The 96,027-nt window shown below is 72.3% G+C and carries 74 protein-coding genes and 2 pseudogenes; 40 read left to right on the top strand and 36 right to left on the bottom strand.

The window, feature by feature from the left end; genetic code table 11:
- From ADK41_RS43205 to ADK41_RS16895, 5 genes and pseudogenes are all read left to right on the top strand, one after another.
- A pseudogene (locus ADK41_RS43205) lies at positions 1 to 420 on the top strand (ATP-binding protein); the annotation flags it as partial.
- A 139-nt stretch (positions 421 to 559) separates the two neighbouring features.
- On the top strand, positions 560 to 979 hold the full coding sequence (locus ADK41_RS16910) for a roadblock/LC7 domain-containing protein (RefSeq protein WP_199821949.1): 420 nt from the start codon (positions 560 to 562) through the stop codon (positions 977 to 979).
- Positions 976 to 1,332: a DUF742 domain-containing protein gene (locus ADK41_RS16905; RefSeq protein ID WP_030834127.1), complete on the top strand. Its 357-nt coding sequence runs from the start codon at positions 976 to 978 to the stop codon at positions 1,330 to 1,332. The genes ADK41_RS16910 and ADK41_RS16905 overlap by 4 nt, the downstream gene beginning before the upstream one ends.
- On the top strand, positions 1,313 to 1,930 hold the full coding sequence (locus ADK41_RS16900; protein ID WP_030834125.1) for a GTP-binding protein: 618 nt from the start codon (positions 1,313 to 1,315) through the stop codon (positions 1,928 to 1,930). The genes ADK41_RS16905 and ADK41_RS16900 overlap by 20 nt, the downstream gene beginning before the upstream one ends.
- Positions 1,927 to 3,189, top strand: a complete 1,263-nt coding sequence (locus tag ADK41_RS16895; RefSeq protein ID WP_030834123.1) for a cytochrome P450 — start codon at positions 1,927 to 1,929, stop codon at positions 3,187 to 3,189. Before ADK41_RS16900 ends, ADK41_RS16895 begins: the two co-directional genes overlap by 4 nt.
- 396 nt (positions 3,190 to 3,585) lie before the next feature.
- Here ADK41_RS16895 and ADK41_RS16890 read toward each other — a convergent pair whose 3' ends face one another.
- On the bottom strand, positions 3,586 to 4,812 hold the full coding sequence (locus ADK41_RS16890; protein ID WP_030834119.1) for a cytochrome P450: 1,227 nt from the start codon (positions 4,810 to 4,812) through the stop codon (positions 3,586 to 3,588).
- Positions 4,813 to 5,063: 251 nt separating this feature from the next.
- On the opposite strand from ADK41_RS16890, the gene ADK41_RS16885 reads away from it, so the two are divergent.
- A complete protein-coding gene (locus tag ADK41_RS16885) occupies positions 5,064 to 5,687 on the top strand; it encodes a histidine phosphatase family protein (RefSeq protein ID WP_030834115.1) in 624 nt (207 codons plus the stop codon).
- A gap of 9 nt (positions 5,688 to 5,696) precedes the next feature.
- Here the strand turns inward: ADK41_RS16885 and ADK41_RS16880 are convergent, their stop codons facing one another.
- Positions 5,697 to 7,484 carry a DUF262 domain-containing protein gene (locus tag ADK41_RS16880; RefSeq protein ID WP_030834112.1) on the bottom strand — a complete coding sequence of 596 codons (1,788 nt, stop codon included), beginning with the start codon at positions 7,482 to 7,484 and terminating at the stop codon, positions 5,697 to 5,699.
- Between the two features lie 132 nt (positions 7,485 to 7,616).
- Positions 7,617 to 9,227 (bottom strand): CBS domain-containing protein, encoded by a 1,611-nt coding sequence (locus ADK41_RS16875; RefSeq protein WP_030834109.1) that lies wholly within the window; start codon positions 9,225 to 9,227, stop codon positions 7,617 to 7,619.
- 209 nt (positions 9,228 to 9,436) lie between these two features.
- On the opposite strand from ADK41_RS16875, the gene ADK41_RS16870 reads away from it, so the two are divergent.
- From ADK41_RS16870 to ADK41_RS16860, 3 genes are all read left to right on the top strand, one after another.
- Complete coding sequence (locus ADK41_RS16870) at positions 9,437 to 10,825, top strand: serine/threonine-protein kinase (protein WP_051843495.1); 1,389 nt, start codon at positions 9,437 to 9,439, stop codon at positions 10,823 to 10,825.
- Positions 10,826 to 10,937: 112 nt separating this feature from the next.
- The gene (locus tag ADK41_RS16865; RefSeq protein ID WP_030834104.1) at positions 10,938 to 14,006 is read left to right on the top strand and encodes a DEAD/DEAH box helicase; all 3,069 of its coding nucleotides are present in this window, start codon (positions 10,938 to 10,940) and stop codon (positions 14,004 to 14,006) included.
- Between the two features lie 85 nt (positions 14,007 to 14,091).
- The gene (locus ADK41_RS16860) at positions 14,092 to 19,695 is read left to right on the top strand and encodes an Eco57I restriction-modification methylase domain-containing protein (protein WP_037805117.1); all 5,604 of its coding nucleotides are present in this window, start codon (positions 14,092 to 14,094) and stop codon (positions 19,693 to 19,695) included.
- A 72-nt stretch (positions 19,696 to 19,767) separates the two neighbouring features.
- On the opposite strand, the gene ADK41_RS16855 is transcribed toward ADK41_RS16860, so the two are convergent.
- Together ADK41_RS16855 and ADK41_RS16850 are read right to left on the bottom strand one after the other, a co-directional pair.
- On the bottom strand, positions 19,768 to 19,983 hold the full coding sequence (locus tag ADK41_RS16855) for a DUF397 domain-containing protein (protein WP_030834101.1): 216 nt from the start codon (positions 19,981 to 19,983) through the stop codon (positions 19,768 to 19,770).
- A complete protein-coding gene (locus ADK41_RS16850; RefSeq protein ID WP_030834100.1) occupies positions 19,980 to 20,903 on the bottom strand; it encodes a helix-turn-helix domain-containing protein in 924 nt (307 codons plus the stop codon). Before ADK41_RS16850 ends, ADK41_RS16855 begins: the two co-directional genes overlap by 4 nt.
- 147 nt (positions 20,904 to 21,050) lie before the next feature.
- Between ADK41_RS16850 and ADK41_RS16845 the strand changes: the two are divergent.
- The 3 genes and pseudogenes from ADK41_RS16845 (at position 21,051) to ADK41_RS16835 (ending at position 22,285) form a co-directional block, all read left to right on the top strand.
- Positions 21,051 to 21,582 (top strand): annotated as a pseudogene (locus ADK41_RS16845) (ATP-binding protein).
- Between the two features lie 65 nt (positions 21,583 to 21,647).
- Complete coding sequence (locus tag ADK41_RS16840) at positions 21,648 to 21,905, top strand: hypothetical protein (protein WP_030834099.1); 258 nt, start codon at positions 21,648 to 21,650, stop codon at positions 21,903 to 21,905.
- 38 nt (positions 21,906 to 21,943) lie between these two features.
- On the top strand, positions 21,944 to 22,285 hold the full coding sequence (locus tag ADK41_RS16835; protein WP_199822416.1) for a hypothetical protein: 342 nt from the start codon (positions 21,944 to 21,946) through the stop codon (positions 22,283 to 22,285).
- Between the two features lie 46 nt (positions 22,286 to 22,331).
- On the opposite strand, the gene ADK41_RS16830 is transcribed toward ADK41_RS16835, so the two are convergent.
- Positions 22,332 to 24,485 (bottom strand): hypothetical protein, encoded by a 2,154-nt coding sequence (locus ADK41_RS16830; protein ID WP_158717709.1) that lies wholly within the window; start codon positions 24,483 to 24,485, stop codon positions 22,332 to 22,334.
- A gap of 295 nt (positions 24,486 to 24,780) precedes the next feature.
- On the opposite strand from ADK41_RS16830, the gene ADK41_RS16825 reads away from it, so the two are divergent.
- From ADK41_RS16825 to ADK41_RS16815, 3 genes are all read left to right on the top strand, one after another.
- Entirely contained in the window at positions 24,781 to 31,857 is a 7,077-nt protein-coding gene (locus ADK41_RS16825; protein ID WP_030834096.1) for a DEAD/DEAH box helicase, read from the top strand.
- A 47-nt stretch (positions 31,858 to 31,904) separates the two neighbouring features.
- Positions 31,905 to 34,169, top strand: a complete 2,265-nt coding sequence (locus ADK41_RS16820; protein WP_158717708.1) for a UvrD-helicase domain-containing protein — start codon at positions 31,905 to 31,907, stop codon at positions 34,167 to 34,169.
- A gap of 106 nt (positions 34,170 to 34,275) precedes the next feature.
- Entirely contained in the window at positions 34,276 to 35,007 is a 732-nt protein-coding gene (locus ADK41_RS16815; protein ID WP_030834093.1) for a hypothetical protein, read from the top strand.
- A 402-nt stretch (positions 35,008 to 35,409) separates the two neighbouring features.
- On the opposite strand, the gene ADK41_RS16810 is transcribed toward ADK41_RS16815, so the two are convergent.
- From ADK41_RS16810 to ADK41_RS16800, 3 genes are all read right to left on the bottom strand, one after another.
- Positions 35,410 to 35,661 carry a hypothetical protein gene (locus tag ADK41_RS16810; RefSeq protein WP_030834091.1) on the bottom strand — a complete coding sequence of 84 codons (252 nt, stop codon included), beginning with the start codon at positions 35,659 to 35,661 and terminating at the stop codon, positions 35,410 to 35,412.
- 155 nt (positions 35,662 to 35,816) lie between these two features.
- A complete protein-coding gene (locus ADK41_RS16805; RefSeq protein WP_030834090.1) occupies positions 35,817 to 36,620 on the bottom strand; it encodes a thioesterase family protein in 804 nt (267 codons plus the stop codon).
- Between the two features lie 55 nt (positions 36,621 to 36,675).
- A complete protein-coding gene (locus tag ADK41_RS16800; RefSeq protein ID WP_030834089.1) occupies positions 36,676 to 37,023 on the bottom strand; it encodes a MazG-like family protein in 348 nt (115 codons plus the stop codon).
- Between the two features lie 92 nt (positions 37,024 to 37,115).
- On the opposite strand from ADK41_RS16800, the gene ADK41_RS16795 reads away from it, so the two are divergent.
- Positions 37,116 to 38,102: an aldo/keto reductase gene (locus tag ADK41_RS16795; RefSeq protein ID WP_030834088.1), complete on the top strand. Its 987-nt coding sequence runs from the start codon at positions 37,116 to 37,118 to the stop codon at positions 38,100 to 38,102.
- 536 nt (positions 38,103 to 38,638) lie between these two features.
- On the opposite strand, the gene ADK41_RS16790 is transcribed toward ADK41_RS16795, so the two are convergent.
- A complete protein-coding gene (locus ADK41_RS16790; RefSeq protein ID WP_030834086.1) occupies positions 38,639 to 39,640 on the bottom strand; it encodes a Gfo/Idh/MocA family protein in 1,002 nt (333 codons plus the stop codon).
- 140 nt (positions 39,641 to 39,780) lie between these two features.
- On the opposite strand from ADK41_RS16790, the gene ADK41_RS16785 reads away from it, so the two are divergent.
- From ADK41_RS16785 to ADK41_RS16775, 3 genes are all read left to right on the top strand, one after another.
- The gene (locus ADK41_RS16785; RefSeq protein WP_037805116.1) at positions 39,781 to 41,199 is read left to right on the top strand and encodes a Bcr/CflA family efflux MFS transporter; all 1,419 of its coding nucleotides are present in this window, start codon (positions 39,781 to 39,783) and stop codon (positions 41,197 to 41,199) included.
- Entirely contained in the window at positions 41,142 to 42,329 is a 1,188-nt protein-coding gene (locus ADK41_RS16780) for a serine hydrolase domain-containing protein (protein WP_030834084.1), read from the top strand. The genes ADK41_RS16785 and ADK41_RS16780 overlap by 58 nt, the downstream gene beginning before the upstream one ends.
- Positions 42,330 to 42,443: 114 nt before the next feature.
- Positions 42,444 to 43,442 carry a small ribosomal subunit Rsm22 family protein gene (locus tag ADK41_RS16775; protein WP_030834083.1) on the top strand — a complete coding sequence of 333 codons (999 nt, stop codon included), beginning with the start codon at positions 42,444 to 42,446 and terminating at the stop codon, positions 43,440 to 43,442.
- Positions 43,443 to 43,466: 24 nt separating this feature from the next.
- Here the strand turns inward: ADK41_RS16775 and ADK41_RS16770 are convergent, their stop codons facing one another.
- Positions 43,467 to 43,679 carry a DUF6243 family protein gene (locus ADK41_RS16770; RefSeq protein ID WP_030834080.1) on the bottom strand — a complete coding sequence of 71 codons (213 nt, stop codon included), beginning with the start codon at positions 43,677 to 43,679 and terminating at the stop codon, positions 43,467 to 43,469.
- Between the two features lie 99 nt (positions 43,680 to 43,778).
- Here ADK41_RS16770 and ADK41_RS16765 point away from each other — a divergent pair, with 99 nt between their 5' ends.
- Entirely contained in the window at positions 43,779 to 44,396 is a 618-nt protein-coding gene (locus ADK41_RS16765; RefSeq protein WP_030834078.1) for a TetR/AcrR family transcriptional regulator, read from the top strand.
- A 22-nt stretch (positions 44,397 to 44,418) separates the two neighbouring features.
- Here ADK41_RS16765 and ADK41_RS16760 read toward each other — a convergent pair whose 3' ends face one another.
- Positions 44,419 to 45,291 carry a glycerophosphodiester phosphodiesterase gene (locus ADK41_RS16760; RefSeq protein ID WP_030834076.1) on the bottom strand — a complete coding sequence of 291 codons (873 nt, stop codon included), beginning with the start codon at positions 45,289 to 45,291 and terminating at the stop codon, positions 44,419 to 44,421.
- A gap of 242 nt (positions 45,292 to 45,533) precedes the next feature.
- Between ADK41_RS16760 and ADK41_RS16755 the strand changes: the two genes are divergently transcribed.
- Positions 45,534 to 46,271, top strand: a complete 738-nt coding sequence (locus ADK41_RS16755) for a bifunctional DNA primase/polymerase (RefSeq protein ID WP_030834074.1) — start codon at positions 45,534 to 45,536, stop codon at positions 46,269 to 46,271.
- A gap of 14 nt (positions 46,272 to 46,285) precedes the next feature.
- Here ADK41_RS16755 and ADK41_RS16750 read toward each other — a convergent pair whose 3' ends face one another.
- The 4 genes from ADK41_RS16750 to efeO are packed head-to-tail and all read right to left on the bottom strand — an operon-like array spanning position 46,286 to position 50,509.
- Positions 46,286 to 47,272, bottom strand: a complete 987-nt coding sequence (locus ADK41_RS16750) for a hypothetical protein (RefSeq protein WP_030834072.1) — start codon at positions 47,270 to 47,272, stop codon at positions 46,286 to 46,288.
- Positions 47,223 to 48,104, bottom strand: coding sequence for an iron uptake transporter permease EfeU (efeU, locus tag ADK41_RS16745; RefSeq protein WP_030834069.1), 882 nt, complete (start codon positions 48,102 to 48,104; stop codon positions 47,223 to 47,225). The genes ADK41_RS16750 and efeU overlap by 50 nt, the downstream gene beginning before the upstream one ends.
- A 3-nt stretch (positions 48,105 to 48,107) precedes the next feature.
- Positions 48,108 to 49,343: an iron uptake transporter deferrochelatase/peroxidase subunit gene (efeB, locus tag ADK41_RS16740; protein ID WP_030834066.1), complete on the bottom strand. Its 1,236-nt coding sequence runs from the start codon at positions 49,341 to 49,343 to the stop codon at positions 48,108 to 48,110.
- 14 nt (positions 49,344 to 49,357) lie between these two features.
- Positions 49,358 to 50,509 (bottom strand): iron uptake system protein EfeO, encoded by a 1,152-nt coding sequence (gene efeO / locus ADK41_RS16735; protein WP_030834057.1) that lies wholly within the window; start codon positions 50,507 to 50,509, stop codon positions 49,358 to 49,360.
- A gap of 375 nt (positions 50,510 to 50,884) precedes the next feature.
- On the opposite strand from efeO, the gene ADK41_RS16730 reads away from it, so the two are divergent.
- The gene (locus tag ADK41_RS16730; protein WP_030834055.1) at positions 50,885 to 51,529 is read left to right on the top strand and encodes a PhzF family phenazine biosynthesis protein; all 645 of its coding nucleotides are present in this window, start codon (positions 50,885 to 50,887) and stop codon (positions 51,527 to 51,529) included.
- Positions 51,530 to 51,681: 152 nt separating this feature from the next.
- Here ADK41_RS16730 and ADK41_RS16725 read toward each other — a convergent pair whose 3' ends face one another.
- Positions 51,682 to 52,329: a heme oxygenase (biliverdin-producing) gene (locus tag ADK41_RS16725; RefSeq protein WP_030834053.1), complete on the bottom strand. Its 648-nt coding sequence runs from the start codon at positions 52,327 to 52,329 to the stop codon at positions 51,682 to 51,684.
- A 132-nt stretch (positions 52,330 to 52,461) separates the two neighbouring features.
- A complete protein-coding gene (gene map, locus ADK41_RS16720) occupies positions 52,462 to 53,319 on the bottom strand; it encodes a type I methionyl aminopeptidase (protein ID WP_030834050.1) in 858 nt (285 codons plus the stop codon).
- Between the two features lie 67 nt (positions 53,320 to 53,386).
- Here map and ADK41_RS16715 point away from each other — a divergent pair, with 67 nt between their 5' ends.
- Positions 53,387 to 53,617, top strand: a complete 231-nt coding sequence (locus ADK41_RS16715; protein WP_030834047.1) for a hypothetical protein — start codon at positions 53,387 to 53,389, stop codon at positions 53,615 to 53,617.
- Between the two features lie 14 nt (positions 53,618 to 53,631).
- On the opposite strand, the gene ADK41_RS16710 is transcribed toward ADK41_RS16715, so the two are convergent.
- The gene (locus ADK41_RS16710; RefSeq protein WP_030834044.1) at positions 53,632 to 54,249 is read right to left on the bottom strand and encodes a hypothetical protein; all 618 of its coding nucleotides are present in this window, start codon (positions 54,247 to 54,249) and stop codon (positions 53,632 to 53,634) included.
- A 140-nt stretch (positions 54,250 to 54,389) separates the two neighbouring features.
- On the opposite strand from ADK41_RS16710, the gene npdG reads away from it, so the two are divergent.
- The gene (npdG, locus tag ADK41_RS16705) at positions 54,390 to 55,103 is read left to right on the top strand and encodes an NADPH-dependent F420 reductase (RefSeq protein ID WP_030834040.1); all 714 of its coding nucleotides are present in this window, start codon (positions 54,390 to 54,392) and stop codon (positions 55,101 to 55,103) included.
- Positions 55,104 to 55,107: 4 nt separating this feature from the next.
- Positions 55,108 to 55,353, top strand: a complete 246-nt coding sequence (locus ADK41_RS16700) for a hypothetical protein (protein WP_078662133.1) — start codon at positions 55,108 to 55,110, stop codon at positions 55,351 to 55,353.
- Here ADK41_RS16700 and ADK41_RS16695 read toward each other — a convergent pair.
- Positions 55,343 to 56,143 carry a site-2 protease family protein gene (locus tag ADK41_RS16695; protein WP_030834035.1) on the bottom strand — a complete coding sequence of 267 codons (801 nt, stop codon included), beginning with the start codon at positions 56,141 to 56,143 and terminating at the stop codon, positions 55,343 to 55,345. The two genes, ADK41_RS16700 and ADK41_RS16695, sit on opposite strands and share 11 nt — an antisense overlap.
- A gap of 151 nt (positions 56,144 to 56,294) precedes the next feature.
- Here ADK41_RS16695 and ADK41_RS16690 point away from each other — a divergent pair, with 151 nt between their 5' ends.
- Positions 56,295 to 59,582 (top strand): BTAD domain-containing putative transcriptional regulator, encoded by a 3,288-nt coding sequence (locus ADK41_RS16690; protein ID WP_030834031.1) that lies wholly within the window; start codon positions 56,295 to 56,297, stop codon positions 59,580 to 59,582.
- Here the strand turns inward: ADK41_RS16690 and ADK41_RS16685 are convergent, their stop codons facing one another.
- The 3 genes from ADK41_RS16685 to panB all read right to left on the bottom strand — a co-directional run bounded on the left by ADK41_RS16685 (position 59,583) and on the right by panB (position 62,619).
- Entirely contained in the window at positions 59,583 to 60,407 is an 825-nt protein-coding gene (locus ADK41_RS16685) for an ABC transporter permease (protein ID WP_030834029.1), read from the bottom strand. It lies immediately after the preceding gene.
- Entirely contained in the window at positions 60,404 to 61,432 is a 1,029-nt protein-coding gene (locus ADK41_RS16680; RefSeq protein ID WP_030834027.1) for an ATP-binding cassette domain-containing protein, read from the bottom strand. Before ADK41_RS16680 ends, ADK41_RS16685 begins: the two co-directional genes overlap by 4 nt.
- 308 nt (positions 61,433 to 61,740) lie before the next feature.
- Positions 61,741 to 62,619 carry a 3-methyl-2-oxobutanoate hydroxymethyltransferase gene (panB, locus tag ADK41_RS16675; RefSeq protein WP_030834025.1) on the bottom strand — a complete coding sequence of 293 codons (879 nt, stop codon included), beginning with the start codon at positions 62,617 to 62,619 and terminating at the stop codon, positions 61,741 to 61,743.
- A 191-nt stretch (positions 62,620 to 62,810) separates the two neighbouring features.
- On the opposite strand from panB, the gene ADK41_RS16670 reads away from it, so the two are divergent.
- The 3 genes from ADK41_RS16670 to ADK41_RS16660 all read left to right on the top strand — a co-directional run bounded on the left by ADK41_RS16670 (position 62,811) and on the right by ADK41_RS16660 (position 66,336).
- On the top strand, positions 62,811 to 64,400 hold the full coding sequence (locus ADK41_RS16670; RefSeq protein ID WP_030834024.1) for an MFS transporter: 1,590 nt from the start codon (positions 62,811 to 62,813) through the stop codon (positions 64,398 to 64,400).
- 73 nt (positions 64,401 to 64,473) lie between these two features.
- Positions 64,474 to 65,094: a TetR/AcrR family transcriptional regulator gene (locus ADK41_RS16665; RefSeq protein WP_030834023.1), complete on the top strand. Its 621-nt coding sequence runs from the start codon at positions 64,474 to 64,476 to the stop codon at positions 65,092 to 65,094.
- Between the two features lie 189 nt (positions 65,095 to 65,283).
- On the top strand, positions 65,284 to 66,336 hold the full coding sequence (locus ADK41_RS16660; protein WP_030834022.1) for an endonuclease/exonuclease/phosphatase family protein: 1,053 nt from the start codon (positions 65,284 to 65,286) through the stop codon (positions 66,334 to 66,336).
- 540 nt (positions 66,337 to 66,876) lie between these two features.
- Here the strand turns inward: ADK41_RS16660 and ADK41_RS16655 are convergent.
- From ADK41_RS16655 to ADK41_RS16645, 3 genes are all read right to left on the bottom strand, one after another.
- On the bottom strand, positions 66,877 to 68,637 hold the full coding sequence (locus ADK41_RS16655) for an NAD+ synthase (protein WP_030836493.1): 1,761 nt from the start codon (positions 68,635 to 68,637) through the stop codon (positions 66,877 to 66,879).
- A gap of 83 nt (positions 68,638 to 68,720) precedes the next feature.
- Positions 68,721 to 69,344: a DUF305 domain-containing protein gene (locus ADK41_RS16650; protein WP_030836490.1), complete on the bottom strand. Its 624-nt coding sequence runs from the start codon at positions 69,342 to 69,344 to the stop codon at positions 68,721 to 68,723.
- A complete protein-coding gene (locus ADK41_RS16645) occupies positions 69,341 to 70,003 on the bottom strand; it encodes a DUF3105 domain-containing protein (protein ID WP_030836487.1) in 663 nt (220 codons plus the stop codon). Before ADK41_RS16645 ends, ADK41_RS16650 begins: the two co-directional genes overlap by 4 nt.
- A gap of 179 nt (positions 70,004 to 70,182) precedes the next feature.
- Here ADK41_RS16645 and ADK41_RS16640 point away from each other — a divergent pair, with 179 nt between their 5' ends.
- Positions 70,183 to 70,626 carry an RrF2 family transcriptional regulator gene (locus ADK41_RS16640; RefSeq protein ID WP_030836484.1) on the top strand — a complete coding sequence of 148 codons (444 nt, stop codon included), beginning with the start codon at positions 70,183 to 70,185 and terminating at the stop codon, positions 70,624 to 70,626.
- A 222-nt stretch (positions 70,627 to 70,848) separates the two neighbouring features.
- Positions 70,849 to 72,210: a glutamine synthetase family protein gene (locus ADK41_RS16635; RefSeq protein WP_030836481.1), complete on the top strand. Its 1,362-nt coding sequence runs from the start codon at positions 70,849 to 70,851 to the stop codon at positions 72,208 to 72,210.
- A gap of 93 nt (positions 72,211 to 72,303) precedes the next feature.
- On the opposite strand, the gene ADK41_RS16630 is transcribed toward ADK41_RS16635, so the two are convergent.
- Entirely contained in the window at positions 72,304 to 72,861 is a 558-nt protein-coding gene (locus tag ADK41_RS16630) for a DinB family protein (RefSeq protein ID WP_030836479.1), read from the bottom strand.
- 303 nt (positions 72,862 to 73,164) lie between these two features.
- Between ADK41_RS16630 and ADK41_RS16625 the strand changes: the two genes are divergently transcribed.
- Entirely contained in the window at positions 73,165 to 74,709 is a 1,545-nt protein-coding gene (locus tag ADK41_RS16625; protein WP_030836477.1) for a pectate lyase family protein, read from the top strand.
- 37 nt (positions 74,710 to 74,746) lie between these two features.
- Here the strand turns inward: ADK41_RS16625 and ADK41_RS44270 are convergent, their stop codons facing one another.
- Entirely contained in the window at positions 74,747 to 75,070 is a 324-nt protein-coding gene (locus ADK41_RS44270; RefSeq protein WP_380956462.1) for a DUF397 domain-containing protein, read from the bottom strand.
- A gap of 51 nt (positions 75,071 to 75,121) precedes the next feature.
- Between ADK41_RS44270 and ADK41_RS41705 the strand changes: the two genes are divergently transcribed.
- Positions 75,122 to 75,289 (top strand): hypothetical protein, encoded by a 168-nt coding sequence (locus ADK41_RS41705; protein WP_158717733.1) that lies wholly within the window; start codon positions 75,122 to 75,124, stop codon positions 75,287 to 75,289.
- 67 nt (positions 75,290 to 75,356) lie between these two features.
- Here ADK41_RS41705 and ADK41_RS16615 read toward each other — a convergent pair whose 3' ends face one another.
- The 6 genes from ADK41_RS16615 to ADK41_RS16590 form a co-directional block, all read right to left on the bottom strand.
- Positions 75,357 to 76,121, bottom strand: a complete 765-nt coding sequence (locus ADK41_RS16615) for a DUF3618 domain-containing protein (protein ID WP_030836470.1) — start codon at positions 76,119 to 76,121, stop codon at positions 75,357 to 75,359.
- Positions 76,097 to 76,525, bottom strand: coding sequence for a phage holin family protein (locus tag ADK41_RS16610; RefSeq protein WP_030836466.1), 429 nt, complete (start codon positions 76,523 to 76,525; stop codon positions 76,097 to 76,099). The genes ADK41_RS16615 and ADK41_RS16610 overlap by 25 nt, the downstream gene beginning before the upstream one ends.
- A 1-nt stretch (position 76,526) precedes the next feature.
- Positions 76,527 to 77,150, bottom strand: coding sequence for a hypothetical protein (locus ADK41_RS16605; RefSeq protein ID WP_051843669.1), 624 nt, complete (start codon positions 77,148 to 77,150; stop codon positions 76,527 to 76,529).
- Between the two features lie 290 nt (positions 77,151 to 77,440).
- Positions 77,441 to 77,887, bottom strand: a complete 447-nt coding sequence (locus ADK41_RS16600) for a PIN domain-containing protein (RefSeq protein ID WP_030836459.1) — start codon at positions 77,885 to 77,887, stop codon at positions 77,441 to 77,443.
- The gene (locus ADK41_RS16595) at positions 77,884 to 78,126 is read right to left on the bottom strand and encodes a type II toxin-antitoxin system Phd/YefM family antitoxin (RefSeq protein ID WP_030836456.1); all 243 of its coding nucleotides are present in this window, start codon (positions 78,124 to 78,126) and stop codon (positions 77,884 to 77,886) included. Before ADK41_RS16595 ends, ADK41_RS16600 begins: the two co-directional genes overlap by 4 nt.
- 26 nt (positions 78,127 to 78,152) lie before the next feature.
- Positions 78,153 to 78,593 (bottom strand): VOC family protein, encoded by a 441-nt coding sequence (locus tag ADK41_RS16590; RefSeq protein WP_030836453.1) that lies wholly within the window; start codon positions 78,591 to 78,593, stop codon positions 78,153 to 78,155.
- A gap of 696 nt (positions 78,594 to 79,289) precedes the next feature.
- Here ADK41_RS16590 and ADK41_RS16585 point away from each other — a divergent pair.
- Positions 79,290 to 82,289: a bifunctional [glutamine synthetase] adenylyltransferase/[glutamine synthetase]-adenylyl-L-tyrosine phosphorylase gene (locus ADK41_RS16585; protein WP_030836450.1), complete on the top strand. Its 3,000-nt coding sequence runs from the start codon at positions 79,290 to 79,292 to the stop codon at positions 82,287 to 82,289.
- A 406-nt stretch (positions 82,290 to 82,695) separates the two neighbouring features.
- On the opposite strand, the gene ADK41_RS16580 is transcribed toward ADK41_RS16585, so the two are convergent.
- A complete protein-coding gene (locus tag ADK41_RS16580; protein WP_030836447.1) occupies positions 82,696 to 83,565 on the bottom strand; it encodes a phosphatase PAP2 family protein in 870 nt (289 codons plus the stop codon).
- 132 nt (positions 83,566 to 83,697) lie between these two features.
- Positions 83,698 to 84,732 (bottom strand): LacI family DNA-binding transcriptional regulator, encoded by a 1,035-nt coding sequence (locus ADK41_RS16575; protein ID WP_030836445.1) that lies wholly within the window; start codon positions 84,730 to 84,732, stop codon positions 83,698 to 83,700.
- 420 nt (positions 84,733 to 85,152) lie between these two features.
- On the opposite strand from ADK41_RS16575, the gene ADK41_RS16570 reads away from it, so the two are divergent.
- From ADK41_RS16570 to ADK41_RS16545, 6 genes are all read left to right on the top strand, one after another.
- Positions 85,153 to 86,424 carry an extracellular solute-binding protein gene (locus tag ADK41_RS16570; protein ID WP_030836442.1) on the top strand — a complete coding sequence of 424 codons (1,272 nt, stop codon included), beginning with the start codon at positions 85,153 to 85,155 and terminating at the stop codon, positions 86,422 to 86,424.
- A 97-nt stretch (positions 86,425 to 86,521) separates the two neighbouring features.
- On the top strand, positions 86,522 to 87,526 hold the full coding sequence (locus ADK41_RS16565) for a carbohydrate ABC transporter permease (protein ID WP_030836439.1): 1,005 nt from the start codon (positions 86,522 to 86,524) through the stop codon (positions 87,524 to 87,526).
- Between the two features lie 13 nt (positions 87,527 to 87,539).
- Positions 87,540 to 88,451 (top strand): sugar ABC transporter permease, encoded by a 912-nt coding sequence (locus ADK41_RS16560; RefSeq protein ID WP_030836436.1) that lies wholly within the window; start codon positions 87,540 to 87,542, stop codon positions 88,449 to 88,451.
- A gap of 181 nt (positions 88,452 to 88,632) precedes the next feature.
- The gene (locus tag ADK41_RS16555) at positions 88,633 to 90,327 is read left to right on the top strand and encodes a glycoside hydrolase family 13 protein (protein ID WP_030836433.1); all 1,695 of its coding nucleotides are present in this window, start codon (positions 88,633 to 88,635) and stop codon (positions 90,325 to 90,327) included.
- Between the two features lie 165 nt (positions 90,328 to 90,492).
- Complete coding sequence (locus tag ADK41_RS16550) at positions 90,493 to 91,866, top strand: alpha-amylase (RefSeq protein WP_030836431.1); 1,374 nt, start codon at positions 90,493 to 90,495, stop codon at positions 91,864 to 91,866.
- 204 nt (positions 91,867 to 92,070) lie between these two features.
- On the top strand, positions 92,071 to 96,027 hold a 3,957-nt coding region (locus ADK41_RS16545), incomplete at its 3' end, for an alpha-amylase family glycosyl hydrolase (protein WP_037805315.1).

The following is a 96,027-nucleotide window of genomic DNA, read 5'->3' as shown; positions in this document are numbered from 1 at the left end:
CGCCCCGCCCCCGCGGCACTGCCCCCGGCCGACGGACACTCCGCCGCCCGGCCCGAACTGCCCGGCCCCGCCGCCCGTCCCGCGGCCGCGGCGCCGCCCCCGGCCACCGGGCGCCCCGCCGCCCGCGCCGAACTGCCCGAGCTGCCCGAGCTGCCCGAACCGGGACGGCACCGGCGGCCCGACGGCACCACGCCGAACGGTCTGCCGGTGCGGGCCCCCGGCCGCACCATGGCCGAGGCGGAGCGCGAACGCGAACAGCGCCAGTCCGCGTCCGCCCAGTCCGGCGACACGGCGTCGACGCGGCGCCCGGCCCGCGACGCGGGCTCGCGGTTCGGCGCCTTCCACCGCGCACGGCAGTCCGGCAACGGCAACCCCGGGCCGGCCGCCCGTCCCGGCTCGGAGCCGCCCGCCGCCCCGTAGACCCACCCCTTCCCGTGCGGCGCCGGCCCCCTTCCCGTACGGAGTCCGGGGCGACGGCGCCCCTTCCCGCTCGAGCTCGTGAGATAGGAGGAACGGGCCGGTGACCGGTCAGCCGGACACCACCGTCCCATCACCCATCATGCAGACCACCGACAACAGCCTCAGCTGGCTCCTGCACGGCCTCCTGGAACAGACCCCCGGCGCACGTCACGCCCTGGTCCTGTCCCGGGACGGCCTGAAGCTCTGCTGGAGCGAGCACCTGACGCTCGACCGGGCCGACCAGCTGTCGGCGATCTGCTCCGGCATCCAGGCCCTCGCCCAAGGGGCCTCCATGGAGTTCGGCGACGGCACCGGCGGCGTCCGGCAGTCGATGACCGAGTTCCACGGCGGCCTGCTGTTCATCGTGGAGGCCGGCGAGGGGGCGCACCTCGCCGTCGTCGCCCGGGAGGACGCCGACCCCGGAGTGGTCGGCCACCAGATGACGGAGCTGGTCGAGCAGATCGGCGAGCACCTGCGGGCCGAGCCGCGGGACCGGTCCGGGGGGAGCGGCACGTCGTGACGCGCAAACCCGTCGACACGGGCGCCCCGGACCGGCTCTACACCGTCACCGGTGGACGCAGCCGCGCCGACGAGTCCTTCGACCTGGTCACCCTCATCGTCAGCGAGAGCGGACCGGTGCCGGGGATGCAGTCGGAGCACGCCCGGATCCTGGAGCTGTGCCGGCACCCCGTCGCCGTCGTCGAGATCGCCGCGGAGCTCGGGCTGCCGGTCATGGTGGTGCGGATCCTGCTCGGCGACCTGCTGGACACCGGCCGCATCACCGCCCGCCACCCGCGCGCGGCGCCCTCCGTCGCCTCCCTGCCTGATTCCGCCCTACTCCAAGAGGTGCTCCATGGGCTCCGCAACCTCTGAGCTGCCCACCCACCGCACACCGCTGAACGACACCGCGGAGACCGGTCTGAAGATCGTCGTCGTGGGCGGCTTCGGCGTCGGCAAGACGACCCTGGTCCGCTCCGTGAGCGAGATCCGGCCGCTCAACACCGAGGAGGTGATGACCCAGGCCGGCGTGGGCGTCGACGAGACCGGCGCGGTGACGTCGAAGACCACCACGACGGTCGCCTTCGACTTCGGGCGGATCAGCCTCAACGACCGCATGGTGCTGTACCTGTTCGGGGCGCCCGGCCAGGAGCGCTTCTGGTTCCTGTGGGACAGGCTGTTCTCGGGGACGCTGGGCGCCGTGGTCCTCGTGGACACGCGCCGGATGGACGACTCCTGGTACGCGATCGACCGGCTGGAGCACCACCGCACGCCCTTCGTGGTGGCCGTGAACCGGTTCGACGACGACACCGACCGGTACTCCCTGGACGAGATACGCCAGGCCCTCGCCCTGCCCGCCCACGTGCCGATGGTCGACTGCGACGCACGGGTCCGGCACTCCGGCAAGGACGTCCTGATCACCCTCGTGAACCACCTCCACGCCATGGCCATCGCCGAGGAGGCGACACTGTGACCGACCCCGGCGGCCCCTACGCGCACCCGGCGCCCCCGGGATGTCCCGCCCACGCCGGCGCGGTGCCCCTGACGGGACTCGAGTACCAGCAGACGCCGTCGCAGCTCTACCGCGCGCTGCGCAGGGAGCACGGCCCCGTCGCGCCCGTGCTGCTCGACGGCGGCATCCCCGCCTGGCTGGTGCTGGGCTACTCCGAGGTCACGTACGTGACCAGCCACGACGAGCTGTTCGCACGGGACTCGCGGCGCTGGAACCAGTGGGAGAACATCCCGCAGGACTGGCCGCTGCTGCCCTTCGTCGGGTACCAGCCGTCGGTGCTGTTCGCCGAGGGCGAGGAGCACCGGCGGCGGGCCGGGGTGATCACCGAGGCGCTGGAGGGCGTCGACCAGTTCGAGCTGTCCCACGACTGCCTGCTGATCGCCGACGACCTCATCGCCCGGTTCGCCGGCAGCGGCCAGGCGGAGCTGATGGCCGACTACGCGCACGCCCTGCCGATGCGCACCGTGGTGCAGCTGTGCGGGATGCCCACCTCGGGCGAGGACACCCGCCGGCTCGTCGACGACCTGCGGATCTCCCTGGACGCGGGGGAGGGCGACGACCCGGTGGCGGCGTACGGGCGCGTGGGCGAGCGGCTGCGGCGGCTGGTGGAGGACAAGCGGGCCGCCCCCGGCCCGGACGTCACCTCGCGCATGCTGACCCACCCGGCCGGCCTCACGGACGAGGAGGTCGTCCAGGACCTGATCTCCGTGATCGCGGCGGCGCAGCAGCCGACGGCGAACTGGATCTGCAACACGCTGCGCCTGCTGCTGACGGACGAGCGGTTCGCCGTGAACGTCTCGGGCGGCCGGCTCAGCGTGGGCGAGGCGCTCAACGAGGTGCTGTGGCTGGACACGCCGACGCAGAACTTCATCGGGCGGTGGGCGGTGCGGGACGTCCAGCTGGGCGGCCGGCAGATCAGGGCCGGCGACTGCCTGGTGCTGGGGCTGGCCGCGGCCAACACCGACCCGCAGATCTGGCCGGAGGGGCACGTGGGCGCGGAGAACGCCGCGCACCTGTCGTTCAGCAACGGCGAGCACCGCTGCCCGTACCCGGCGCCGCTGCTGGCGGACGTGATGGCGCGGACGGCGGTCGAGACGCTGCTGGAGCGGCTGCCCGACCTGGTACTGGCCGTGAACCCGGAGGAACTGACCTGGCGGCCGTCGATCTGGATGCGGGGGCTGTCCTCGCTCCCGGTGCGGTTCACGCCCGTGGTGCGGTAGCCCGGGCGTCCGGGCCCCCGGCGGGGCCCGGACCACGGCGCGGACCGGCGGGCCGGGGAGCGGGAAGGGGCGGGCCGGTACGGTGGCAGGCCCGTACCGGCAGGGCCCGTACCGGCACGGTCTGGCCCGCACCGGCCCGGTACCGGCCTGGCACATACCGGCCCGTAATCAGCACGGCTTGGCACGGCCCGCACCGGCACGGCCCGCACCGGCACGGCCCGCACCGGCACGGCCTGGCCCGCACCGGCCCGGTACCGGCCTGGCACGGTGCGGTCCGGCACAGCCGATACCGGCCCACACCGGTCGTGACCAGCACGGCTTGGCACGGCCCGTACCGGCACGGCCTGGCCCGTACCGGCCGGCACGGCCCGCGCCCGCGCGGACCGCTCGTGGGGGTCAGTCCTGCACGGGGGTGAACCGCACCGACAGGCTCTGCGGTCCGCGGGTGAACACGCCCTGCTCGGCCGGCTCGAACCCGTCGGCGAGACGCAGGTCCGGCATGGCGTCGAGGAGCTGGCCGACGCCGATCTCCACCTCCGCCTTGGCCAGCAGCGCGCCGACGCAGAAGTGCCGGCCGAGCGCGAACGCGAGGTGGTCGGCGGCGGCGGAGAAGGCCGTCGTGGTGGTCAGGTCGTCGCGGAAGACGTCGAAGCGGTCGGGATCGGCGTAGCGGCGCTCGTCGCGGTTGGCGGCGCCTATCAGACAGGTGACCGTGGCGCCCGCGGGCACGGTGCCGCCGCTGAGCTCCACCTCCGTCGCCGACTGCCGCATGATCATGTGGACGGGCGGGGTGAACCGCAGGGTCTCGGCGAAGGCGCGCGGGATCAGCGAGCGGTCCGCGCGGACGGCGGCGAGCTGGTCGGGGTGGCGCAGCAGGTTGGCGAAGATGCCGGCGATGGCCTTGTCGGTGGTCTCGCCGCCGGCGGCGAGCAGCAGGCTGCAGAACGCCTTGACGTCCTCGTCGCTCATCCGCACCCCGTCGACCTCGGCGGCGCACAGCACGGACAGCAGGTCGTCGCCCGGGTTCTCGCGGCGCTCCCGGATGATCGGCAGCATGTACTCGGCGAACTCCACCCGGGTCCGCTCGCCCGCCGCCGTCACCTCGGCGTCGCCCGACAGGTTCCCGAGGAAGGCGATGACGGCCGTGTACCAGCGGTGGAAGCGGGGGTGGTCGGCCTTGTCCAGGCCCAGCATGTCGGCGATGACGTTGACCGGGAAGCGGGTGGCGTAGTCGGCGACCAGGTCGGCGGAGCCGGTGTGCCGGAAGCCGTCGATCAACTCGCGGGAGTTGCGCTCGATGACCGGCAGGAACTTCCGCTCCAGGTCGCTGCCGCGGAAGGCGGGCGCGACCAGGGCCCGGCGCACGGCGTGCTCCCGCCCGCTGAGCTGCAGGATCGTTTTGCCGTGCACGGGCTCGAGCTGCCAGGCGTAGTTGTCGGTGGTGAACTCCCCGGCCTTGTCCTTGAAGACGCGCTCCACGTCCTCGTAGCGCGAGACGATGTAGCTCTTCGTCGCCTCGTGCCAGATGAGGGGCGCGGTCTCCCGCATCACCCGGTAGGCGGGATAGGGGTCGGCCGCGAACTCGGGCGAGAGGATGTCGGGCACCTGCTGGGCGGTGGACATGGAGCTCCCTGCGCTCGTCATTTCGTGTACCCCGCAAGGTTATTGATCAACTGTCAACCACAACAGGGCGGCCGGGACACCGACCGCCCCGGCACGCGGTCATTGACCGAAAACCGTCCCTCGTGGGCGCCGTCCGCGAGGGAGGAACCACCCCGGGCCGACCTGACACGGCGACGGACGGGGGGAACCGGCGCCCCGGGGCCGGCGTCCACCGATGCACAAGACTGCTGGTGGACACGGAGGAGCTCACGATGACCGGCACGGCCACCCGTCACCTCTACCTCGCCCGGCACGGCGAGGCGTCACCGGACGGGAGCGGGCTGACGGAGGCCGGCCGACGGCAGGCCACCCTGCTCGGTCGACGCCTCCGGGACGTCCCCCTCGCCGCCGTTCACCACGGCCCCCTGCCGCGGGCGGAGCAGACCGCACGCCTGATCGGCGCCCAGCTGGAGGACGTCCCCCTGCGCGCCTCGGACGTCGCCGGTGACTACGTGCCCCACCTGCCGGACAAGGGCGAGCTGCCGCCCGAATCGGCGGACCTCTACCTCCGCTTCCTCGCCGACACGACGGACGAGGAGCGGAGGAACGGACCCGTGCTGGCCCGCCGGGCGCTGGACCTGTTCACCGGGCCGGTGGAGGGGGAGCAGGATCGGCACGAACTCGTCGTCACCCATAACTTCCTGGTGGCCTGGCTCGTCCGGGACGCCCTGCACGCGCCGAAGTGGCGCTGGCTCGGCCTCAACCACGGCAACGCGGCGCTCACCGTCATCCGCTACGCCCCCGGCCGGCCCGCCTCCCTCCTCGTCTCCAACGACATGCGCCACCTGCCCGCCGAACTGCGCTGGACGGGCTTCGACCTGGAGCCGCACATCTGACGAGTCCGCTCAGCCTGCGAGCAGGTCGTCCCCTGACGGCCAGATGTGCAGGGACAGAGAAGCCAGGTAACTTCCGCGCGAGCGGATGCGGTCTTCGTCCCAGCCGTCGGCCCAGTCACCGGCGTCGACGGTGGGCGGAGGGTTGAGCAGGGTTCCGTGGGTGAGCCGCAGGAGGCTGTGCTTGCCGAGCCACTGCCGTTTGTCCTGCCAGGGCATGTTGCCCAGAGCCGGGTTCAGGCGGGCCGTGACCAGGGTCAGGTTGCCCAGGGTGTGAACCAGTTCGTCGCGGTCGGCGCCCTCGAGGGGGTCGTCGTCGAGCGGGGGCCAGTGGTCGCGCCAGCTCTGGGGCATGACGTGCTCGATCGTCAGTTTCGTGCCGACGTGTTCTCCGACCGGTGCGGTGAGCTGTTCGGTGTGGTCGGTGCGCAGCTCGTCCTCGAGCGCCTCCAGGAGGACGCGGACCCGGTGGCGGTACAGACGCGAGTACAGCGGATCCTGCTCGAGCGCGGCGCGGAACTCGGCGTCGGTGGGCCACTGCCGATGATGGCCCTGCAAGGCCGACAGCGCCTTGATGATGCCTTCGTCCGCGCATGGGGGCTGCTGCGCCGCCGCCCCGACGAGCTCGCGGAAGACGTGGTTGTAGTCGCGGTTGCTGAGGTTGAGGATCGCCCGCCGCCGCCGCTCCGGAGGCAGCACGTCGTCACCCAGCCCGTAGAGGTAGAGTAGCAGAGGCATCGGCGTCGACGTCTGCATGACCTTCATCCGGTACAGGAACCGGCCTTCGACCCCGTGCAGGGGGTGCTGGTCGATGCCGTCGTAGATCTCGGCGTACCGGGCGAGCTCGCCGAACACCTCTTCCGTGGGGGCGGACGACTTGAGCAGCCAGCGCTCGAATTCCTTGAACAGGGCGGAGGCGGTGAACTCGCGTCGGCTGCGCATCGTGAGCCAGTAGGTCAGGAAGACGTCGAGGCGGCTGCGCGTGATACGGCCGGTGGTCTGTTCGGTGCGCCACTCGTCCTGGTCGAAAGGAGCCCAGTAGGTGGCGTAGAGCCGGTCGACGTCGGCGCCGGCGTGCTCGGCGTTGCGGAACAGCAGGTTCTTGATCAGGTCCGCGTGGGCCAGCGGTGTGCCGCGGCTGTTGAGCGTTTCGAAGACGACCTGCGCGTCGTCGTGTTTCTCCAGGTCGATGACGACGAGGCGCAGATGCTCCCGCATCGTCTGGACCAGTGTGTCCAGACGTTCGTGGGGCTCGGGTGCCTCGGCGAGCCAGGCGTCGATCTCCTTCCGGAAGTAGGTGACGGCTTCGGCCAGCCGTCCGTCACCGGGCCGGTCCTGCATCACGGCCCTGAATTCGGCGCGATCGGTATTCGTCGGCCAGACCTTGTAGAGGTGATCGGGGTTCTTGTTCCGGTCGAACAGGTCTTCGTCGTTCTCCAGGAACTTCCTCAACAGCCTTACGGACCGCTCGTGGGCGAGCGACGTGGCCGACAACCGGGCTGCGAACAGGAACAGTTGGAGTGTGGTCAACCGCTGCTGGCCGTCGATGACCTGCCGGGTCTCCAGGTTCGACGACAGATAGGGCGTCTCGTCGAAGACCACCGCGCCGAGGAAGTGGGGCGCCACCGTGTCCCCGGTGCGCCCGGCCTGCTCGGCCCGCTCGATCGTGCGGCGGATGTCTTCCCAGAGGGCGGACCAGTTGTCGTCGCGATTCCAGACGTAGGGCCGTTGGAACAGCGGCACCGTGTACCGGACGTCCTTGCCGAAGATGCGCCGCAGGTCGACCGTGTCCGCCCGCATGGCCCTCCCTCACCTCGTGTTATCGGCCCTCACCGTAGCGATCCGCCAGGGTGAGGATTCGTGCGATTCGGAGATTTCCAGCCCATCGAGTCCTCACGCGCCCAAGTCCGGGTCACGGAGGAACGGGCTCGGTCAGATCTGTGGGTCGAGCGAGCGCAGCAGTTCCAGCAATCCCTGCGCGGGCCTCAATTGGTCCTCGGTCACCGGATCCGGACTGAAGTGCATGAGGTCGTTGCGGAAGGTGCGGCATTCCTCCAGTGCGGCCAGGAAGTGTTCCTGGTCGATGCCCCATCCCAGGGCGGCCCAGTTCTCCGGCACTCTGAGCAGGTGCTTGTACGCCCCGAAGGTGAGGTTGGCGGCGGAGCGCACCTGGGCGGCGCGTCCGCGCGGGACGGTGGCTCTGATGCGTTCGAGGGGAATACACCGGTCCACCACACGGCGCAGGCGCTGCTCGATCTCCTCGACCAGGACGAAGGGACGCACGCGCGTGCCGAACTGGACCGTCAGGTCGGAGGCGGTGATCAGGCCGCAGACCTTGTGGTCGTGGTCGCGGACGACGACGTGTCCGGACTGCTGGATGGTCCCGATCCAGTCGAGCAGGTCGTCCGAGCCGTCCGCCTCCTGTCCCCGCACCGTCGCGGCCTGGAGACCGGCGGTGGGGTCGGCCATCCGGGCGCGCCCGATCGACTCCCAGCTGACGACGCCGCGCAGCCGTCCGTCCGCGTCGAGAACGGGGAGCTGGCTGTAGCCGCGCAGCACCATGAGCGTCGTGGCGGTCTCGATGGTGTCGCCGACGCGCACGCACTCGGGCATGCGGTTCGCGGACTCAAGGTTGCTCACCCGGTAGGCGACGGCCTGCGCCTCGGCCTCCTCGTCGAGCAGGCCGACGAATGCGGCCGCGTCGGTCGTGATCTCGGCCGCGAGGTCGTGCAGCGCCGCCGTCAGCTCGCCGCTCGACAGCCTGCTCACCGCGCTCGTGCCCGACTCGTCCGGCTCGGCGCCTCCCGCCAGCACCGCGATCCTGCTGTCCAGCGTGCCTTCGGTGAAGGGCGGGACGGTGACCAGACCCCGCTCCCTCAGGTCGTTCTTGATCTGTTCCGTGGACGCCGGAGAGCGCCGTTGGACACCCCATACGGCCAGGAAGTCCCGGATGGACAGGGTCAGTGGCTCGACGTCGCCGCGTCGGCGCACCTCTTCGTACAGTTTCGTGGGCTCGGTCAGGGTCGCGGCGAACTCGTCGGCGTCGGGCCGGCCCGGGTCGGGCTTCCCCTCGGCCAGCGCGGCCACGCGTTCGGCCGCGCCGAACCTGCTGATCTCGAAGACGGTCAGCAGGGAGCCCAGGCTGTCCAGCAGATCGGACTGGATCTCCTGCCGGTCGAGGTCCTCGACGATCCACTCCACCCGCCGGGAGTGCCGCATCCCCTCGGCGGCTTCCGTCCGGTACTCGTAGCCGCCCGTCACCTGCCCGATGGCCACCCGCGAGGACTTCAGCGGCAGGACGACGAGGTCGCCGGACCGGATCTCGTGGACGAAACGGTGGAGCTGGCCGGTCCAGTTCCCGATCGTGTACGGGCCCTCGTCGGGGTAGGCGGCGGCGACGGCGGCCCTGATGTCGTCACGGGTGGCGGCGCCGGCGAGGTCGCCCATGGCGAGCCTGTCCCACCCGACGACGAGAACGCCCTCCTCCAGGGCGGCCCGCTCCCGCTCCCCGTTCTCTCCCGCACGCACGACCCAGGCCCGCATACCTCTCCTCCCCGTGAGCACACGGCACGTGATCAGTGCCGGGACTCAAAGTCACCATGCGGCAACCCTTTCTGAACAGACGTCACTTCAGCCCCTTCGGCGATGATTTTCAGCCGTCCGTGTGGGCTTCGCCACAGTCGTAGACTGTGCGGCGGCAATGGGGCCGGGGTGAAGGCCGTGACCGGAGCGTTGGGGGTACGAGAGCGCCGATGAAGCCGCTGGACACCGATGCCGACCCGCGCGTGGTGGGGCCGTTCGAACTGCTCGCCCGGCTCGGCGCCGGGGGCATGGGCGTCGCCTACCTGGCCCGCAGGATCCCGCTGGAGGGCCTCCCGGACGAGCTGGCCGCGGCCTACCGTCTGGTCGAGTCCGACGACGACGGGGAGGCCGACCCGGCACGGCTCGTCGTGATCAAGATGATCCAGCCGCACCTGCTGGACGAACCGCAGGCCCGCCAACGGTTCGCACGCGAGGTGGACGCCGTCCGCGCGGTCGTCAGCGACCGCGTTCCGGCCCTGCGCGCGGCCGACCCGGAGGCCGCCGAGCCGTGGTTCGCCATGGACTACGTCGCGGGACCCTCCCTGCACACCCTGGTGAAGGAGTCCGGCCCCCTCGACGTCGGGCCGTACGCGGCGCTGGGCCTGGCCCTGGTGGACGCCCTGCGCGCGATCCACGGGACGGGACTGCTGCACCGCGACCTCAAGCCCAGCAACGTGGTGCTCGGCCCGGACGGCCCGGTGGTGCTGGACTTCGGTCTGGCGGTGCTGACCGAGCGGCGCTCCAGCCAGGCGCTCACCCGGACCGGCGACCACATGGGAACGCGCCCCTACATGCCCGTCGAGCAGCTCAGGGACACCAAGCACGTCGAGGAGTCCGCCGACGTGTACGCCCTGGGTGCCACCCTCTTCTACGCGCTGACGGGCCGGCCGCCGTATCCGCTCATGCCGCTGATGTCCCCGCCCAAGTGGGACGGCGTCGGTCTGGACTTCCTGCCCCTGCTCGCCCAGGTGCTCGTCGCCAGTCCCTCCCAGCGCCCGCGGCTCGACGGCGTGCAGGAGAGCCTGTTCACCCTGCTCGCCGACGCGGGTCTGACGCTCGATGCCGCCGTGGAACAGCTCCGGGCCCGCGTCGCCGCCTCGGGACTGACGCCGCGACTGCCGCCGCACGCGCTCGCCGACCGTGCCGACCCGGCGGTCCGGGAGCTGGCCCAGAAGGCGGTCGACGAGGGCGCGGCCCCGGACGCCCCCTGGGCCGATGACGACCCCGGCTTCTACGGCCTCGTGGACACGGACGAGATCGAGCGGGCGGCCGACGCCGCCGACGGACCAGGAGGGCCCGGCGGTTACACGCCGACCCTCGTCGATCCGGTGCCCGTACCCGGCCCCGCCGAGCCCGCGCCACCGGCTCCGCGGGCCGAGCCCGGCGACGGTCCCCCTCCCGTCCCCACCAGCTACCCCCTCCCCGACCCGCAGCCGGAGGAGCGGGACGCGACAGAGCAGGAGGTCACCGCCCCGAGCGTTCCGCAGGCCCCTCCCCGGGCCGCGCAGCGCGTGGCCGACCGCCTCCGCGAGCGCTACGCGCACCGCGGGGACCTGTAACCACCCGCGCCGGTCCGTGACCGGCCGCACCACGGACCCGACCGCGCCGTCCCGCACCCACCGCCACGGCGCTACCCTCGACGACGCCCGGAACCACCCGAAAGGACCCCTCATGCCTGCACCCGACGGCCCTCCGCCCGCCGGCACGGTGATCGAGGTGCGGGACGAGGAGTGGATGGTCCGCACCAGCAGGCAGGTCCGCCCCGGCGAGTACCTGATCGAGGCCGTCGGCGCCTCCGACCTGGTGCGCGGGCAGGAGGCCCGGTTCCTGGCGCCCACGATGGACCGGCCCCGCGTCCTGCGCCCCGAGGACACCGAGCTCATCGCCGACGGCTCGCCGCACTTCCGGCGCGGCCGCCTCTTCCTGGAGGCCGTGCTGCGCAAGACCCCGCTGCCGCAGCGGGAGCGGCGCCTGGCGCTGACCGACGGCTTCCTCCTGGACCGCATGGACTACCAGCTGCGGCCCGCCGAGAAGGCCCTCGCCAACCCGCTGCGCCCCCGGCTGCTGATCGGCGACGTGGTCGGGCTCGGCAAGACCCTGGAGATCGGGGTGCTGCTCGGCGAGCTGATCCGCCGCGGCCGCGGCGAGCGCATCCTGGTCGTCACGCCCGCGCCCGTCCTGGAACAGTTCCAGCACGAGATGTGGACGCGGTTCTCCCTGCCGCTGGTCCGGCTCGACAGCGCGGGCATCGCCCGCATCGAACGGAAGATCCCGGCGGGCCGCAACCCGTTCACCTACTACAAGCGCGTGATCATCTCCATGGACACGCTCAAGAACCCCCGGCGCTACCGCCCGTGGCTGGAGCACATCCACTGGGACGCGGTCGTCATCGACGAGTCCCACAACCTGATCAACCAGGGCAGCGACCGCCGCGCCCTCGCCGACCTCCTCGCCGAGCGCACCGACGCGCTGATCCTGGCCAGCGCCACTCCGCACAACGGCGAGATGCCCGCCTTCACCGGCCTGATCCGCCTCCTCGACCCGATGGCGGTCGAGGACCCGAGCCGGCCGAAGGCGGAGGAGCTGGAACACCTCATGCTGCGCCGCACCAAGGTCAGCGCCGAGGTGGCGGAGCAGCTCAAGGACCACTGGGCGCCGCGCGGCGGCTCCCACCCCGTGCGGTGCCGGGCGAACGAGCTGGAGGAGCAGGTCTTCGCGGAGCTCGCCGAGCACTGGCTGAAGCGGCGCGAGCAGCGGGCCGCCACCGAGGACCGGCTCTTCCCCTACGTCCTGCTCAAGTCCTTCCTGTCCTCCCACCGCGCCCTGTTCGCCACCGCCCGCCAGCGGCTCACCCGCACCGGGCACGTCCTGCCCCCGCGGCACCGCATCACCGACGACCCGCCGACCGGCGTCGCCGCGACGACCCCCGAGGCCGCCTCCCTGCTGCGCCTGATGGAGCTGGCCCGCGCGATCGAGCGGGCGGGCGCGGGGGACGGCGACCCGGCCGCCGCCTCCAAGCTGGCCGGACTGGTGGAGGAACTGCGCCGCATCGGAGTGAAGGCGGGCAGCCCCACCCGCGCGGTCGTCTTCTCCGAACGACGCGAGACCCTCGACTGGCTCGGCGAGGTGCTCCCGCCCCTGCTCGGCTGGACGGCCGGCGACGAGGCGAAGGCCGCGGTCAAGGTCATGTACAGCGGCTCCGGGACCTCCGACCGGGTGCAGATGGAGTACGTCGACGAGTTCGCCCGCGCGGGCAGCGACGTGCGGCTGCTGCTCACCGGCGACGGCGCCTCCGAGGGCGTCAACCTGCACCGCCAGTGCCACCATCTCATCCACTGGGACCTGCCCTGGAGCCTGATCCGGGTCGAGCAGCGCAACGGCCGCATCGACCGGTACGGGCAGACCGAGCCGCCGGAGTTCCGCGCGATGATCCTCCGGTCGGCGGTGGAGGGAGCCCTGGACGACACGGACATCGCCGAGAAGGTCCTCGCCCGCGAGGAGCGGGTGCACCAGGTCCTCGGTGCCGTGGAGGCCGCGACGAAGGACAATGACGCCGACCTGGAGGAGAAGCGCGTCATGGAGGCGCTGTTCCGGGGCGAGGCGCCGCAGCCGGCCGTGGACGCGCTCCAGACCGTCGCCCCGGAGACCCTCGACGCCCTCGACGAGGGCGAGCTGCCCGACGGCCTGCCCCTCGCGCAGCAGCTGAACGCCGAGTTCGGCACGGGCACCGGCACGGACGCGTACGACGACGAGGACCTCGACATCGGCTTCGACTTCGACGACGCCCCGGAGGCCGTGGACGGCGGGTCCGGCACCCCGCAGGCATCCACCGGGACCGCTCCGGCCGAGGACGGCGCGGCCCGCGCCCCCGTCCGCACCGTCGAGGAACTGCGCCTGTTCACGGACCGCCGCGACTACGTCCTCACCGGCCTGGAGGAGCTCGCCGACCTGGAGGCGTTCCGCCTGGACACCACCGTGCACGGCACCGACCTCAGCTTCGACACTCCCGAGGACCTCGCCGACCGGCTCGACGTCCTGCCCGCCGGCTACCTGCGCGACCACGGCATCACCCGCCGCATGAAGCTCACCTTCGACCGCGAGGACGCGGCCGACTCCCTGCGCCGGGCCCGCGAGGACGCCGACTCCCCGTCGCTGTGGCCGGACGCCCACTACGTCGGCGAGCTGCACCCGGTCCTGGAGTGGATCAGCGACAAGGTCCTGGTCCAGCTGGGCCGCCAGCAGGCCCTGGTGATGCAGGTGGACAGCGCCCGCGTGCCCGAGCCCGTCTTCCTCACCCAGGGCGTGTGGTCCAACCGGGACGGCCGCCCGACGGTCGTGGCCTGGCTCGCCGTCGACCGCCTGGACCGGCCCGGCGAGGAGCCCAGGCTCCGGGAGCTGACCCGGCCCCTCCTCGCCGACCTGGGCCTGGGCCCGTCCATGCCCGACCACTTCGCCGCGGGCGACCCGGCCGCGCTCCAGCGGTACGTGCCGGCCGCCGTCGAAGCCACCCGCCGCGAGATGGACCGGCGCCGGCAGGAGGCGGAGGAGCACATCGACCGCCCGCTGCGCGCCTACGAGGCGAAGGTCGGCCGCTGGCTGGAGCAGAAGCTGCCCGGCTTCACCGGCGGGCACACCGCGCGCGAGCGCGCCGCCGAGAACCTGGAGGAGGCGGCGGCCCGGCTGCGCACGACCGGCGACCCGATGGTGCGCGTCCTCGCCGTCCTGGAGCCGAGCTCATGACCACCGCCGCCCGTCCCCCTGCACCCGTGGGCCCCCGGCACCCCGCGCATCCCGTCCCCGAAGCGATCCGGCAGGAGCAGTAAGCGTGAAGTTCGACGCTCTGATCAACGAGGGTGAGTACTTCCCGTCCTTCTACCTGGACGAGATCCTGCCCAAGCAGCTGAAGACCGGCCGCCTGAAAGAGTGGGCGGCCGAGGAGCGCCAGGGCCGCCCCACACCCCGGCAGGGACTGCGCGACCTCACCGGCCCCTACCTGGACGTCCGCCTCGGCGTGGGCGGCGAGGCGGACAAGTACAACGTCCTGCCCGACCAGGAGGCCGTCGCCACCCAGCAGCGGGCGACCGAGACGCTGAAGGACCACACCGGCCCGGACGACGAACCGCCCGCCTTCCAGCCCGCCCCCGCCCCGCGCGCGTACGGCGACGGACCGGAGGAGGTGTGGCGCGCGGACCTGCACGCCTGGCACGAGCGGGTGCTGAGGGCCCTGGGCTTCACCCCCTGCCCCGGCCACCTCACCGTGCACGGCGCGGCCGGTCCCGTCGCGGTGCCCGTCGCCCACAGCGAGCCGGGCGTCGCCGTCCTGACCGGCGGCTTCGCCGACGACATCGGCGCCACCCGCGGCGACGGCTCCGCCAACCGCCTGTCCGTGCCCGTCCACGTGGCCTCCGGCAGGACCCTCACCACGGTCACCGACCTCGCCGCCTGGCTGCTCTCCGCCGAGGGCGCTCCCCGCTACGCGCTGCTCCTGTTCGGCGGGGTCATGGTCCTCGCCGACCGCGAGAGCTTCGCCCGCGGACGCCATCTCGCCGTCAGCCTGGAGGTCGCCCTGCCCCGCAAGGGCGTCAAGGGCGCGAGCGCCGGCGAACTCGACGTGATCGCCGCCCTGTTCGGTGCGCAGGCCCTGCGCCCGGCCGAGGACGGCGGGGACGACGACATCGCCCGGCTGGTGGCGGAGTCCCGCGACCACTCCGTGGGCGTGACCGGTGACCTGCGCGAGGGCCTGAAGGCGTCCGTCCAGCTGATCGCCAACGAGGTCCTGGACCTCGCGCGCGCCCAGGGCGTCCCCCACGACGACCTGCCCGTGTGGCTCCCGGGCCCGCTCGCCGACCCGGACGCGCTGCCGCGCCTGCTCACCAAGGAGTCGCTGCGCTACCTGTACCGCATCCTCTTCCTCCTCTACGCCGAGGCCCGCCCCGAGCTGGACATCCTCCCGATGAGGAGCGAGGAGTACGTCCAGGGCTACAGCGTGGCCCGGCTGCGCGAACTGGCCGTCCAGGAGAAGCTGTCCAGCACCTCCCGCGACCGCCATCACTTCCACGACTCCCTGGCCCTGCTCTTCGAGAAGGTCTTCACCGGCCACCCGACGGCGGACACGATCACCTCGCGCGAGGCGGCGGCGGCCGTGACCGGCGCGGGCGGGGAAGCGCCGGACGTGGACGCGGTGGAGCTGTCCGAGGACGACGGCTACGAGGGCGTCCGCATCGAGGCGCTGAAGTCCCGGCTCTTCGACCCGGAGTCGATCGCGCTCGTCGACCAGGTGATCGTCCACCCCGACGACAAGGCCCCCGACGGCACGGTCCGCGAGGGGGCCCGCCGCCTGGACCTGCGGCTGCGCAACAAGGTCCTGCACCAGGTGCTGCGCCACCTGACCGTCGTCGAGGGGCGCGGGCGCGGCGGGCGCGGCGGCTTCATCTCCTACGCCAACCTCAGCATCAACCACCTCGGCGCGGTGTACGAGGGCCTGATGTCGTACACCGGCTTCATCGCCGACGAGCCGCTGTACGAGGTCGCCAAGGGCGGTGACCCGAGCGGCGGTTCCTGGCTGATCCGGGCCAGCCAGGTCCGTTCCGGCCGCTACCCGGACGGCCCCGACGACAGCGTCTTCGTCGCGACGGAGGTCAACCCCGAGACCAACGAACGCGTCCCGGTCCCGCGCAAGGTCGGTTCGTACGTGTACCGTCTGGCCGGCCGCGACCGCCAGACCAGCGCCTCCTACTACACGCCGGAGTCCCTCACCCAGGCCACCGTCGAGCAGACCCTGCGCTTCCGCCTGGACGAGAAGGGCGAGGTCGACCCCAGGGAGCCGGAGAAGGCGTGGGTGAACGCGGCGGACGTGCTGCGCTGGCGGGTGTGCGAACCGGCCCTCGGCTCCGGCGCGTTCCTCAACGAGGCCGTCAACCAGCTCGCCGAGCTGTACCTGCGGCTCGCCCAGCGCGAGCGGGGCGTCGAGATCGACCCCGAGGACTACCAGCGCGAGCTGCAGAAGGTGAAGGCGTACATCGCCCTGCACAACGCGTACGGCGTCGACCTCAACGAGACGGCCGTCGAGCTGGCGGAGATCTCGCTGTGGCTGAACACCATGCACCGGGGCATGAAGGCCCCCTGGTACGGCCTCCACCTGCACCGGGGCAACTCGCTCGTCGGCGCCTCGCGCAAGGTGTATCCCGGCAACAGCCTCAGCAAGGGCGAGTGGCTGACGTCGAAGGCCCCGCGCGAGCCCCGGCACGTCCCGCTCGGGGAGCCGCTGAAGCACCGGGAAGTGCACCAGTTCCTGCTGCCCGCGATGGGCTGGGGCTCGATCGGCGAGAAGGTCGGCCTGCGCACGCTGAAGAAGGGCACGACGGAGGAGACCATGAAGGCCGTGGTCGACGGCGACGTCGTCGACTGGCTCGAGCCCGAGCTGGTCGAGGCGCTGCGCAAGTGGCGCTCGGCGATGCGGCGCAACCCCAAGGGGGAGCCGAAGAGGGCGGCGTCGAAGAAGAAGGCGGCGCCTTCGGCGGAGCAACTGGCGGCGGAGGCCGACGAGCAGCGGCTGGGGCAGGGGGCGTTCGACCTCGGGCTTGAGGTCTGGGAGCAGCCCTCGCTGGACGTCTCCGGCGGGGCCGGTGTCGGCGCGAAGGCCGCCGCCCCGGTGCGGGAGGACGAGGACCGGGAGCCCGGGGAGCGGACGCAGACTGGGCGGCTGATCGGGCTCGCCCGGCGGGTGGAGTACCTGTGGGACCTGGTCGTCATGCGGCTGCGGCTGTCGGAGCAGGAGATCTCGCGGCACGTCGACGTGTGGGGTGCGGTGATACCGCGCGACGGGCAGGGGCCGGGGACGGTATCGGGCTCGGGTGGTCGGGCGCCGATGGACCGGGACGCGGTGGTGGAAGCGCTGCACCGTAGGGGCACGCCTTACTGGCGGCTCAAGCAGGTCATGGACGCGTGGTGCGCGTTGTGGTTCTGGCCGCTGGAGGAGATCGGCCAGCTGGACGGGTCGGACGACGACTACCGGCAGAACGGTGAGGACCTCACGGCCCTGAAGAAGGGCGACCCGAGGCGTCGGGTCGCGCTCAAGTCCCTCGACGACTGGATCGAGTTCGCCGAAGCGGTTCTGGGAAGCGTGGACGTGGACACGGGAGAGGGAGGGCAGACCTCGCTGCTCTCCTTCGAGGGTGTGCGGAGCCTGGACGAGCTGGACGACAAGGAGCATGAACTCAACAGGAAGATGATCGAGGCCACGGCCTGGTCGAGGCCGACCGACCTCGGTGACAGGTTCCCCTGGTACGAGGTGGTGGAGCGGATGGCTGAGGAACGGGGGTTCTTCCACTGGGAGTTGAACTTCGCGCATGTGTTTGCGGAGGGCGGCTTCGACCTGATGGTGGGGAACCCGCCGTGGGTCAAGCAGGAGTGGAAGGAGAGCGGGGCCCTCGCCGAGTTCGAGCCGTGGTTCGAGCTGGCGGAGAAACCGAGCAATGAGGCCTGGGACGAGCGCAAGGTCGAGGTCATGGAGTGGCCCGGGGTCCGGTCGACGTTTCTGGGGGAGCTGGCGGGCCATGCGGCGGTGTCCGGGTTCCTGGCGTCGGTGGATACCTATCCCGAGCTGGTGGGGACACAGCCGGATCTGTATCGGGCGTTCATGTTGCTGGGGTGGAGGGCTATCGGTGAACGGGGGACGGCCGGGCTGATTCATCCGTCCACGCACCTGACGGGAGCAAAGGAAGGCGCGCTGCGCAAAGCGGCCTATCGACACTTGCGGTTCCATGCGGACTTCACCAACGAACTGCTGATCTTCGCCAATCCGGTGGGCAATAGCAGTCACTTCAGCGTCAATGTGTACGGCAAGGACCAGGACGTCAGCTTCCAGCACATGAGCTGGCTCCTTCATCCCAGCGTGCTGGTCAAGTCTGTGCGGCACGACGGTGAGGGCCCTGTGCCTGGCGTGAAGGACGGGGGCAAGTGGGACCTGCGTCCACACCGCGACAGGATCGTCGCGGTCAACGAAGAGCGACTTCGGGAGTGGCGTGCTCTGGCTGGTGAGGAGAACCCACCGCCCGTCGAGCAGGCCAAGCTCCTGTACCCCGTGACGCGGGCTGAGGAGTCGGCCATTCGGACGCTTGCGAAGTGGCCGCACCGGCTCGCGGCTATGAAGCCGCGTATCAGCCCAGGTTTCCATGAGAAGAATGACCGCACTAAGGGCTACTTCACGTGGACGCCGGCACCCGTTGAAAGTTGGCAAGATGTGATTCTCCAGGGGCCGCTGATCAACGTTGCCACGCCGTACCACAAGCAGCCGCCGGAGGGCGGCTCGAAGAGCATGCGTGACTATGAGGCTTGGGACCACCGGAACCTAGCGGTTGACGCGGTGCCGCGTACGAACTACCGACCTACGGGATCTCGTTCACGGTTTGTCGACGATCAGGATCGCTGGGTTGACCACGACCGGCTTGTGCAGCTTTGGGGCGATCCTGCGGCGGTCGCCGCTGCGGAGGCGGATGTCAAAGCGGCAGATCCCAAGCTGGATGGGGAGGATCTGGATAAGGCTGTTGAGGCGTTGCTGCGTGAAGTCAGCCTTCGGCCATACTCGAAGTTCTATCGGGTGGCTTGGCGCGTCATGATCGCATCGAACACGGAACGGAGTCTCATCTCCGCTCTTGTGCCTGCCGGTCCCACCCATGTAGACCTGGTCAATTCTATGGCACTGAAGAGTAGTAGGGAGACTGCGATTGTCGCCGGGATGTGGGCTGCGCTACCTAGCGACTACTACTTGCGCGTTAACGGCGTTGGCCACCTCCGAATTGGAGAGGCAGTCAAGTTTCCTGCCCCCAATTCCGGTCATCCCCTTACTCCGGCGCTCCTCCTCCGTACCCTCCGGCTCAATTGCCAGACCAACGCCTACGCTCCCCTCTGGGAGGAGCTGTACACCCTTACCTGGCAGCAGGACACCTGGGCCGCCACCGAGGTTTGGCCCGAAGCCTCACCCCCGCTTGCCGAAGGGGTGGGGGATACCTGGACCTGCGACACCCCCCTCCGCACGGAGTTCATCCGCCGCGCGGCCCTCGTGGAGATCGATGCCCTCGTTGCCGTCTGGCTCGGCATCAGCGCCGATGAGCTGGTGGCCATGTACGACGCCCGGTTCCCCGTGCTCCAGCAGTACGAGGAGAACATGTGGTTCGACGCCACGGGTCGCCGTATCGCCAAGGCGCACCAGCAGTACGGGTACGGACAGCCCAAGGACGCCTGGAAGCAGTTGAGCAAGCCGGAGGGCTTCCCGGAGGAGTACGCGGTGCCGGACGGCTACACCGGCCCGCTCTACCGAGCCAACCGCAAGGCCGAGATGCGTGCCGCTCACGCCGAGTTCACGCGGCGCCTGCGCGAGGCCGGCTGGGAGCCCGGTGACACCCGGCCTCCGGGAGGCGCCGAGAGCTGATCAGGCGCCCGGCGCACACGAGAGCCCTGCCGTCCCACAGGAACCGGCAGGGCTCTCGCGACCGTACGAGTGTCAGATGCTCCGCTCCGAGGAGGCCAGCCCGACGAACCCCGACCACGCGTCACGCGACACCGTGACAATAGGCCCGGCGACGTCCTTGGAGTCCCGAACGTGCACAACTGCCGTACCGGCTGCGACCTCCACACAATCGCCGCCCTCGGTCCCGCTGTAGCTGCTCTTGAACCAGGCGAGGTGGGAGGCGACAGTTGAGGATTCAGCGTTGTTCATAGCGATCCCAGCACCCCTTCGATGATCTCCAGTGACTCTCGTGGCGAGAGAGCCTGTGATCGGATGATCCCATAGCGCGCGTGTGCGAGAGTCGCTTGTTCGGGGTCGGTCTGCAAGGAACCGATGCCTTGCGCTTCGGCGTACACGAACCTCTTGCCGTCCTTCCGTGTGACGACTGTGAAGGGCCCATTCACGCCCGCGTTGTCCTCGGCTCCGACAGGCATGAGTTGGATCTCGACGTTACGCCTCTGACCGGCCAGGAGCAGATGCTCCAGTTGTCCGCGAAGCACGTCCGTCCCGCCGTATGGACGCCGTAGTACCGACTCGTCCATGACGAAGCTCAGCAGCGGTGAGGGGGTCCGGTCGAAGATGTCCTGCCGGGCCAACCGGGCCGTCACCCGCTGCTCGGTGGTCTCTTGGTCCAGGGGCGGACGCCGCATCGCAAGCACTGCCCGCATGTACTCCTCAGTCTGGAGCAACCCCTTGACGACAAGCGTGTCGTAGGCGAGCAACTCAATGGCCTCCTTCTCCAGCGTCGCCATCCCCTGAAAGAACACCGGATACTGAGCCCGCTCCACCTCCTCCTTCCACACGCACAGCAACCCACCCGCCCTCAGCGCCTCGTCCGCCCGCTCGATCGTCCGGGGCGACGGAATCCTCCGCCCCTGCTCGAACGACGCGACCGTGGCCGCCGAGTACCCGATCCGGCTCCCGAACTCCGCCCGGTCCAGCCCCTCCCGCAGCCGCAGCGTCTTCAGGGTCTGCCCGAACGCGGCGACCACGCCGCCCTTCCCGCCGCCGTCCTCGGGACGGCACGCGCCGCCCCCGCCGTCGTCGCTCTCCCACCCGTCCCCGACACCGACGACCGTTCCGCCGTCCCCGCCGCCCGCCAGGGCGTCTGCACCCGTACGCTTCGTCATCGACCACCGCCTTCTCCGGCCCAACGCGCCCGCCGGGGCCGCCGTCACGCCGCACGCCACGTACTCGCGCCGACACGTCGCGTACAGCAGCCCGCGTCGGTGCGTCACCACTGGTCACGCTACGCCACCGACGGAACCGTGGTCGGCATGACGAACAACCCCGCCGGCCTCACCGGCCCCGGCCGACTCGCCACCCCCACCCCTCACTTGAACACCACCCCACCCGAACCCGCACCGGCGGCCCGCACCTTCCAGATGCGCTTCACCTCCACCCTGCGCGGAGCCCGCCTCGCCCGCCACCTCGCCGCCGTTCGCCTGGGGCCTCCCGTACGGCACCGACGACCACGACGCGATCGTGCTGATCGTCGCCGAGCTGACGGCGAACGCCGTGCTGCACGGCAACGTCCCCGGCCGGGACTTCCACCTCCGCCTCGCGCTTCTCCCCGCCGGGCCCCGCCCCGCCACCGTCCGCGTCGAGGTCACCGACACCCGGGGTGAACGCACCCCGCCCCGACCGAACGACCCCCGGCCCGAGGTCCCCGCCGTCGACGAAACCGGCCGGGGCCTCCTCCTCGTCGCCGCGCTCGCCGCCCGCTGGGACTGGCACCCACGGCCGGACGGCCCGGGCAAGACGGTCTGGGCGGAGTACGAGATCGCGGCCGGACGGGTGGTCTCGTGATCGCGGGCACTGGACGGGTACGTACCCGTACCCGTACTCTGGTGGCCCAGTCCGAAGGAGGCATCATGTCCGACGCCAACGTCCGCATCCCCGCTGAGGCCCGCGACAGGCTCGCCCGGATAGCGTCCTCCGAAGGCATGTCCCTGCGGGGTTATCTCTCCCGCCTCGCGGAGACGCTGCTCACCCCCGAGGAGCGTGCGGAGAGGGCCGAGCGGGCCCGCGCCGCCCTGCGCGAGTGGAACGGCTACGACCCGAGCGCGAGCGAACAGGCGGCTCTCGACACGGAGCTGGACCGGCGGCTGAACGAGGCGGGCGCCAGGTGACGGCCGAACCCCTGCACATCGTCCTCGACGACACCGCGATGGTCGCGGCCGGGAAGGGCAACGCGCTCGCCTCCCGGCTGATCCACCGCGCTCACGCCGAGGCGGGCTGGTTCCTCTACGCCCCCGCCTGCGCCCTGGTCTCGGCCGACCGCGTACGGCCGGGCACGGCGGAGCACCTTGCCGCGCTCCCCGGCATCACCGTCCTGGAGCTGGACCTGCCCGCAGCGCTCGCCGTGGCCCGCGAGACCTCCTGGGCCCCGGCCCACACCCGGTACGCCGCCGAGCCGACGGCCGAGCGGCCGAACGGCGCGGTGATCGCCACCACCACGCCCGAAGCGTGGAAGGGCCAATCCGTACGCCTCATCGACCTCGGTCCCTGACTGTCCGAATCCGACAGGGGGCGGGCCCCGCCCGCCTCCCCGGTGGTCACCGCCCGGTCGGCGGGAGGGGCCGGGCGGCGAGGTGGTGTTGCAGCTCGCGGTGGCGGAACTGCCAGGCGCCGCCCGCGGTGCGCAGAATGCCGAGCTGTCGGCAGTGGTGGAGGAACCTGCCCAGCCGCCAGGGGAGCCGGCCGCGCACACACCAGAGGAACGCGATGTACTGCAGTGCCACGGCACCCCCATGCCCGATCGCAGGGCTGAACACGAGCCCGAGCCCGAGCCCGGCCATGAAGCCGGCCGCAAGGCCCTGGTCGAGCGCGATACCGAGCCCCAGCACGTCGAGAACCGTGATGGCGATCCCGTACCAGAGCCATGTGGTGAGGTCGGCGCGGATCACCCCACGCGGGTCGGTGGCATCGGCCTCCGCGTTGCTCACCACGCTGTGGGTGAGCCCGGCGCCCAACGCGACCGTGAGTCCGTACGCGATGCCGGGCGTGAACCCGACGGTGAGCCCGAAGAGGATGCCGACGACGAGTCCGACGACGGCGGAGCCGGCGAGGAGTGCCGCCATTCGACGCAGACCGGTTCGGCTGCGCAGGTAGTGGACGTCCAACCGGGCATGGGAGGCGGGTCGGCGCTGCCCGCCCGCCGCCACGGCGGCCAGGAGCGCGATCGGCCAGAGAATGGTCACCTTGCTGAGGGTGCTGACCTGGCTGAGGAACAGGACGGGTGCGGAGACAAGGACCGGAGCGGCGATGATCAGCAGTCGGCCGACCCGGAGTACGCGGCGCTCGCCGCCCAGCGGCCACAGCTGATCGAGGACGATGTCCGTACCGGGCGGCACCCGGTCGGTGGCCGCGCGGGACGGCCGGCCGCCGGCGGGAGCGTCCCCGGAGACGTGGGCGGCGAGCACCGCCAGGCGGCGCCAGGTTTCCTCCGGGTCCAAGCGGGCGGCTTTCATCGGCGGCTGGTCCCGGTCGGTGCTGCGGCGGGGGGCGCGGACGGCGGCGCTGATGAAGTTGTCCAGCAGGTAGCCGTCCAGGGTGCCGTTCGCGGCGAGCCCCAGCATGTCCGCCGGATCACGCAACAGGTCTCTGCCGGAAGCATCGGGTTCCTGGAAGACCGTCGCGGCCAAGGTCAGGCGCCAGGGACTGTCCAGTGCGCGTCGCAGTTCCGCCGTTCCCGGACCGCTGCCGGCGTGCGTGTCGTCGAGGACGGCCAGCACCCTCTGCCAGCGGACGCGGTGGTGGTCGTCGTAGGCGACGCGGTTGACGAGGTAGGAGTGGGCCTCGGCCGGCCTGACGCGTCTGAGGGTGATCACGGCGGCGGTGCGGGCCTGCGACCTCGCCCTCGTGAGTGCCTTGTAGCGGTCACGACGACACGTCATGATCACGGGGGCGCTCTCGTAGTCGTTGACCGCGGCCACCAGTTTCGCGGCGCGGGAGTCGGCCCGAAGGCGCGGAGTGCGGTCCATCTCGTCGACGCCGTCGATGACGGGCAGTACGAGCCGATCGGCCACCAGGACGTCGGCTTCGCGCGGGCGCAGGCCGAGGGCGCTCGTCAGATGCTGAACCAGCCAGGCATCGATGGTGCCTCCCGGCCAGCCCGGGGCGGACAGCCGCACCGGCACGGGAACCTGCGGGTGTGCGGCGTGCCCACGGGCCAAGTCGCGTGCCAGGAGCACCGCCGCCACGGTCTTGCCCGTCCCCGCGTCCTGCTCCGCGTCGGAACCGCCGGCCGATCCCGGGCTGCCCGTGATGACCAGGCGTCCCGGCTCCATCCGTCGGTAGAACTCGGCGATCCTCGCCACGCTCCAACCCGGGGCGGCGGTGCCGGACGCAGACCCTTCGTCGCCGACCGGGGAGGGCGGCGCGGTGACCGACCCGCTGGCCCTGACGGTGAAACCGACATCGATCAGGGCTCCGAGACGGCCGCCCAGCAACTGCCGTAGCGCTTCCTCCTCGTCCCGCGCGATCCTCGCCGCCAGCCTCCCCGCGATGGCGTGTGGATCCGTCTCGGGACCGGTCCGCCGCCAGATGTACCACGAGAACCCGAACCCCGCGATACCGGCAATCGCCCCCAGGACGCTCGCGATCGGGTCCGCGGTGTCCCACCCGCCCTTCGTCGTACCGAGCACGGCCAGTCCCGCCATGGTCAGGCCGGCCAGCACCACCGCCGCTGTGCGCCCCGGAATCCCCATGCCGGTGATCCTGTCGCCCGAGGCGCCCACCTCGTCGGGTAATTCATCGAAACGCAACCTTGTGCCGAGCGGCCTTCGAGCGCGGCGGAGGCGGTACGACCGCGAGTGCTCCCGGCAGCGGACCGCCGACTGCCGCACGACGGGGGGTGGCCGGGCGGTGCCGTCGCCCCGAGCTGCCAGGGCGCCGGGGCCGGAATGTGTGGATCCGCGGAACGCCGGCGAACCCTCCTCGTAAAGTGGCACGTGATCGAAGCCGATCACGGGACGACTCGGGAGACGGGGGCCGCAGCGCGTCATGAGACCCACACTCGCCGCGCAGACACTGCGCGACACGACGGTCGAGTACCTGACGACGACGTTCGCGCTGGCCGAGCCCGACACCCAGGACGCGCTGGAGGACTTCCTCACCGACCCGGCCGACGGGCTCTTCCGAGGACCGTACCTGCGCATCCGGCGGCCCTTCCGGCCGGCGGAGGACGGCTGGCAGCGCCACCTGGACTGGTACCCGGCCGACTTCCCGCCGCCCTACGCGCACCAGGCCGAGGCGTTCGCCCGGCTGACCAGCAAGGACGGGCACCGGCCCCGGCCCACGCTGGTGACCACCGGCACCGGCTCCGGCAAGACCGAGTCCTTCCTCATCCCCGTGCTCGACCACTGCCGGCGGGCGAAGGAAGCCGGGAAGCACGGCATCAAGGCCGTCCTGCTGTACCCGATGAACGCGCTCGCCGGTGACCAGGCGGACCGCCTCGGCGACCAGCTGGAGGACGGCCGGCTGCGCGAGGTGACGGCGGGGTTGTACATCGGCCAGGCGTCCTCGCGCGGCACCGCGCCCTACCAGCGGGTCATGGTGGACCGCGCGGAGATCCGCCGCAATCCGCCGGACATCCTCATCACCAACTACAAGATGCTGGACCTGCTGCTCCAGCGGCAGCAGGACGCCTCCCTGTGGCGGGACGCCGACCTGGCGTACGTGGTGATCGACGAGTTCCACACCTACGACGGCGCCCAGGGCACCGACGTGGCGATGCTGCTGCGGCGGCTCGCGGCCGTCGCCGGGGCCGCCGAGGCCGGGAAGCCGCTCGGGTCGATCTGCCCGGTGGCGACCTCCGCGACCCTCGGCTCGGGCGGCTCGGCGGGCGGGCCCGAGGACATGCTGCGGGTGGCCTCCCAGGTCTTCGGGACGCGGTTCCCGGACGACGCCGTGGTGGGGGAGGACCGGCGGGACGCCGAGGAGTTCCTGTCCCCCGTCGACCACACGCTGCCCCTGCCGTCCCCGGCCGAGCTCGCCGGCCTGCCCGACCCGGCGCGGACACCCGGCGGCATGGACGCCGTCGCGCGGGCGACCGTGGGGTGCGACACCGCCGACCCGCGCGAGCTGGGGCGCCGGCTGCTGGCACACCCCCTCACCCACGCGCTGCTCGCCGCGAAGGACGGGCCCCTCACCTTCCCCGCCGTCCTCGGGGCCTTCCCCGACACCTCGGCGTGGCGGGTCGCGGCCGTCCAGGAGCCGCAGCGGGCGGCGACCGCCCTGGCCCGCTTCGTGGCGCTCGTCTCGGTCGCCCGCGACCCCGGAGCGCCCGCGGACAAGGAGCGGCCCCTGCTCCTCGTGGAGACCCACGTGTGGCTCCGGTCGCTGTCACGCGTCCTGCGGTTCGTGGCGCCGCAACCGGTGTTCTCCTGGTCGGACACCGACCAGGCGGCCCTCACCGGAGACGGGAACGGGGCCGCGGCCGGGGGGACCGGGACCGGACCGGACCGCGCGGACGCCGAACGGCGGGCCCTGGCCGTCGCCGCCCAGACGGAGCGGCGACGGCGGGTCCAGCGCTCCGGACGGCTGCCCGCCGCCTACTGCCGGCACTGCGGACGCTCCGGCTGGGCGGCCATATGCCCGGACCGCAACCCGCAGAACCTGGTGCACGAGCCGGACGAGATCTACCGCGCCAGCGTGACCGGCGGGGCCGCCAAGGGCCGGGTGCGGGCGATGATCGCCGCCACCCCGGCGGAGGCCGCCGAACAGGCCCGCGCCATGCTCGCCCACCGTGCCGCCCGCCGCACCCGCCGGGGCGTCCCGCACGACGCGACCCTGCTCGTCCTGGAGGACAACGGCAAGGCGCTGCGCCGGCTCGACCCCGACGAGGTCCTCCTCGACGGGGGCAGGACCGCCCCGGCGCCCGAGAACGGCGTGTACGTGTGGACCTGGTTCGACAACCAGGAACGCGCCGAGTACGCCAAGCAGGACCGGTGCCCGGCCTGCGGGCAGGCCCAGGGCATCCGCTACCTCGGCGCCGGTGTCGCCCCGCTCGCCTCCGTCGTCGTCACCCAACTGTTCACCGGTGGTGAGCTGCCGAGCGAGGACGAACACAAACGCGACCGGCGCAAGACCCTCATCTTCAACGACTCGGTGCAGGACGCGGCCCACCGCGCGGGCTTCGTCGCCAGCCGGTCCTGGAAGTTCTCGCTGCGCTCCCTCGTCCACGAGCAGCTGACCGAACGCGTCGGCGGCAACGAGGAGTTCGCCGCCGACGGCGTTCCGCTGAACGAACTGATCTCCTCCCTGATCAGCCGCGCCGCCGTCCCCGAGCAGCGGCTCCTCGCCTCCGTCGTACCCCCCGACCTGCACGACGTGGACCGGGTCAAGCGGCTGCTCGCGGGCAAGAAGGGCATCCCCGAGTCCACCTGGGAGCTGGTCGGCGAGCGCCTCGCCTTCAACACCCTGCTGGAGTTCGGCCTGCACTCCCGGCTGGGCCGCACCCTGGAACTCACCCGCACGGTCGCCGCCGAGGTCCACCTGCCCGACCCGCGGGCGGCGGCCGAGGCGGCGGCGGCCCTCTTCCGCGTCCACCAGGAGAAGCTGCTGCCGCTCGCCGTGGACCGGGGAGAGGGAGCCGACGGGGACGACGCCGACGACGCGGGAACCCCGAAGGCCGCCGTCCCGGCCGAAGGCACCCCGGAGCGCCTGCGCCACTTCGAGGGCTACGTGCGCGGACTCCTCGAACACGTCCGCCAGATCGGCGGCATCCACCACCGCTGGCTCGACCGGTTCATCGACGAGGAGGGCCGTAACCGGCACTTCGTCTCCACCGGCCGGGAACCCGGCATGCCCGCCTTCGGCCGCAACTCCGAAGCCCCCGCCTTCGTCCTCGTCGGCGCCCGCGGCGGACGCACCGACTTCGAACGGGTGGGCACCCGGGACAGCTGGTACGTCGACTTCACCCAGCGCTGCCTCGGCCTGGACCGGGACACGGCGGGTGCCTACCTGGAGGACCTCTTCGCGGAGCTGGCGAGCGACCGGATCGGCGCGCTCGCCCGCCGCCGCACCACCCCGGCCGACCGGCAGACGGGCCACGGGGTGTACGGGCTGACGCCCGGCCACATCCGGGTCCGCCCCCTCGACGACGAGCAGATCGCGCTCGCCGCCCTCACCTGCCCCGAGTGTGGCTGGACGCAGACCGTGCCACCGGAGCGGGCCGAGGTCTGGCAGGGCACCCGCTGCCCTCTCAAACGCTGCGAGGGCGCCCTCACCCGGCCCTCCGAGGAGGCGGGCGGACGCGCCGCCCGCGACTACCGCTCCGACTACTACCGGCGCCTGTACCGGGAGGCCGACCCGTACAGCGTGGTCGCCGCCGAACACACCGGTGTCCTCACCCGCAAGGAACGCGAGGAGGTGGAGAAGGGCTTCCGGCGCGGCCTCATGCACACCGACCCCAACGTCCTGTCGTGCACGCCGACCCTCGAACTCGGCATCGACATCGGTCAGCTGGAGGCGGTGATCCTGGCCTCGCTGCCGCCGTCCACCGCCGGTTACGTCCAGCGCGTCGGCCGCGCGGGCCGCGCCACCGGCAACGCGTTCATGGTGACCCTGGCCGACACCAGCCCCCGCGCGCTGTACCACCTCGCCGAACCCGAGAACCTCATCGCCGGCCCGATCCTGCCCCCCGGATGCTTCCTGTCCGCGGGCGAGCTGCTGTGCCGCCAGTACACCGCCCACCTGATCGACCGCGCGGCCCGGGGCGACCTGGAGGGCGTGCCGCCCCTGCCGGACCGGGTGACCCAGCTGGTCGGCCGCACCGGGTGGCTGACGCAGTTCCGCAAGGCGGTGGCGGGACGCGTGGACCTGGCGGACGACTTCCTGAAACTCTTCCCCGAGATCGACGGGGTCCCCGGCTCCGGCGTCTCCCGCGACGCCCGCAAGACCCTGCGGCGCTACGCCGAGCACAAGCTGGCCGACGCGTTGGACCGCGCCCGGCGCGCCTGGGACGAGGAGCGCGCCGAACTGGTCAGGCGCCGCGCCCTGATCAACGACGCGGCCGACGCGCTCCAGGAAGCGGTGGAGGACGAGGCGCGCGAGAAGCGGAACCTGATCCGCGAGGCGGCCGGCGTCTCCAAGATCCTCCAGACGATGGGACAGGCCGACGCGCAGGGCTTCCTCGTCGAGCACGGCCTGCTGCCCAACTACAGCCTCGTCGAGGACGGCGTACGCCTGGAGGCCCAGCTCAGCTACAAGGAACCCGTGCGCAAGCGGCGTTCACCGGGTGCCGCGGACCAGGGCGACGACAAGGCCCCCAAGGTCCGCTGGAGCAATGAACCGCGCACCTATGACCGGCCCGCCGAAGCCGCCCTCACCGAACTCGCCCCCGGCAACGCCTACTACGTGCGCGGCTACCGGCACGTCGTCGACGGCTTCGACCTCGGCCCCACCCCGCAGGACTCCGCCGACGGCACGCCCGTCGGGCTGCGGACCTGGCGGGTGTGCAAGGACTGCGGCCACGTCCGCACCGGGGAGCGGGCCGAACAGGACACCTCGCCCTGCCCGCGCTGCGGCGGCCCCGGCATCGGCGGGCGCAACGCCGTGCACCGGGTGGTCGTCCCCCGCAAGGTCACCGCGCACGACAAGCGGGACGACGCGCGGATCGTCGACGACCACGACAACCGCACCCGCACCCCCTACACCACCGTCACCGCCGTCGACATCGACCCCGCCGACATCAAGCAGACCTGGCGGCACCAGAAGACCACCTTCGGCGTGGACCACGTCCGCGAGGCGGTCATCCGCCGCTTCAACCTCGGCAAGAGCCGCCACGGCCGGCGCAACGACACCTCCTTCGCGGGCACCGAGGTCGCCATCACCGGATTCACCGTCTGCCCGCGCTGCGGCGGCGCCACCGACCGCGAACCCGGCCACGCACCCGCCCAGGACACGCTCGGCCAGTCCCTGCTCGGCCGGGCCGAACTCGCCCACCACCGGCCGTGGTGCCCCACCCGACGCCGCGACAAGCAGGCCAGGCCGGAGGACGTGCAGGTCGTCACCGCGACCGAGCACCGCACGGAGGCACTGCGCATCCTGCTGCCCGCCGCCACGCTGAACGTGCCCGAACGCCTCGCCTCCTTCTCCGCCGCCCTCCACCTCGGACTGGCCCGGCGCTACGGCGGCGACCCCGCCCACATCCGCTCCGCCCCCGCCACCGAACCCGACCGGGAGACCGGCCTCACCCGCAACTACCTCGTCCTCTACGACGCGCTGCCCGGCGGCACCGGCTACCTGCACCGCCTCGTCGACCGCGACGGCGAGGAGTTCCGGGCCGTGCTCGCCGAGGCCCAGGCCGCCCTGCGGGCCTGCCCCTGCCGGAAAACCCGCGGAGCCTGCCACCGCTGCCTGCTCGGGTACGCCCCGGAGCGGGACTACAAGGACCTCGACCGGCAGGAGGCCCTGTGGATGCTGGACAGCCTGCTGGGCACCGACGGAAGCAGCGGCTGGGACGTCCGCAAGGAGGCGGCCGACGCCGAGCTCCGCTTCGCCGACCAGGCGGAGAGCGACCTGGAACGCCGCTTCATCGAATGCCTCGACCGCTGGCTGGAGATTCCCGGCAACGCCGCCGCGGCGGGCCACGCCACCACGCCCACCGGCCGCAGCGGCAAGCAGTTCACCCTCACCCGGCCCGACGGCGGCCCCGTCCACTGGGAGGTCGTCGCCCAGAAGGACCTGCACGGCTACCGCACCCGCCCCGACCTGCTGTTCCGGCCCGTCGCGGGGGACACCACCAGTGACGGGGCGCCGCCCCTGCCGGTCGCCGTCTACCTCGACGGCTACCGCTGGCACGCCTCCTCCCGCGCCAACCGCGTCGCCGCCGACGCGGCCAAGCGCGCCCGGCTGCGCGCCGACGGGATCCTCGTCTGGCAGATCACCTGGGACGACGTCGTCGCCTGGGACCGCACCCTCAAGGGGGAGACGGCCCGCGACCCGGACGCCCCGGCCGACCCGCTCGACGCCGTCGTCGCCGGCCCCGCCGCCGACGCGGCCTGGCCGCCGTACGACGTGACCTCCGGCACGGGCCCCGGCGCCCTGGTGCGCGAGCAGTGGGGCAAGGCGCGGCGCGATCCGGCGGACGTGGACGCGCTGCTGTTCGCCGGGGCCGTCCCCTCCCTCCTCGGCTTCCTGCGCGACCCCCGCCCCGCCCGGTGGCAGCAGCTCGCGCAGCTCGCCGTCAGCGCGCCCGCGTCCCTGCGCAGGCGGGAGCTCGTCGACGCGGACCCGGGTACCGCCGTCGCGTGGATCGACGCCGCCGTACGCGGCGAGACGGCACCGGCCGTCGCGGGACAAGGCGTGAAACTCCTGTCCTTCCAGGACGCCTCCGGGCTGCCGCTCGTCCTCGTCGGAGCCCGGCGCGCCGACGGCAAGGGACTGAGCTGGAGCGCCCTCGCCGTGCTCGACGACCGCCCGGAAGCCGTCGAGGGGGACCGGGACGACCACCGGCGCCGCTGGAAGGCGTGGCTGTGCTGGGGCAACATCATCCAGTTCCTCGACCCCACGGGCAGCGGCCGGGCCGACGGACTCGCCCTCGCCCGCTCCACCCTCGACACCTTCGACGCCGCCCTGCTCGCGGCGACCTCCGGCCCGGTCGACGGACTGCTCTCCGCCCTGCGCGACGCCGCCGCCGGCACTGGTCTTCATCTGCCCGACGACCGCCCCGAAGGGGAAAACGGGGGGCCGGCGACGGCAGACACCCCCGCACCGGCGGCGGAGGCGGCGCCGGAGCCGGACACCCCCATGACGCCCGTGGAACGGACCGCCTGGGAACTGGTCCTGGCCGAACTGACGAAGTGGGGCGACCCGGAGGTCGCGGCCTTCGCCGAACGCCTGGCCGCCCTCGGCGACGTCCCGGCGGGCCGGGCGACCTGGGACGTCGACGGCGTGTCCCGCACGGTCGAACTTGCCTGGCCCGGGCCTAGGATCGGGATCGTCCTGGCCGAGGACGCCGAGGACACGGAGTACATGGCGCAGTGCGTGGCGGCCGGCTGGCAGGTGCGCGCGCCGGACGGCTGGGATGTGCAGGAGCTCGCCCGTCTGCTGGGCGGGGAGGGGGCAGCGCGATGAACTACGGAGCGGGTCGTCCGGGAGGTCGCGTCCGGACGCGGGTGCAGGTGAGCTGGCAGGCGCACGCGGACGTGGAGCGCCGGGACGGTGCCGTGGCGGACGCGGTGGGGGACTTCGTCCACCGACTGCGGGCCGACCGCACCAACCGGGCCCTGCGCCTGTCCCCGCTGCGCAAGGCGGGGGACAACGGCGACCTGTATCTCGCGCACCCCGACACCCGCTGCATGGTACTGCTGCTGTCGACGGACGGCGGCGACGAGATGCAGGTCCTCGCGGTGCGCGACGGAGCACGGGCCCGCGACGAACTCGCCCGGCTCACCGTGGAGATCAACCCGGTCTCGGGCGCGGTGGAGGTCGTCGACCAGAGCGAGGTCAGCGCCAACGTCGTCGCGCTGCCGGACCGCGCCACCCCCCTGTTCGCGGGATACGACGACCGGATCCTCATCGACCTCGGCGTCGTCCCCTCGCTGCTGCCCGCTCTCCGCAAGGTCACCACCGACGAGCAGTTCGACCGGCTCCTCGCCCACAACCTCCCGGAACTCACCCGGGACGTCCTCCTGGCCCTGCGCGCGCACACGGACCCACAGGACGTGCGGCGGCACATCACGGACGCCTGGCGGGCCGACGAGGACGTCAACACCGGGGACTGGGCCCGGGCCGCGCGGAGGGCCGTCTCCCAGGCCGAGACCGACGACGACGCCGTCCTCGGCGCGCTGGGCCGCAGCTTCGACGCCTGGCGGCTCTTCCTCCACCCCGAGCAGCGCCGCCTCGCCACCGGCGACTTCAAGGGCTCCTCCAAGGTGACCGGAGGACCCGGCACCGGCAAGACCGTCGTCGCGCTGCACCGCGTGCGCCACCTCGTCGACCGGCTGCCGCCCGGCCTCACCCGCCCCGTGCTCCTCACCACCTACAACACCAACCTCGCCCTGGACCTCAAGGAGCGGCTGCGGCAGCTCGGCGGAGACGACCTGCTGAGCCGGGTCGACGTCAAGTCCGTCGACGCGCTCGCCCGCGAGATCGTGCAGGAGTCCCGTGCCGACGTCGGCCGGCCGCTGGACGACGACGCGGCCATGAACCTGTGGCACACCGTGCGCATGGAGGCCGACCTGCCGGAGTACGACGCCGACTTCCTGGACACGGAGTTCAAGCACGTGATCCTCGCGAACCGGTGCGGCTCCTGGGAGAGCTACCGTCGCGTCGGCCGCTCCGGACGCCCGCGCATCAGCACCGCCCAGCGGCACGAGGTGTGGCAGCTCGCGCAGGCCTACCGGGCCCACCTGGACGCACCGCCACGACGGACGACGTACGCGCTCATCGCCGACCAGGCGGCCGGCCTCGAACAGCACCGTATGGCCCGCGTCGAGGAACAGGCCCGCTACAAGGAGGAGCAGGGCGGCCGGGACCTCGTCCACCGGGAGGCGGGCAGCGGCATGTGGCTCAAGCCCCGCTACCGGCACATCGTGGTCGACGAGGCCCAGGACCTGTCCGCCTCGCACTGGCGCATGCTGCGCGCCATGGTCTGCAAGGGACCGAACGACATCTTCCTCGTCGGCGACGCCCACCAGCGCATCTACGGCAGCCGGGTCGTTCTCGGCCATCACGGCGTCGAGATCCGGGGCCGCGCATCCCGCCGCCTCACCCTCAACTACCGCACCACCCGGCAGATCCTGGGCAGCGCCAACCGCCTGATCGAGGGAGCCTCCTTCGACGACCTCGACACCGGGACCGACACCCTGGACGGCTACCGCTCCGTCCTGAGCGGGCTCACCCCGCAGTTCTGGCGGGCGCCCGACCGGCTGACCGAGATGCGGGCCGTGGCCACCCTCGTCAAGGAGCGCCACGACCGCCACGGCACGCCGTACTCGGCGATGGCCGTCAGCGTCCCCGACGGCGGCTCCGCCCAGGAATTCGCCAATGTCTTCGCCAAGGAGTTCCGGCTGCCGGCCGTGGAACTCGGCAGGGAAGGGGTGAGCGCCGACGTGGACGCCGTGCGCATCGGCACCATGCACCGGTTCAAAGGGCTGGAGTTCCAGCGGGTGTTCCTCACGTCGGTCGGGGAGGGCCAGGTACCGCACCAGCGCATCGAGCAGTACCGGGCCACGAACCCGGACCGGTACCGGCAGGAGGAGCAGCGGGCCCGCTCCCTGGTGTTCGTCGCGGCCACGCGCGCCCGCGACGAACTCGTCGTCACCTGGAGCGGCCGGGCCAGCCGGTTCCTTCCCCCTGGCGCGGACGCGACCGCCCACCGTGCGGCGGATCTCCTGGGAGGGGACGGACCACCGTCCGGCGCGTCCGGGTCCGCCGCGGCCTGACCGCGGAGGCCCGGTGCCACCCCGCCCGGGAGTCGTACGAGGAAAATGACGCGACGGGCCCTCATCGCTCGGGATACGTTCCTGGCTGTTCGAAGGGGGGCCCGACGTGGCGAAGTTGAACCAGATCATCGCGGTCGAGAAGGGCGTCAAGAGCAAGTCGCTCCAGGATGTCAACACCGCGCACGCCAAGGTGCAGAAGCCGGCGCTGCTGGCCGGCATCTCGCGCACGTACCAGCCGAAGGACGAGGAGGGCGAGCAGCTGCCGCCCGAGTCCACGCGGGTGCAGGTGCAGGCCGAGGACGTGCTGCGGGAGATGGCCGCCTCGCTGACCCGGCTGTTCGACGTGACCGCGACCAAGGACTGGGCGAACTGCACGGCCCGCGCGGACGTCACCGTCGACGGACGGACGATCGTCGCCGACGTCCCGGTCGGCTACCTGCTCTTCCTGGAGAAGCAGCTCGCCGACCTGCACGCCTTCGTCAAGAAGCTGCCCACCCTCGACGCCGCCGAGTCCTGGTCCCACGACCCGTCCACGGACTGGTGGAAGACGGACCCGGTGCGGACCATCCGTACGAAGAAGGTCCCGCGCAACCACGTCAAGGCGGAGGCGACCGACAAGCACCCGGCGCAGGTCGAGGTGTACTACGAGGACGTGCCCATCGGGTACTGGACCACCGTGAAGTTCTCCGGGGCGCTCCCCGCGCGGCGGGTCAACGAGCTCGCCGAGCGGGTGGAGAAGCTCCAGCAGGCCGTGAAGTTCGCCCGCGAGGAGGCCAACGGCGCCGAGGTCACCGACCAGCGGGTCGGCGACGCGGTGTTCGGCTACCTGTTCGGCTGACGCGGCAGCACGTCACCACCATGATCGCCCCCGTGTGCGAGCGCGGGGGTGCGCTACGGGGCGCGGGCCGGACTGAGGACCGGTTCGCGTCAGGAGCGCAAGCTGACACTGAAGTTCAGCCTGAAAACGCGGCCCGCCGAGACGGCGGCCGCGGTCAATCTCAGACTCTCGCTCCAGTCTCAGCATCGCCGCCGATCGCCGGACCGATCGGGGACGGACGAACGCCGTCGGATGCGAGTTCGACTCTCGCCTGCGCCTCTTTCCTGGCGCGGTAGTTCAAAGGAAGAACACGACGGCATGATGACTGATCCGTCCTCTTAAACGCCGCCGGCGTGCGCAATTGGGTGGCATCCCCAGGGGCCCGGGAGCTGGATACGACTCCCGGGCCCCGCCACGTCGCGTTCAGGCCGAGACCAGGAGGACCGGGTGGAGCACGCCCAGGGACCCCGTGGCGAGGCCGATGCCGCACTGGACCCGGTTGAGCTTCTGGCGCAGGCCGAGCAGCGCGAAGGTGACGGCCAGGCTGCCGAAGAGCAGGGAGAACGCGATACCGAGGAGGCCGGCGAACACGACGGTGACCGAAGCGGCCGTGCCGAGGACGAGGGAGACGGGCCCGTAGAGGGTCGCGGGGCTGTCCGCGGATCCGGTGGCCATGGTGGCTCCTCGCTCCAGGTGGTCGGCGTCTTCCAGGCGCGGGCAGGGGACTCTCGCACTGCCATCATGGCACTTCCGGCTCGTTTTTTGAACACGTTCAAAGTGGGTCGCGGAGGGTGGCGTGCGACGGCGGCGCGGCGCGGCCGCCGGGCCGGTCAGGCGGCGGGCCGTACCGTCAGGATCTGCTCGGCCCGGCCGACCGGGCCGTCCACGTCGTGCAGGACCGTGCTGGTGAGGCCCTGGCCCGAGGGGCCGAAGGTGACCGTGGTGTCCAGACCGGTCCAGGCGCCCCGCGGCTGTCGGTGGAGGTGGACGGTCAGGTCGACGTTGGGGAACATCCACTCGGTGGGCGGTTGCCGTACGGCGATGCCGTTGGCGGTGTCGACGAGGGCGAGGTACGAGGCGAGCGGGCCGGCGGGCTCGCCGGCGACGAGGTCCAGCGGGGTGGAGATCCAGGCCGTCGCACGGCCCGGACGGGGCGGAGCGACCGGGCGGACGTCCAGGCCGGCGATGTAGCCGCCCGGCCACAGGTCGGACATCGCCCACGGGGTGAGCGACTCGGGGGCGGGGAGGCGGTCGTCGGGGCCGCCCGCGACCGCGGCGGTGTCGAGGCCGGCCAGGAACCAGGCGCGGGCCCGGACCACCGGGCGGTCGGCGATCCGTACGACCGCTTCCAGCAGCTCGATGGTCCGGCCGGGGCGGACCGTCTCCACCCGTATCTCGCACTCGTCGAGGGCGAGGCGGCCGAGGATGTCGTAGCCGATCCGGGAGAGGAGCAGGCCGCTGTCCGCACCGGCGGCGGCCCGGTGGCGGTCGAGGGCGTGGGCGACCAGTCCGCCCAGCGGGCTGAAGTGCTGCTCGTCCGGGTCCCAGGCCCCGCCCGCGTGCGCCGTCGGCTTGTAGCGGTGGTCGTCGATGCGCTCGAAGTAACCGTCCCGGGGCGCGCTGGAGGCGGACAAGGGGCGTCTCCTTCGGGTGCGGGAAAGTGCACCCTACATTCATCCGGTGCCGGCGTCAGGTGCCGAGCGAGCGGCGCGTGACGCGGGCCAGGTGGTCGGTGAAGACCTCGCGGGCGTCGGGGGTGAGGGTGCGCAGGGCGATCAGCGCCGTGACGGCGACGTCGCACAGTTCCGCCCGGACGTCGTCCCAGGTGTGCGTGGTGCCCTTGCGCGGGTTCTGGCCGGTCGCGCCGATCACCGCCTCGGCGACCTCGCCGACCTCCTCGGACAGTTTGAGGATCCGCAGCAGCAGGCCCTCCCGGTCGCCGACCGGACGGTTGGCGTCCAGCCAGCCGCACAGGACGTCGACGGAGTCCCAGAGGTCGGTGGGCGGGGGAGGGGCTGGAGACAGGTGGTCGCTCATGGGCGCCGAGCCTGGCACACGGCACTGACAGACACCGGTGTCGAGTCGGCGGCTTGCCCTCGTGTGCGCTCCAACTCCTAGCGTTGCCGGGCATGGAGACCACACGGACACTGGGACGCAGCGGTATCGAGGTCAGCGCCGTCGGGTTCGGCTGCTGGGCGATCGGCGGTGAGTGGCAGGACCCGGACGGACAGCCCCTGGGATGGGGCAGGGTCGACGACGAGGAGTCGGTGCGGGCGATCCGGCGCGCGCTCGACCTGGGCGTCACCTTCTTCGACACGGCCGACGTCTACGGGACCGGGCACAGCGAGTACGTCCTCGGGCGGGCCCTCGGACGGCGCCGGGACGAGGTCGTCGTCGCCACCAAGTGGGGCAACGTCTTCGACCCGGACACCCGCACCCTCACCGGGAGCGACGACTCCCCGGAACACCTCCGCCGTGCCCTGACCGCCTCGCTGCGCCGTCTCGGCACCGACCGCGTCGACCTGTACCAGCTCCACCTCGCCGACGCCGACCCCGACCGGGCCGCCCGGCTGCGGGACGCCTGCGAGGAGTTGGTGGCGCAGGGGCTCGTCCGGGCCTACGCCTGGAGCACCGACGACCCGGCCCGCGCCGCCGTGTTCGCGAAGGGGCCGCACTGCGCCGCCGTGCAGCACGCGCTCAACGTGCTCACGGACGCGCCCGAGATGCTGCGGCTGTGCGAGGAGGCGGACCTCGCCTCCGTCGACCGCAGTCCGCTCGCCATGGGCCTGCTCACCGGGAAGCACGCCGGGCGGCCGCCGCTGCAGGAGGGGGACATCCGCAGCCGGCCGCCGGCCTGGCTGCGGGGTTTCGGGGCCGGGTCCGGCGCCGACCCGGAGTGGCTGGCGCGCGTCGACGCGCTGCGGGACGTCCTCACCAGTGACGGCCGCACCCTCGCCCAGGGCGCCCTCGCCTGGCTGTGGGCCCGCAGCCCGCGCACCGTGCCGATCCCCGGTTTCCGGTCGGTCGCCCAGGCGGAGGAGAACGCGGGGGCGCTCGGGAAGGGGGCGCTGAACGACGGGCAGATGGCCGAGGTCGAGCGGATCCTCGGCCGGTAGGGGGCGGCTGCGGAGCGGTGGGGGGGCGGCTGTGGGGTGGTAGAGGCGGCTGTCGACCGGCGGGGGACGGCGACCGGCCGGTTCACACGGCAGCCGTTCCACCCACCGGCGCGTGCCCGCGCTCCCGCGCGGGTCCACCCCCGGCCCGGTGGTGTGGAACGGCTGCCGCCTCCCCCCCCTGGACATGGCCTGCGGAAAACCTCTGCTCCACATGTGAAGTTTTCGTGGAGGGGAGTTGAGCACGAGTCCGCCACCGGCCGCAATGGGGTGGACGTTGAAATTCCTTTTGTGTGGGGTCCGTTCGCCGGAAGCGCTCGGCCCGGACCGCGCACGCCGTCGTCGCCGGTACGGTCGCGAACTGCGCGTTCGCCTCCCGCGACGGCTCCGCCGAGCGCCGCACCGTACGGGCCGCGCCCGTGACGTCCCGCACCGGTTCCGGGGCGATCGCCCCGTTTCCCCGGAGGACGGCGCCGGTGCGCGGGGCGAGCCGGGGCGCGGGCGGACCGCCCGCGCCCCGGCTGCCGGGCGGGCGTCGCTCAGCGGGTCTCGCCGGGGTAGCGGACGCCGACGCGGTCCCGGATCGCGTCGAGCGTCCGCATCACGGCGAGGGTGCCGTCGAGCGGGACCAGCGGGGACTCGGTCTCGCCGGCCCGCAGGGCCCGCATCACCTCGACGGCCTCGTGCCTGAGGCTGTCGCGAGGGCCGTCGGCCGGGTCGGCCGTGAACTCCTCGGCGTCACGGCCCTCCCGGTGCAGCACGAACCCGTCCGGGAAGAAGAAGCCGGACGGGATGTCGATGCGGCCCCGCGAACCGGTGATCGAGGCGTAGGTCGCCGTACCGCCCACGATGGAGCAGTGCACCGAAGCGAGAGCACCGCTCTCCCACGAGAGCAGCGCCCCCGTCTGGAGATCGACGCCCTCCTCCGAGAGCATCGCCCGCGCCGTGACGTCCGACGGCTCCCCGAGCAGCAGCTGAGCGAACGACACCGGGTACACCCCCAGGTCCAGCAGCGCGCCCCCGCCCAGCGCCGGGTCCCGCAGCCGGTGCGACGCCGGGAACGGCCCCGAGAGGCCGAAGTCCGCCTGCACGTGGCGCACCTCGCCGATCGCGCCGTCGTCGACCAGCGCCTTCAGCCGCCGCACCATCGGATGGCAGTACGTCCACATGGCCTCCATCAGGAAGCGCCCGCCGCCCCGCGCCAGCGCGACCAGTTCCTCCGCCTCCCGCGCGTTCAGCGTGAACGGCTTCTCGCACAGCACGTTCCGCCCGGACTCCAGCATCAGCCCGGCCGCCGCGCGGTGCGCCGTGTGCGGAGTGGCGACGTAGACGACGTCGACCTCCTCGTCGAGCGCCAGCGACTCCCAGTCGCCGTACGCCCGCGGTATCCCGAACCGCTCGGCGAACGCCTTCGCCGGCTCCACCGACCGCGACGCCACCGCCACGACCTCCGCGTCCGGCACGTCCGCCAGGTCCGCGGTGAACCTCGCGGCGATTCCCCCGGTCGCCAGGATGCCCCAGCGCACCTTCTGCTCCGTCATGTGTCCCACCTTGTTCGTGTCGTTCGTCACATCGTGAAGGGATGGAGGTGGAAGCGCTCCCATGACATCGCCGTCGACGCCGAGCACTCCGTACGAGCTGAGAGCATAGGGAGCTGATGGCGTGAAAAGGGAGGGGCCACATGCCCGAGGGTGGGGCGTCCATATCGAACCCGTCGGCGAACCCGTCGGCGAACCCGTCGGCGAACCCGTCGGCGAACCCGTCGGCGAACGCGACGGCGGACCCGTCGGCGAATCCGGGAGCGAGCGGGGCTTTGGGCAAGGCCGGCCCGGACCCGGCGACGGCCGGGGCGGCGCTCCGCGCGACCGCCGCCCGCCGTACCGGCCTGCTGGTCACGCTCCTCCTCGGCGGCCTGACCGCCACGCCCCCGCTGGCGATGGACATGTACCTCCCCGCGCTCCCGGAGGTCACCCGGTCCCTGCACGCGCCCGCCGCCACCGTCCAGCTCACGCTCACCGCCTGCCTGGCCGGCATGGCGTTCGGGCAGCTGGTGGTCGGCCCGATGAGCGATCGGTGGGGCCGCCGCCGGCCGCTGCTCGTCGGCCTCGCGGTCTACGTCGTCGCCACCGCGCTGTGCGCCTTCGCGCCGACCGTCGAACTCCTCGTCGCCTGCCGGCTGGCGCAGGGCCTGGCGGGCGCGGCCGGCATCGTCATCGCGCGGGCGGTCGCCCGCGACCTGTACGACGGCATGGCCATGGCCCGTTTCTTCTCCACCCTCATGCTGATCTCCGGGGTCGCGCCGATCGTGGCGCCGCTCATCGGCGGGCAGGTCCTGCGGGTGACGGACTGGCGGGGCGTGTTCGTCGTGCTCACCGTCGTCGGGGCGCTGCTGACGGCCGTCGTCTGGGCGAAGCTGCCGGAGACGCTGGCGCCGGCCGACCGGCACGGCGGGGGCGTCGGCGAGGCGCTCGGCTCGATGCGCGGGCTGCTCGCCGACCGGGCCTTCACCGGCTACACGCTCGCGGGCGGATTCGCCTTCGCGTCCCTCTTCGCCTACGTCGCGGCCTCCCCGTTCGTCATGCAGGAGATCTACGGCGCCTCCCCGCAGGCCTTCAGCCTGCTGTTCGGACTCAACTCGATCGGCCTGATGATCATGGGGCAGGTCAACGGCAAGGTGCTGGTCGGCCGGGTCGGGCTGGACAAGGTGCTCGGCGTCGGTCTCGTCGTCGTGGTGGTCGCCGCGACCGCGCTGCTGGTGATGTCGCTGGGCGTGTTCGGCGAGGCCGGGCTGGTGCCGGTGGCCGCCGCGCTGTTCGTGCTGATGTCCGCGATGGGCATCACCCTGCCGAACACGCAGACGCTCGCCCTGATGCGCACCCGGCACGCCGCCGGCTCCGCGTCGGCGCTGCTCGGCACGACATCCTTCCTCATCGGCGCGATCGCCTCCCCGCTGGTGGGGATCGCCGGGGAGGACACCGCCGTCCCGATGGCCGTCGTCCAGCTGGCCGCCGCCCTGGTGGCGCTGGCCTGCTTCCTGGGAATGTGCCGTCCGTGGGAAGGGCGGACGGGCGCGAAGGGCGCGAAGGGCGGGGGCTTCTGAGCGCGCCGCGGCTGCGGGACGGCACACCGGAACGGGCCGGACTCGACGCCCGGGAACTTGGGCGCCTGGTCCGGGAGGTCCACGCCCGCACCGGCGGCGAGCGGCCCTGGGCGGCGGGCGCCGTCGTGGTCGTCGGACGCGGCCCGGTGCTCGCCGTGCGGGAGGCGGCGGGCTGGGCGGTGCGCTACGCGGCGTACGACGAGGAGACGGACACCCCGGTCGAACTGCCGCCGGCCGAACGCGTCCCGATGACCGTGGACACCCCCTTCGACCTGGCGTCGCTGACCAAACTGTTCACCTCGGTGGCCGCGGTGCAGCAGATCGAACGGCGCACGCTGGGCATCGACGCGCGCGTGGGCGCGTACCTCCCGGACTTCACGGGGGCGGCGCGGCACGGGATCACCGTCCGCCAGCTGCTCACCCACACCTCCGGGCTGCGCCCCGAACTCCCGTTGTACGACTGCGCCGACGACGCGCGGCGGCTGGCGCTGCTGCGCGCGGAGCGGCCCGTCGGGCCGCCCGGCGCGTACCGCTACTCCGACCTCAACATGCTGCTGCTCCAGCACGTCCTGGAGCGCGTCACCGGCCGCACGCTCGACGTCCTCGTGCGCGACGGCGTCACCCGGCCGCTCGGCATGACCGCGACGGGCTTCGGTCCGTGCCCGTCCGCGGCGGCGACGGAGGACCAGCGGCGGCCGTGGGCCAAGGCGGACCGGGGGATGCTGCGGGGCGAGGTGCACGACGAGAACGCCTGGGCGCTGGGCGGGGTGGCGGGCCACGCCGGACTGTTCTCCACCGGGCGGGACCTGGCGGTCTTCTGCCGGACCCTGCTGGCGGGAGGGGCGTACGGGCCCGCCCGCATCCTCGGCCCCGGCTTCGTGGACCTGCTGTTCACCCCGCCCGGCCTGGGCTTCGCCCTGGACCAGCCGTGGTTCATGGGCGAACTGGCGGGCCGGGGCGCCGCGGGCCACACCGGCTTCACGGGCACGTCCCTGGTCCTGGACCGGGCCACGGACACGTACGTGATCCTCTTGGCCAACACGGTCCATCCGCGGCGTCCGGTGCGGCCGGACAGCACGCCGAGGGCGGGGGCGGCGACGCGGGTGGCGCGGGCGGTGCGGGGGAGGTGAGCGGTGCTCTCCGTGGTGAGCAGCGCTCTTGCATATGAGCAGCGCTCTTGACGTGAGCGGTGCTTCCGAAGGTGAGCGGTGCTCCGACCCCGTTCGGCCTCGTAGAATCGCCGGGTGAACGCCCCCGCCTCCCTGCCCGTCGCCGAAACCCTGCGCTCCGCCCTCGCCGGGCTGCTCGACGGGCTTCCGGCGCGGCAGGCCGCGCAGGCCGTCGAGCGGCTGATCGCCGCCTACCGGGGCGCCACCCCGACCGAGGCGCCGATCCTGCGGGACCGGGCCGACGTGGCCGCGTACGCCGCCTACCGGATGCCCGCGACGTTCGAGGCGGTGCGGTCCGCGCTGGCGGCGTTCGCGGACGCCGTGCCCGGATGGTCGCCCGGCGACCACGTGGACGTCGGAGGCGGCACCGGCGCGGCGGCCTGGGCGGTGAGCGCGACCTGGGACGGGGAGCGCCCCGTGACCGTCCTCGACTGGGCCGAACCCGCCCTCGCCCTCGGCCGGGAACTCGCCGCCGCGAACCCCGCCCTGCGCGACACCCGATGGCACCGCTCCCGCATCGGATCGGCGCTCACCGTCGAGAGCACTGATCTCGTCACCGTCTCCTACGTCCTCAACGAGCTCACCGCCCCCGACCGCGCCGCCCTCGTCGACGCCGCTGCCGCCGCCGCACGGTCCGTCGTGATCGTCGAACCCGGCACCCCCGACGGCTACGCCCGCGTCATCGAGGCCCGCGACCGTCTGGTCTCCGCCGGCTTCCACGTCGCCGCCCCCTGCCCGCACAGCGCCGCCTGCCCCATCGCCCCCGGCACGGACTGGTGCCACTTCTCCGCGCGGGTCAGCCGTTCCTCCCTGCACCGCCAGGTCAAGGGCGGTTCCCTCGCCTACGAGGACGAGAAGTTCAGCTACGTCGCCGCCACCCGCCTCCCGGTCGCCCCGGCCCCCGCCCGCGTCGTCCGCAAGCCGCAGATCCGCAAGGGCCAGGTCCTCCTCGACCTGTGCGAGAAGGACCCGGGCCTGCGCCGCACCACGGTCACCAAGCGCCACGGCGACCTGTACCGGGCCGCCCGGGACACCGACTGGGGCGACCCCTGGCCGCCGCACGCCGAGGCCTGACCTACGGCTGACCTGCGACCTGCCCTACGCCCGACCGGGCGACGTCCCCTTCCCCTCGTCCCCCTCCCCCTCCTGCCGCTGCGCCCGCAGTGCGCGCAGCAGTTCCCGCTTGTGCGCCCGCGGGTCGAGCCCGCCCCCGACACGCCCGCCGCGCCCGCCCCCGCGCAGGGCCGCGCGGCCCAGGTGCCGTCGGGTGCCGCCGACGCCCAGCATGTTTCCGGCTCCGCCTCGCGTCACGGTGATCCCCTCTCATCAATACGAGACGTATCGTCTCGCCTCTGGTGTTCACCACTGTCCGGCGAGACGCACCGTCTTGTCAAGTGGTAAATTCGCCCCATGGCCCAGAACCAGTCCGCCCCCGACGCCACCCGCCGCAGCGAGCGCTCCCGGCGGGCCATCTACGACGCCGCCCTCGCCCTGGTCGTCGAGGTCGGCTACCCGAGGACGACCATCGAAGGCATCGCCTCCCGCGCCGGAGTCGGCAAGCAGACGATCTACCGGTGGTGGTCGTCGAAGGCGGACGTGCTCCTCGAGGCGTTCCTCGACATGGCCGAGCGGGCCGCCGAGGACGCCGGCCACGTCGCGCACGCCCTCCCGGACACCGGCGACCTCGCCGCCGACCTCAAGCTCGTCCTGCGCGCCACGGTCGACGAACTGCGGGACCCCTCCTTCGAGGCGCCCTCCCGCGCGCTGGCCGCCGAGGGCGTCGTCGACGAGGAGCTCGGCCGCAGGTTCGTCGCCCGGCTGCTGGAACCCCAGCTCCAGCTCTACGTCGACCGTCTGCGCGCCGCCCAGGCCGCCGGGCACGTCCGCCCCGACGTCGACCCGCGCATCGCCCTGGAGCTCTTCGTCTCCCCCCTCGCCCAGCGCTGGCTCCAGCACACGGGCCCGATCACCCACGACTACACCGACACCCTCGTCGACTACGCCCTCAACGGCCTCGCACCCCGCTGACCGGCACGGACGGCCGGCGGCCTCACCGCCCCAGCGCCGCGCTCACGCTCCCCGGCACCCGCGCCGGATGCCGGGCCAGCCGCCCCGGCGCGTCCGTGATGACGCCGTTGCAGCCCAGCGCCAGGGCGCGGTCGCGCTGGGCCGGGGTGACGACCGTGTGGGCCCACACCCGGGGGACGCCGGAGCGCACCGCGCGCCGCAGATCGGCGTCCCGCGCCCTGACGTCGACGTCGAGCAGGTCCACGTAGGAGCGCCAGCGCTCGGGACGGTCGGTGCGCAGCTGGCGGGCCGAGCGCCACAGCTGGGTCAGCAGGCCCAGGCGGTGGACGCGGCGGGCCACCCCGGGGTCGTTGGTGTTCACGAACACCGAGCGGGTCAGGCCGCGGGCGCGGATCAGCGCGGCCAGCCGCTCCACACCGCGCGGATCCTTCGCCTCCAGCATCAGCACGACCCGCCCGCCGAACCGGTCCAGCACCTCGGCGACCGTCGGCGGCCGCTCCGGGCGCCAGCTCCCCGGCAGCCGGTCGCGCGGACGCAGCCGTACGCCCCGCCACTCCCCGGCGTCCAGGCCGCGCACCTCGCCGCCCAGGAAGGTCGTACGGTTCAGGGTCGCGTCGTGGAAGACCACCGGCGTGCCGTCCCGCAGCACTCGCGTGTCGAAGTCCAGCACCTGCGCCGTGCCGCGCCGGTACGCCGCCATCAGCCCCGACATGCTGTTCTCCGGCACCTCGCGGGCCCCGCCCCGATGGGCCGCGTACGGGACGCGCGGCAGCGAGTCCACCGTCAGCGGCCCGGCGCCCCATTCCAGCGGGCGGTCGCCGCCGTGGCCCGTGAGCGTCAGCGAGACCACGGAAGCCACGGCCGCCAGACCCGTCAACGCGACACAGGTGACCATGACGACCACGGTAGGTCCGCGGATCACCGCGGGCCGCCCCACGGCACCCGAACCGGTGCAGGCGCCCCTGCCGTGCGCCCCCGCCGCCCGCGCCCGCGCCGCGTGCGCCCCCTTCGCCACTCCTCGTCCCGTCGAATCCCCCTCGTCCCACCTGCGCGGATTGTGCGCTCCGGCCCCCCGACGCGCACGATCGTGGGACCATGGGGCATGCTGTGTGGCACGACGGCGAGGCGAGGGGATAGATGAGCGCGGAGTTCGGCGGCCGGACCGGCCGGCAGGGCAGGCTCTCCCAGTGGCTGCGAGGACGCCGCCCGAAGCAGGCCGCCGACGAGGGCGGCCGTGAGACCCTGCTGCTCGCCGCCGCCGAAGCGGGACTGCCGCTCGCGCCCGCCGCCCACCCCGCCGCCGGATACGGCTGCTCCTGCGACCGTGTGGGCTGTCCCACCCCCGCCCGGCACCCGGTGTCGTTCGCCTGGCAGACGCAGTCCACCACCGACCGCGCCCAGATCGAGCGCTGGGCCCGCCACCAGCCGCAGGCCAACTTCATCACCGCCACCGGCATGGTGCACGACGTCCTGGACGTCCCCCTGGACGCCGGCCGCGAGGCGCTCACCCGCCTCCTCGACGCCGGCGTCGAGGTCGGCCCCGTCGCCGAGAGCGACGACGGCCGCATGCTGTTCTTCACCCTCACCCGCGGCACCCCCGAGGACGAGGACGAGTGGTGGCCGTGCGAGCTGGACTGCCACCCGGAGACCATGGACGAGCACCCCGGCCTGCGCTGGCACTGCCGCGGCTCCTACGTCCTGGTCCCGCCCGCCCGCCTCCCCGGCGACGACGGCCGGTCGGTGCACTGGGTGCGCGGCCCCGAGCATCCGCTCCCGGACCCGCTGAGCCTGCTGGAGGTCCTCACCGACTCCTGCGCCCGCCACGTCGGCGAACAGTCCGATCACGCGGGCGCGGCCTGGCCCCTGCGCAGCTGATCCGAGCCGGGGACCTACTCGCCCTGCGCCGACGTCAGCCCCTGGATCCGCCCCAGGACCTCCACCTCGCCGTCGGCCGGATCCAGCGCCACCTCGTTGGAGACGAACTCCATCGTCAACGACTGCCGTATCTCCCCGGTCGTCAGCGCCAGCACGTCCTTGTTCGGCGTCGGCACCGACGCCCCGGCCGCGGCGGTCTGCTTCTCGAAGTGGCGGGTGGCGAAGAACACCAGCGCCCCGCCGTCCTTCGTGCGCAGGGCCAGCGGCGCGTAGTCGCCGTTCGTCAGCGGCTCGTCGATGTACTGCGTGGCCAGCCCCGGCCGCGACGACTTCTTCTCCCGCTGGGTCCGCCACCCGCTGGTGTGCGGGCCGTCCGAGAAGACGGCCCCGCCGCCCTTGAGGAACGACGTGTACTTCTCGCTCAGTTCGCCCGGCTCCACCGTCACGTCGGACGAGTCGGCGGGCACGGCCTCGGCCCAGCCGTCCCCGTCGGTCCTGAACTCCGGTATGTCGTCCGGGGCGACCAGCGTCAGGTACGCCGCCTCCCAGGTCTCGTCCAGCCCGTCACGGGTGAACACCAGCAGCCAGCGCGCCTCGCCGCCCTTGTTGCCGTCCGCGTCGGCGAGGAACCAGCGCGGCCAGCCGGCCTTCTTCGGGATGGTGAACCTCGCGTCCGTCAGCTCCAGCGGCGTGTGCCGGGCGTTGCCCCGCGGGCTGTTGGCCCGCCCGGCCTTCAGCCGCGCCCCGTCGATGTCGGCGAGGGCGCCGGTGGTGTGGTCGGCGTCCAGGGAACCGTCGTACGCCTTGTCGGCCTCGTTGTACGCGGCCGTGAACTCCTGGAGCGCCCGGGCGGCTTCGGCGCGGGTGGTGGCCGGGAGCACCTCGCGCTCACCGTGCACCACCACACAGCCGCTCGCCGTGACCGCCAGAGCGACCGTGAGCACGCACGTGTCAAGCCTGCGGTGTCCGCGGAGCCTTCGAAGGCCGAGATCCCTGCTCATCCGGTTCCTTCACCTTCCCCTTCCCGGAGGCGAACCCTACCGGGGCGAGGAACAGCGCGAGCGCCGGGACCAGGTACAGCAGCCACACCGTGACCTGGAGGACGGTCGGGTCGGGCTGGAAGTTGAACACGCCCTTCAGCAGCGTGCCGTACCAGCTGTCCGGCGGGATCGTGCCGCTGATGTCGAAGGCCAGGTCCGTCAGGCCGGGCAGCCAGTCTGCCTCCTGCAGGTCGTGGAAGCCGTACGCCAGCACGCCCGCCGCCACGACGACCAGCAGGGCGCCGGTCCAGGTGAAGAACTTCGCGAGGTTGATGCGCAGCGCGCCCCGGTAGAACAGCCAGCCGAGCAGTACCGCCGTCGCCAGCCCCAGCGCCACCCCGATCAGCGGGCGCGGGCTGCCGTCCCCGGCCGCGTGCACCGACGCCCACACGAACAGGGCCGTCTCCAGCCCTTCGCGGCCCACCGCGAGGAACGCGGTGACGACCAGCGCGCCCGTGCCCATCGCGAGGGCGGCGTCCAGCTTGCCGTGCAGCTCCGCCTTCAGGTGCCGGGCGGTGCGCCGCATCCAGAACACCATCCATGTCACCAGGCACACCGCGAGGACCGACAGCGAACCGCCGAGCGCCTCCTGCGCCTCGAACGTCAGCTCCTGCGAGCCGAATTCGAGCGCGCAGCCGAACCCGAGCGCGAGGGCGACCGCGACCCCGATGCCGGCCCACACCGGCTTCAGCGCGTCCCGCCGCCCGGTCTTCACCAGGTAGGCGATCAGGATGCAGACGACGAGACTGGCCTCCAGGCCCTCGCGCAGACCGATCAGGTAGTTGGAGAACACGGCTCAGGCCTCCTCGGTGAACAGCGCCCGGCCCCACCAGTCGTCCTGGTCGCGGACGCCCGGCGGTACGGCGAAGACCGCCGAACCCACGTGCTGGATGTACTCGTTGAGCGCGTCATCGGCCAGATTGCGCTGGATGCGGATGAACCCGGTGCGCGGATCGCGCTGGTAGGCGAGGAAGAACAGCCCCGCGTCCAGCCGCCCCAGGCCGTCGGTGCCGTCGGTGAAGGAGTAGCCCCGGCGCAGGATCGTCGCCCCCGCGTTGGCGTCGGGATGCGCCAGCCGTACGTGGGCGTCGGGCTTCATCGCCTTCAGGAACGGCTCGTCGCGCTCCTTCGCCCTGCCGACCGGCGCGCCCTCGCCCTTGTCACGGCCGAAGATGTCCTCCTGCTCCTGCAGCGGGGTGCGGTCCCAGGTCTCGATGTGCATCCGGATCCGCCGGGCGACGAGATAGGAACCGCCCGTCATCCACGCCGGCCCGTCCTTCTTCCCGACCCAGACGAACTTCTCCAGCCGGTCCTTCTCGGCGCCCGAGATGTTGCGGGTGCCGTCCTTGAAGCCGAACAGGTTGCGCGGGGTCTGCGCGTCGGGTGTCGTGGACGAGGTCTTGCCGAAGCCGAGCTGCGACCAGCGCACCACGACCCGGCCGAACCCGATGCGGGCGAGGTTGCGGATCGCGTGCACGGCGACCTGCGGATCGTCCGCGCACGCCTGCACGCACAGGTCCCCGCCGCTGCGGTCGCGGTCGAGGTTGTCCCCGGAGAACCTCGGCAGCTCGACCAGTGCCTCGGGACGCCGCCCGGCCAGGTCGAACTTTCCGAACAGGGAGGGCCCGAAGCCGATCGTCAGGGTCAGCCGGGACGGCTTGAGGCCCAGTGCCTCCCCGGTGTCGTCCGGCGGCGCCTCGGCGAGACCGCCGTACGCGCCCGCGCCGACCGCGCGGCCGGCGGTCATCCGGCGTGCCGCCCCGGTCCACTCCTTCAGCAGCCCGACGAACGCGGCGCGGTCGTCGGTCGTCACGTCGAACGCGGCGAAGTGCAGTCTGTCCTGCACGGGCGTGGCGATGCCCGCCTGGTGCGGCCCGTGGAACTCCACCGCCGAGCCCGCGTCCGTCTCGGGCCCGTCGCCGGCACGGGCCGCCGCCGCCCCGCCGGCCGCGGCGGCGCCGAGCGCGAGCCCGGCCCCGCCCCAGCCGAGCAGCGCACGCCGCGAGGGCGGCTGCGCGTTGCTGTCCGTCATTGCCCTGACCGCCCTTACTTCACGACGGCCGCGGCGAGCCGCGACAGCGGCTCCGCGAGCGCGTTGACCGCGTCCGACAGTTCCTTGCGGTCGGCCTTGCCGACCTTGTCGTACGAGGTGAAGTCGTACGACGACGTGTCCGGGCGGTACTGGTCGAGCAGCGCGTCCAGCGCCGCGAACTGCTTGTCGAGGTCCTTCACCAGCGCCGGTTCGTTCTCCCGGGCCACCGCCTTGAGCAGCGCGTACGACGTCTCGGCGCCCTCGACATTGGCCTTGAAGTCGACCAGGTCGGTGTGCGAGTAGCGCTCCTCCTCGCCGGTGACCTTGCCGGTGGCGACCTCGTCGAGGAGTTCCTTGGCGCCGTTGGCCATGGAGGTGGGGGTGATCTCGGCCGTGCCGACCCGCTTCCGCCAGTCCTCCAGGTCGGCGATCAGCCGGTCGGCGAGCTCCTTCTCCCGGTCGCCGATCCTCTCGTCCTGCCAGAGGGCCTTCTCCAGGCGGTGCCAGCCGGTCCAGTCGGTCGCCGGGTCCTGGCCGTCCTCCAGACCGTCCTCGCGGACGTCGACCTTGGGGTCGATGTCGCCGAACGACTCGGCGACGGGCTCGGTGCGCTCCCAGCCGATGCGGGAGGGCGCGTACGCCTTCCTGGCGGCCTCGACGTCGCCGTCCTTGACCGCCTTCGCGAACTCCTCCGCTCTGGGCAGCGTCTCGTCGGCCTGCGTCTGCACGTACGCGCGGTAGGCGGCCACCGCCTTGTCCAGGCGGGGGTCGCGCTCGGCGGCCTTCCCACCGGTGGCCTTGACGTCCTGGCGTATGCCCTTGCCGCGCATGCCCGGCTTGCAGGCGATCCGGTAGTCGCCGGCCTTCACCTCGGCGGTGACGCGCTGCTTGGTGCCGGGACCGATGTTCTCCCGCTCGGTGACCACACGGTCGTCGGGGAAGAGGAGGTAGACCTCGGTGACCTTGGAGCCCTTGTTCTCGATGGCGAGTTCGACGTGCCCGGCCGGGAACTCCTTCCTCGACACCTCGCAGGCGTCGTCCTTGGCAGTCACACCGATGACCTGGTCGCCGTCGGAGCCGCCGCCCTTCTCGGCGCAGCCGGCGACGGCGGCGAGGGCCGCCGCGGTGGCGAGGGCGGTGGCGAGGGAGAGTCTGGCGGGTCGCATGGAGGGCTCCCGGGTGGCTGAAATGATGCGCGATCAACCCCACGAAGGAAGGTGAGGCTGACCTAACCTACCTAAGGATTTCCTAAGTGGCACCTGTGCACTCCGGTGATCCAGCTCTCATGGCGAGGCAGGGGAACGGTCTGGTTACGGTGGCTTAAAAGGGCTGCCATGACCGGGTCAAAGGAAGATTGGACCGGGTCAAGTGGAGGTCAATCCGTCCCGCGCCGGAAGCACCGGGACCGTCCCGGCCGGGGTGCGGGGACATCCCGGCGGCTGCTCGTGCGCCTCCGGCGGCAGCCGCCGCCCGAAGACCTCCGCGGCGGCCCTGTCGCCTGGGGCGGCCTCGCCGCTCGCGCGCGGTGCTTGAATGCCTCCGTGACTGACTACGACGTGCTGCGCGTCTTCTGCGGACCTCGCGGCGGGTACGGCAATGAACTCGGTGTCGTGCGCGAGGGCTCGGTGATGCCCGAGCGGGAGGACCGGCAGGCGTTCGCCGCGAAGCTCGGGTTCAGTGAGACCGTGTTCGTCGACGACCCCGAGCGTGGGGTGATCGACATCTACACCCCCACCCTGCACCTGCCCTTCGCCGGTCACCCCTGCGTCGGTGCGGGCTGGCTGCTCGACGTGCCCGAACTGGTCGTGCCGGCCGGGGTGGTGGGTGCCCGGCAGGACGGGGAGTTCTGCTGGATCGAGGCGCGGGCGGAGTGGGCGCCGCCGCGCACCCTGCGCCAGTACGCCACCGTCGCCGAGGTCGACGAGCTGCCCGTGCCGCCCAAGGGGGAGTGGATCTACGCCTGGGCCTGGCTGGACGAGTCGGCGGGCCGGATCCGGGCCCGCGCCTTCCCCGGCCGCGACGACGGCGTCGACGAGGACGAGGCGACGGGCGCCGCGGCCCTCCTGCTCACCGACCGGCTGGGTCGCGCCCTCAACATCACCCAGGGCACGGGCTCCCAGATCCTCACCGCCCCCCAGCCCGAGGGCTGGACGGAGATCGGCGGCCGCGTCTACCTGGAACGCTGACGGCCGTCGGCCCAGCCGCGCACCGCGCGGACGACGGAGTCGGTCCGGCGTACCGAGGAAGGGAACCGGTGGAGGCGGTGCGGTGGAGGAGCGCGTCGAACCCCGCGGGCCGGCTCCCTCCGGACGGTGACCGGGCCGTTCCGGCGACAGGGTCACGCCGACAGGGGGAACTCCTCGCCCAGCGCCCGGAAGACGTCCGTGTTCAGGGTGAACGCCCGCTTGCACTCCGCCACGACGCGCTGCCTCTCCAGGTCGTCCACCGGGACCGCGTCCAGCAGTTCGCGGTAACCCCGCTTGAACGCCGCCGGGTTGGGGATGCCCTCGAAGACGTAGAAGCGGACCCCGTCGCCCTTCCGCGCGAATCCCCACGTCCGCTCCGCCCTGCCGCGGATGATCTGGCCGCCGGAGAGGTCGCCCAGGTAGCGGGTGTAGTGGTGGGCGACGTAGCCGGACGGCCAGGTGCGGGCGCACTCGGCGACGCGGGCCGCGTAGGCCCGGGTGGCGGGGAGGGCGGTCAGGCCGGCGCGCCAGCCGGGGCCGCGCAGGTGGGCCAGGTCGCGTTCCAGGGAGGGCAGCCGGAACAGTTCCGGCCGGACGAACGGGCCCGCCACCGGGTCCGACGTCAGGCCCCGCGCGCCGGACTCCAGGGCCTCGTACACGAACCACAGCTGCTCGGTGTAGCGCGCGTACGCGTCCACGCCCAGTCGGCCGCCCAGCAGATCGCTCATGAACGTCGACGTCTCCGCCTCCACGTGCTGCTCGTGGGAGGCGGTGCGTATGAGGGCCGAGAAGGAGTCCATGAGTCCGGATCTTTTGTGGTGAGGCCTGCCCGAGTCAATGGTGTGCCGACGGGGTGTCGGCGACTTCCCGCTTCGCCGCGGCAGGGAAAGGCCCGCCCTCCGAAGAGGGCGGGCCAGGACGACGAGGAAGCGTTACGGCAGCGTCAGGATGTCCGCGCCGGTGTCCGTCACGACCAGGGTGTGCTCGAACTGGGCCGTGCGCCTGCGGTCCTTCGTGACGACCGTCCAGCCGTCGTCCCACATGTCGTACTCGTGGGTCCCCAGCGTCAGCATCGGCTCGATGGTGAAGGTCATCCCCGGCTGCATCACCGTCGTCGCGTGCGGACTGTCGTAGTGCGGGACGATCAGGCCCGAGTGGAAGGACGAGTTGATGCCGTGGCCGGTGAAGTCGCGGACCACGCCGTAGCCGAAGCGCTTGGCGTACGACTCGATCACCCGGCCGATGATGTTGATCTGCCGGCCCGGCCTGACCGCCTTGATGGCGCGGGCGAGGGACTCCCGGGTGCGCTCCACCAGCAGGCGGCTCTCCTCGTCCACCTCCCCGACCAGGTACGTGGCGTTGTTGTCGCCGTGCACCCCGCCGATGTACGCCGTCACGTCCAGGTTGACGATGTCGCCGTCGCGCAGCACCGTCGAGTCCGGGATGCCGTGGCAGATGACCTCGTTGACCGACGTGCACAGCGACTTGGGGAAGCCGCGGTAGCCGAGCGTGGAGGGATAGGCGCCGTGGTCGCACATGTACTCGTGCGCTACGCGGTCCAGTTCGTCCGTCGTGACGCCGGGCGCGATCAGCTTCGCGGCCTCCGCCATCGCCCGCGCGGCGATCCGGCCGGCGGTCCGCATCGCCTCGACCGTCTCGGGCGTCTGCACCTCCGGACCGGTGTACGGCGTGGGGGCGGGCTTGCCGACGTACTCGGGACGACGGATGTTCCCGGGCACGGAACGGGTGGGGGACAGCTCCCCAGGGACGAGCAGCGACTGGCCAGACATGCCGGCGAGTCTAATTCAGCGGCGACGGGGGACCATCTTCCTGGTGGGACGGTGAGAGGAGAGGGTCATGCCCCTGTTCAAGAAGCGGACGGCCGGAAAGCCGGGCGAGTGGTACTACTGCCTGCAGCACAAGAAGGTCGAGGAGGGCCCCGACTGCCCGGCCAAGGACCGCTTCGGCCCGTACGCGAGCCGTACCGAGGCCGAGCACGCCATGGAGACGGCCCGTGAGCGCGACCTCCAGTGGGAGAACGACCCCAAGTGGCACGACGCCCCCGCGGGCGGCCGGGAGGACGGCTGACCGCGCCGGGGCGGCTACCAGCGCGTCGGCGGCGGTGCGGTCAGCAGGTCGGCCAGCCGTGACAGGCGGTCCCGGAAGCGGCGGGGGCCCCGGCGGGCCGGCAGGACGTTCTCGCCGGCCGCCGCGCTGACCAGGTGCTGCACGGTGTCCAGGTCCAGCTCGGAGCCGTCGGGCACGGGCAGCGCCTCGTGGGCCATCGCGGGGAGCTCGCCCTCACCGGGGCCCAGGGACAGCACCGTCGCCCCGGCCCGGCGGGCGCCGCACACCCGCTCCAGGAGCGGGGCGGCCGCCTCCCCGGCCGTCTCCCCGGGCGGCGCCACCACCAGGAGCGTCTCACCCCGCCGCGCCGCCTCCAGACGCCCCAGGCCCACCGCCAGGTGCGCGGGATCCGAGGGGCGCGCGCCGTGCCGTACGAGGGTGGGGGCCAGCTCCGGAGTGCCCGACCAGGCGGCCTCGTCCACCAGGTGCGCCGCCAGGTGCCAGGGCTCGTACCGCGGTGTGCCCACGAGCAGCAGCCCGCCCCCGTGCGAGACCACCGACCCGCGCAGCGTCCCCGCGAAGTGCCGGGTGGCGCCCAGCCATTCCGTCCCGGCGAGCACGTCCCGCAGCAGCGCGACCCGTACGGCGTCCATACGGCCGCATCCTTCCCCGACCGCGCCCCCGCGTCCCGGTGTTCGACCCGGGTTCGCCCGAACCGGGGACACGGGCCGCAGGCGCGTGACCGGGCTCACGCCCGCCGGACGCGGTCCCGTCACGGACGTAAGGTCGGTCCATGACCTCCAGTGACAGCGCACAGCAGCCCGCGAAGGCCCCCGCCAAGGACCCCTGGGACCTGCCCGACGTCTCCGGGCTCGTCGTCGGCGTGCTCGGCGGCACCGGTCCCCAGGGCAAGGGCCTCGCGTACCGGCTCGCCAAGGCCGGCCAGAAGGTGATCATCGGCTCCCGGGCCGCCGAGCGGGCGCGGGCCGCCGCCGAGGAGCTCGGGCACGGCGTCGAGGGCGCCGACAACGCCGAGACCGCCCGCCGCAGCGACATCGTGATCGTCGCCGTGCCCTGGGACGGCCACGGCGACACGCTCGCGTCCCTCCGCGAGGAGCTGGCCGGCAAGCTCGTCGTGGACTGCGTCAACCCGCTCGGCTTCGACAAGCAGGGCGCCTACGCGCTGAAGCCCGAGGAGGGCAGCGCCGCCCAGCAGGCCGCCGCGCTGCTCCCGGAATCCCGGGTCACTGCCGCCTTCCACCACCTGTCGGCCGTACTGCTCCAGGACCCGGAGATCGACGAGATCGACACCGATGTGATGGTGCTCGGCGAGGTCCGCGCCGACGTCGAGACCGTGCAGGCGCTGGCCGGGCGCATCCCCGGCATGCGGGGCGTCTTCGCCGGGCGGCTGCGCAACGCCCACCAGGTGGAGTCGCTGGTCGCCAACCTGATCTCCGTCAACCGCCGCTACAAGGCGCACGCCGGGCTCCGCGTCACGGACGTATGAGGCGATGGGGGACACTGGAAGCCTCAGCAGTGTCCCCCGACAGGAGCCTTCGACCATGCCCCGCCTCTCCCTCTACGCCCTCGCCGTCTGCCTCCTCGCCGTCGCCGCGGCCGTCGTCTCCTTCGTCCGGGGCAGCGTGCTCATCGGCGTCGTCTGGGTGCTGCTGGCGGGGCTGTCGTCCAACATGACCTGGTACTACCTGCGGCGCGGGCGGGCGGCGAGGCGGGACGGCGGTCCGGTCACGGGCTGACCGCGCAGTACCCGCTCGGCTCCCGCCAGAAGCGGAACAGCTCGTAACCGCAGTACGTGTCGAACTCGTCGATGCCCAGCGCTTCGAGCAGGGAGTCGACCACGCCGAAGAACGCGCCGTTCACCGACGGCACCCACAGCAGCGCGAACACGAACAGCAGACCGAACGGGGCGAACGGCTCCACCTGCCGCCTCACGCCGTACGACAGCCAGGGCTCGATCACGCCGTAGCCGTCGAGGCCCGGCACCGGCAGGAAGTTCAGGATCGCGGCCGTCACCTGGAGCAGCGCCAGGAACGCCAGCGCGAACCGGAAGCCGGCCGGTACGCCGTCCAGCGCGTCCAGCCAGAACGGCGCCGTGCACACGACGGCGAACAGCACGTTCGTCAGCGGGCCCGCCGCCGAGATCAGGCTGTGCCGCCAGCGCCCCCGGATCCGCCCGCGCTCGATGAACACGGCGCCGCCCGGCAGACCGATCCCGCCCATGATCACGAAGACGACCGGGAGCACGATGCTCAGCAGGGCGTGGGTGTACTTCATCGGATTCAGGGTGAGGTAGCCCTTCGCGCCGACCGATGTGTCGCCGCTGTGCAGAGCGGTACGGGCATGCGCGTACTCGTGCAGGCACAGGGAGACGATCCAGGCGGCCGTCACGAACAGGAACACGGCGACCCCGGGCTGCTCCGCGAACCCGGTCCAGGTGGCCCACCCGGTGACCGCCGTCACGGCCAGGATGCCCAGGAAGACCGGACTGATCCTCCGGTCGCTGTGACGGGTGGCGGCGGTGGTCATGGGGCTCCTCGGACGGTCGGACACACACGGGGACCGCCCGACGGTACCGGGCGCACGGTGAAAACGTCTCGCGCCGGCGGCCGGTTCCGCGCAGGGTGGGGACGACCACGCCGACCGGGCCCCGTGACCCCCGCCACCCCCACCGGAGACAATGCATCCCGTGCGCTACCGCATCCTCGGCACCACCCAGGCACTCCGTCCCGACGGCACCGTCGTCCCCGTCGGCGGGGCGCGGCTGCGCGCCCTGCTGACCGTGCTCGCCCTGCGGACCGGGCGCACCGTGCCCGTGGGCCTGCTGGTCGACGAGGTCTGGGGGGACGCCGATCCGCCGGCCGACGCCACCGGGGCGCTCCAGGCGCTGGTGGGGCGGCTGCGCCGGACGCTCGGCGCGGACCAGATCGCCTCCGTCGACGGCGGCTACCGGCTGACCGCCGCGCCCGACGACATCGACCTGCACCGTTTCGAGCGGCTGGCCGGCGACGGCCTGCGCGCCCTGGCCGACGGCGACCCGGCGAAGGCGGCCGTCGTCCTCGACGACGCCCTCGCCCTGTGGCACGGTCCCGCCCTCACCGGCCTGCCCGACCGCACCGCCGACGCGGCCCGCCTCCGGGCCCGGCACCTGGACGTGCTGCGCGCCCGGCACACCGCCGCCCTCGCCCTCGGCGAGGCCGAGCAGTCCCTGCCCGAGCTGACCGCGCTGTGCGACGGCCACCCCCTCGACGAACCCCTCCAGGCGCTGCGGCTGCGCGCCCTGCGCGACACGGGCCGTACCGCCGAGGCCCTGGCCGCCTACGAGGACGTACGGCGCCTGCTCGCGGACCGCCTCGGCTCCGACCCCGGCGCCGAACTGCGCGCGCTGCACGCCGAGTTGCTGAAACCCGGGCCGGCGCCCGCGTCCCGGGCCCCAGGGAGCGCGCCGCCCGGCAACCTGCGGGCCCGGCTGACCTCGTTCGTCGGCCGGGAGGCCGACATCGAGACCATCCGCGCCGACCTCGCCGCCGCCCGGCTGGTCACCCTGCTCGGGCCGGGCGGGGCCGGCAAGACCCGGCTGTCGCAGGAGGCCGCCGAGACCGTGCGGCAGCGCGTCCCCGACGGCGTGTGGCTCGCCGAACTCGCCCCGGTCGACGACCCCGACGCCGTCCCCGAGGCCGTCCTCACCGCCGTCGGCGCCCGCGAGACCGTGCTCTACGGCGCCGGCGCCGAGAGCATGCGGGCCGTCACCGACCGCCACGACGACCCCGTGGAGCGTCTCGCCGAACACTGCGGCCCGCGCCGCATGCTGCTGATCCTGGACAACTGCGAGCACGTCGCCCTGGCCGCCGCCCGCCTCGTGGAGGCGCTGCTGGAGCGCTGTCCCCGACTCACCGTCCTCGCCACCAGCCGCGAACCGCTCGGTGTGCGCGGTGAGTTGCTGCGCCCGGTGGAGCCGCTGCCCGAGCCGGTCGCGCTGCGCCTGCTCGCCGAGCGGGGGGCCGCCGCCCGCTCCGGCTTCCGCACCGACGCCGACGACGACACCGCGGCGGCCTGCGCGGAGATCTGCCGCCGCCTCGACGGTCTGCCGCTGGCCATCGAACTCGCCGCCGCCCGGCTGCGGATGCTCACCCCGCGCCAGATCGCCGACCGGCTCGACGACCGCTTCCGGCTGCTCACCTCCGGCAGCCGCACCGTCCTGCCCCGACAGCAGACCCTGCGGGCCGTCGTCGACTGGTCCTGGGACCTGCTCGACGCGGACGAACGCGACGTACTGGGCCGGCTGTCGGTCTTCGCGGGCGGCTGCGACCTCGCCGCCGCCGAGGCCGTCTGCGGACCGGCCGCGCTCGACGCGCTCGGCTCCCTCGTCGACAAGTCCCTCGTGGTGGCCGCCCCTTCGGGCGACGGCGAGATGCGCTACCGGCTCCTGGAGACCGTCGCCGAGTACGCCGGCGAACGCCTCGACGAGTCCGGCCGGCGGCCCGAGGCGGAGCGGGCGCACCTGACGTACTTCCGTGAGGTCGCCCGCACCACCGAGCCGATGCTGCGCGGTCCGCACCAGCCGGCCGCCATCGCACTGCTGGAGCGGGAGTACGAGAACGTGCGCACGGCCCTGCGCCACGCCCTCGCCCTGCGCGACGAGCACGAGGCGCTCTGCATCACCCTGTCGCTCACCTGGTACTGGCAGATGCGCGACCTGCGCATCGAGGCCCGCAACTGGTGCGCCGAGGTCATGGCCCTCGCCCCCGACCCGTTCACCGAACCGGTACGGCCCGCCGCCCCGCTGTGGCAGCGCTGCACCGACGCCCCGCCCCCGATGACCGGCGAGGTCCTCGCCGAGGCCCGGCGCGGGGTGCACCTGGCCCATCTGGCCCACATGGACACCGAGCTGGACGACTGGCAGACCCCGCAGGCGCAGCACAAGCTGCGCCTCGTCGGCGCGACGTACGAGCCGGGCATGCCGCAGGTCTGCCGGCCGCCCGGTCTGCTCTGGGTGTTCGCCGTGATGCTGACCGGTGACATGGAGCGGCTGCGCCATGTGGTCGACGCGGCGATCCGCACCTGCCGGGAGCACCCGGGATTCGAGTGGGAGCTGGCCTGCAACCTCCAGCTGCGCGCCAACTTCCTGGCCAACCGCAGCGACTGGGCCGGCGACGCCCGCCGCGACGCCGACGAGGCGCTGGAGATCCACCGCCGCCTCGGCGACACCTGGGGCGTCGCCGAGGCCCTCTCCGCGCGCGGCGAGGCCCGCGAACGCGCCGGCGCGTACCGGGACGCCGCCGCCGACTACGAGGCGGCCATCGAGCACGCCGACCGCCTCGGCGCCCGCGCCCACACGGCCGTGCTCACCGCCCGGCTGGGCGGCGCGCTGCTGGAGGCGGGTGAGGCGGAGCGCGGCGAGCGGCTGCTGCGCGAGGTCATCGACGACACGAGGGGCCGGCACACCGAGGCCCTGCCCGCCGCCCGGCTCTTCCTGACCGGCTGGCTCTGCACCACCGGGCGCACGGCGGAGGCCCGGGAGCACCTGCGGGCCCTGCGCGAGGAGTTCCGCCTCGCGCACTACGTCGTCTTCGACGCGTTCATCCTCGGCGCCGAGGGCTGGCTGGAGGTGGCCGACGGCAACGACGAGCAGGCCCTGGTCGTCCTCCGCGAGGCGATCCGGCAGGCGGGCGATCCGCTGTCCGCCGCCATGGCGCCCCACATGCGCTCGGAGTACGTCACCCTGGGCGCCGTCGCCCTCGCCGGGATCGACGGCGGGCGGCACGCCCGGGACGCGGCCCGCTGCCTGGGCGCCGCGGACTCCTGGCTGCCGCCCGGACACCACGCGGGGCGCGTGGAACGCGAGGCGCGCGCACGGGCCGAGGCGCGGATCCGGGCGGCACTCGGCGGCGCGGCGTACGAGAGCGCGTACGCCGAGGGCGTCGGCCTCTCCCCGGAGGAGGCCGACGCCCTGCTGGGACCGGCGTGATCAGCTCTTCGTGCGGAACTTGTGGATCGCGACCGGCGCCATCACCGCGGTGATCCCCACCGACCAGGCCAGCGTCATCCACAGGTCGTGGGCGACCGGGCCGCCCACCATCAGCCCGCGTGCGGCGTCCGCCAGCGCGGACAGCGGGTTGACCTGGGTGAAGGACTCCAGCCAGCCCGGCATCGACCGGGTCGGCGCGAAGATCGACGAGCCGAACTGCAGGGGCATCAGCACCAGGAAGCCCATCGCCTGCACCGACTGCGCGTTCTTCATCACCACGCCCAGCGTGAGGAAGATCCACATCAGCGCGGAGCCGAACACCGCGGACAGTCCCACGGCGGCGAACAGTCCCGGCCAGTTGGTGATGTCGAAGCCGACGAGGACGCCGACGACCATGAGGATCGCGGTGGCGATGAGCATCCGCACCATCTCGACCGAGATCTTCGCGAACAGCACCGAGCCGCGCCCGATCGGCAGCGACCGGAAACGGTCCATGACCCCGGTGTTGAAGTCCTGGTTGAACCCGGTGCCCACCCCCTGGGCCATGTTCATGCCCATCATGGCCATCAGGCCGGGCACGATGTACTGCACGTACGCCTGCTGTCCGCCGCCCAGCGACTGTCCGATGGAGCCGCCGAAGACGTACACGAACAGCAGGGTGAAGACGATCGGGAACAGCACGGCGTCGAACATCGACTCCGGGTCCTGCCGTATCCACAGCAGGTTGCGGCGCACCAGGGCGCCGGTGTGCCGCAGGTGGGCACGGAGCGGGATGCGCGCGTCCGCGCGGAGATCGGTCGTGGCGGTGGCGGTGGCGGCACTCATACGGCGACGACCTCCTCGTGGGTCTCGGCGGGCGCGGTGTCCTGCGGGGCGCCGGCGCGGTGGCCGGTGAGGGACAGGAACACCTCGTCCAGGCTGGGCAGTTCGGTGGTGATGGAGCTGAGCGTGAGGCCGCGCGCGGTGACCGCGCCGACCACGGCGGTCAGCTGCTCGTCGCTCAGCACCGGGACGAGCACGGCGCCCCGCTCGGCGTCCACGGTGGTCGTGGCGAGCCCGGTGAGGCCCAGTGCGTCGAGGGCGTCCGCCAGCGGGCGCAACTGCAGCGGGTCGGCCGGGCGGACCCGCAGCGTACGGCCGCCTACCTTGGCCTTCAGCTCCTCGATGCCGCCGCTCGCGATGACCTTGCCCCGGTCCACGACGGTCAGCTCGGAGGCGAGCTGCTCGGCCTCCTCCATGTACTGGGTGGTCAGCAGCACCGTCACCCCGTCCCCGACCAGCCGCTTGACCTCGTCCCACACCTCGTTGCGGGTGCGGGGGTCCAGTCCCGTGGTCGGCTCGTCCAGGTACAGCACGGCCGGCCGGCCGATCATCGAGGCGGCCAGGTCCAGGCGCCGCCGCATACCGCCGGAGTAGGTGGCCGCCGGCCGGCGGGCCGCGTCGGTGAGCGAGAACCGCTCCAGCAGCTCGTCGGCGCGGGACCGGGCCTCCTTGCGGGACAGGTCGAGCAGCCGCCCGATCAGATACAGGTTCTCCCAGCCCGGAAGCTTCTCGTCCACGGAGGCGTACTGCCCCGTCAGCCCGATCACCCGGCGCAGCTGCCTCGGCTGGCGGACCACGTCGTACCCGGCGACGGTGGCGTGTCCGGCGGTCGGCGTGAGCAGGGTGGACAGGATCCGCACCAGCGTGGTCTTCCCGGCCCCGTTCGGCCCGAGCACCCCCATCACGGTGCCCTCGCGCACATCCAGGTCGACCCCGTCCAGCGCCTTGGTCCCCCCGTAGTGCTTGACCAGCCCCCGCACGGTGACGGCGCTCCCCGCGCCCCCCGGGTCATTGTCGTTTCGCGTCATGCCGAGAACCGTCCCACCCCCCACCGACAAACCCCCGACATCCCACCGACAGCGGTACGTCGGTCGCGGGCAGTCGTGCCGCAGGGCGGCACGGGTGGGCGATGGGGGTCCCCCCGCTCATGGGGGTCCCCCCGCTCGAGCGAAGCCGAGAGTGGGGGAGAAGCCGAGAGTGGGGGAGGCGCCCCGCAGGCGCCGGGCTGCGCGCACACCCCCCGTCCAGCCGGGACACGCGTCGGCCCCGCTGACGGGGGAAGATCAGCGGGGCCGACAGGGTGGTGCGGCAGTGGCTCAGCCGCAGCGAAGGCCGCTCAGTGCACGGAGTGCGCCTCCTCCGGGAACGTCCCGCCGACCACGTCCTCGGCGAACGCCCGCGCCGCCCCGCTCATGACCTCACGCAGATCCGCGTACCGCTTCACGAACTTCGGCACGCGCCCGCCCGTCAGTCCCAGCATGTCGGTCCACACCAGCACCTGCGCGTCCGTCTGCGGCCCGGCCCCGATCCCGACGGTCGGGATGTGCAGCACCCGCGTCACCTCCGCCGCCAGCTCCGCCGGCACCAGCTCCAGCACCACCGCGAACGCCCCCGCGTCCTGCACGGCCTTGGCGTCCCGCAGCAGCTGCTGCGCCGCCTCCTCGCCGCGCCCCTGCACCCGGTAGCCCATCGCGTTCACCGACTGCGGCGTCAGCCCGATGTGGGCCATCACCGGGATCCCGGACTCCACCAGCAGCTCGATCTGCCGGTGCGACCGCTCGCCGCCCTCCAGCTTCACCGCGCCGACACCGGCCTCCTTCACCAGCCGGGTCGCCGAGCGCAGCGCCTGCACCGGGCCCTCCTGGTAGGAGCCGAAGGGCAGGTCGCCCACGATCAGGGCGCGCGAGGTGCCCCGCACGACCGCGGCGGACAGCATGGTCATCTCGTCGAGGGTGACGGGAACGGTGGTCTCGTACCCGAGGTGGCAGTTGCCCGCGGAGTCGCCGACGAGCATCACCGGGATGCCGGCCTCGTCGAACACGGACGCGGTCATCGCGTCGTACGCGGTGAGCATGGGCCACTTCTCGCCGCGCTCCTTGGCGGCGGCGATGTCGCGGACAGTGATGCGGCGCGTGCCCTTGCCCCCGTACAGCGTCTTGCCGGCGGAGGGGGAACCGGGCGTCGTCCCGGTCTGGGCAGCCGAAAGCTGCGTCATGGAACCGTCTCCCAACACGTCATCTCGAGGCGCCCTGACGGCGTCCCCGGACCATGTCCATGGTGGCACCTCGCCCGGAGGAGGGCCAGAGGTCCCCCTGTGAGTTCCGCCGTGCAATATTCCGGCAAGATCAGGGCAAAACACTTCCGATACGAGACGGTATCGTATCGAAATTGGCTACGCTGAGCCGCATGACTTCTCCTGCCGCCCCCGCCCGCCGGGTCCCGGAGGCCGTGCACCGACGCCGTTGGATGATCCTCGGCGTACTGATGCTGAGCCTGCTGATCGTCGTCCTCGACAACTCGATCCTGAACGTCGCCATCAAGACGATCTCCACCCCCGCCCCCACCGGCCTGGGCGCCACGCAGAGCGAGCTGGAGTGGGCGATCAACGCCTACACGCTCGTCTTCGCCGGCCTGCTCTTCAGCGCGGGGCTGCTGGGCGACCGGCTCGGCCGCAAGAAGGTGCTGGTCGGCGGCCTCGTCGCCTTCGGCGCCGGCTCGGCGCTGGCCGCGTTCTCCGGCTCACCGGCCGAGCTGATCGGCTTCCGCGCGGTGATGGGCCTGGGCGCCGCGTTCGTCATGCCGGCCACCCTGGCCGTCCTGATGAACGTGTTCGAACGCGACGAGCAGCCGAAGGCCATCGGCGTCTGGACGGGCGGCGTGGGCCTGGCCATCGCCATCGGCCCGATCACCGGCGGCTTCCTCCTGGAACACTTCTGGTGGGGCTCGGTCTTCCTCGTCAACGTGCCGATCGTCGTCCTCGCCGTCGCCCTGATGCTGTGGCTGGTCCCCGACTCCCGCGACCCGAACCCGGGCCGGATCGACCCCCTCGGCGTCGTCCTGTCCGTGGCCGGACTGGTTCTGCTGGTCTACGGCATCATCAAGGGCGGCCAGCTCGCCGACTTCACCGACGCCACGGTGCTGTCGGCCGTCGGCGCCGGTCTCGCCGTACTCGCCGCGTTCGTGGTGCTCGAGAGGCGCAGCGACCATCCGTCCATCGACGTCACCTACTTCAAGGACAAGGTGTTCTCCGCCGCGATCGTCGCGCTCGCGCTGGTCTTCTTCGCGCTGATGGGCGTGACGTTCTTCGCGGTGTTCTACACCCAGAGCGTGCGCGGCTACTCGCCGCTGGAGACCGGAGTGCTGATGCTGCCGCTGGCCGCCACGCAGCTGATCTTCGCGCCCCGGGCCCGCCTCCTGGTGGACCGCTTCGGCAACAGGGTCACCGCGACCGCCGGCCTGATCGTGCTCGCGGGAACGCTGGCCGCGTTCGTCGTCCTGGACGAGAACACGCCGATCTGGGTCCTGGAAGTCGTCTTCTTCCTCATGGGCGCCGGCATGGCGCACGTCATGACACCGGTCAGCGTCGTCATCATGCAGGCCCTGCCCCGCGAGAAGGCGGGCTCCGCCTCCGCGCTGAGCAACACCTTCCGCCAGGTCGGCGGCGCCCTCGGCATCGCCGTGCTCGGCTCGGTGCTGTCCACCGCCTACCGCAACGGCATCGAGGACGAGCTCGGCCCGCTGCCGCCCGGAGCGCGGCACGCCGCCGGCGAGTCCATCGAGGCCACCCTGGCCGTGGCGGACCGGCTGGGCGCGCGCGGCGAGGCCCTGGCCGACGCGGCCGACGACGCGTTCCTGCACGCGATGCACGTCACGGCGCTGTGGGGAGCGGGTGTCGCGGTGCTGGGCGCGGTCGTCATCGCCGTGTTCCTGCCCGGCCGCATGCCGGCGTCCGAAGAAGGCGGGGAGAAGCGGGAGCTGGTGCCGGCGGCGGACTGAACCCCCGGCCGGTGGGCCGTCGCCACCGCCCACCGGGGAGAATCGTTTCAGCCCACCGAAAGGACCCGACGACGTGAGCCCGGCCGACACCGATCCCCGGCAGGACGGTCCCGCACGGGGCCGTCCCCGCAGCGAGGCGGTCGAACGCGCCATCATCGAGGGAGTGATGAAGCTCCTGGAGGACGGCGTGCCCCTCGCGGAGCTCTCCATCGAGCGCATCGCCCGCACCGCGGGCGTCGGCAAGGCCACCATCTACCGCCGCTGGAGCGGCAAGGAGCAGCTCCTCGTCGACGTCCTGCGCGCCGCCGAGCCCCCGGACCCCGAACTCCCCGGCACCTCCGTGCGGGACGACCTCGTCGTCCTGCTGGAGTCCCTGCGTCTGCGCGGCCTGGCCGGCCGTACCTCGGCGATCCTGCACAACGTGCGCGCCCAGATGAAGAGCAGCCCCAACCTCTGGGCCGCCTACCACGACACCGTCATCCTGCCGCGCCGCAGACTGGGCCTGGAGGTGCTGCGCCGGGGCCGGGAGAACGGCGAACTGCGCGCCGACGTCGACCTGGAGGTCCTCAACGACATCGTCGTGGGCCCCATCCTCGTCCGCACCGTCCTGCGCCCCGACGCCGACCTCCCGGACGACCTCGCCGAACAGGTGGTCGACACCCTCCTCCAGGGCCTACGACCCGTCAGGGGCTAGCCGCGGTGTGCGCGTTTCGTCACAGAGGGCGCTTTCGCCACCCCCGTCCGGAACTCCCCGGGTGCCCCCGCACGTCCTCGCCTCCGTACGGCCGTCGAGGGGCGGCAGGAACGGCACCGATCATCCCCTAGGGTCTGGTCTTACGGACACGGGGGCGACGGTGTGCACGGCAGGGTGTGAGGCGACGGTATGGCGCGGCAGGCGTACATGACGGAGACGGACAAGGGCGGTTCGGGGTCCGAGCAGCAGCCAACCCGGCTCCGGCGCCTGCGCGAGCGCCTCACCGGGGGCCGGCGCGGCGACCGCGGCATCTGGCGCCGCGGCATCGTCCTGGCCCTCTGCTCACTCCTGACGGCCCTGGTCATGCTGGCCCACACCCACGTCCCGAACGCGATCGGCAACCTGGGCAGCCTGGTGGACACCTTCCTCCCCTGGGTGGGCCTGCTGATCCCTGTGCTGCTCGTCCTCGGCCTGGTCCGCAGGTCGGCGACGGCACTGATCGCGACGGTCCTGCCGGCGGCCGTCTGGCTGAACCTCTTCGGCGGCCTGCTCACCGACAAGACCGCCACGGGCGGCGACCTCACGGTGGTCACGCACAACGTCAACGCCGAGAACCCGGACCCGGCCGCCACCGCCCGCGGTGTGGCCGCGTCGGGCGCGGACGTGCTGGCCCTCGAGGAGCTGAAGGCGTCGGAGGTGCCGACGTACGAGCGGGCGCTGGAGCCGGCGTACAAGTACCACGAGGTGGTCGGCACCGTCGGCCTGTGGAGCAAGTACCCCCTGAGCGACGTGAAGGCGGTCGACATCCGTCTCGGCTGGAAGCGCGCGATGCGCGCCACGGTGACCGCGCCGGCCGGTCAGGTCGCCGTCTACGTCGCCCACCTCCCCTCCGTCCGGGTGAAGCTGGAGGCCGGCTTCACGGCCCGCCAGCGCGACAAGAGCGCCAACGCCCTGGGCGAGGCCATCGCCGACGAGCCCCTGCCGAACGTCGTCCTGCTCGGCGACCTGAACGGCACGATGAACGACCGCGCCCTGAACGCCGTCACCTCCCAGATGCGCTCCACCCAGGGCGCGGTGGGCAGCGGCTTCGGCTTCAGCTGGCCGGCGTCGTTCCCGATGGCGCGGATCGACCAGATCCTGGTCAAGGGCGCCGAACCGGAGAGTTCCTGGACCCTCCCGGCCACGGCGAGCGACCACCTGCCCATCGCGGCCCGGGTGAGGATCACCGCGCGGGACGACTGAGAACCGGCTCCGCGAGCGTGACACCGCCGGGGCGGACGGAAGCCGACGGCGTCCGAAGCGCACGGCGCCGTCGCGGCCCGGGGGAGGTCCACGCGGCCCGGCGCCGTGCGGGGTGCCCCGTGCTGGTATGGGCCGGGGGGTGTTCGCGCGGCCCGGCGCTCACGGGGTGCTGTCGCGCCCACCCGTGCCGCCCTGCGGCACGACTGCCCGCGACTGACGCGGCATGCGGCTGCCCACGGGAGCGGCGGCACGGGCTGCTCGCGGAGCGCGGGGACGACGGCGGGTGGGCGCGTACGGCGTGGAGGGGTCGGGGCGAGGGTGGCCGCGTACGGCGGGAAGGGGACGGGGCGGGGGTGGCCGCCCGCAGCGGCCGGCGCGTCCGCACCCCGCACCCCCTCCGGCGGGCGTGATCCGCGCCGGTCCGAGGACGGACACCCCCGACCCGGCCCCGACCCACCCACCGACCGCGGGCGCCACCCCCGCCCCCACCGGACCGCACGAGGCGCCGCAGGCATCCCGCAGGCATCCCACAGACGCGCGTCAGACGCGCATCCCCTCGCGCCAGCCGTTCGTGATCGGCAGGCGACGGTCCTTGCCGAAGCCCTTCGGGGAGATCTTCGTGCCCGGCGGGTACTGCCGCCGCTTGTACTCCGCCCGGTCCACCATCCGCAGCGTCCTCGTCACCAGCTCCGCGTCGAACCCGGCCGCGACGATCTCGTCCGCCCCCCGGTCCCGGTCCACGTACAGCGCCAGGATCGCGTCCAGCACCGGATAGTCCGGCAGCGAGTCCGTGTCCACCTGCCCCGGCCGCAGCTCCGCACTCGGCGGCTTCGTGATCGAGTTCTCCGGGATCGGCGGCGTCTCCCCCCGCTCCGCCGCCGCCCGGTTGCGCCACTCGGCCAGCCGGAACACCGACGTCTTGTACACGTCCTTGATCGGCCCGTACGCCCCCACGGAGTCCCCGTACAGCGTCGAGTACCCCACCGCCAGCTCCGACTTGTTCCCCGGCGCCAGCACGATGTGCCCCTCCTGGTTGGAGATCGCCATCAGCAGCGTCCCCCGCAGCCGCGACTGCAGGTTCTCCTCCGCCAGCCCCGTCAGCCCCAGCGCCCCCATGTACGCGTCGAACATCGGCTCGATCGCGACGGTCCGGTAGTTCAGCCCGGTCCGCCGGGCCAGCTCCGCCGCGTCGTCCTTCGAGTGCTCCGACGAGTACTTCGACGGCATCGACACGCCGTACACGTTCTCCGCCCCCACCGCGTCACAGGCGAGCGCGGCGACCAGCGCCGAGTCGATCCCCCCGGACAGCCCGATCAGCACCGACCGGAACCCGTTCTTCCGGACGTACGCCCGCAGCCCGGCCACCAGCGCGGAGTACACCTCCTCGTCGTCGTCGAGCCGCTCGGCGTACTCCCCGGTCGCCGAGGCGTCGTACGCGGGCACGGGCTCCTCCGACAGCACGACCCGCTCGATCCGCAGCCCGTCGTCGACCACCCCCGTCGGCGCGTCCGCCTCCGCCGCCGGAAGGTCGAGGTCGACCACGACGCACACCTCGGCGAACTGCGGCGCACGCGTCACGACCTCGCCGTCCCGGTCCACCACGATCGAGTCCCCGTCGAAGACCAGCTCGTCCTGCCCGCCCGTCATCGCGAGGTACGCGGTCGTGCACCCGGCCTCCTGCGCCCGCTTGCGGACCAGCTCCAGCCGGGTGTCGTCCTTGTCCCGCTCGTAGGGCGAGGCGTTGACCGACAGCAGCAGTCCGGCCCGCGCCGACCGCGCCGCCGGCACCCGCCCCCCGTCCTGCCACAGGTCCTCGCAGATGGCGAGGGCGACGTCGACACCGCGCACCCGCACCACCGGCATGGTGTCACCGGGCACGAAGTAGCGGAACTCGTCGAAGACGCCGTAGTTCGGCAGGTGGTGCTTGGCGAAGCTCAGCACCACCTCACCCCCGTACAGCACGGCGCCCGCGTTCTGCGGCGCACCGGCCGGCTGCCCGTACTTCGGCTGGGCGGCGGCGCTGCGGTCGAGGTATCCGACGACCACCGGAAGGTCCCCGAACCCCTCCTCGGCGAGCCGCGCGGCCAGCGAGCGCAGCGCGGCCCGCGAGGCCTCCACGAAGGACGACCGCAGGGCGAGGTCCTCGACGGGATACCCGGTCAGCGCCATCTCGGGGAACGCCACGAGGTGCGCCCCCCGTTCGGCGGAGTGCCGGGTCCAGCGGACCATCGCTTCGGTGTTGCCGGCGAGGTCGCCGACGCTCGAGTCGATCTGATTCAGGGCGAGACGTAGTTGAGGCACGGGCCCAGTGTAATCGTCAAAGCGACGCGATGTCCCGGAGCCCTGTCCTCCACGACCGGGCCGCCTCCACGACCGGGCCGCCGCTACGGCCGGCCCGCCGCCCCCCGCGCCTCCAGCATCTCCGCCATCAGCGCGATCTCGGACTCCTGCCCCTCCACCATCCCCCGCGCGAGCCGCTTCTCGGCCCCGACCTCGCACGCGCGGACGCAGGCCTGGGCCATGTGGACCCCGCCCTTGTGGTGGTCGGTCATGAGCTGCAGGTAGAAGACCTCCGCCCGCTCCCCGCTCAGCGACCCCAGCCGCCTCATCTCGGTGTTGGTCGCCATCCCCGGCATCAGCGCCCCGTCCTCGCCGGAGGCCGCGTCGGCCATGCCCATCCAGGTCATCGGCGGATCCGCGGACACCTTTGGCAGTTCCCACAGGTCGAGCCAGCCCAGCAGCATGCCCCGCTGGTTGGCCTGCGTCTGGGCGATGTCGTAGGCGAGCCGCCGGACCTCCTCGTCGTCCGTGCGGTCCCGCACGACGTACGACATCTCGACGGCCTGCTGGTGGTGCACGGCCATGTCCCGGGCGAAACCGGCGTCCGCGGACCCCGCGGACGGGACCGCGTCCGAGGACCCCTCGTCCCCGGCCATCGCGTAGGTGATCGCCCCGGCGGCGATCAGCGCCGTGGCCGCGGCCCCCGCGATCAGCCCCGCCTGCCTCACTCGGACAGCCCGTTGGTGCAGGCGGCACCCGGCTCGGGCGTCTGCTCACCCTGGACGAACTTCTCGAAGAAGGCGTCCAGGGCGGGATCGTCCGCACCGGTCACCGTGCGCTGGTGCCCCCAGGCGGACAGCACGATCGGGTCCTTCTGGCCGTCCACCGGGCTCATCAGCGTGTACGGCGTCTTCTTCACCTTCGCCGCGAGCGCGTCGACGTCCCCCTTGTCGGCCGAGGCGTTGTACGTCACCCACACGGCGCCGTGCTCCAGCGAGTGCACGGCGTTGGTGTCGTTGATCTCGTCGCCGTAGACGTCCCCGTTGCAGTTCATCCACACCGGGTTGTGGTCACCGCCGACCGGGGGCGAGACGGGGTAGTCCACGGCCTTGGTCACGTGGTTGCGCCCCAGTTCGCCCTTCCACTTCCGCACGCCGTCGGCGCCCGTGACGAACGTGCCCGAGCTCTTGGAGTCGGCGGCCGCGCCGCCGCCGTCGTCCGACTGCGACCGGACGAGCACCACACCGCCGGCGACGAGCCCGGCGACGACCACCACGCCGGCGGCGATGACGAGGAGCCGGTTGCGGCGCTCGCGGGCCTTCTCGGCGCGCCGCATCTCCTCTATGCGTGCCGAACGTGCCGCGCTGCTCTTCTTGTCGGAGCCCATGGGAGTGTCCTTCGGGAGAGGCGGAGTGGGACGAACGGATCAGCTGATCGTAAGGGGGAAGGCGGGAGGAGCCGTAGAGGGCGGGGGAATCCGGCCCGGCCCCCCGCGCACACCACCCGCACACCTCCTCCACGCCGAATAATTTGAACCCCGGATGCGTATTACTTACGCTTCCTGGTATGCGGCTCCTCCGCTCCACCGACCTGGCTCTCCGGGTCCTCATGCGCCTCGCCGTGGCCGGCGACTCCAACCCGACCACGCGAGAGGTCTCGACGGCCATGGACGTGCCGTACACCCATGCCGCGAAGGTCGTCGCCGAGCTCCAGCACAGGGGCCTGCTCACGGCCCGGCGCGGCAGGGGAGGAGGGCTCGCGCTCACGGAGAAGGGCCGTACGGCCTCGGTGGGCGCGGTGGTCCGGGCCTTCGAGGGCGAGGGCGACGTCGTCGACTGCGAGGGCACCGCCACCTCGGCCCCCTGCCCGCTGAGCTCGGCCTGCAGGCTGCGCGGCGCCCTGCGCGGGGCCCAGGAGGCGTTCTTCGCCTCGCTGGACCCGGTCACGGTGGCGGACATCGTCGCGGCCCCCACGGGCCCCCTCCTGCTGGGCATCTCCCCGAGGCCGTGAGCCGCCCGTTACGGATACCGGCCCGAAGGGGCAAGATGGGCCCCGGAGCGGTACACCTGTCGTGTGTCGTGCGCGGGGCGTTCGTGCCGCGGCAAGCCGGTCGATCGAGGTCGGCAACGCGTGTGAAACGCTGATGTGGTGGGATGCTCGCAATGCCCGGCCGTCTCCCCGGGGCGGGGGCGCGGACAGGCGGCCTGACCGGCAAGGATGGGGAAGCGGAAGATGGACAAGCAGCAGGAGTTCGTGATCCGGACGTTGGAGGAGCGCGACATCCGGTTCGTGCGCCTGTGGTTCACCGACGTGCTGGGCTTCCTCAAGTCCGTGGCCGTCGCCCCCGCCGAGCTGGAGCAGGCGTTCGACGAGGGGATCGGCTTCGACGGCTCCGCCATCGAGGGCTTCGCCCGGGTGTACGAGTCCGACATGATCGCCAAGCCGGACCCGTCGACGTTCCAGATCCTCCCCTGGCGCGCCGAGGCCCCCGGTACGGCCCGCATGTTCTGCGACATCCTGATGCCGGACGGCTCCCCGTCCTTCGCCGACCCGCGTTTCGTCCTCAAGCGCGCCCTGGCCCGCACCTCCGACCTGGGCTTCACCTTCTACACCCACCCGGAGATCGAGTTCTTCCTGCTGAAGGACAAGCCGCTGGACGGCAGCCGCCCGACCCCCGCGGACAACTCCGGCTACTTCGACCACACCCCGCAGAACGTCGGCATGGACTTCCGCCGCCAGGCGATCACCATGCTGGAGTCGATGGGCATCTCGGTGGAGTTCTCCCACCACGAGGGCGCCCCCGGCCAGCAGGAGATCGACCTGCGCTACGCGGACGCGCTCTCCACGGCGGACAACATCATGACGTTCCGCCTGGTCATGAAGCAGGTGGCGCTGGAGCAGGGCGTCCAGGCGACCTTCATGCCCAAGCCCTTCTCGGAGTATCCGGGCTCCGGCATGCACACCCACCTCTCCCTCTTCGAGGGCGACCGCAACGCGTTCTACGAGTCCGGCGCCGAGTACCAGCTCTCCAAGGTCGGCCGCTCCTTCATCGCGGGCCTGCTGCGGCACGCGGCGGAGATCTCCGCGGTCACCAACCAGTGGGTCAACTCCTACAAGCGCATCTGGGGCGGCACGGAGCGCACGGCCGGCGCCGGCGGCGAGGCGCCCTCGTACATCTGCTGGGGCCACAACAACCGCTCGGCGCTGGTCCGCGTGCCCATGTACAAGCCCGGCAAGACCGGCTCGGCGCGCGTGGAGGTCCGCTCCATCGACTCCGGCGCCAACCCGTACCTGACCTACGCCGTCCTGCTGGCCGCCGGCCTGAAGGGCATCGAGGAGGGCTACGAGCTCCCGCCGGGCGCCGAGGACGACGTCTGGGCCCTGTCCGACGCGGAACGCCGCGCGCTGGGCATCGAGCCGCTGCCGCAGAACCTGGGCGAGGCCCTGACCCTGATGGAACGCAGCGACCTGGTCGCCGAGACCCTCGGCGAGCACGTCTTCGACTTCTTCCTGCGCAACAAGAAGCAGGAGTGGGAGGAGTACCGCAGCGAGGTCACCGCCTTCGAGCTGCGCAAGAACCTGCCGGTGCTGTAGGCGCGGGCGGGAGCGGGCGCCCGGTCGCACGGGCGCACGGGGCCGAGGGGCGTGGGGCGTGCGCCCCGGCCCCGTACGGGGACCGCCCGGCGGTCAGCCCATGGTCTTCGCGCCGTCCAGCGACTCACGGACGATGTCGGCGTGGCCGGCGTGCTGGGCGGTCTCGGCGATGATGTGCAGCAGCACCCTGCGGGCCGTCCACCGCGTGTCGGACTCGAACCACGGGGCCTTCGGCAGGGGCCATGCGGCGTCGAGGTCGGGCAGGGTCGCGACCCGCTCGTCGGTCCGGGCGGCCACGTCGGCGTAGTCGGCCAGCACACCGGCCAGCGTCTCACCGGGCAGCATCCGGAACTCGTCGGCCCGCCGGGCCCAGTCCTCCTCGGTCATGGCCGTGAAGTCCCCCATCGCCGAGGGGCCGTCCAGGATGAAGTCCACCCATTTCCGCTCGACCGTGGCGACGTGCTTGATCAGGCCGCCCAGGCAGAGCTCGCCGGCGGTCGTCCGCAGCCCGGCCTGCTCGTCGGTCAGATCACGGGTGGTGAAGCGCAGGAAGTGCCGGTGCTTGGCGAGCGTCTCCAGCAGGTCGGCGCGCTCACCGGTCACCGCCGGGCCCTCGGTGGATTCGCTGGTGGTCAGCTCGTTCACGGTCATGGATCTGCCTTCCGTCGTTCCTGTTCCGCGGTCGAGGACCACACTAGGAGCGATCTAGGACAGTTCGTGACCTAGAGGGCGCGCACCCGCCCGCGCGAAAGTGGAAGAACAACTTCCGTAACTGCGCGGAACCTTGCCAGTCCCGCGGATGTGGCCCTACTGTCGCGGCAGACGTCAAGAAAGCGCTTTCTCGCCGATGGGTCGGCCTACCCGCCTCCTCTCATCGGTAGTAATGACATGCCCATGACATCGGGTGACTCGGTGCGGAACGCCCGGCACACGAGAGTGAAAGGCGAGACGAGAATGAGACGATCAGTCGCAGTGCGACTCTCCGCGTTACTGGCCACGGGAGCCCTCGCGGCGGCGACCGGCATGGCCCTGTCCACGTCCACGGCGTCCGCCGCCACCGGCGGCGTCACCGGCTACGCCACCCAGAACGGCGGGACCACCGGCGGCGCGGGCGGCCAGACGGTCCGCGCCACCACCGGTACCGCGATCCACCAGGCCCTGTGCGGCCGGGCCAGCAGCTCCACCCCGATCATCATCCAGGTCGAGGGCACCATCAACCACGGCAACACCGCCAAGGTGTCCGGCAGCAGCTGCAACACCGCCGCCGGCGTCATCGAGCTCAAGCAGATCAGCAACGTCACGATCGTCGGTGTCGGCAACGGCGCCGTCTTCGACCAACTGGGCATCCACATCCGGGAGTCCAGGAACATCATCATCCAGAACGTGACGGTCCGGAACGTCAAGAAGTCGGGCTCGCCCACGTCGAACGGCGGAGACGCCATCGGCATGGAAAGCGGTGTCCGCAACGTCTGGGTCGACCACGCCACGCTGGAGGCGTCCGGGGGCGAGTCGGAGGGCTACGACGGCCTCTTCGACATGAAGGACAACACCCAGTACGTGACGCTGTCCTACAGCATCCTGCGCAACTCCGGCCGCGGCGGCCTCATCGGCTCCAGCGAGAGCGACACCTCGAACGGGTACGTCACGTTCCACCACAACCTGTACCAGAACATCGACTCCCGTACGCCCCTGCTGCGCGGCGGCGTCTCGCACATCTACAACAACCACTACAAGAACCTGAACGAGTCCGGGATCAACTCCCGCGCCGGCGCCCGCGCCAAGGTGGACAACAACTACTTCGAGGACTCCAAGGACGTCCTCGGCACGTTCTACACCGACGCGGCCGGCTACTGGCAGGTCAGCGGCAACGTCTTCGACAACGTGACCTGGTCCTCGCGCAGCGGCGACAACAACCCGGCCGGTCCGAACCCGACGTCGAACACGTCGGTCAGCGTTCCGTACGCCTACACCCTCGACGCGGCCAACTGCGTGCCGAGCGTGGTGAGCCAGACGGCGGGCGCCAACAAGGGCCTGAAGGTCTCGGACGGCAGCTGCACCCCGCAGAGCCCGGATCCGACCGACCCCGGCCCGACGGACCCGGGCCCGACCGACCCCGACCCCACCGACCCGCCCACCGGCACCAACCTCAGCCTCGGAGCGGGCGCCGACGGTTCCTCCAAGGCCTCCGGAACGAGCTACGGCAACGTCATCGACGGCAGCACGAGCACGTACTGGTCGCCGTCCGGCTCGACCGGCTCCGTCTCGGTCAAGTGGGGCTCCGCCACCAAGGTCTCCAAGATCAACATCCGGCAGGCGTCGGGCTCGGGCACCGTCAACTCCTACCGGGTCGTCAACCAGGACACGGGTGCCGTCCTGGCCTCCGGCAGCGGAACGGGCGTCATCAGCTTCTCCGCGACCTCCCTGAAGAAGATCACCTTCGAGATCACCGGCGCCTCGGGCACTCCGAGGATCGCCGAGTTCGAGACGTACGCGAGCTGACCCGCACCGGGGGCCGCCCTCGCGGCGGCCCCCGGCCTCAGCCGGCGTGCCGCGCCACGAAGCGGGCCCACGTCGCCGCCGTGAGGGTGAGACGGGGGCCGCCCGGGGCCTTGGAGTCCCGGACGTGGACGGAGCGGGGGTCATCGCGGCCTCGACGCGGTCGCGCACTCGGCGACCCGCATCTCCACGGCCTCCCGGCGCGGCCTCGACCGCCGTCCCGCCGGGGCGAGGACCGCCACGCCCCACTCGTCGGCCGGGCCGGCCTCCCACCCGGGTCCGCCCGCCCGCGCCTCGTCCCCGAGTGAGGCGAACGAACCCCGGAGCACGCCGATGGGTGACATCCTCCGACGGCCGATGTCAGTGACGTGCCCTACATTGCGGTTGATCGAGCGAGCGGGAACGAGGAGGAGTCATGGCCGGCATCACGATCGAGATCGCACCCCCGGACGATCCCCACTGGGACAAGGCCTGGCCGGTCGCCCTGGCGACGGGGGAGTACCTGTCGAAGGTGCTGGGGATGGCGGTGACCGTGAGCGACAACTACGGGAGCACGCACGACTTCCAGCCGGAGGGCGGCTGACGCGCCGGACGGCCGGAGCCCCGCCCCCGGCCCGTGCGGGCGCCGGAGGCGGGGGCGGCCGCGCCGCTCACACGGGTCCGGAGCGACCGCGGGTCTCGTCCTTGAGGCTGCGGCCGGAGTCCTTGGCCTGGTCGGTGACCTGGCCGGCCCGGTCGCGGGCCTCGTCCTGGGTGGTGCGGGCCGCCTGCTGCGCGGTGTCCTTCACCTCGGCGGCCGCGCTCTGCGTGGCCTCCCTGGCGTCCTCCTTCAGCTGCTGCGCGGACTCGGTGGCGGCCTGCTTGACCGGCTCCAGCGCCTCGGCGCCGCGCTCCATCAGCTCGGACGCCTTCCGCTGCTCCCTCTCGGAGGCGGGAACCATCGAGGCGGCCAGCAGGCCGACGCCGAAGGCGACCAGGCCGGCGGCGATCGGGTTGCCCTGCGTCTGGCGGCGGGCCATCTCGGGCGTCTGCTGGACGGCCTCTCCCGCCTGACCGGCGACCTCGCGTGCCGAGTCGGCCGCGCGTCCGGCGCCTTCCTGCACCGAACCCGCCGCCGAACCGGCCGCCGACTGCGCCGAACCGGCCGCCGACTGCACCGAATCCGCCGCCGATCCCGCCGCCGACTGCACCGAGCCGGCCGCCGACCGGGCGGTGCCGGCCACACCGTGCGCCGTGTGGGACGCGGTGCCCATGACGCGGTCGCGGACGCCCGACACCGTGCGGCGCATCCGCGCCTTGCGGCGGCGGGCCATGCGGCGCGGGCTGGCCCGGTCGGCGAGCCGGTCCACGTCCGCGGACAACTGGTTGCGGGTGGCCGCTATCTCGGCCCTCATTTGGTCGGGTGACGTGCCCATTCCGCATCCTCCTTCAGCGTCTGGACGGTGTGCTCGGGCTTCGGCGAGACGGTGCGCATCCTCGCGCGGCCCTGCTGGTACAGCACGGCCGCGGCGACGGCCCACAGCGCGGCGATGATCAGCGCGGCCCAGCCGGCGTCCATCACGTTGGCCAGACCGAACATGGCCGCCAGCGACAGGAACAGCAGGACCATGTAGCCGGCGAAGCCGGCGCCGCCGTACATCCCGGCTGCCTTGCCCGCCTTGGCGCCCTCCTCCTTGACCTCGGCCTTGGCCAGCTCCACCTCCTGGCGGAAGAGGACCTGGAGGTCGGAGGTCACCCGGGACAGCAGCTCGCCCGCGGACCGCTCCCCTTCGTGCGGCTCGGCCGAGCGGGCCCGGGACAGCGGTGACAGCGTGGCCATCTCATACCTCCGGGAACGGGCGGCCCGGCGTGCCGAGGTCCGGCGGAGCGGGCGGTGCGGTCCCCGGCGGGGGAGCGGCCGGCAGGGCCCCGGCGGCCGGGGCCGCGGTGACCTGCCGCTGCCCGTTCCCGTCGGCCCGGGAGGCCGTCTGCGTCGCCTTCGCCAGGCGTCCGACGGCCAGTCCGGCCAGCAGCGCGCCGCCGAGGAAGGCGCCGGGCCGGCGCCGGGCGAAGCCCTGGAGGTCGGCGACGAGGCCTTCGACCCCCTGTCGCTCCAGGTAGTCGGCCGCCCGCATCCCCTTGTCGCCCGCGCGGGCCGCCAGGCCGCGGGCGGGCGAGTCGTTCTCCGCGTGGGCGGCCAGACCGGAGAAGTCGTTCGCCCACCGCCGCAGCGTGCCGGCCGCCCGCTTCGTCTGCCCGTCCGCCTCGTCGATCGCGCGGGTGCGCAGGTCCTCGACGACCGTGCCGGCCTGCTGCCGTGCCTCGCCCACGACGGTCCGGGCCTGTTCCGCCGCGGTCCCCGCGACCTGCCCGGCGGCCTGCTTCGCCTGGCCGGCCGTCGCGGAGGTCTCTGCCTTGACCTTGTCTCCGGTGCTCCCGGATCCGGTTCGTACGGACTCACTCATCGGCGACTTCCCCTCATCGGATGTGCGCGTACGGCCCGTGCCCGGTGACCCGGTGGGGGCCGGAACGCGCGCTCCGGACCGCACACGTGGCCGTCCGTCCCGGCCCGAGTGGCCGTTTGTGACGGTTTGACACGCTATGAGGGAAAACCGTGCCATGCCGTGGGACGAGTGCGGCGGGCCGTTCGCCGTCCGTTCCCGCCGCGCCTGCTCGATGAGTGAGCCGTACCGTGCGGGTACGGCTCCGAGGTGCACCGTCGTCCGCGTCGACGACCGAAGGACGTGCGGAGGGCTTACAGATCGTCCGGCAGGAGCCGGAACGCCCTGTGTCCGGTCAGCGGCCGGATCATGCGGAAGTGCAGGTCCGAGGTGAATATGGCATTGGTGTGGTAGGCCGCGGCCAGGGCGACGTTCATCGCGTCCGTGAGCCCGACGCCCTTACCTCCGTCCGCGTCCTTGTATCCCTCCGCGACGGCGATGGCGGAACTGAGGTGGGCACTCAGGGGTGGTACTTCGAACCGGCGAGTGGCCACGTTGCGTTCCACGAACCGGGCGGCCACGACAGCTTTCTCGGCGCCCGCCCTGGTGGCGATGAGGTAGTCCAGTTCGGCCAGGACCATGGGTGAGATGACGAGGTGGCTGATGGAAGCCAGGGCGTTCCTGTGCGCCTCGTGGCCGGACAGCTTGGGGTCCAGCAAGCGATACAGCGCGTTGGTGTCGGCGATGGCGATGACGCTCAAGTTCCCATCCCCTTGAGCGTCTCCTCGATCTCGTCGTCGTCGAGGTCGGGCAGTCCCAGGTCGGGAAGGTCGAGATCCCCCATGGGGTCCGTGGGGTAGGCGGGGACGTCTTCCTCCGCGATCGGTATCACGCGGGCGACGGCGACGCCGTTCTTGGTGACGGTGACGGTCTCTCCGCGTGCGGCCGCCGCGAGGATCTGGGAAGACCTCTGGTTGAATTCGCGGGCAGTAGTCTCCATGTAGTACATGTTACTACATGGGTGTTCTACGCCCCCGCCGAATCCCCCAGCACCTTGTGCAGCGGCTCCGCCGCCCGCCGCCGGTACTCCTGCACCGCCCAGCCGTTGCCGTCGGGGTCCGTGAAGTACATGAAGGTGGCGCCGTCGGAGTCGGCGTACCGGACCGGGTCGGAGACGTCCAGGCCGCGGGCGGTCAGTTCCGCGTGGGCCGCCTCGATGTCGGCGACGCAGAGCTGGAGCCCCTGGTAGGAGCCGGGGGCCGGGGTGGGACCGGGGGTCGACTTCCACAGGGTGTCGCCGAGGGCGATCGAGCAGCCGGAGCCCGGCGGGGTCAGCTGGACGATGCGCATGCCCGGCACGACCTCCTGGTCGATGTCGACGTGGAAGCCGACCTTGTCCCGGTAGAAGTCCCTGGCGCGGTCGATGTCGCTCACGGGGAGGGGGATCACTTCGAGGGTCATGTCCATGGAACGGCGACTCCTTCGTCGACGGTCGGCCCGGCGTCGGACGAACCGCCACCGGGTCCGGCTGAACGGCTCCCCCCTACCGAAGCCGAAGACGGTCCGCGGCGCCACCGAAAACGCGACGGCGTGTCCCGGACCGTGGCGGGAAGCACCCGTCGCGGACCCAGAAGCGCCGGAAGCCGCCGCCGGCTCGCGCAGCCGGGCCCCGGCGCGGACCCGGACCGCCTCGCCCTCCACCACCACGTCGTGGCCCTCGTTCCAGGCGCCGGCGCCGGTCGCCGGCACGACGTGCGGGTTCTCCGCCGGGCCGCGGGCCTCGCGTTCGCCCGGGCCGGTGCGCGAGCGCAGGGCGCCGGACGGCCGGGAGCGGGGTGACGTGGGGGCGGCCGCCGGGGCGGACCGTGGAGATCCGGAACGGTTCCGCCTCACCGAGCAGCCCCTCCGTCCCCGGCCGGGGCGGCGCCTCGGTCACCGGGTCGCCGTGGCGCGGGTCGAGGCGGGTCTCGGGGATGTCGCTCAGGGGACCCCCATCGCCGGTCGGCCGTGCGTGCCGTCCTCCAACGGACCCCGTCCGCCCCGGAACTCGTCGCGGGCCGTCCCGGGGCCGCGGGCCCGTACTCCGGATAGGCTCGTGGCCGTACGACCCTGATCCGAGGCATGTGCACCAGGCACAGGCGCGAGGCACGAGGGAGGCCGGGGATGACGTCGGCGCCGGGGCGCAGGAGCAGTACCTTCACACGGCTGCTGCGGCACGGCTTCACCGATCCGTCCGCCGCCGAGCAGCTGCTCGACAGCGACGGACTGACGCTCGTGCGCAACGACCCCGTACTGCTGGACGCCCTCGGAGCCACCGCCGACCCCGATCTCGCGCTCCGGGGACTCGCACGGCTGCTGGAGGCGCAGGACGGGGCCACCGCCCGCCAGGAGCTGCTGGACACCCTGATAGCCGCCAAGCCGCTGCGGGACCGGCTGCTCGGGGTGCTCGGCGCGTCCGAGGCGCTCGCCGAGCACCTGGCCCGGCACCCGAGCGACTGGCAGGCCCTCGTCACCTACGAGCCGCGCGACCTGCACCCGGGCGTCGAGGAGTTCGAGCGGGGCCTCGCCGACGCCACCGACCCGGTCTCGCTCCGCGTCGCCTACCGGCGCTGCCTGCTGTCCATCGCCGCCCGCGACGTCTGCGGCACCATCGAGGTCGCCCAGACCGCCGCCGAACTCGCCGACCTCGCCACCGCCACCCTGCGCGCCGCCCTCGCCCTCGCGGCGGCCGCCGCACCCGAGGACGCCGCGCTGTGCCGGCTCGCGGTGATCGCGATGGGCAAGTGCGGGGGACACGAGCTGAACTACGTCTCCGACGTCGACGTCATCTTCGTGGGCGAGGCGGCCGACGGGGCCGACGAGGACAAGGCGCTGCGCGCCGCGACCCGGCTCGCCTCGCACCTGATGCGGATCTGCTCCGAGACCACCGTCGAGGGCTCCATCTGGCCCGTCGACGCCAATCTGCGCCCCGAGGGCCGCAACGGGCCGCTCGTGCGCACCCTCGCCTCCCACCTCGCCTACTACCAGCGCTGGGCCAAGACCTGGGAGTTCCAGGCGTTGCTCAAGGCCCGCCCGGTCGCCGGCGACCGGGCGCTCGGCGAGGAGTACGTCACCGCCCTCCAGCCTCTGGTGTGGCAGGCCGCCGAGCGGGAGAACTTCGTCGCCGACGTGCAGAAGATGCGCCGCCGGGTGGTGGAGAACATTCCCGCCGCCGAGATCGACCGGCAGCTGAAACTGGGCCCCGGGGGCCTGCGGGACGTCGAGTTCGCGGTGCAGCTGCTCCAGCTGGTGCACGGCCGCTCCGACGCCTCGCTGCGCAGCGGCACCACCCTCGACGCGCTGAAGGCCCTCGCCGCCGGCGGCTACGTCGGCCGCGCGGACGCCGCCCAGCTCGACGACGCCTACCGCTTCCTGCGCTCCATGGAGCACCGCATCCAGCTCCACCGGCTGCGCCGCACCCACCTCGTCCCCGAGGACGAGACCGACCTGCGCCGTCTGGGGCGCTCCCTCGACCTGCGCACCGACCCGGTCGCCACCCTGACCCGGGAGTGGAAGCGGCACGCCTCCGTCGTACGGCGGCTGCACGAGAAGCTGTTCTACCGGCCGCTGCTGGACGCCGTCGCCGCGCTCGCCCCCGGCGAGGCCCGGCTCAGCGCCGCGGCCGCGCGGGAGCGGCTGATCGCGCTCGGGTACGCCGATCCGGCCGCCGCGCTGCGCCACCTGGAGGCGCTGGCGTCCGGCGTCACCCGCAAGGCCGCCATCCAGCGCACCCTGCTGCCCGTGCTGCTCGGCTGGTTCGCGGACTCCGCCGACCCGGACGCCGGTCTGCTCACCTTCCGCAAGGTCTCCGACGCGCTCGGCAAGACGCCCTGGTACCTGCGGCTGCTGCGCGACGAGGGCGCCGCCGCCGAGAACCTGGCCCGGGTGCTGTCCGCCGGCCGGCTCGCCCCCGACCTGCTGATGCGCGCCCCCGAGGCGGTGGCGCTGCTCGGTGACGGCGGCGGAGGGCTCCGGCCGCGCTCCCGCGCCCATCTGGAGCAGGAGATCCTCGCCGCCGTCCGCCGCGCCGACAACGCCGTCCAGGCCGTCACCGCCGCCCGCGGGGTGCGCCGCCGCGAGCTGTTCCGCACGTCCGCCGCCGACATCGTCGGCTCCTACGGCACCGAGTCCCAGCCCGCCGAGGCCGACCAGGGCGCCCTGGTGGACCTGGTGGGCGGCGCGGTCTCCGACCTGACGGCCGCCACCCTCTCCGGCACGCTGCGCGCCGTCGTCCGCGAGGGCTGGGGCGACACGCTGCCCACCCGGTTCGCGATCATCGGCATGGGCCGCTTCGGCGGGCACGAGCTGGGCTACGGCTCCGACGCGGACGTCCTGTTCGTGCACGAACCGCGCGACGGCGTGGACGAGCGGGAGGCCGCCGAGGCCGCGAACAAGGTGGTCGCCGAGATGCGCCGCCTGCTCCAGGTCCCCAGCGCCGACCCGCCCCTGATCGTCGACGCCGACCTGCGCCCGGAGGGCAAGTCCGGCCCGCTGGTGCGCACGCTCACGTCGTACGAGGCGTACTACCGCCGCTGGTCGCTGGTGTGGGAGCGGCACGCGTTGCTGCGCGCCGAGCACGTCGCCGGGGACGAGGAGCTGGGCCGCCGCTTCACCGAGCTGATCGATCCGCTGCGCTACCCGGCCGCCGGGCTCGACGAGGAGGCCGTCCGCGAGATCCGGCGGCTGAAGGCCCGCATGGAGTCCGAGCGGCTGCCGCGCGGCGCCGACCCCAAGCTGCACACCAAGCTCGGTCCGGGCGGGCTGTCCGACGTGGAGTGGACCGTGCAACTGCTCCAGCTGCGGCACGGCGCGCGGGAACCCGGCCTGCGCACCACCCGCACCCGGCAGGCGCTGGCCGCCGCCCGCGCGGCCGGGCTGATCTCCGAGGAGGACGCCTCCACCCTCGACGAGGCCTGGGTGCTCGCCACCCGCGTGCGCAACGCGGTGATGCTGGTCCGGGGCCGGGCCGGGGACACCTTCCCCACCGTGCCCCGGGAGCTGAGCGCCGTCGGCCGTTACCTGGGCTACGGCCCCGGTCACGCCGGCGACATGCTCGACGCGTACCGGCGTACGGCACGGCGGGCGCGGAGCGTGGTGGAGGAGCTGTTCTACGGGGGGTCGTGACCCCCGGCTTCCCCGCCGTGCGGGCCCGCCTCCCCGAGCCGCCCGGGCCCGTCGTCCGAGGCCGCGTCGCCTCCGTCGCCGCGTCGTCCCGACGGAGGCGACGGTCCGGTCGCCGTCCGGGACAGGGCGCCGAGGCCCTTGGGGGAGGCGCCGCCCGGCCCTGCCGGGCCAGGGGCTGTCGTCGAACTTCCGCCGTCGCCCGGAGGACGGCCCCGCGGCGCCGGGTACGTGCTCGGGGAGCCCCCGGGCGAAGGCAGGAGGAGTGCCGGGCGGAAGCCTCGTACCGGGTGCACCCGGGCTTTCGCCCGGTGCTGCGGCGGGGGGCGCCTCCCGCTCATGGGGGAGGCGCCGGGAGCGGGGAGCGTGCCGGGCGCCGCGGGGCCGGACGGGGGTTCGACGACAGCCCTTAGCCCTGCTTCGGCACCGGGAGCCGCTCCGGCTCCCCCTCCCCGCGCTCGGGCACCCGTCTCGGCAGGGTGTGCGGCCGGCGGCCGTACCAGAGCAGCGCGACGCCGTAGCCGAAGGCCAGGCAGAGGACGCCGCCCGCCGCGTCCAGCCAGAAGTGGTTGGCGGTGGCGACGATGACCACCAGGGTGACCACCGGGTACACCACACCCAGCACCCGCGCCCACGGGACGCCGGCCAGTGCGAAGACCGTCAGACCGGACCAGACCGACCAGCCGATGTGCATCGAGGGCATCGCGGCGTACTGGTTCGACATGTTCTTCAGGTCGCCGGAGGCCATCGAACCCCACGTCTGGTGGACCAGGACGGTGTCGACGAAGCTCTGGCCGTTCATCAGCCGGGGCGGGGCGAGCGGATACAGGTAGTAGCCGACGAGGGCGATGCCCGTGGTGGTGAAGAGGACCAGTCGGGCCGCCCCGTAACGGCCGGGATGACCACGGTAGAGCCACACCAGGACACCCAGCGTCACCACGAAGTGCAGGGTGGCGTAGTAGTAGTTCATGCCGACGATGAGCCAGGTCACCGAGTTCGCGGCGTGGTTGACGGACTCCTCGAAGGCGAGGCCCAGTTGCTGCTCGAGGCGCCAGATCCAGTCGGCGTTGCGCAGCGCCTCGGCCCGCTGTTCCGGCACGGCGTTGCGGACGAGCGAGTACGTCCAGTAGCTCACCGCGATCAGCAGGATCTCGAACCACAGCCGGGGCCGGCGGGGGACGCGCAGACGGCGCAGGCGGCCCGGCCCCGTCTCCTCCGTGACGGGGTGCGCCGCGGCCTCTTCCCGGCCTTCCAGCGTTCTCACCGTCGTGTCACCCATGGATCCGAAGTCTGCCAGAAAAGACCTTCACCTCGGATCATCCTCCGGTCGGTCCCGGCCCGCACCTCCTCCTCCGGGGGCGGGTCCGCTCCCTCCTGCCGCGGTAGTGCGCCGGAGGTCCTTCCCTCCGCCCTAGGGACGATTCCGGTCCCCGGGGGCCGAAGCGGTCGAACCGCGCACCACCAGTTCCGGCATGAACACGAACTCGCTGTGCGGCGCGGGCGTTCCGCCGATCTCCTCCAGCAGGGTGCGCACCGCGGCCTGGCCCATCGCCGGGACCGGCTTGCGGACCGTGGTCAGCGGCGGGTCGGTGAAGGCGATCAGCGGGGAGTCGTCGAAGCCGACCACCGAGATGTCCTTCGGCACGTCCAGACCGCGTTGCCGGGCCGCCCGGATCGCGCCCAGCGCCATCATGTCGCTCGCGCACACCACCGCCGTGCAGTCGCGGTCCATGAGCGCGCTGGCGGCGGCCTGGCCGCCCTCCAGCGTGTACAGCGAGTGCTGGACCAGCTCGGTCTCGACCGTCTCGGCGCTCAGACCGAGTTGCTCCTGCACGGCGCGCACGAAGCCCTCGATCTTGCGCTGCACCGGAACGAACCGCTTCGGCCCGAGCGCCAGGCCGATCCGGGTGTGCCCGAGGGAGGCGAGGTGGGTGACGGCGAGCGCCATCGCGGCCCGGTCGTCGGGGGAGATGAACGGCGCCTGCACCTTCGGCGAGAAACCGTCCACGAGCACGAACGGCACGCCCTGCGCCCGCAGCCGCTCGTAGCGCTGCATGTCGGCGGTGGTGTCGGCGTGCAGCCCGGAGACGTAGATGATGCCCGCCACCCCGCGGTCCACGAGCATCTCGGTGAGCTCGTCCTCCGTGGACCCGCCCGGGGTCTGGGTGGCGAGCACCGGCGTGTAGCCCTGGCGGGTCAGCGCCTGCCCGATGACCTGGGCCAGCGCCGGGAAGATCGGGTTCTCCAGCTCGGGCGTGATCAGCCCGACCAGGCCCTCGCTGCGCTGCCGCAGCCGCACCGGCCGCTCGTAGCCGAGGACGTCGAGGGCGGCGAGCACGGACTGGCGGGTGGTGGCGGCGACGCCCGGCTTGCCGTTGAGGACGCGGCTGACGGTCGCCTCGCTCACCCCCGCCTGAGCAGCGATGTCGGCGAGGCGTGTGGTCACAGGACTGGACTGTAGCTGCCGCTTCTCCCCTTGCACACCGATCGGACGCCTGGTGCGCGCCGTCGAACGGCCCGCTGCGGGCTGCTGGGTCATCGCGATCCCTCAAGTCGTGGTCGGCGTCCGTCCGCAAGGGATGATTCCCCCGGCGGAAACGGATGGCAAGTGCTTGCAGAGTCTTGCACAACAGTCCGAACCCCTGCCGTACGGGCGGAAGCCCGGGTCGCCGAGTGGTCGAGAACAGGTCACGGCGGAGTAACTCTCGGCGTCGCTTGCAAAAGTTTTCTGCAAGGTCTTTCGAAAAGGTTCCAGCGCTGTTACGTTCACGTCGCCCGGCGGCTCCATCGGCGCAGTCGGCACGTTTCGCAGGGCGGCAGACGGGGCCGCACCTGCACTCACGGGCTTAACCCTCAAGGAGAACTCATGCGGCGTGGCATAGCGGCCACCGCGCTGGTGGCGTCCCTCGCCCTCGCGGCGACGGCCTGCGGCGGGGACAGCGACAGCGGCGACTCGGCCGGCGGCCCGACCACCATCACCTGGTGGGACACCTCCAACGCGACCAACGAGGCGCCGACGTACCAGGCCCTGGTCAAGGAGTTCGAGGCCGCCAACAAGGACGTCAAGGTCAAGTTCGTCAACGTCCCCTTCGACCAGGCGCAGAACAAGTTCGACACCGCCGCCGGTTCCAAGGGCGCCCCCGACGTGCTGCGCTCCGAGGTCGGCTGGACCCCCGCCTTCGCCAAGAAGGGCTTCTTCCTGCCGCTGGACGGCACCGAGGCCCTCGCCGAGCAGGACAAGTTCAAGTCCAACCTGATCGAGCAGGCCAAGTACGAGGGCAAGACCTACGGCGTCCCCTTCACCACGGACACCCTCGCCTTCGTCTACAACAAGGAACTGTTCGAGAAGGCCGGCGTCGAGGTCCCCAAGACCTGGGACGACCTGAAGAAGGCCGCCGCCACCGTCAAGGACAAGACCGGCGTCGACGGCTACTGGGGCTCCACCGCCGGCTACTACGCCCAGCCGTTCCTGTACGGCGAGGGCACCGACATGGTCGACGCCGACGCCAAGAAGATCACCGTGAAGTCCGCCGAGGCCGAGAAGGCGTACGGCACCTGGCTGGACCTCTTCGACGGCAAGGGCCTGCACAAGGCCGACGTCACCGCCGACGCCTACACGCACATCCAGGACGCGTTCGTCAACGGCAAGGTCGCCTCGATCATCCAGGGCCCGTGGGAGATCACCAACTTCTACAAGGGCACCGCCTTCAAGGACAAGAACAACCTCGGCATCGCCACCGTCCCGGCCGGCTCCGCCGGCACGGCGGGCGCCCCGACCGGCGGCCACAACCTCTCGGTCTACGCCGGCTCCACGAAGGACAAGCAGGAGGCCGCGCTGAAGTTCGTGAAGTTCATGACCTCGGCCAAGGCGCAGGAGACCATCGCGCTGAAGAACTCCACGCTGCCCACGCGTGACGACGCCTACACCGACAAGGTCAAGACCGACCCGGGCATCGCCGGCTACCAGACGGTCCTCTCCGCCGCCCAGCCGCGCCCGGCCCTGCCCGAGTACAGCTCGCTGTGGGGTCCGCTGGACGACGAGCTCCCGCAGATCGCGAGCGGCAAGGAGTCCCTGGACAAGGGCCTGGGCGACGCGGAGACCGCGTTCGCCAAGCTGGTGCCGGACTTCAGCAAGTAATGCCCGTGTGGCCGCCGGACCCGCTTCCAGGAGGGGAGGGTCCGGCGGCCGCCGGCCTGTGTGCCGTACTCCTTGATCATCCAGAAGGTGCCGAACCATGACAGTCGCCATCGACCGCGCGACCGGCAAGCGCCGCGGTGACCGCGCGCCCCGCCCCGGCCCGGCCGGCCGCCTGAAGCGCAGTTTCCAGAAGCACTGGTACGCCTACGCCATGATCGCGCCGGTGGCCCTGGTGCTCGGCGTCATCGTGCTGTACCCCCTGGCGTACGGCTTCTACCTCACCCTCACCGACGCGGACAGCCTGAACTCGGCCCGCACCATCGGCGTCAACGAGATCGAGGCCACCTACAAGTTCATCGGCATCGACAACTACGCCGACATCCTGTGGGGCGAGACGGCCTACGACCGCTTCTGGTCGCACTTCATCTGGACGATCGTGTGGACGGCCGCCTGTGTCGCCCTGCACTACGGCATCGGCCTGGGCCTCGCCCTGCTGCTCAACCAGAAGCTGCGCGGGCGCACCCTCTACCGGCTGCTCCTGATCCTGCCGTGGGCCGTGCCGACCTTCGTCACCGTCTTCGGCTGGCGCTTCATGCTCGCCGACGCCGGCATCATCAACACCGCCCTGGACTCCCTCGGCCTGCCGACGCCGCAGTGGCTGGAGGACACCTTCTGGCAGCGCGTCGCCGCCATCACGGTCAACACCTGGTGCGGTGTGCCCTTCATGATGATCTCCCTGCTCGGCGGTCTGCAGTCCATCGACGCCAGCCTGTACGAGGCGGCCGAGATGGACGGCGCGAACGCCTGGCAGCGGTTCCGCCACGTCACCCTGCCCGGCCTGCGCTCGGTCAGCTCCACCGTGGTCCTGCTCGGCGTCATCTGGACCTTCAACCAGTTCGCCGTCATCTTCCTGCTGTTCGGCAACACCGCCCCGGAGGCGCAGATCCTCGTGACCTGGGCCTACCAGCTCGGCTTCGGACAGCAGCCGCGCGAGTTCGCCGAGTCCGCGGCCTACGGCATGCTGCTGCTGGCCATCCTGGTCGTCTTCACCTCCTTCTACCGCCGCTGGCTGAACCGCAACGAGCAGCAGCTCGCGATCTGAGGCAGGAGTCCCCATGAGCACCTCCACCGTCACCCCCACTGCTCCGGCGGACCGGCCTGCCGACGACAAGGTCCCGGCCCGCAGGTCGCGCCGGCGCGACGAGAGCGGCCCGCTGGCCCGCCTCACCACGCACGGCGTGCTGACCGTGGCCAGTCTGATCGCGCTGTTCCCGGTCGCCTGGCTGGTCTTCCTGTCCCTCGGCCCCGACAAGGACGACTATCTGCGTCCCGGCGGCATCTGGGGCAAGATGACGCTGGACAACTACTCCTTCGTCCTGCAGAACACGAACTTCTTCGACTGGCTGAAGAGCTCGCTGATCGTCTCGCTCGGCACCACGGTCATCGGCGTCCTGGTCGCCGCTACCACCGGCTACGCGGTCTCCCGCATGCGCTTCCCGGGGTACAGGAAGTTCATGTGGGTGCTCCTGCTCACCCAGATGTTCCCGGTGGCCGTCCTGATGGTCCCGATGTACCAGATCCTCTCGGACCTGCAGCTCATCGACAGCTACCTTGGACTCATCCTCGTCTACTGCTCGACGGCGGTGCCGTACTGCGCCTGGCTGATGAAGGGCTACTTCGACACCATCCCGTTCGAGATCGACGAGGCGGGACGCGTCGACGGGCTGACCCCCTTCGGCACGTTCGCGCGGCTGATCCTGCCGCTCGCCAAACCCGGACTGGCGGTCGCCGCGTTCTACAGCTTCATCACCGCGTTCGGCGAGGTCGCCTTCGCCACGACGTTCATGCTCGACGACGAGAAGTACACCCTCGCCGTCGGTCTGCAGAGCTTCGTCAGCGAGCACGACGCACAGCGCAACCTCATGGCCGCCACCGCGGTCCTGATCGCGATACCGGTCTCCGCGTTCTTCTACCTCGTGCAGAAGAACCTGGTCACCGGTCTCACCGCCGGCGGCACGAAGGGCTGACCCCTTCGTGCGACGACTCCCGCGCGCGCCCGCCGTGCGCGGGCAGGCGGCCGCGGTGTCCTCCCCCACTCTCGGCTTCGCTCGAGCGGGGGGACCCCCAGACCCCGCCGTCACCGCGGCCGCCTCGTCTCCCGCCGCCCACCCCCACTCGTCTCCCGACCGCACTCGTATCAAGGACGACATGAGCCAGCAGCACTCCGCAGCCCCGGCCCCGACCCCCACCGCCGACGCGGCCGTCGCCACCGTCGCCCGGCGCCGCGACTGGTGGCGGGACGCGGTGATCTACCAGGTCTACCCGCGCAGCTTCGCCGACGGCAACGGCGACGGCATGGGCGACCTGGAAGGCATCCGCTCCCGCCTGCCGTACCTGCGCGACCTCGGTGTCGACGCCGTGTGGCTCAGCCCTTTCTACGCCTCCCCGCAGGCCGACGCCGGCTACGACGTCGCCGACTACCGCGCCGTCGACCCCATGTTCGGCACCCTGCTCGACGCCGACGCGCTGATCCGCGACGCCCACGGCCTCGGCCTCAGGATCATCGTCGACCTGGTCCCGAACCACTCCTCCGACCAGCACGAATGGTTCAAGCGCGCCCTCGCCGAGGGCCCCGGCTCGCCCTCGCGCGACCGCTACCACTTCCGTCCCGGCAAGGGCGCGAACGGCGAGCTGCCGCCCAACGACTGGGAGTCGATCTTCGGCGGTCCCGCCTGGACCCGCGTCACCGAGCCCGACGGCACGCCCGGCGAGTGGTACCTGCACCTGTTCGCCCCCGAGCAGCCCGACTTCAACTGGGAGCACCCGGCGGTCGGCGACGAGTTCCGCTCCATCCTCCGCTTCTGGCTCGACATGGGCGTGGACGGCTTCCGCATCGACGTCGCTCACGGCATGGTGAAGGCCGAGGGCCTGCCCGACCTTGGATCCCACGAGCAGCTGAAGCTCCTGGGCAACGATGTCATGCCGTTCTTCGACCAGGACGGCGTGCACGACATCTACCGGCAGTGGCGGCTCATCCTCGACGAGTACTCCGGCGAGCGCATCTTCGTCGCGGAGGCCTGGACCCCGACCGTCGAGCGCACCGCCCACTACGTCCGTCCCGACGAGCTGCACCAGGCGTTCAACTTCCAGTACCTCGGTACCCACTGGGACGCCGAGGAGCTGCGCACGGTCATCGACCGCACGCTGGACGCCATGCGCCCGGTCGGAGCCCCGGCCACCTGGGTGCTGTCGAACCACGACGTCACCCGGCACGCCACCCGCTTCGCCAACCCGGCCGGCCTCGGCACCCAGATCCGTCTGGCCGGCGACCGCGAGCTGGGTCTGCGGCGGGCGCGCGCGGCGACGCTGCTGATGCTGGCGCTGCCCGGTTCGGCCTACGTCTACCAGGGCGAGGAGCTCGGCCTGCCCGACGTCGTCGACCTGCCGGACGAGGTGCGCCAGGACCCGGCGTACTTCCGGGGCGCCGGCCAGGACGGCTTCCGGGACGGCTGCCGGGTGCCGATCCCGTGGACCCGCGAGGGCTCCTCGTACGGCTTCGGCGACGGCGGCAGCTGGCTGCCGCAGCCGGCGGAGTGGGGCGGGCTGAGCGTCGAGGCGCAGACCGGCGACCCCGGCTCGACCCTGGAGCTGTACCGGTCCGCGCTCGCCGTCCGCCGGGACCGGGCCGACCTGGGCGCGGGCGACGCGGTGGAGTGGCTGGGGGCCCCCGAGGGCGTCCTCGCCTTCCGGCGCGGGGAGTTCGTGTGCGTCGCCAACACCACGGGGGAGCCGGTGACCACCCCCGTGTACGGTCGTGTCCTGCTCGCCAGCGGTGAGGTGGAGGAGACGGCCGGCGGGGCGAAGGTGCCGGCCGACACCACCGTGTGGTGGACCACGGGCTGAGGCCCGTCCCGCAACTTTTTCATTGAAGTGGGTACGGCCCGCTGCCCTTTCGGGCGGCGGGCCTCTAACATCTGGGTTGCCGCAAGGTTGCGGAAGCTTTCCGCAAGAAGCTTCAAGCAGTCAGGGCGGTATCCCCACACCCTTCGATGAAGAAGGTAACCCCACATGGCACGCAGAACTTTTGCCGTGGCCGCCGCACTCGCGGCAGCCTCGGTTGTCATGACCCCGACCGGTGCGCAGGCCTCCCCGCCGGGCGGCAAGGACGTCACCGCCGTCCTCTTCGAGTGGAACTTCGCCTCCGTCGCCCGCGAGTGCACCACCACCCTCGGCCCCGCCGGATACGGATACGTCCAGGTCTCCCCGCCCGCCGAGCACATACAGGGCGCGCAGTGGTGGACGTCGTACCAGCCGGTGAGCTACAGGATCGCCGGGCGGCTCGGTGACCGCACCGCGTTCAAGAGCATGGTCGACACGTGTCACGCGGCCGGCGTCAAGGTCGTCGCCGACACGGTCATCAACCACATGTCCGCGGGCAACGGCACCGGTACCGGCGGATCGTCGTACACGAAGTACAACTACCCCGGCCTGTACTCCTCGTACGACTTCGACGACTGCACCGCGCAGATCAGCAACTACGGCGACCGCGGGAACGTCCAGAACTGCGAGCTGGTCGGACTCGCCGACCTCGACACCGGCGAGGAGTACGTCCGCAAGGCCATCGCCGGGTACATGAACGACCTGCTCTCCCTCGGCGTGGACGGCTTCCGCATCGACGCCGCCAAGCACATGCCCGCCGCCGACCTGGCCAACATCAAGTCCCGGCTGAGCAAGCCGGGCGTGTACTGGAAGCAGGAGGTCATCCACGGCGCCGGCGAGGCCGTCCAGCCCACCGAGTACACGGGCAACGGCGACGTCCAGGAGTTCCGGTACGCCTACGACCTCAAGCGGGTCTTCAACAACGAGAACCTCGCCTACCTGAAGAACTACGGCGAGGGCTGGGGCTACCTGAACAGCTCCGTCGCCGGCGTCTTCGTCGACAACCACGACACCGAGCGCAACGGCTCCACCCTCAACTACAAGGACAACGCCACCTACACCCTGGCCAACGTCTTCATGCTGGCCTGGCCCTACGGCGCCCCGGACGTCAACTCGGGGTACGAGTTCTCGGACACCGACGCGGGACCGCCGAACGGAGGCCGGGTCGACGCCTGCTGGCAGAGCGGCTGGAAGTGCCAGCACAACTGGCCGGAGATCAAGTCCATGGTCGCCTTCCGCAACGCCACCCGCGGCCAGGCGGTCACCAACTGGTGGGACAACGGCAATGACGCCATCGCCTTCGGCCGGGGCGGCAAGGGCTTCGTGGCCGTCAACCACGAGTCCGGCTCCCTGACCCGCACCTACCAGACCTCCCTCCCCGCGGGCACGTACTGCAACATCCAGAACAACACCACGGTGACGGTGAACGGTTCCGGACAGCTGACCGCCACCCTGGGCTCGAACACGGCCCTCGCGGTGTACGCCGGCAAGTCGTCCTGCTGAACCCGCGGGCCGCGCCGCCGTTCACGGGACGGCGGCGCGGCCCGCGTCCGCATGAAAGTCCTTACCGTTACTTTCACAACCCTTGCTGTAAAGCTTTCAACGGCGATACGGTCACGCCGACGCTCCGGTGACGTGGCCGAAACAGGCCGTCGCCGTGGCGTGGGGTCGGACCCAATGAGCCGTAAGCGCAAGGAGTTCACTGCCTTGATACCCAGATGGCCCGCGCCCCCGGGGCGCCGCACCGCGCGGGGCGGACGTGTCGCCGCCGTCACCGTGGCCGCGCTCGCCGCGGCCTTGGTGCAACCGGTCGCCGCCAGTGCCGCCACCCCGCCCGCGCCGCCCTCGGACGCGCAGCTCGCGAAGGCCCCGGCGCGCCACGACCTGACCCGCGAGCAGTTCTACTTCGTCCTGCCGGACCGCTTCGCCAACGGCGACCCGGAAAACGACCGCGGCGGACTGACCGGTTCGCGCCTCGCCACCGGGTACGACCCCACCGACAAGGGCTTCTACCAGGGCGGCGACCTCAAGGGCCTGACGAAGAGGCTCGACTACATCAAGGGGCTCGGCACCACCGCCATCTGGATGGCGCCCCTCTTCAAGAACCAGCCCGTGCAGGGGACGGGCAAGGACGCCTCCGCCGGCTACCACGGCTACTGGATCACCGACTTCACCCAGGTCGACCCGCACTTCGGCACCAACGAGGACCTCGAGAAGCTCATCGACAAGGCCCACGCCAAGGGCATGAAGGTCTTCTTCGACGTCATCACCAACCACACCGCCGACGTCGTCGACTACGAGGAGAAGTCCTACGGCTACCTGTCGAAGGGCGCCTTCCCGTACCTGACGAAGGACGGCGAGCCCTTCGACGACGCCGACTACGCCGACGGGTCCCGGAGGTTCCCGCGCGTGGACGGCGGTTCCTTCCCGCGCACCCCCGTGGTGCCCGACGCCAAGAAGCGGGTCAAGGTCCCGTCCTGGCTCAACGACCCGGAGATGTACCACAACCGGGGCGACTCCACCTTCGTCGGCGAGTCCGGCGAGTACGGCGACTTCTCCGGGCTCGACGACCTGTGGACCGAGCGTCCCGAGGTCGTCGACGGCATGGAGAAGATCTACCGGCGGTGGGTGAGGGACTTCGACATCGACGGCTTCCGGATCGACACCGTGAAGCACGTCAACATGGAGTTCTGGACCCAATGGGCCACCGCCCTGGACGCCTACGCGGCCAAGAAGGGCCGGGACGACTTCTTCATGTTCGGCGAGGTCTACTCCGCCGACACGAACGTCACCGCCCCGTACGTCACCCAGGGCCGCCTCGACGCCACGCTCGACTTCCCCTTCCAGGAGGCGGCACGGCAGTACGTCTCCCAGGGCGGCAGCGCGCGGAAGCTGGCGGCCGTCTTCGGCGACGACTACAAGTACGCCACCGACAAGGCCAACGCCTACGAGCAGGTCACCTTCCTCGGCAACCACGACATGGGCCGCTTCGGGACGTTCCTGAAGCAGGACGACCCGCAGGCGTCCGACGCGGAGCTGCTGAGGAAGGACATGCTCGCCAACGAGCTGATGTTCCTCAGCCGCGGCAACCCGGTCGTCTACTACGGCGACGAGCAGGGCTTCACCGGCGCCGGCGGCGACAAGGACGCCCGCCAGACCCTGTTCGCCTCCCGCACGGCCGACTACCTTGACGACGACCTGATCGGCACCGACCGCACCCACGCCGAGGACGCCTACGACACGCGAGCACCGCTCTACGAGCAGATCAGCGCTCTCGCCGAGCTGCGCAAGGCCCACCCGGCCCTGACCGACGGCATCCAGCAGGAGCGGTACGCGGCCGACGGCGCGGGCGTCTACGCCTTCTCCCGCACCGGCACGGAGAAGGACACCACCGAGTACGTCGTCGCCTTCAACAACGCCGGCGAGGACCGGAAGGCCACCTTCGCGACCGGCTCCGCCCGGATGACGTACAAGGGCCTCCACGGCACCGACGCCACCGTCACCAGCGGCGCCGACAAGAAGATCACCGTCACCGTCCCGGCGGGCTCGGCGATCGTCCTCAAGGCCTCCGGCCCGCTCGCGAAGCCCGCCGCGAAGCCCACGGTCACGCTCAAGGCCCCGGACGCCGGCGCCACCGGCACCGTCGAGCTCACCGCCGACGTCGAGGGCGGACAGCTCAACCGGGTCGTCTTCGCCGCCCAGACCGGCAACGGGAAGTGGCGGACGCTCGGCTCCGCCGACCACGCCCCCTACAAGGTCACCCACACCATCGGCGAGGACGTCCCCGCCGGCACCGCCCTGCGCTACAAGGCCGTCGTGATCGACTCGGCCGGCCGCACCGCGAGCGCCCTGGCCGCCTCCACCACCGGCACCCCGCCCGTCGAGGAGCCGCCCACCGCCGCCTCCCGCGACTACGCGATCGTCCACTACAAGCGCACGGACGGCGACTACGACGACTGGGGCCTGTACGCCTGGGGCGACCTCGCGGACGGCGAGGCCACCGAGTGGCCCGCGGGTCACGCCTTCACCGGCCGTGACGCCTACGGCGCCTTCGCCTGGGTCAAGCTGAAGCCGGGCGCCTCCGACGTCGGCTTCGTGGTGGTCGACAAGGATGGGAACAAGGACGTCGCCGCCGACCGCACGATCGACGTGACCCGCACCGGCGAGGTCTGGATCGAGCAGGGCGACGAGACCGTCGCCACCGAGCGGCCCGAGTATCCGGCGCAGGACACCACCAAGGCCGTCCTGCACTACCACCGCGCCGACGGCGACTACGACGGCTGGGGCCTGCACACCTGGACCGGCGCCGCGAACCCCACCGACTGGTCGAAGCCGCTGGAGCCGGTGAAGACTGATACCTATGGCGCTGTCTTCGAGGTGCCGCTCGCCGAGGGTGCCACCGGCCTCAGCTACATCCTCCACAAGGGCGACGAGAAGGACCTCCCCACCGACCGGTCGCTCGACCTCAAGGCGAACGGCCACGAGGTGTGGCTGGTGAGCGGGCAGGAGAAGCACCTGCTGCCGCAGCCCGCCGGGTCCGCGGCCGCTCTCGACCTGACCACCTCCAAGGCGGTCTGGATCGACCGCTCCACCCTCGTCTGGGACGGCTCCGCAGCGGCCGCGTCCACCCAGCTCCTCGCCTCCCGCACCGGCTCGGTCGCGGTGAGGGACGGCAAGCTGGACACCGGCGACGCCCGCTGGATCCGCCTGTCGAAGTCGGCCCTCACCGACGCCCAGAAGGCGAAGTTCCCGCACCTCGCGAAGGGCGCCGCCTGGTCCGTCGACCCGCGTGACCGGGACCGCGTCCGCGAGGCCCTGCGCGGCCAGGTCGTCGCCACCCAGCGTGCCGCCACCGGCGCCGTGATCGCGGCGACCGGCGTGCAGATCGCGGGCGTGCTCGACGACCTCTACGCGGCCGGCGCCACGAAGGCGAAGCTCGGCCCGACCTTCCGCCACGGCCGGCCCACCCTCTCCGTGTGGGCGCCGACCGCGCAGGACGTCTCCCTGGAGATCGGCGAGCGCATCGTCCGGATGCGCCGCGACGACGCCACCGGCGTCTGGTCCGTCACCGGCCCCCGCTCCTGGAAGGACGAGGAGTACCGGTACAAGGTGAAGGTGTGGGCGCCCAGCACCCGCGAGATCGTCACCAACAAGGTCACCGACCCCTACTCGGTGGCCCTGACCACCGACTCCGAGCGCAGCCTCGTCGTCGACCTGGCCGACCGGTCCCTGAAGCCGCGTGAGTGGTCGACGTACGACAAGCCGAAGGCCGTGCCGCTGAAGGACGCGCAGATCCAGGAGCTGCACATCCGCGACTTCTCCGTCGAGGACCGCACGGCGAAGCACCGGGGCACCTACCTGGCCTTCACCGACAAGGACAGCGACGGCAGCAGGCACCTGCGCGAGCTCGCGCGGGCCGGCACCTCGTACGTGCACCTGCTGCCCGCGTTCGACATCGCCACCATCCCCGAGAAGAAGTCCGACCAGGCGACCGTCGACTGCGACCTCGCCTCCTACCCGGCCGACTCCGGCCGGCAGCAGGAGTGCGTGGCGAAGGCGGCGGCGAAGGACGCCTACAACTGGGGCTACGACCCCTACCACTTCACCGTCCCCGAGGGCTCCTACGCCAGTGACCCGGACGGCACCGAGCGCACGGTCGAGTTC

It is taken from the genome of Streptomyces caelestis (assembly GCF_001279005.1).
Classification (GTDB): domain Bacteria; phylum Actinomycetota; class Actinomycetes; order Streptomycetales; family Streptomycetaceae; genus Streptomyces; species Streptomyces heliomycini.
This window is presented reverse-complemented; position numbering and strand designations above follow the sequence as displayed.

What these genes read in the sequence shown, in the direction of transcription:
- ADK41_RS16910 (WP_199821949.1), top strand. Translation starts at nt 560, where the DNA reads ATGCAGACCACCGACAACAGCCTCAGCTGGCTCCTGCACGGCCTCCTG.
- ADK41_RS16900 (WP_030834125.1), top strand. Translation starts at nt 1,313, where the DNA reads ATGGGCTCCGCAACCTCTGAGCTGCCCACCCACCGCACACCGCTGAAC.
- ADK41_RS16890 (WP_030834119.1), bottom strand. Translation starts at nt 4,812, where the DNA reads ATGTCCACCGCCCAGCAGGTGCCCGACATCCTCTCGCCCGAGTTCGCG.
- ADK41_RS16885 (WP_030834115.1), top strand. Translation starts at nt 5,064, where the DNA reads ATGACCGGCACGGCCACCCGTCACCTCTACCTCGCCCGGCACGGCGAG.
- ADK41_RS16880 (WP_030834112.1), bottom strand. Translation starts at nt 7,484, where the DNA reads ATGCGGGCGGACACGGTCGACCTGCGGCGCATCTTCGGCAAGGACGTC.
- ADK41_RS16875 (WP_030834109.1), bottom strand. Translation starts at nt 9,227, where the DNA reads ATGCGGGCCTGGGTCGTGCGTGCGGGAGAGAACGGGGAGCGGGAGCGG.
- ADK41_RS16870 (WP_051843495.1), top strand. Translation starts at nt 9,437, where the DNA reads ATGAAGCCGCTGGACACCGATGCCGACCCGCGCGTGGTGGGGCCGTTC.
- ADK41_RS16865 (WP_030834104.1), top strand. Translation starts at nt 10,938, where the DNA reads ATGCCTGCACCCGACGGCCCTCCGCCCGCCGGCACGGTGATCGAGGTG.
- ADK41_RS16855 (WP_030834101.1), bottom strand. Translation starts at nt 19,983, where the DNA reads ATGAACAACGCTGAATCCTCAACTGTCGCCTCCCACCTCGCCTGGTTC.
- ADK41_RS16850 (WP_030834100.1), bottom strand. Translation starts at nt 20,903, where the DNA reads ATGACGAAGCGTACGGGTGCAGACGCCCTGGCGGGCGGCGGGGACGGC.
- ADK41_RS16840 (WP_030834099.1), top strand. Translation starts at nt 21,648, where the DNA reads ATGTCCGACGCCAACGTCCGCATCCCCGCTGAGGCCCGCGACAGGCTC.
- ADK41_RS16835 (WP_199822416.1), top strand. Translation starts at nt 21,944, where the DNA reads ATGGTCGCGGCCGGGAAGGGCAACGCGCTCGCCTCCCGGCTGATCCAC.
- ADK41_RS16830 (WP_158717709.1), bottom strand. Translation starts at nt 24,485, where the DNA reads ATGGGGATTCCGGGGCGCACAGCGGCGGTGGTGCTGGCCGGCCTGACC.
- ADK41_RS16825 (WP_030834096.1), top strand. Translation starts at nt 24,781, where the DNA reads ATGAGACCCACACTCGCCGCGCAGACACTGCGCGACACGACGGTCGAG.
- ADK41_RS16810 (WP_030834091.1), bottom strand. Translation starts at nt 35,661, where the DNA reads ATGGCCACCGGATCCGCGGACAGCCCCGCGACCCTCTACGGGCCCGTC.
- ADK41_RS16800 (WP_030834089.1), bottom strand. Translation starts at nt 37,023, where the DNA reads ATGAGCGACCACCTGTCTCCAGCCCCTCCCCCGCCCACCGACCTCTGG.
- ADK41_RS16795 (WP_030834088.1), top strand. Translation starts at nt 37,116, where the DNA reads ATGGAGACCACACGGACACTGGGACGCAGCGGTATCGAGGTCAGCGCC.
- ADK41_RS16790 (WP_030834086.1), bottom strand. Translation starts at nt 39,640, where the DNA reads ATGACGGAGCAGAAGGTGCGCTGGGGCATCCTGGCGACCGGGGGAATC.
- ADK41_RS16785 (WP_037805116.1), top strand. Translation starts at nt 39,781, where the DNA reads ATGCCCGAGGGTGGGGCGTCCATATCGAACCCGTCGGCGAACCCGTCG.
- ADK41_RS16765 (WP_030834078.1), top strand. Translation starts at nt 43,779, where the DNA reads ATGGCCCAGAACCAGTCCGCCCCCGACGCCACCCGCCGCAGCGAGCGC.
- ADK41_RS16760 (WP_030834076.1), bottom strand. Translation starts at nt 45,291, where the DNA reads ATGGTCACCTGTGTCGCGTTGACGGGTCTGGCGGCCGTGGCTTCCGTG.
- ADK41_RS16755 (WP_030834074.1), top strand. Translation starts at nt 45,534, where the DNA reads ATGAGCGCGGAGTTCGGCGGCCGGACCGGCCGGCAGGGCAGGCTCTCC.
- ADK41_RS16750 (WP_030834072.1), bottom strand. Translation starts at nt 47,272, where the DNA reads ATGAGCAGGGATCTCGGCCTTCGAAGGCTCCGCGGACACCGCAGGCTT.
- efeB (WP_030834066.1), bottom strand. Translation starts at nt 49,343, where the DNA reads ATGACGGACAGCAACGCGCAGCCGCCCTCGCGGCGTGCGCTGCTCGGC.
- efeO (WP_030834057.1), bottom strand. Translation starts at nt 50,509, where the DNA reads ATGCGACCCGCCAGACTCTCCCTCGCCACCGCCCTCGCCACCGCGGCG.
- ADK41_RS16725 (WP_030834053.1), bottom strand. Translation starts at nt 52,329, where the DNA reads ATGGACTCCTTCTCGGCCCTCATACGCACCGCCTCCCACGAGCAGCAC.
- map (WP_030834050.1), bottom strand. Translation starts at nt 53,319, where the DNA reads ATGTCTGGCCAGTCGCTGCTCGTCCCTGGGGAGCTGTCCCCCACCCGT.
- ADK41_RS16715 (WP_030834047.1), top strand. Translation starts at nt 53,387, where the DNA reads ATGCCCCTGTTCAAGAAGCGGACGGCCGGAAAGCCGGGCGAGTGGTAC.
- ADK41_RS16710 (WP_030834044.1), bottom strand. Translation starts at nt 54,249, where the DNA reads ATGGACGCCGTACGGGTCGCGCTGCTGCGGGACGTGCTCGCCGGGACG.
- npdG (WP_030834040.1), top strand. Translation starts at nt 54,390, where the DNA reads ATGACCTCCAGTGACAGCGCACAGCAGCCCGCGAAGGCCCCCGCCAAG.
- ADK41_RS16700 (WP_078662133.1), top strand. Translation starts at nt 55,108, where the DNA reads ATGGGGGACACTGGAAGCCTCAGCAGTGTCCCCCGACAGGAGCCTTCG.
- ADK41_RS16695 (WP_030834035.1), bottom strand. Translation starts at nt 56,143, where the DNA reads ATGACCACCGCCGCCACCCGTCACAGCGACCGGAGGATCAGTCCGGTC.
- ADK41_RS16690 (WP_030834031.1), top strand. Translation starts at nt 56,295, where the DNA reads ATGCATCCCGTGCGCTACCGCATCCTCGGCACCACCCAGGCACTCCGT.
- ADK41_RS16685 (WP_030834029.1), bottom strand. Translation starts at nt 60,407, where the DNA reads ATGAGTGCCGCCACCGCCACCGCCACGACCGATCTCCGCGCGGACGCG.
- ADK41_RS16680 (WP_030834027.1), bottom strand. Translation starts at nt 61,432, where the DNA reads ATGACGCGAAACGACAATGACCCGGGGGGCGCGGGGAGCGCCGTCACC.
- panB (WP_030834025.1), bottom strand. Translation starts at nt 62,619, where the DNA reads ATGACGCAGCTTTCGGCTGCCCAGACCGGGACGACGCCCGGTTCCCCC.
- ADK41_RS16670 (WP_030834024.1), top strand. Translation starts at nt 62,811, where the DNA reads ATGACTTCTCCTGCCGCCCCCGCCCGCCGGGTCCCGGAGGCCGTGCAC.
- ADK41_RS16660 (WP_030834022.1), top strand. Translation starts at nt 65,284, where the DNA reads ATGGCGCGGCAGGCGTACATGACGGAGACGGACAAGGGCGGTTCGGGG.
- ADK41_RS16645 (WP_030836487.1), bottom strand. Translation starts at nt 70,003, where the DNA reads ATGGGCTCCGACAAGAAGAGCAGCGCGGCACGTTCGGCACGCATAGAG.
- ADK41_RS16640 (WP_030836484.1), top strand. Translation starts at nt 70,183, where the DNA reads ATGCGGCTCCTCCGCTCCACCGACCTGGCTCTCCGGGTCCTCATGCGC.
- ADK41_RS16635 (WP_030836481.1), top strand. Translation starts at nt 70,849, where the DNA reads ATGGACAAGCAGCAGGAGTTCGTGATCCGGACGTTGGAGGAGCGCGAC.
- ADK41_RS16630 (WP_030836479.1), bottom strand. Translation starts at nt 72,861, where the DNA reads ATGACCGTGAACGAGCTGACCACCAGCGAATCCACCGAGGGCCCGGCG.
- ADK41_RS16625 (WP_030836477.1), top strand. Translation starts at nt 73,165, where the DNA reads ATGAGACGATCAGTCGCAGTGCGACTCTCCGCGTTACTGGCCACGGGA.
- ADK41_RS41705 (WP_158717733.1), top strand. Translation starts at nt 75,122, where the DNA reads ATGGCCGGCATCACGATCGAGATCGCACCCCCGGACGATCCCCACTGG.
- ADK41_RS16615 (WP_030836470.1), bottom strand. Translation starts at nt 76,121, where the DNA reads ATGGGCACGTCACCCGACCAAATGAGGGCCGAGATAGCGGCCACCCGC.
- ADK41_RS16610 (WP_030836466.1), bottom strand. Translation starts at nt 76,525, where the DNA reads ATGGCCACGCTGTCACCGCTGTCCCGGGCCCGCTCGGCCGAGCCGCAC.
- ADK41_RS16605 (WP_051843669.1), bottom strand. Translation starts at nt 77,150, where the DNA reads ATGAGTGAGTCCGTACGAACCGGATCCGGGAGCACCGGAGACAAGGTC.
- ADK41_RS16595 (WP_030836456.1), bottom strand. Translation starts at nt 78,126, where the DNA reads ATGGAGACTACTGCCCGCGAATTCAACCAGAGGTCTTCCCAGATCCTC.
- ADK41_RS16590 (WP_030836453.1), bottom strand. Translation starts at nt 78,593, where the DNA reads ATGGACATGACCCTCGAAGTGATCCCCCTCCCCGTGAGCGACATCGAC.
- ADK41_RS16585 (WP_030836450.1), top strand. Translation starts at nt 79,290, where the DNA reads ATGACGTCGGCGCCGGGGCGCAGGAGCAGTACCTTCACACGGCTGCTG.
- ADK41_RS16580 (WP_030836447.1), bottom strand. Translation starts at nt 83,565, where the DNA reads ATGGGTGACACGACGGTGAGAACGCTGGAAGGCCGGGAAGAGGCCGCG.
- ADK41_RS16570 (WP_030836442.1), top strand. Translation starts at nt 85,153, where the DNA reads ATGCGGCGTGGCATAGCGGCCACCGCGCTGGTGGCGTCCCTCGCCCTC.
- ADK41_RS16565 (WP_030836439.1), top strand. Translation starts at nt 86,522, where the DNA reads ATGACAGTCGCCATCGACCGCGCGACCGGCAAGCGCCGCGGTGACCGC.
- ADK41_RS16560 (WP_030836436.1), top strand. Translation starts at nt 87,540, where the DNA reads ATGAGCACCTCCACCGTCACCCCCACTGCTCCGGCGGACCGGCCTGCC.
- ADK41_RS16555 (WP_030836433.1), top strand. Translation starts at nt 88,633, where the DNA reads ATGAGCCAGCAGCACTCCGCAGCCCCGGCCCCGACCCCCACCGCCGAC.
- ADK41_RS16550 (WP_030836431.1), top strand. Translation starts at nt 90,493, where the DNA reads ATGGCACGCAGAACTTTTGCCGTGGCCGCCGCACTCGCGGCAGCCTCG.